Source organism: Sphingomonas sp. BL-S-05 (assembly GCF_055521695.1).
Genome location: NZ_CM145499.1, coordinates 2,888,322 through 2,997,318, shown reverse-complemented (window position 1 = coordinate 2,997,318; position 108,997 = coordinate 2,888,322). Strand labels below are relative to the sequence as shown.

General features: G+C 68.0%; 114 protein-coding genes and 2 tRNA genes (1 of these 116 running past the window's edge). 73 read left to right on the top strand and 43 right to left on the bottom strand.

The genetic code is table 11. The features are described from left to right. Positions 1-232 precede the first annotated feature (232 nt). Positions 233-1,141, top strand: a complete 909-nt coding sequence (locus ACZ1JS_RS13990) for a hypothetical protein (RefSeq protein ID WP_465166589.1) — start codon at positions 233-235, stop codon at positions 1,139-1,141. A gap of 164 nt (positions 1,142-1,305) precedes the next feature. Here the strand turns inward: ACZ1JS_RS13990 and ACZ1JS_RS13985 are convergent, their stop codons facing one another. The 5 genes from ACZ1JS_RS13985 to ACZ1JS_RS13965 all read right to left on the bottom strand — a co-directional run bounded on the left by ACZ1JS_RS13985 (position 1,306) and on the right by ACZ1JS_RS13965 (position 5,336). Then, positions 1,306-1,584: a hypothetical protein gene (locus tag ACZ1JS_RS13985; protein WP_056458409.1), complete on the bottom strand. Its 279-nt coding sequence runs from the start codon at positions 1,582-1,584 to the stop codon at positions 1,306-1,308. Positions 1,585-1,631: 47 nt separating this feature from the next. Continuing rightward, a complete protein-coding gene (gene ung / locus ACZ1JS_RS13980) occupies positions 1,632-2,360 on the bottom strand; it encodes a uracil-DNA glycosylase (RefSeq protein WP_465166588.1) in 729 nt (242 codons plus the stop codon). Continuing rightward, the gene (locus ACZ1JS_RS13975; RefSeq protein WP_465166587.1) at positions 2,357-2,665 is read right to left on the bottom strand and encodes an alkylphosphonate utilization protein; all 309 of its coding nucleotides are present in this window, start codon (positions 2,663-2,665) and stop codon (positions 2,357-2,359) included. Before ACZ1JS_RS13975 ends, ung begins: the two co-directional genes overlap by 4 nt. A 41-nt stretch (positions 2,666-2,706) precedes the next feature. Further along, positions 2,707-4,152: a S41 family peptidase gene (locus ACZ1JS_RS13970; protein ID WP_465168702.1), complete on the bottom strand. Its 1,446-nt coding sequence runs from the start codon at positions 4,150-4,152 to the stop codon at positions 2,707-2,709. 128 nt (positions 4,153-4,280) lie between these two features. Continuing rightward, entirely contained in the window at positions 4,281-5,336 is a 1,056-nt protein-coding gene (locus tag ACZ1JS_RS13965; protein WP_465166586.1) for a mannose-1-phosphate guanylyltransferase/mannose-6-phosphate isomerase, read from the bottom strand. Positions 5,337-5,515: 179 nt separating this feature from the next. Here ACZ1JS_RS13965 and ACZ1JS_RS13960 point away from each other — a divergent pair, with 179 nt between their 5' ends. Genes ACZ1JS_RS13960 through ACZ1JS_RS13940 form a run of 5 tightly spaced genes read left to right on the top strand, consistent with a single transcriptional unit; the run spans position 5,516 to position 13,177 of the window. Next, the gene (locus ACZ1JS_RS13960) at positions 5,516-6,904 is read left to right on the top strand and encodes a TIGR03013 family XrtA/PEP-CTERM system glycosyltransferase (protein WP_345877243.1); all 1,389 of its coding nucleotides are present in this window, start codon (positions 5,516-5,518) and stop codon (positions 6,902-6,904) included. A 4-nt stretch (positions 6,905-6,908) separates the two neighbouring features. Next, positions 6,909-8,957, top strand: a complete 2,049-nt coding sequence (gene prsK, locus ACZ1JS_RS13955) for an XrtA/PEP-CTERM system histidine kinase PrsK (RefSeq protein WP_465166585.1) — start codon at positions 6,909-6,911, stop codon at positions 8,955-8,957. Then, complete coding sequence (gene prsR, locus ACZ1JS_RS13950) at positions 8,954-10,309, top strand: PEP-CTERM-box response regulator transcription factor (protein ID WP_465166584.1); 1,356 nt, start codon at positions 8,954-8,956, stop codon at positions 10,307-10,309. Before prsK ends, prsR begins: the two co-directional genes overlap by 4 nt. Then, positions 10,293-12,347: a tetratricopeptide repeat protein gene (locus tag ACZ1JS_RS13945; protein WP_465166583.1), complete on the top strand. Its 2,055-nt coding sequence runs from the start codon at positions 10,293-10,295 to the stop codon at positions 12,345-12,347. Before prsR ends, ACZ1JS_RS13945 begins: the two co-directional genes overlap by 17 nt. Positions 12,348-12,367: 20 nt before the next feature. Next, positions 12,368-13,177: a DUF815 domain-containing protein gene (locus ACZ1JS_RS13940; protein ID WP_465166582.1), complete on the top strand. Its 810-nt coding sequence runs from the start codon at positions 12,368-12,370 to the stop codon at positions 13,175-13,177. A gap of 25 nt (positions 13,178-13,202) precedes the next feature. On the opposite strand, the gene ACZ1JS_RS13935 is transcribed toward ACZ1JS_RS13940, so the two are convergent. Further along, positions 13,203-14,972 (bottom strand): ATP-binding cassette domain-containing protein, encoded by a 1,770-nt coding sequence (locus ACZ1JS_RS13935; RefSeq protein ID WP_465166581.1) that lies wholly within the window; start codon positions 14,970-14,972, stop codon positions 13,203-13,205. 98 nt (positions 14,973-15,070) lie between these two features. Between ACZ1JS_RS13935 and ACZ1JS_RS13930 the strand changes: the two genes are divergently transcribed. The 3 genes from ACZ1JS_RS13930 to ACZ1JS_RS13920 are packed head-to-tail and all read left to right on the top strand — an operon-like array spanning position 15,071 to position 17,477. After that, positions 15,071-15,373: a PepSY domain-containing protein gene (locus tag ACZ1JS_RS13930; protein ID WP_345877237.1), complete on the top strand. Its 303-nt coding sequence runs from the start codon at positions 15,071-15,073 to the stop codon at positions 15,371-15,373. Positions 15,374-15,394: 21 nt separating this feature from the next. Continuing rightward, positions 15,395-16,084, top strand: coding sequence for a response regulator transcription factor (locus ACZ1JS_RS13925; RefSeq protein ID WP_056458383.1), 690 nt, complete (start codon positions 15,395-15,397; stop codon positions 16,082-16,084). 7 nt (positions 16,085-16,091) lie between these two features. Further along, entirely contained in the window at positions 16,092-17,477 is a 1,386-nt protein-coding gene (locus tag ACZ1JS_RS13920) for a sensor histidine kinase (RefSeq protein ID WP_465166580.1), read from the top strand. Here ACZ1JS_RS13920 and ACZ1JS_RS13915 read toward each other — a convergent pair. The 4 genes from ACZ1JS_RS13915 to pdxH all read right to left on the bottom strand — a co-directional run bounded on the left by ACZ1JS_RS13915 (position 17,399) and on the right by pdxH (position 20,837). Next, positions 17,399-18,460 carry an LLM class flavin-dependent oxidoreductase gene (locus ACZ1JS_RS13915; RefSeq protein WP_465166579.1) on the bottom strand — a complete coding sequence of 354 codons (1,062 nt, stop codon included), beginning with the start codon at positions 18,458-18,460 and terminating at the stop codon, positions 17,399-17,401. The two genes, ACZ1JS_RS13920 and ACZ1JS_RS13915, sit on opposite strands and share 79 nt — an antisense overlap. A 66-nt stretch (positions 18,461-18,526) precedes the next feature. Next, positions 18,527-19,309, bottom strand: a complete 783-nt coding sequence (locus tag ACZ1JS_RS13910) for a PhzF family phenazine biosynthesis protein (RefSeq protein WP_465166578.1) — start codon at positions 19,307-19,309, stop codon at positions 18,527-18,529. Then, entirely contained in the window at positions 19,309-20,265 is a 957-nt protein-coding gene (locus ACZ1JS_RS13905; protein ID WP_465166577.1) for a cation diffusion facilitator family transporter, read from the bottom strand. Before ACZ1JS_RS13905 ends, ACZ1JS_RS13910 begins: the two co-directional genes overlap by 1 nt. Next, positions 20,262-20,837 (bottom strand): pyridoxamine 5'-phosphate oxidase, encoded by a 576-nt coding sequence (gene pdxH, locus ACZ1JS_RS13900; protein WP_465166576.1) that lies wholly within the window; start codon positions 20,835-20,837, stop codon positions 20,262-20,264. Before pdxH ends, ACZ1JS_RS13905 begins: the two co-directional genes overlap by 4 nt. Positions 20,838-20,954: 117 nt before the next feature. Here pdxH and ku point away from each other — a divergent pair, with 117 nt between their 5' ends. Both ku and ligD read left to right on the top strand, forming a co-directional pair. Further along, entirely contained in the window at positions 20,955-21,854 is a 900-nt protein-coding gene (ku, locus tag ACZ1JS_RS13895; RefSeq protein ID WP_465166575.1) for a non-homologous end joining protein Ku, read from the top strand. Position 21,855: 1 nt separating this feature from the next. After that, positions 21,856-24,267 carry a DNA ligase D gene (gene ligD / locus ACZ1JS_RS13890; RefSeq protein ID WP_465166574.1) on the top strand — a complete coding sequence of 804 codons (2,412 nt, stop codon included), beginning with the start codon at positions 21,856-21,858 and terminating at the stop codon, positions 24,265-24,267. Here the strand turns inward: ligD and galE are convergent, their stop codons facing one another. Beyond that, the gene (gene galE, locus ACZ1JS_RS13885; RefSeq protein WP_465166573.1) at positions 24,268-25,269 is read right to left on the bottom strand and encodes a UDP-glucose 4-epimerase GalE; all 1,002 of its coding nucleotides are present in this window, start codon (positions 25,267-25,269) and stop codon (positions 24,268-24,270) included. It abuts the gene before it with no gap. A gap of 65 nt (positions 25,270-25,334) precedes the next feature. Between galE and msrA the strand changes: the two genes are divergently transcribed. Beyond that, complete coding sequence (gene msrA, locus ACZ1JS_RS13880; protein ID WP_465166572.1) at positions 25,335-25,877, top strand: peptide-methionine (S)-S-oxide reductase MsrA; 543 nt, start codon at positions 25,335-25,337, stop codon at positions 25,875-25,877. A gap of 143 nt (positions 25,878-26,020) precedes the next feature. Next, the gene (locus tag ACZ1JS_RS13875) at positions 26,021-27,991 is read left to right on the top strand and encodes a GAF domain-containing protein (protein WP_465166571.1); all 1,971 of its coding nucleotides are present in this window, start codon (positions 26,021-26,023) and stop codon (positions 27,989-27,991) included. Between the two features lie 105 nt (positions 27,992-28,096). Here the strand turns inward: ACZ1JS_RS13875 and ACZ1JS_RS13870 are convergent, their stop codons facing one another. The 3 genes from ACZ1JS_RS13870 to ACZ1JS_RS13860 all read right to left on the bottom strand — a co-directional run bounded on the left by ACZ1JS_RS13870 (position 28,097) and on the right by ACZ1JS_RS13860 (position 29,129). Further along, positions 28,097-28,348 carry a GlsB/YeaQ/YmgE family stress response membrane protein gene (locus ACZ1JS_RS13870; protein ID WP_242119582.1) on the bottom strand — a complete coding sequence of 84 codons (252 nt, stop codon included), beginning with the start codon at positions 28,346-28,348 and terminating at the stop codon, positions 28,097-28,099. Between the two features lie 108 nt (positions 28,349-28,456). After that, positions 28,457-28,759 (bottom strand): CtrA inhibitor SciP, encoded by a 303-nt coding sequence (gene sciP, locus ACZ1JS_RS13865; RefSeq protein WP_242119584.1) that lies wholly within the window; start codon positions 28,757-28,759, stop codon positions 28,457-28,459. 100 nt (positions 28,760-28,859) lie between these two features. Next, positions 28,860-29,129 (bottom strand): hypothetical protein, encoded by a 270-nt coding sequence (locus tag ACZ1JS_RS13860; RefSeq protein WP_465166570.1) that lies wholly within the window; start codon positions 29,127-29,129, stop codon positions 28,860-28,862. 112 nt (positions 29,130-29,241) lie between these two features. On the opposite strand from ACZ1JS_RS13860, the gene mnmA reads away from it, so the two are divergent. The 3 genes from mnmA to dapD all read left to right on the top strand — a co-directional run bounded on the left by mnmA (position 29,242) and on the right by dapD (position 31,991). After that, a complete protein-coding gene (gene mnmA / locus ACZ1JS_RS13855; protein WP_465166569.1) occupies positions 29,242-30,336 on the top strand; it encodes a tRNA 2-thiouridine(34) synthase MnmA in 1,095 nt (364 codons plus the stop codon). Between the two features lie 177 nt (positions 30,337-30,513). Next, on the top strand, positions 30,514-31,176 hold the full coding sequence (locus ACZ1JS_RS13850) for a pyrimidine 5'-nucleotidase (RefSeq protein ID WP_465166568.1): 663 nt from the start codon (positions 30,514-30,516) through the stop codon (positions 31,174-31,176). Beyond that, the gene (gene dapD / locus ACZ1JS_RS13845; protein ID WP_465166567.1) at positions 31,173-31,991 is read left to right on the top strand and encodes a 2,3,4,5-tetrahydropyridine-2,6-dicarboxylate N-succinyltransferase; all 819 of its coding nucleotides are present in this window, start codon (positions 31,173-31,175) and stop codon (positions 31,989-31,991) included. Before ACZ1JS_RS13850 ends, dapD begins: the two co-directional genes overlap by 4 nt. A gap of 18 nt (positions 31,992-32,009) precedes the next feature. On the opposite strand, the gene ACZ1JS_RS13840 is transcribed toward dapD, so the two are convergent. After that, entirely contained in the window at positions 32,010-33,239 is a 1,230-nt protein-coding gene (locus ACZ1JS_RS13840) for a dipeptidase (RefSeq protein ID WP_465166566.1), read from the bottom strand. A gap of 94 nt (positions 33,240-33,333) precedes the next feature. Here ACZ1JS_RS13840 and ACZ1JS_RS13835 point away from each other — a divergent pair, with 94 nt between their 5' ends. Beyond that, a complete protein-coding gene (locus tag ACZ1JS_RS13835) occupies positions 33,334-33,852 on the top strand; it encodes a hypothetical protein (protein ID WP_465166565.1) in 519 nt (172 codons plus the stop codon). Between the two features lie 250 nt (positions 33,853-34,102). On the opposite strand, the gene ACZ1JS_RS13830 is transcribed toward ACZ1JS_RS13835, so the two are convergent. From ACZ1JS_RS13830 to sucC, 3 genes are all read right to left on the bottom strand, one after another. Beyond that, a complete protein-coding gene (locus ACZ1JS_RS13830; protein WP_465166564.1) occupies positions 34,103-35,032 on the bottom strand; it encodes an electron transfer flavoprotein subunit alpha/FixB family protein in 930 nt (309 codons plus the stop codon). Beyond that, complete coding sequence (locus ACZ1JS_RS13825; RefSeq protein ID WP_465166563.1) at positions 35,029-35,778, bottom strand: electron transfer flavoprotein subunit beta/FixA family protein; 750 nt, start codon at positions 35,776-35,778, stop codon at positions 35,029-35,031. Before ACZ1JS_RS13825 ends, ACZ1JS_RS13830 begins: the two co-directional genes overlap by 4 nt. Before the next feature lie 204 nt (positions 35,779-35,982). Continuing rightward, a complete protein-coding gene (sucC, locus tag ACZ1JS_RS13820) occupies positions 35,983-37,182 on the bottom strand; it encodes an ADP-forming succinate--CoA ligase subunit beta (protein WP_345877218.1) in 1,200 nt (399 codons plus the stop codon). 198 nt (positions 37,183-37,380) lie between these two features. Between sucC and ACZ1JS_RS13815 the strand changes: the two genes are divergently transcribed. The 5 genes from ACZ1JS_RS13815 (at position 37,381) to ACZ1JS_RS13795 (ending at position 41,685) form a co-directional block, all read left to right on the top strand. Beyond that, a complete protein-coding gene (locus ACZ1JS_RS13815) occupies positions 37,381-37,935 on the top strand; it encodes a sterol desaturase family protein (RefSeq protein ID WP_465166562.1) in 555 nt (184 codons plus the stop codon). After that, entirely contained in the window at positions 37,932-38,321 is a 390-nt protein-coding gene (locus ACZ1JS_RS13810; RefSeq protein WP_465166561.1) for a hypothetical protein, read from the top strand. The genes ACZ1JS_RS13815 and ACZ1JS_RS13810 overlap by 4 nt, the downstream gene beginning before the upstream one ends. 4 nt (positions 38,322-38,325) lie before the next feature. Continuing rightward, positions 38,326-39,072, top strand: a complete 747-nt coding sequence (locus tag ACZ1JS_RS13805) for a sulfite exporter TauE/SafE family protein (RefSeq protein WP_465166560.1) — start codon at positions 38,326-38,328, stop codon at positions 39,070-39,072. 108 nt (positions 39,073-39,180) lie between these two features. Then, the gene (locus ACZ1JS_RS13800; RefSeq protein ID WP_465166559.1) at positions 39,181-40,308 is read left to right on the top strand and encodes a hypothetical protein; all 1,128 of its coding nucleotides are present in this window, start codon (positions 39,181-39,183) and stop codon (positions 40,306-40,308) included. 420 nt (positions 40,309-40,728) lie between these two features. Beyond that, positions 40,729-41,685 (top strand): CsgG/HfaB family protein, encoded by a 957-nt coding sequence (locus tag ACZ1JS_RS13795; protein ID WP_465168701.1) that lies wholly within the window; start codon positions 40,729-40,731, stop codon positions 41,683-41,685. Positions 41,686-42,019: 334 nt separating this feature from the next. On the opposite strand, the gene ACZ1JS_RS13790 is transcribed toward ACZ1JS_RS13795, so the two are convergent. Then, positions 42,020-42,955, bottom strand: coding sequence for a ribose-phosphate pyrophosphokinase (locus ACZ1JS_RS13790; RefSeq protein ID WP_056458326.1), 936 nt, complete (start codon positions 42,953-42,955; stop codon positions 42,020-42,022). Between the two features lie 119 nt (positions 42,956-43,074). Between ACZ1JS_RS13790 and gltX the strand changes: the two genes are divergently transcribed. The 7 genes from gltX (at position 43,075) to ribH (ending at position 48,850) form a co-directional block, all read left to right on the top strand. Further along, positions 43,075-44,394 carry a glutamate--tRNA ligase gene (gene gltX, locus ACZ1JS_RS13785; protein ID WP_465166558.1) on the top strand — a complete coding sequence of 440 codons (1,320 nt, stop codon included), beginning with the start codon at positions 43,075-43,077 and terminating at the stop codon, positions 44,392-44,394. A 91-nt stretch (positions 44,395-44,485) separates the two neighbouring features. Then, positions 44,486-45,160, top strand: a complete 675-nt coding sequence (locus ACZ1JS_RS13780) for a TonB family protein (RefSeq protein WP_465166557.1) — start codon at positions 44,486-44,488, stop codon at positions 45,158-45,160. 143 nt (positions 45,161-45,303) lie between these two features. Continuing rightward, positions 45,304-45,651, top strand: a complete 348-nt coding sequence (locus ACZ1JS_RS13775; protein WP_465166556.1) for a hypothetical protein — start codon at positions 45,304-45,306, stop codon at positions 45,649-45,651. A gap of 26 nt (positions 45,652-45,677) precedes the next feature. Further along, positions 45,678-46,631 carry a bifunctional diaminohydroxyphosphoribosylaminopyrimidine deaminase/5-amino-6-(5-phosphoribosylamino)uracil reductase RibD gene (gene ribD, locus ACZ1JS_RS13770; RefSeq protein ID WP_465168700.1) on the top strand — a complete coding sequence of 318 codons (954 nt, stop codon included), beginning with the start codon at positions 45,678-45,680 and terminating at the stop codon, positions 46,629-46,631. Positions 46,632-46,703: 72 nt separating this feature from the next. After that, positions 46,704-47,309 (top strand): riboflavin synthase, encoded by a 606-nt coding sequence (locus tag ACZ1JS_RS13765; protein WP_465166555.1) that lies wholly within the window; start codon positions 46,704-46,706, stop codon positions 47,307-47,309. Continuing rightward, entirely contained in the window at positions 47,296-48,426 is a 1,131-nt protein-coding gene (gene ribB / locus ACZ1JS_RS13760; protein WP_242119624.1) for a 3,4-dihydroxy-2-butanone-4-phosphate synthase, read from the top strand. Before ACZ1JS_RS13765 ends, ribB begins: the two co-directional genes overlap by 14 nt. 1 nt (position 48,427) lies before the next feature. Continuing rightward, positions 48,428-48,850, top strand: coding sequence for a 6,7-dimethyl-8-ribityllumazine synthase (ribH, locus tag ACZ1JS_RS13755; protein ID WP_440488615.1), 423 nt, complete (start codon positions 48,428-48,430; stop codon positions 48,848-48,850). A 135-nt stretch (positions 48,851-48,985) separates the two neighbouring features. On the opposite strand, the gene ACZ1JS_RS13750 is transcribed toward ribH, so the two are convergent. Next, positions 48,986-49,603 carry a YbhB/YbcL family Raf kinase inhibitor-like protein gene (locus ACZ1JS_RS13750; RefSeq protein WP_465166554.1) on the bottom strand — a complete coding sequence of 206 codons (618 nt, stop codon included), beginning with the start codon at positions 49,601-49,603 and terminating at the stop codon, positions 48,986-48,988. A gap of 153 nt (positions 49,604-49,756) precedes the next feature. Between ACZ1JS_RS13750 and ACZ1JS_RS13745 the strand changes: the two genes are divergently transcribed. Together ACZ1JS_RS13745 and ACZ1JS_RS13740 are read left to right on the top strand one after the other, a co-directional pair. Beyond that, positions 49,757-50,473: a cytochrome c oxidase assembly protein gene (locus ACZ1JS_RS13745; protein WP_465166553.1), complete on the top strand. Its 717-nt coding sequence runs from the start codon at positions 49,757-49,759 to the stop codon at positions 50,471-50,473. After that, positions 50,419-50,961: a CopD family protein gene (locus ACZ1JS_RS13740; protein WP_465166552.1), complete on the top strand. Its 543-nt coding sequence runs from the start codon at positions 50,419-50,421 to the stop codon at positions 50,959-50,961. The genes ACZ1JS_RS13745 and ACZ1JS_RS13740 overlap by 55 nt, the downstream gene beginning before the upstream one ends. Here the strand turns inward: ACZ1JS_RS13740 and ACZ1JS_RS13735 are convergent. Beyond that, complete coding sequence (locus ACZ1JS_RS13735) at positions 50,931-51,449, bottom strand: DUF2231 domain-containing protein (RefSeq protein ID WP_465166551.1); 519 nt, start codon at positions 51,447-51,449, stop codon at positions 50,931-50,933. The two genes, ACZ1JS_RS13740 and ACZ1JS_RS13735, sit on opposite strands and share 31 nt — an antisense overlap. 42 nt (positions 51,450-51,491) lie before the next feature. On the opposite strand from ACZ1JS_RS13735, the gene coxB reads away from it, so the two are divergent. From coxB to ACZ1JS_RS13715, 4 genes are read left to right on the top strand one after another with little or no spacing between them, the layout of a single operon-like run. Then, the gene (gene coxB / locus ACZ1JS_RS13730) at positions 51,492-52,121 is read left to right on the top strand and encodes a cytochrome c oxidase subunit II (protein ID WP_465166550.1); all 630 of its coding nucleotides are present in this window, start codon (positions 51,492-51,494) and stop codon (positions 52,119-52,121) included. After that, on the top strand, positions 52,118-54,571 hold the full coding sequence (gene ctaD / locus ACZ1JS_RS13725; protein WP_465166549.1) for a cytochrome c oxidase subunit I: 2,454 nt from the start codon (positions 52,118-52,120) through the stop codon (positions 54,569-54,571). Before coxB ends, ctaD begins: the two co-directional genes overlap by 4 nt. Continuing rightward, on the top strand, positions 54,568-54,882 hold the full coding sequence (locus ACZ1JS_RS13720) for a hypothetical protein (protein WP_465166548.1): 315 nt from the start codon (positions 54,568-54,570) through the stop codon (positions 54,880-54,882). The genes ctaD and ACZ1JS_RS13720 overlap by 4 nt, the downstream gene beginning before the upstream one ends. Positions 54,883-54,936: 54 nt before the next feature. Continuing rightward, on the top strand, positions 54,937-55,968 hold the full coding sequence (locus tag ACZ1JS_RS13715) for a patatin-like phospholipase family protein (RefSeq protein WP_465166547.1): 1,032 nt from the start codon (positions 54,937-54,939) through the stop codon (positions 55,966-55,968). Here ACZ1JS_RS13715 and ACZ1JS_RS13710 read toward each other — a convergent pair whose 3' ends face one another. The 4 genes from ACZ1JS_RS13710 to ACZ1JS_RS13695 form a co-directional block, all read right to left on the bottom strand. After that, a complete protein-coding gene (locus ACZ1JS_RS13710) occupies positions 55,969-56,328 on the bottom strand; it encodes a Rieske (2Fe-2S) protein (protein WP_465166546.1) in 360 nt (119 codons plus the stop codon). After that, complete coding sequence (gene hmgA / locus ACZ1JS_RS13705; RefSeq protein ID WP_465168699.1) at positions 56,325-57,608, bottom strand: homogentisate 1,2-dioxygenase; 1,284 nt, start codon at positions 57,606-57,608, stop codon at positions 56,325-56,327. Before hmgA ends, ACZ1JS_RS13710 begins: the two co-directional genes overlap by 4 nt. 155 nt (positions 57,609-57,763) lie before the next feature. After that, complete coding sequence (gene hppD, locus ACZ1JS_RS13700; protein ID WP_465168698.1) at positions 57,764-58,822, bottom strand: 4-hydroxyphenylpyruvate dioxygenase; 1,059 nt, start codon at positions 58,820-58,822, stop codon at positions 57,764-57,766. A gap of 52 nt (positions 58,823-58,874) precedes the next feature. Continuing rightward, positions 58,875-59,780: a LysR family transcriptional regulator gene (locus tag ACZ1JS_RS13695; protein ID WP_465166545.1), complete on the bottom strand. Its 906-nt coding sequence runs from the start codon at positions 59,778-59,780 to the stop codon at positions 58,875-58,877. 98 nt (positions 59,781-59,878) lie between these two features. On the opposite strand from ACZ1JS_RS13695, the gene ACZ1JS_RS13690 reads away from it, so the two are divergent. Both ACZ1JS_RS13690 and ACZ1JS_RS13685 read left to right on the top strand, forming a co-directional pair. Beyond that, a complete protein-coding gene (locus tag ACZ1JS_RS13690) occupies positions 59,879-61,966 on the top strand; it encodes a malate synthase G (RefSeq protein ID WP_465166544.1) in 2,088 nt (695 codons plus the stop codon). 15 nt (positions 61,967-61,981) lie between these two features. Then, positions 61,982-62,233, top strand: coding sequence for a hypothetical protein (locus tag ACZ1JS_RS13685; protein WP_465166543.1), 252 nt, complete (start codon positions 61,982-61,984; stop codon positions 62,231-62,233). 12 nt (positions 62,234-62,245) lie between these two features. Here ACZ1JS_RS13685 and ACZ1JS_RS13680 read toward each other — a convergent pair whose 3' ends face one another. The 4 genes from ACZ1JS_RS13680 to ftsE are packed head-to-tail and all read right to left on the bottom strand — an operon-like array spanning position 62,246 to position 65,047. Beyond that, entirely contained in the window at positions 62,246-62,956 is a 711-nt protein-coding gene (locus ACZ1JS_RS13680) for a lysophospholipid acyltransferase family protein (RefSeq protein ID WP_465166542.1), read from the bottom strand. Further along, a complete protein-coding gene (locus tag ACZ1JS_RS13675) occupies positions 62,953-63,492 on the bottom strand; it encodes a YdcF family protein (protein WP_465166541.1) in 540 nt (179 codons plus the stop codon). Before ACZ1JS_RS13675 ends, ACZ1JS_RS13680 begins: the two co-directional genes overlap by 4 nt. Then, positions 63,489-64,370: a cell division protein FtsX gene (locus ACZ1JS_RS13670; protein ID WP_465166540.1), complete on the bottom strand. Its 882-nt coding sequence runs from the start codon at positions 64,368-64,370 to the stop codon at positions 63,489-63,491. Before ACZ1JS_RS13670 ends, ACZ1JS_RS13675 begins: the two co-directional genes overlap by 4 nt. Further along, positions 64,367-65,047: a cell division ATP-binding protein FtsE gene (ftsE, locus tag ACZ1JS_RS13665; protein WP_465166539.1), complete on the bottom strand. Its 681-nt coding sequence runs from the start codon at positions 65,045-65,047 to the stop codon at positions 64,367-64,369. The genes ACZ1JS_RS13670 and ftsE overlap by 4 nt, the downstream gene beginning before the upstream one ends. 156 nt (positions 65,048-65,203) lie before the next feature. On the opposite strand from ftsE, the gene ACZ1JS_RS13660 reads away from it, so the two are divergent. From ACZ1JS_RS13660 to ACZ1JS_RS13650, 3 genes are all read left to right on the top strand, one after another. Further along, positions 65,204-66,079 carry a zinc-ribbon domain-containing protein gene (locus tag ACZ1JS_RS13660; protein WP_465166538.1) on the top strand — a complete coding sequence of 292 codons (876 nt, stop codon included), beginning with the start codon at positions 65,204-65,206 and terminating at the stop codon, positions 66,077-66,079. A gap of 73 nt (positions 66,080-66,152) precedes the next feature. Continuing rightward, a complete protein-coding gene (gene hisC / locus ACZ1JS_RS13655) occupies positions 66,153-67,247 on the top strand; it encodes a histidinol-phosphate transaminase (RefSeq protein WP_465166537.1) in 1,095 nt (364 codons plus the stop codon). After that, positions 67,247-68,155, top strand: coding sequence for a prephenate/arogenate dehydrogenase family protein (locus ACZ1JS_RS13650; RefSeq protein ID WP_465166536.1), 909 nt, complete (start codon positions 67,247-67,249; stop codon positions 68,153-68,155). The genes hisC and ACZ1JS_RS13650 overlap by 1 nt, the downstream gene beginning before the upstream one ends. A 142-nt stretch (positions 68,156-68,297) precedes the next feature. On the opposite strand, the gene ACZ1JS_RS13645 is transcribed toward ACZ1JS_RS13650, so the two are convergent. The 7 genes from ACZ1JS_RS13645 to ACZ1JS_RS13615 form a co-directional block, all read right to left on the bottom strand. Next, positions 68,298-70,226, bottom strand: coding sequence for a CocE/NonD family hydrolase (locus tag ACZ1JS_RS13645; RefSeq protein WP_465166535.1), 1,929 nt, complete (start codon positions 70,224-70,226; stop codon positions 68,298-68,300). Positions 70,227-70,394: 168 nt separating this feature from the next. Further along, the gene (ftsH, locus tag ACZ1JS_RS13640; RefSeq protein WP_345877190.1) at positions 70,395-72,359 is read right to left on the bottom strand and encodes an ATP-dependent zinc metalloprotease FtsH; all 1,965 of its coding nucleotides are present in this window, start codon (positions 72,357-72,359) and stop codon (positions 70,395-70,397) included. A 69-nt stretch (positions 72,360-72,428) separates the two neighbouring features. Next, complete coding sequence (gene tilS / locus ACZ1JS_RS13635; RefSeq protein ID WP_465166534.1) at positions 72,429-73,544, bottom strand: tRNA lysidine(34) synthetase TilS; 1,116 nt, start codon at positions 73,542-73,544, stop codon at positions 72,429-72,431. A 377-nt stretch (positions 73,545-73,921) separates the two neighbouring features. Continuing rightward, on the bottom strand, positions 73,922-74,878 hold the full coding sequence (locus ACZ1JS_RS13630) for a hypothetical protein (protein WP_465166533.1): 957 nt from the start codon (positions 74,876-74,878) through the stop codon (positions 73,922-73,924). Between the two features lie 59 nt (positions 74,879-74,937). After that, the gene (locus ACZ1JS_RS13625) at positions 74,938-75,753 is read right to left on the bottom strand and encodes a helix-turn-helix domain-containing protein (RefSeq protein ID WP_465166532.1); all 816 of its coding nucleotides are present in this window, start codon (positions 75,751-75,753) and stop codon (positions 74,938-74,940) included. Positions 75,754-76,023: 270 nt separating this feature from the next. Continuing rightward, a complete protein-coding gene (ptsP, locus tag ACZ1JS_RS13620) occupies positions 76,024-78,297 on the bottom strand; it encodes a phosphoenolpyruvate--protein phosphotransferase (RefSeq protein WP_465166531.1) in 2,274 nt (757 codons plus the stop codon). 119 nt (positions 78,298-78,416) lie between these two features. Then, complete coding sequence (locus tag ACZ1JS_RS13615; RefSeq protein WP_465166530.1) at positions 78,417-78,977, bottom strand: helix-turn-helix domain-containing protein; 561 nt, start codon at positions 78,975-78,977, stop codon at positions 78,417-78,419. A 91-nt stretch (positions 78,978-79,068) separates the two neighbouring features. Between ACZ1JS_RS13615 and ACZ1JS_RS13610 the strand changes: the two genes are divergently transcribed. Beyond that, complete coding sequence (locus ACZ1JS_RS13610) at positions 79,069-79,524, top strand: DUF6456 domain-containing protein (protein WP_465166529.1); 456 nt, start codon at positions 79,069-79,071, stop codon at positions 79,522-79,524. Here ACZ1JS_RS13610 and ACZ1JS_RS13605 read toward each other — a convergent pair. Next, positions 79,478-81,874, bottom strand: a complete 2,397-nt coding sequence (locus ACZ1JS_RS13605) for a DUF2339 domain-containing protein (protein ID WP_465166528.1) — start codon at positions 81,872-81,874, stop codon at positions 79,478-79,480. The two genes, ACZ1JS_RS13610 and ACZ1JS_RS13605, sit on opposite strands and share 47 nt — an antisense overlap. Before the next feature lie 67 nt (positions 81,875-81,941). Between ACZ1JS_RS13605 and ACZ1JS_RS13600 the strand changes: the two genes are divergently transcribed. Together ACZ1JS_RS13600 and dapF are read left to right on the top strand one after the other, a co-directional pair. Beyond that, positions 81,942-82,598: a glutathione S-transferase family protein gene (locus ACZ1JS_RS13600; RefSeq protein WP_465166527.1), complete on the top strand. Its 657-nt coding sequence runs from the start codon at positions 81,942-81,944 to the stop codon at positions 82,596-82,598. Beyond that, entirely contained in the window at positions 82,595-83,545 is a 951-nt protein-coding gene (gene dapF / locus ACZ1JS_RS13595; protein ID WP_465166526.1) for a diaminopimelate epimerase, read from the top strand. Before ACZ1JS_RS13600 ends, dapF begins: the two co-directional genes overlap by 4 nt. Before the next feature lie 235 nt (positions 83,546-83,780). On the opposite strand, the gene ACZ1JS_RS13590 is transcribed toward dapF, so the two are convergent. Then, positions 83,781-84,083 (bottom strand): hypothetical protein, encoded by a 303-nt coding sequence (locus tag ACZ1JS_RS13590; RefSeq protein WP_465166525.1) that lies wholly within the window; start codon positions 84,081-84,083, stop codon positions 83,781-83,783. After that, positions 84,080-84,250, bottom strand: coding sequence for a hypothetical protein (locus ACZ1JS_RS13585; protein WP_465166524.1), 171 nt, complete (start codon positions 84,248-84,250; stop codon positions 84,080-84,082). Before ACZ1JS_RS13585 ends, ACZ1JS_RS13590 begins: the two co-directional genes overlap by 4 nt. A 257-nt stretch (positions 84,251-84,507) precedes the next feature. Between ACZ1JS_RS13585 and ACZ1JS_RS13580 the strand changes: the two genes are divergently transcribed. From ACZ1JS_RS13580 to ACZ1JS_RS13560, 5 genes are all read left to right on the top strand, one after another. Further along, positions 84,508-85,008 (top strand): hypothetical protein, encoded by a 501-nt coding sequence (locus tag ACZ1JS_RS13580; RefSeq protein WP_465166523.1) that lies wholly within the window; start codon positions 84,508-84,510, stop codon positions 85,006-85,008. Then, a complete protein-coding gene (locus tag ACZ1JS_RS13575) occupies positions 85,005-86,312 on the top strand; it encodes a DNA-packaging protein (protein ID WP_465166522.1) in 1,308 nt (435 codons plus the stop codon). Before ACZ1JS_RS13580 ends, ACZ1JS_RS13575 begins: the two co-directional genes overlap by 4 nt. Before the next feature lie 70 nt (positions 86,313-86,382). After that, positions 86,383-86,580 (top strand): hypothetical protein, encoded by a 198-nt coding sequence (locus ACZ1JS_RS13570; protein ID WP_465166521.1) that lies wholly within the window; start codon positions 86,383-86,385, stop codon positions 86,578-86,580. Beyond that, positions 86,573-87,085, top strand: a complete 513-nt coding sequence (locus tag ACZ1JS_RS13565; RefSeq protein ID WP_465166520.1) for a DUF2335 domain-containing protein — start codon at positions 86,573-86,575, stop codon at positions 87,083-87,085. Before ACZ1JS_RS13570 ends, ACZ1JS_RS13565 begins: the two co-directional genes overlap by 8 nt. A 388-nt stretch (positions 87,086-87,473) precedes the next feature. Continuing rightward, the gene (locus ACZ1JS_RS13560; protein WP_465166519.1) at positions 87,474-88,601 is read left to right on the top strand and encodes a phage portal protein; all 1,128 of its coding nucleotides are present in this window, start codon (positions 87,474-87,476) and stop codon (positions 88,599-88,601) included. Between the two features lie 114 nt (positions 88,602-88,715). Here the strand turns inward: ACZ1JS_RS13560 and ACZ1JS_RS13555 are convergent, their stop codons facing one another. Then, on the bottom strand, positions 88,716-88,865 hold the full coding sequence (locus tag ACZ1JS_RS13555) for a hypothetical protein (protein ID WP_465166518.1): 150 nt from the start codon (positions 88,863-88,865) through the stop codon (positions 88,716-88,718). 36 nt (positions 88,866-88,901) lie between these two features. Between ACZ1JS_RS13555 and ACZ1JS_RS13550 the strand changes: the two genes are divergently transcribed. From ACZ1JS_RS13550 to ACZ1JS_RS13470, 17 genes are all read left to right on the top strand, one after another. Next, positions 88,902-89,210 carry a DUF6127 family protein gene (locus ACZ1JS_RS13550; protein WP_465166517.1) on the top strand — a complete coding sequence of 103 codons (309 nt, stop codon included), beginning with the start codon at positions 88,902-88,904 and terminating at the stop codon, positions 89,208-89,210. Then, complete coding sequence (locus ACZ1JS_RS13545) at positions 89,198-89,575, top strand: HK97 family phage prohead protease (protein WP_465166516.1); 378 nt, start codon at positions 89,198-89,200, stop codon at positions 89,573-89,575. The genes ACZ1JS_RS13550 and ACZ1JS_RS13545 overlap by 13 nt, the downstream gene beginning before the upstream one ends. 79 nt (positions 89,576-89,654) lie before the next feature. After that, positions 89,655-90,686, top strand: a complete 1,032-nt coding sequence (locus ACZ1JS_RS13540) for a phage major capsid protein (RefSeq protein ID WP_465166515.1) — start codon at positions 89,655-89,657, stop codon at positions 90,684-90,686. Between the two features lie 187 nt (positions 90,687-90,873). After that, a complete protein-coding gene (locus ACZ1JS_RS13535) occupies positions 90,874-91,368 on the top strand; it encodes a head-tail connector protein (RefSeq protein WP_465166514.1) in 495 nt (164 codons plus the stop codon). Further along, positions 91,365-91,568, top strand: coding sequence for a hypothetical protein (locus tag ACZ1JS_RS13530; RefSeq protein WP_465166513.1), 204 nt, complete (start codon positions 91,365-91,367; stop codon positions 91,566-91,568). Before ACZ1JS_RS13535 ends, ACZ1JS_RS13530 begins: the two co-directional genes overlap by 4 nt. Then, positions 91,565-91,945, top strand: coding sequence for a DUF3168 domain-containing protein (locus ACZ1JS_RS13525; protein WP_465168697.1), 381 nt, complete (start codon positions 91,565-91,567; stop codon positions 91,943-91,945). Before ACZ1JS_RS13530 ends, ACZ1JS_RS13525 begins: the two co-directional genes overlap by 4 nt. A gap of 520 nt (positions 91,946-92,465) precedes the next feature. Beyond that, positions 92,466-92,873: a phage major tail protein, TP901-1 family gene (locus ACZ1JS_RS13520; protein ID WP_440488652.1), complete on the top strand. Its 408-nt coding sequence runs from the start codon at positions 92,466-92,468 to the stop codon at positions 92,871-92,873. After that, positions 92,870-93,181 carry a GTA-gp10 family protein gene (locus ACZ1JS_RS13515; protein ID WP_465166512.1) on the top strand — a complete coding sequence of 104 codons (312 nt, stop codon included), beginning with the start codon at positions 92,870-92,872 and terminating at the stop codon, positions 93,179-93,181. Before ACZ1JS_RS13520 ends, ACZ1JS_RS13515 begins: the two co-directional genes overlap by 4 nt. Further along, positions 93,178-93,369 (top strand): phage tail assembly chaperone, encoded by a 192-nt coding sequence (locus ACZ1JS_RS13510; RefSeq protein WP_465166511.1) that lies wholly within the window; start codon positions 93,178-93,180, stop codon positions 93,367-93,369. Before ACZ1JS_RS13515 ends, ACZ1JS_RS13510 begins: the two co-directional genes overlap by 4 nt. After that, positions 93,362-93,913, top strand: coding sequence for a tail tape measure protein (locus tag ACZ1JS_RS13505; RefSeq protein ID WP_465166510.1), 552 nt, complete (start codon positions 93,362-93,364; stop codon positions 93,911-93,913). The genes ACZ1JS_RS13510 and ACZ1JS_RS13505 overlap by 8 nt, the downstream gene beginning before the upstream one ends. Position 93,914: 1 nt before the next feature. After that, the gene (locus tag ACZ1JS_RS13500; protein WP_465166509.1) at positions 93,915-96,203 is read left to right on the top strand and encodes a DUF2460 domain-containing protein; all 2,289 of its coding nucleotides are present in this window, start codon (positions 93,915-93,917) and stop codon (positions 96,201-96,203) included. Beyond that, positions 96,200-96,982 carry a DUF2163 domain-containing protein gene (locus ACZ1JS_RS13495; protein WP_465166508.1) on the top strand — a complete coding sequence of 261 codons (783 nt, stop codon included), beginning with the start codon at positions 96,200-96,202 and terminating at the stop codon, positions 96,980-96,982. The genes ACZ1JS_RS13500 and ACZ1JS_RS13495 overlap by 4 nt, the downstream gene beginning before the upstream one ends. After that, on the top strand, positions 96,979-97,338 hold the full coding sequence (locus tag ACZ1JS_RS13490; RefSeq protein ID WP_465166507.1) for an NlpC/P60 family protein: 360 nt from the start codon (positions 96,979-96,981) through the stop codon (positions 97,336-97,338). The genes ACZ1JS_RS13495 and ACZ1JS_RS13490 overlap by 4 nt, the downstream gene beginning before the upstream one ends. Before the next feature lie 63 nt (positions 97,339-97,401). After that, positions 97,402-99,516, top strand: a complete 2,115-nt coding sequence (locus tag ACZ1JS_RS13485; protein ID WP_465166506.1) for a GTA baseplate fiber-binding domain-containing protein — start codon at positions 97,402-97,404, stop codon at positions 99,514-99,516. Further along, the gene (locus ACZ1JS_RS13480) at positions 99,516-100,016 is read left to right on the top strand and encodes a DUF2793 domain-containing protein (protein WP_465166505.1); all 501 of its coding nucleotides are present in this window, start codon (positions 99,516-99,518) and stop codon (positions 100,014-100,016) included. Before ACZ1JS_RS13485 ends, ACZ1JS_RS13480 begins: the two co-directional genes overlap by 1 nt. Before the next feature lie 107 nt (positions 100,017-100,123). Continuing rightward, positions 100,124-101,245: an OmpA family protein gene (locus ACZ1JS_RS13475; protein WP_465166504.1), complete on the top strand. Its 1,122-nt coding sequence runs from the start codon at positions 100,124-100,126 to the stop codon at positions 101,243-101,245. A 98-nt stretch (positions 101,246-101,343) separates the two neighbouring features. Further along, positions 101,344-102,153 carry an APH(3')-I family aminoglycoside O-phosphotransferase gene (locus ACZ1JS_RS13470; protein ID WP_465166503.1) on the top strand — a complete coding sequence of 270 codons (810 nt, stop codon included), beginning with the start codon at positions 101,344-101,346 and terminating at the stop codon, positions 102,151-102,153. 37 nt (positions 102,154-102,190) lie between these two features. Here the strand turns inward: ACZ1JS_RS13470 and ygfZ are convergent, their stop codons facing one another. Beyond that, entirely contained in the window at positions 102,191-102,928 is a 738-nt protein-coding gene (ygfZ, locus tag ACZ1JS_RS13465) for a CAF17-like 4Fe-4S cluster assembly/insertion protein YgfZ (protein WP_465166502.1), read from the bottom strand. Between the two features lie 45 nt (positions 102,929-102,973). On the opposite strand from ygfZ, the gene ACZ1JS_RS13460 reads away from it, so the two are divergent. Beyond that, positions 102,974-104,302 carry a dihydroorotase gene (locus tag ACZ1JS_RS13460; protein WP_465166501.1) on the top strand — a complete coding sequence of 443 codons (1,329 nt, stop codon included), beginning with the start codon at positions 102,974-102,976 and terminating at the stop codon, positions 104,300-104,302. Positions 104,303-104,398: 96 nt separating this feature from the next. On the opposite strand, the gene ACZ1JS_RS13455 is transcribed toward ACZ1JS_RS13460, so the two are convergent. Continuing rightward, entirely contained in the window at positions 104,399-105,124 is a 726-nt protein-coding gene (locus tag ACZ1JS_RS13455; protein WP_465166500.1) for a DUF1134 domain-containing protein, read from the bottom strand. A 164-nt stretch (positions 105,125-105,288) separates the two neighbouring features. On the opposite strand from ACZ1JS_RS13455, the gene ACZ1JS_RS13450 reads away from it, so the two are divergent. Further along, positions 105,289-105,381 (top strand) — tRNA-Ser (locus ACZ1JS_RS13450). 184 nt (positions 105,382-105,565) lie between these two features. Here ACZ1JS_RS13450 and ACZ1JS_RS13445 read toward each other — a convergent pair. Continuing rightward, a tRNA-Thr gene (locus ACZ1JS_RS13445) sits at positions 105,566-105,640 on the bottom strand. 109 nt (positions 105,641-105,749) lie between these two features. On the opposite strand from ACZ1JS_RS13445, the gene ACZ1JS_RS13440 reads away from it, so the two are divergent. The 6 genes from ACZ1JS_RS13440 to gloB all read left to right on the top strand — a co-directional run. Next, the gene (locus ACZ1JS_RS13440) at positions 105,750-105,881 is read left to right on the top strand and encodes a hypothetical protein (protein ID WP_465166499.1); all 132 of its coding nucleotides are present in this window, start codon (positions 105,750-105,752) and stop codon (positions 105,879-105,881) included. Positions 105,882-105,954: 73 nt separating this feature from the next. Further along, on the top strand, positions 105,955-106,923 hold the full coding sequence (locus ACZ1JS_RS13435; RefSeq protein WP_465166498.1) for a glycoside hydrolase family 5 protein: 969 nt from the start codon (positions 105,955-105,957) through the stop codon (positions 106,921-106,923). Positions 106,924-106,966: 43 nt separating this feature from the next. After that, positions 106,967-107,677 (top strand): alpha/beta hydrolase, encoded by a 711-nt coding sequence (locus ACZ1JS_RS13430; RefSeq protein WP_465166497.1) that lies wholly within the window; start codon positions 106,967-106,969, stop codon positions 107,675-107,677. Continuing rightward, positions 107,677-108,429: a tetratricopeptide repeat protein gene (locus ACZ1JS_RS13425; RefSeq protein ID WP_465166496.1), complete on the top strand. Its 753-nt coding sequence runs from the start codon at positions 107,677-107,679 to the stop codon at positions 108,427-108,429. Before ACZ1JS_RS13430 ends, ACZ1JS_RS13425 begins: the two co-directional genes overlap by 1 nt. A gap of 61 nt (positions 108,430-108,490) precedes the next feature. Continuing rightward, positions 108,491-108,910, top strand: coding sequence for a VOC family protein (locus tag ACZ1JS_RS13420; RefSeq protein WP_465166495.1), 420 nt, complete (start codon positions 108,491-108,493; stop codon positions 108,908-108,910). After that, a protein-coding gene (gene gloB / locus ACZ1JS_RS13415) for a hydroxyacylglutathione hydrolase (protein ID WP_465168696.1) crosses the window boundary here: on the top strand, positions 108,907-108,997 show its 5' end (the start). 632 nt of this gene lie beyond the right edge of the window; 91 of the gene's 723 nt are visible here — the first part of the coding sequence; the start codon lies at positions 108,907-108,909; its stop codon lies off the right edge, out of view. The genes ACZ1JS_RS13420 and gloB overlap by 4 nt, the downstream gene beginning before the upstream one ends.

Sequence of the window (108,997 nt, the reverse complement as noted above, 5' to 3'; positions counted from 1 at the left end):
TTATGACGAACATTGGCCCATCAACGTCGACTACCATCCCTTCACGACTGGTTGCGCCAGCCTGAAATGGCCACACGCGGTATTCTAATCCCGGTATTAGCATAACACCTCCCCTGAACAATTAGAGATCATGTGGCGCGAGCAGCGCGTCAACGATTCGACGGGCGGTCCGCCGGCCGCCCCCTGAAAAACCCCCTGTCCTACAAGTTCCCAATATGTTCCCATCGCGCCCATGCGCAACGACACCCAGCTCCCGGAGCATTCGCCCGCGCCCATCCCGGCGCTCGACCCCTCGAACCTGACCGTTCCGTCCGAGACGCCGTATCTCGACGCCAACGGCTATGATCCCGCCGACTATCAATGGGTCCCCGTCCGCCGCAAACCGCGCAGCGACGGCTGGTCCGATGCCAAGCAGCGCGACTTCATCGAAGCGCTCGCCGATGGCGGATCGGTCACCGAAGCGGCCCGCGCCGTCCATATGTCGGCCAGCAGCGCCTATCGCCTGCGCCGCTCGCCCGGCGGCGAGGCCTTTGCCCGCGCATGGGATGCCGCCGTTGCCCAGGCGGTGTCGATGCTGGTCGACGTCGCGTTCGACCGCGCGATCAACGGCACCGTCGAACCGGTGCTCGATGCCAATGGGCGGCGGATCGGGTCGCGGCATCGCCCCGGCGACCGGATGCTGATGTTCCTGCTCGCCGCCCATTATCCCGACCGCTACGGCAAACAGCAGCGTCGCCGTCCCGGCCGTGGCGAGGCGGAGGCGTCGCCCCCCACCCCGACACCCAGCGTCGCCGAGGCGCTCGACGCATTGACCCCGGTCCCGCCGGCCGAGCCCGAAAAGCTGATGGCCCCCGCCGATCTCGACGTCGCGATCGAGGTCGCCGACCTGAAGGATGGCGAACTGCCCGGCTGGCTCGACCCCGATCGCCGCTGCGAACCCGTCGCGCCCAGGGTCGAACCGCCGCTACACGACGCGCTCGCCGCCGCGCTCGCGGCGCAGGACGATATCGATATCGGCGAACCCGGCCCGCTGGGTGCAGCGTTCGAGGTCGAGCTGGAACTGGCCAAGCGCGGCATCGTCGTGCCCCGCCCCAAGCCGAAGCCCAATCGCCGCGCGCGCCGCGCGCAGCGACGAGTGTGAACTTCGTGAACTTTGGACGCAAAACCTGCCGCTGCAAGACCCGCTCGCCCCCCGGTCCTTCGCCGGACCAGCTTGCCCCACGGGGCCGTGCACCGCCCATACGCAAAAGGGGCGCCGCGATTGCCGCGGCGCCCCCTTCGGTCCGTCATGCCGCGTGGCGCGACTTACATCGCGTTCTTCACGGCCTGTTCGACCTGCGCATTGTCGTTGTCGTCGGCCTTGTCGGCGGCGTCCTCGCCCATGTCGCGGACGTTCTCGGCCTGCGCTTCCAGCGCGTCCTCGACCTGTTCGTTGCTGGTCATGTCGGCCTGGTCTTCCAGTGCGTCGGCCTTGTTCTCGGTCATCGCCTCGATATTGTCGGCGGCCTTGTCGTCGGCATTGCCACCGCACGCGCCCAGCAGCATCAGCGCGGCCAGACCGGTCGCCGTCATCATCGTCTTCATGGCAAATCCCTTTTATCTCGTTCCCGCCGGATTGGCGGTCGGGCGCATCAATCGCCGATACCCGCCGATGGTTCCGCCAGCGTATCGAGCGCGGGCAGCGACCAGTCGATCGTGCCACGCCCATGTTCGGCCAGAAAGGCGTTGGCCTGGCTGAACGGACGGCTGCCGAACCACCCGCTATGCGCCGACAAAGGCGAGGGATGGCGGGCGCGCAGCACGAGGTGACGGCCGCCCGCGCCCACGTCGCGGACGAACGCGGCCTTCTTCTGCGCATGCGATCCCCATAGCAGGAACACGCTCGGCTCCGCCCGGTCGGCCACGGCATGGACGACCGCGTCGGTGAACGCCTCCCAACCACGCCCGGCATGCGACGCGGCACGATGCTGCTCGACGGTCAGCACGCTGTTGAGCAGCAGCACCCCCTGGCGCGCCCAATGCTCCAGAAAGCCGTGCGCCGGCGGGGTCAGCCCCAGATCGGTCTGCAATTCCTTGAAAATGTTGCGCAGCGACGGCGGCACCGCGACGCCCGGCCGGACCGAGAAGGACAGGCCATGCGCCTGTCCCGGCCCGTGATAGGGGTCCTGCCCGAGGATGACGACCCGCACCTGATCGAGCGGGGTCAGCGCCAGCGCCGCGAACCAGTCGCGCGAATGCGGCAGGATGCGCTTGCCCGCCGCCTTCTCTGCGGTCAGGAAGCTGCGCAGTCCCGCCATCGCATCGCCGGCCAGCACCGGGGCCAGCGCATTCGTCCAGCTCGGATCGATGCCCGCGATCATGTCCGCTTGCGGACGAACTCGGCGCGCAGCACCAGCCCCTTGATCTCGTCATATTTGCAGTCGATCTCCTGCGCGTCGCCGGTCAGGCGGATCGACTTGATGAGCGTGCCGCGCTTCAGCGTCTGGCCCGCGCCCTTGACGGTCAGGTCCTTGATCAGCGTCACCTGATCGCCATCGGCCAGCACGTTGCCGACCGCGTCGCGCACGACGATCGCGTCGTCGTCGCCCGCCGTCGTGGCGCCCGCCTGCGATGCCGGCACCCATTCGCCGCTCGCCTCGTCATAGATATAGTCGTCGTCGCTCATGCCGTCCCCCTTGTCGCCGCGGGGTAGCCGAGCGGACCGCCTCAGAACAAGCCCGGCACCTCGCGCTGCACGGTCGACGGGCGCTGGGGTTGCAGCAGCGTGCGTCCCTCGACGCCGTCGCCACCGACGCGCAGTCCGTCGCGGGTCGCGGCCGTCGCCGCCGCCGATCCGATCCGCGTGCAGCTCCGCCCGGCAAGGAAGTCGAGCGCGCGGGCGACCGACTGTTCGCGCACGTCGCCCAGCGGATAGTTGATGTCGTCGTTGGCGACGCAGGTGTTGGGGACGACCGTGGCAAGCCCGTCATAATAGGCCGCCGATCGCGCCGAATTCTGCACCGCCAGCGCGACCACGCGCAACCGGTCGTCGCACGCCGCCTTGTCGAGCGCGATCTGCCCGACCGGCTTGCCATAGGTGTTGGTGCCGATCAGCGCCATGTTGTTGCCGAGATAGGGGACGAAGGCATTGATGACCAGTTCGCTCGCCGATGCGGTGCGGCCGGTGCCGATAAAGGCGATCTTGGTCGGCGTCACCGACTGCGCGGTCGGGGCGAAATACTTCGTCTCGTTCTCGGACGATTTCTCGGGGCGGAAGGTCGTGTAGCTATACACCTGGCTGGTCGACTTGCCGCCGCCCAGCAGGTCGCCCATCAGATCGGCGACCGAGATCAGCCCGCCGCCATTATAGCGGAAATCGATGATGAACTCGGTGATCCCCTGCGCGCGGAAGCTGGCGAACGCATCGCGCAGCGGCTGGTTGGCGGTGGTGATGAAGGTGCGCAGGTTGATATAGCCGACCCGCTTGCCGCCATCGGTCAGCACCTTGGCGCCATAGCGCGTCGATACCGGCAACAGCGCGTAATCGGCCTTGGCGACGGTCTCGGTGCGGGTCGTGCCCTCGGCGGTGACGAACTGGAAGGTGCGGCTGGTCCCGACCGTATCGGGGCCGAGCGCGTCGTTCAGCCCGTCGACGCCGCTGCTGTCGATGATCGACGACACGCTGCGCAGATTGCCGCTGCTGGTCCCGATCTGCAGGATCTCGGTCCCGCGATCGATGCCGGCGTTGAGCGCCGGGGTGCCTTCGAACGATTCGATCACGAACAGGCGCCGGCCGCTGGTATCCAGCGCGAAGCGGGTGCCGAAACCGGCGGTCTCGCCCGCGTCGTAATAGGCGTCCTCCTCGGCGATCGAGGTCAGATAGGTGAAATAGCGGTCGCGCCGCTGCGCCCGCGCGGTCGCGGTCAGCGCGTCGATATAGGCATCGACCGTGGCATAGGGCGTGGGGTCGAGGCTGGCGGGCAACGTTTCCGGGAACAGATACCATTCGCGCAGCTGCGCCAGCGCCCAATCCTGCCGCTCGCGCAGCGAACAGCCCGCGGTACTGGTGGGCGTCGGGGTCGGCGTGGGCGCAGGGGTCGGCGAGACGCCGCCGCTGCTTCCTCCGCCCAGGATGCTGCCGCCCCCGCCCCCGCCGCCGCAGGCCGACAACATCGCCAACACGCCCAACGCCGCACCGAACTTTACCCGCACAACGCGCACTCCATGATGTCGCGACAGCCTAAGCCGCGCATCGCCGAAGGGAAGGGGGATTCGCCCGTGCGCTAACGTACTGCGTCGGTTCAGTTCCCCTTCATCGCGTCGAGCAGCCGCTTGACTTCCTGCGACCGGCCGCGCGGCAGGATCAGCACGTCGTTGCCGCTGGCGACGACGATCAGGTCGCTGACCCCGACCATTGCGATCCGCACCCCGTCCGACCGGATGAGACAGCCGGTCGCATCGAGCAGCGTCACGTCGCCGCCGGTCGCGTTATGGGCATCGTCGCGGTCGCTGATCATGTGCAGCGCGTCCCAGCTGCCGACATCGCTCCACCCCATCGCCACCGGCGCGACCGCGACCCGGTCGTCGCGCTCCATCACCGCATAGTCGATCGAATCGGACGGGCTGGCGGCAAAGGCTTCCGCGTCGGGGCGGATGCAATTGCCGTCGCGCTGCGCCCGGTCCATCGCGCTCTGCGCCGCGTCCAGCATCGCCGGCACGAACCGGCCGATTGCGTCGAGAAAGCGGTCGGCGCGGAACAGGAAGATGCCGCCATTCCACGCATGGTCGCCCGATGCCAGCATCGCCTGCGCCGCATCAAGCGGCGGCTTCTCGACGAAACGGTCGACGCGGTGGACCCCCTCGGCCAGCGGCTCGCCGACCTGGATCCAGCCATAGCCGGTTTCGGGCGCGTCGGGGGCGATGCCGAACGTCACCATCCAGCCATCCTCGACCAGCGGCAGCGCGCGGTCGATCGCGGCGCGGAAGGCGTCGAGGTCGTGGATGACGTGATCCGACGGCATGACCAGCAACGGCGCGTCGCCGCCGCCCGCCGCGATCGCCGCCAGCGCGATGGCGGGCGCGGTGTTGCGGCCCATCGGTTCGAGGATGATCGCCTGCGGGTCCGAACCGATGGCGGAAAGCTGTTCGGCGACGGCATCGGCATGGGCGGCATTGGCGACGACGATCGGCGCGGCAAAGCCGTCGCCCGCGGCACGGCGTGCGGTCAGCTGTAACATCGTCTCGGCGGCGGTCAGGGCCAGGAACTGCTTGGGCCGTTCGGGACGCGACATTGGCCACAGACGGGTGCCCGCCCCCCCGGACAGAATGACGGGGACAATGGCGGACGAAACGGGCATGGATCGGATCTCCGGAAAGGATCAGGCAGGCGGAATCCGCCCGCCCGGACGGGCAAGCGACTGTTGCGATACAACAACGATGTGACAATGCGTATCCATCGCGTTCAGTATTTCTTTGCCCTTTCGCGCGATACGGGCTGGGTGTCGGACTGGCTTACACCTGTATCGAGAGCCCGGCGATGATTCGGCTGTTCAAACATTATATCCCGCACGCCGTCTTGTTGCTGGGGTTGCTCGACTTTCTGGCGCTGCTGGTCGCGGCCGAACTCGGCTGGGTCACGCGGGCGATGCAGATCGACATGGGCATCGACCCGATCCACACCCGCATCCCGCAATTGCTCAGCTTTGCGATCAGCCTAGAGACCGCCCTGGTCGCGGTCGGCATCTATGGCACCGATGCGCTGCAATCGATCAAGTTCGCCGCAGCGCGGCTGATCGTCGCGGTCGCGGTAGGCGCGATCCTGCTGGCGGTCGTGTTCTTCCTCGCACCGTCGATCACCTTCTGGCGATCCAACCTCGTCTATGCGCTGGGCTTCGCGGCGGTGCTGCTGCTGGTGCTGCGCATCCTGACCGGCGCGCTGCTCGGCGGGCAGGCGTTCAAGCGGCGGATCATCGTGCTGGGGGCGGGGCCGCGTGCACAGCGGCTGAAGGAACTGTGCCAGACTCCCGGCGCCGGTTTCGTCGTCGTCGGCTATGTCGCGATGAGCGAGGCGAACCGGGTAATCCCCGAGGCGATCGCCCGCGACGCCATCTACAACCTTGCCGACCATGTCGTGCTGCTCGGCGCATCCGAAGTCGTGCTGGCATTGGAGGAACGCCGCAACGCCCTGCCGCTCAAGGACCTGCTGCGCATCCGCACGACCGGCGTGCACGTCAACGAAATCTCGACCTTCCTCGAACGCGAGACGGGCCGCGTCGACCTCGACAGCGTCAGCCCGTCCTGGCTGATCTTCTCCGACGGCTTTTCGTCGGGGCGCATGGTGTCGAGCGCGTTCAAGCGGCTGTTCGACGTCACCGCCAGCCTGTTGCTGCTGACGCTGACACTGCCGGTGCTGGTCGTCGCCGCGATCGCGGTGAAGCTCGACAGTCGCGGGCCGGTCTTCTACCGCCAGCGCCGCGTCGGGCTGTACAGCACCGGTTTCGACATCCCCAAGCTGCGTTCGATGCGCACCGATGCCGAAGCGGCGGGCACTGCCGTCTGGGCCGAAAAGAACGACCCGCGCATCACCCGCATCGGCCGCATCCTGCGCAAGACGCGGATCGACGAACTGCCGCAATGCTGGAGCGTGCTGATCGGCGAGATGAGCTTCGTCGGCCCCCGCCCCGAACGCCCCGAATTCGTGTCGGCGCTGGAGGACAAGCTGCCTTATTATGCCGAACGGCATATGGTGAAGCCGGGCATCACCGGCTGGGCACAGATCAACTATCCCTATGGCGCGTCGATCGACGATGCCCGGCAGAAGCTCGAATACGACCTGTATTACGCCAAGAACTATTCGCCCTTTCTCGACCTGCTGATCCTGCTGCAGACGCTGCGCGTCGTGATCTGGTCGGGCGGGGCGCGGTGAGTCGATGCTGACCGGCATCATCGTCTGGGGTCATGCGATCGCCGCCTTGCTGTTCGGCGCGCTCGCCTTCTGGACCGCCGATCGCGGCGCGGCCGATGCCGCCTTGCCGCGCGGCTGGCTGTCGCTGTCGCTGGCGCTCACCGCGCTGTGGACGCTGTCGGTCGCCGGGATCGGCGACGGGCAGGCGATCTCGCATCTGTTTGCCGGGCTGCGCACGCTCGGCTGGCTGGTACTGCTGATCGCGATTCAACATCGTGCCGGGGCGACGGGGGCGGGGCTGGGTCGCACGCTCGCTTACGGCAGCGTCGCGGCGGTTGATCTTGCGCAACTGGTCCTCGACCTCGCCGCCGCCGCCGCGCCCGCGACCCCGGCGGCGGCAATGATTGCGCAGGTGTCGACGGTGCTCGGCGTGCTGGCCGCGCTCGGCGCGTTGCTGCTGCTGCACGGCATGTTTCCGGCAGTGACCGGTGCGGCGACGCGGCTGGTGCTGTTCGCGGCCGGTGCCTTCTGGCTGATCGACGTCAATCTGTGCATCGCCGCCCGTCTGCTGGGCCAGGTGCCGGGCGAGCTGATCGCGGCGCGCGGTGTCGCGCTGGCGGCGCTGGCGCTGATCGTCGGGCTCGCCCTGTCGCGGCCGGGCGAGGGCGGGGTGCAATTGTCGCGGACCGCCACCTTCCACACGCTGTCGGTGCTGGGCCTGATCGCCTATTTCGCGGTGACGATCATGGCGACCGGCCTGATCGCGACGCTGGGTGGCGGATATGCCCGGATCGGGCAGACCGCGTTCGTGTTCGGATCGACCGTCGCGGTGCTCACCGCCGCTTCGTCGGGCTGGCTCCGGGCCTGGGTCAAGGTCAAGCTGGTCAAGCATCTCTTCGCCCATCGCTACGACTATCGCGCCGAATGGACCCGCTTCACCGAGACGCTGGGCGAACCGAAGGGCGCCGCGCCGCTCGACGAACGGCTGGTCAAGGCGGTCGCCGACCTGACCGATTCGCCCGCCGGGCTGCTGCTGGTCGCGGAAGGGGAAGGGCTGGCGGTAGAGGCGTCGTGGCGCTGGGAGGGGGATGCGCTGGGCAATGCCGGGGACAGTGTCGCGCTGGCCGGGCATCTGCGCGCGACCGGTCGCATCCTCGAACTCGATCCGCTGCGTTACCGTCCCGATGGCGCCGACGGGGCGGCGGTCCCGGCGGCGATGCTGGCGCATGGCGAGGCATGGGTGGTCGTGCCGCTGCCGCATCTCGGGCAGCTGACCGGGGCGATCCTGCTGGCGCGGCCGCTGGTCGCGCGCGCGCTCGATTGGGAGGATTTCGACCTGCTGCGCATCGCCGGGCGACAGGTGGCAAGCTATCTGGCCGAGGAGCGCGCGCAATCCGCACTTGCCGAAGCGCGCCGGTTCGAGGAATTCAACCGCCGCTTCGCCTTCATCCTGCACGATGTGAAGAACATCGTCAGCCAGCTCAGCCTCGTCGCCCGCAATGCCGTGCGTCATGCCGACAATCCCGATTTCCGCGCCGACATGGTCGCGACCCTGAACGAATCGGCCACACGAATGAACGACCTGCTCGCCCGCCTCGCCGAACGCGAGCCTGCCCGGGAACAGGCGCTGCGTCCGGTCGCGCTGGCGACCGTCGCGGCGGGATCGGCGGCGCGGTTCCGGTCGCGCGGGACCGTGGTGGTCGAGGGCTCGGCAACGCTCCATGCCTCGGCCGATCCGGTGCGGTTGCAGCAGGTGATCGACCATCTGGTCCACAACGCGCTCGATGCCGGTGGCGATGATCCGGTCCGTATCGTGCTGGGCGAAACCGGCGACCGGGTCTGGGTCGAGGTGGTCGACACCGGCATCGGCATGACGCAGCAGTTCATCCGTGACGACCTGTTCCGGCCGTTCGTTTCCTCGAAGCCGTCGGGCTTCGGCATCGGCGCGTTCGAGGCCCGCCAACTCGCGGTCGCCATGGGCGGCCATATCGACGTCGACAGCCAGCCCGGCCGGGGATCGCGCTTCCGCGTGACGCTGGCGGCGGCTGCGCCCATGCTGGAGCAAGCGGCATGACCATCCGCAAGTGCCTGTTGATCGTCGAGGACGATGCCGGGCTGCAACGCCAGTTGCGCTGGGCCTATGAAGGCTATGACATCGTCGTCGCGGGCGACCGCGAGGCGGCGATCGCCGCCGTCCGTGCCGAAGAGCCGCAGGTCGTGACGCTCGACCTCGGCCTGCCGCCCGATCCCGATGGCGTGAGCGAGGGGTTCGCGACGATGGAAGCGATCCTGCGCATCAAGCCCGATACCAAGATCGTCGTCGCCAGCGGCCATGGCGACCGGGCGAGCGCGCTGCGTGCCATCGATCTGGGCGCATGGGATTTCTATGCCAAGCCGATCGATATCGACGCGCTGGGGCTGATCGTCGCGCGCGCCTTCCACGTCCATGCGCTCGAGGCCGAGAATCGTCGGCTGGCCGAGCGGATCGAGGGGCAGGCGGTGCTGGGCGGCATGATTACCGCCGCGCCCGAAATGCTGAAGGTCACGCGGACGATCGAGCGCGTGGCGCCCGCCGACGTGTCGGTCATGCTGCTCGGCGCATCGGGCACGGGCAAGGAATTGCTGGCGCGCGGGGTCCATGACGCATCGCGTCGCAAGCGCGGCAATTTCATCGCGATCAACTGCGCGGCCATCCCCGAAACGCTACTCGAAAGCGAGCTGTTCGGGCATGAGAAGGGCGCGTTCACCGGCGCGGTCAAGACGACCGAGGGCAAGATCGAACAGGCCGCGGGCGGCACGCTGTTCCTCGACGAAATCGGCGACGTGCCGCTTGCCCTGCAGGTCAAGCTGCTGCGCTTCCTCCAGGAACGGGTGATCGAACGGATCGGCGGGCGCAAGCCGATCCCGGTCGACACGCGGATCGTGTGCGCGACGCATCGCGATATCGACGCGATGGTCGCCGATGGCCGCTTCCGCGAGGACCTTTATTACCGGCTGGCAGAGATCGTGGTGCGCATCCCGTCGCTCAGCGAACGACCGGGCGACCCGGCGCTGCTGGCGCGCCATTTCCTCGATCGGCACGCGGCGCAGATGGGATTGGGGCAGAAGCGTTTCGCCCCCGACGCGCTCGCCGCGATCGAGGCATGGGGCTGGCCCGGCAATGTCCGCGAGCTGGAAAACCGGGTGAAGCGCGCCGCGATCATGGCCGATGGCAAGGCGGTGACCGCCGCCGATCTCGATCTGGGTGCCGCGCAGGCGACATCGGGACCGATCAACCTGAAGGCGGTGCGCGAGGCGGCAGACCGGTCGGCGATCCGATCGGCGCTGGCGCAGGCGAAGGGCAATATCTCGGGCACCGCGCGGTTGCTCGGGATCAGCCGCCCGACGCTCTACGACCTGATGAAAAGCTATGACCTGCAACCCTGACCGATCGATCCGCGCGCTGCTCGGCATCAGCGGGCTGGCGATCGTCGCGGGCATGCTCGCGACGATCGGCGGTGTGCTGCCGGCGCATGCCGATGCCGCCGATGCGAAGACCAAACTCGCCCAGGCGTTGGCGCAATATGAAGGCGGGCATTGGACGCAGGCACGCCAGGCGGCACAGGCGGCGACGGTCGCCGATCCGAACTACGGTCTGGCGCAGGCGGTGTTGGCGCGCACCCATCTGGTGCTGGGCGAAGGGGCGGCGGCACAGGGCGCGATCGACCGGGCGGTGGCGGCGGGCTTCGATCCCGAGCGGGTCCATCAACTCCGCGCCCATGCCAGGCTGCTGCAAGGCGACGCGACCGGCGCGATCGCCGAGGCCGGTAAGGCCCTTGCGCGCTACCGCCCCTATGCCGACCGCATCCGGGCACAGGCGGTTGCGGCGGGTGGCGACGTCGCCGCCGGGCTGAACGCGCTCGAAGCCATCGTTGCGCGGGCACCTCGGGATGCCGCCGCGTGGGTCGCGCTGGGGCAGATGCGGCTGGGCGCCGGCGACATGGTCGGCGCGATCAATGCCGCAGCGGTGGCGGTGAAGGCGGCGCCGTCGTCTCCCGACGCGCTCCGCCTGCGCGCCGAAACGGTGCGCGCGCAATATGGGCTGGTCGCCGCGCTGCCGTGGTTCGAGGCGGCGTTGCAGCGCGATCCATATGGTTACGACACCCTCATCGAATATGCTGCGACGCTCGGCGATGCCGGCCGGGCCAGCGCGATGCTGGACGCGGTGCGGCGGGCGATGGCGGTCCGGCCCGACAGCGCGCAGGGCTATTATCTGCAGGCGGTGCTCGCGGCACGCGCGGGCGATTACGATACCGCGCGCAGCATCCTCGACAGGACCGGGCGCGGCGTCGCCGGGGTGCCGGGGGCATTGCTGCTCGGCGCCTCGATCGATCTCGCGCAGGGGAATGAGGGGCAGGCGGCGGTCGCGCTACGCGAACTGGTCGCGCGGCAGCCGACCAACGTCACCGCGCGCAAGCTGCTGGCCTTGGCGCTGTTGCGGAGCAATGCCGCGCAGGACGCACTCGACTATATCCGCCCGGCGGCGGTGCGCGGCGATGCCGACAGCTATACGCTGACCCTGACGGCGCGGGCGATGGAGCGGCTGGGCGACCGCGCAGGTGCGGCGGCGATGCTCGACCGCGCCGCCTCGCCCGCGCGCGGTCGCTCGAGCGCATTCGCGCCTGACGACGATCTGGCGATGCTGGCCGAGGATGCGCGGCTGACCCCCGGCGATCCGGCGGTGGCGGTGCCCTATATCCGCGCGCTGGCGGCGGCGGGCAACACCGCCGAAGCGGTCGCGGCGGCCCGGCGGGTCACGGCGGCCAATCCCGGCGCGCCCGCCGCGCAACTGGTGCTCGGCGATGCGCTGTCCGCCGCCGGGCGGATGGGTGAGGCGGCCGATGCCTATGCCCGCGCTGCCGCGACCCGCTTCGACGAGTCGACGATGCTGCGACTCGTCGATGCCCGCGACCGCGCCGGGCAGCGCGCGCAGGCGAGCGCGGCGCTGTCGCTCTATCTTGCGCAGAACCCGACGAGCGTCGCCGCGCTGCGGCTCGCGGGGCAGTGGCAGGCGGCGGCAGGCGACGACGCTGCCGCGATCGACACGCTCGAACGGCTGCGCGCGCTGGTCGGCGATGGCGATGCGGCGGTGCTGGCCGGACTCGCCAACGCTTATGCCGGCACCGGACAGCCGGGCATCGCGCAGGATTATGCCGCTGCCGCCTACCGCATCGCGCCGGCCAATCCGCTGGTCGCCGATGCGCTCGGCTGGGCGCTATTCGCCAACGACAATATCGGCGCGGCGATCCCGGTGATGGCGAAGGCGGTGCGGATCGCCCCCGCCCATGCCGGCATCCGCTGGCACATGGCACAGATCGCCGCCGCTGCCGGGGACCGTCCGGCGGCCATCGCCAATGCCCGCGCGGCATTGGCGGACAAGGGCTTTGCCAATCGCGCCGCGGCGCAGGCGTTGATCGCGGGGTAGCGGCTGGTTAGGGCGGCGGCATGACCGATCCGCTCCTTCGCATCGCCGCCGCGCTCGAACGCCTGTCGCCACCGCCGCCGCCCGCCGCCGATCCGCTGGCGCATCCGGCCTATGGCTGGGACGGGGCGGTGCTGTCGGCCGCGCGCGGGTTCCGGCCGTTGCCGATCGGGCGGCTGGTCGGGATCGATGCGCAACGCGACGCGCTGACCGCCAATCTCGCAAGGCTGTCGGCGGGGGCGGCGGCGCATGACGTGCTGCTCTGGGGCGCGCGCGGCACCGGCAAGTCGGCGCTGGTCAAGGCGGCGGTGGGGCAGGTGCAGGCCGATGGCGGCAGGCTGGCGCTGGTCGAGGCACCGGCGACCGCCCTCGCCAGACTGCCCGCGCTGTTCGCGCTGCTGGCATCGGTCGAGCGGGCGTTCGTGGTGTTCGTCGACGATCTGGGCTTCGACACGCCCGCCGATGGCCGCGCGCTGCGATCGTTGCTGGAGGGCGGCGCGGAAGGGCGCCCGCCGAACGTGCGGCTGATCGTCACCGCCAACCGCCGCCATCTAGTCCCCCGCGACCTCAAGGAACAGGACAGCGCCATCAACCCGCGCGACGGCATCGACGATGCGCTGGCGCTGGCCGACCGCTTCGGCCTGTCGCTCGGCTTCCACGTCGTCGATCAGGACCATTATGTCGCGATCGTCGAACGCTATTGCGCCGCGTACGACCTGCCGTTCGATGCGCAGGCGGCGATCAACTGGGCCACGAAACGCGGCAGCCGCTCCGGGCGCGTGGCGTGGCAATATGTGACCGAACTGGCCGGACAGCACGGCAAGGCCATCTAATTCCTCCCCGGCACGGGGAGGAGCTTCAGGCCTCGGCCATCTCCGCCAGCGCCAGCCAGCGCTCCTCCGCCGCATCCTTTTCGGCCCGCGCTTTCTCGATCTGCGCGGTCAGTGCTGCGAAGCGTTTCGGGTCTTTGGTGTACAGCACCGGATCGGCCAGCAGCGCCTCGTCGCGTTCGATCGCCGCCTCCAGTTCCTCGATCCGGCCGGGCAGCAGGTCGAGGTCCCGCTGGTCCTTGTAGCTCATCTTGGTCGATTTGGGCTTCGGCGCGGCCTCGACCGGCTTCGCGGCCTTGGCCTTCGCCACGGTCCGCTCGCGCCGTTTCGCGACCCAGTCGGCATAGCCACCCGGCACGACATCGACATGGCCGCTGCCGTCCAGCCCCAGCGTCACCGTCACCGTCCGGTCGAGAAAGTCGCGGTCGTGGCTGACGATCAGCACCGTGCCGGCATAATCGCCGATCACCTCCTGCAACAGATCGAGCGTTTCGAGGTCGAGATCGTTGGTCGGTTCGTCGAGCACCAGCAGGTTCGACGGCCGCGCGAACTCGCGTGCCAGCAACAGCCGCGACCGCTCACCGCCCGACAGCGTGCCGATCCGCGCCTCGGCGATTGACGGGTCGAACAGGAACTCCTTGAGATAGCCATGGACGTGCTTCTTGGATCCGTTGACCTCGATCCAGTCGCCGCCATCGGCCAGCACGTCGCGCACGCGCTTTTCGGGCGCCATCAGCTTGCGCTGCTGGTCGATGACGATCCCGTCCAGCGTCTGCGCACGCATGATCTTGCCCGCATCCGGCTCCAGATCGCCGGTCAGCAGCCGCAGCAGCGTCGTCTTGCCCGCGCCATTGCCGCCGACGATGCCGATCCGGTCGCCGCGCCGCACCCGCAGCGAAAAGTCCTTGAGCACCGTGCGGTCGCCGAACGCCTTGGTCACATGCTCGGCGTCGATCACGACCTTGGTCTTGGTGTCGTCGGCCTCGACCTGGATCTTGGCGGTGCCCTGCGGCCCCTGCATCGCCGCGCGCTGCGCCCGCAATTCGTGCAGCTTTTCGAGCCGCCCCATGTTGCGCTTGCGCCGCGCGGTGACGCCGCGGTGGAGCCAATGCTCCTCGATCTTCAGTTTCGCGTCCAACCGCTGCGCCGCGCGCTCCTCTTCGGCGGCGGCCTGTTCCATCCACGCTTCGAACCCGCCGAACCCGATCTCCGCCCGGCGGATGCCGCCGCGGTCGAGCCACAGGGTCGATTTGGTCAGCCGCGTCAGGAAGGTACGGTCGTGGCTGATGACGATGAACGCACCGTTGAAGCGGTTGAGCCACTCCTCCAGCCATTCGATCGCCGACAGGTCGAGATGGTTGGTCGGCTCGTCGAGCAGCAGCACGTCAGGATTTTCGGCCAGCGCCCGCGCGATCGCCGCGCGCCGCCGCTCGCCGCCCGACGCCGTGGCGGCTTCGCGGTTCAGGTCGATGCCCAGCTGGTCGGCGATCGCGTCGACCTCATGCTCGGCGGGGGCCCGCGGCCCGCGCAGGGCGAAGTCGCGCAGCGTCGCATAGCCGTCGACCTTCGGATCCTGTTCCAGCAGCACGACATGCGTGCCCGGTACGATCGTCCGCCGCCCTTCATCGGCATCGATCGACCCGGCGATCAGCTTCAGCAGCGTCGTCTTGCCGGCACCATTGCGCCCGATCAGCGCCAGCCGGTCCCGCTGCCCGACATGGATGTCGAGCCCGCGAAACAGCCAGCCATTGCCCTGGATCAATCCAAGGCCCTCATAGGACAATATCGGTGCAGCCATGTGTGGCAGGTAAGCCGCAGTCGCGAACGAAGCAAGTTACGCCAGCCTGTCTGCCCTATTCACGGGGTGTTCAACGCCCTGCCCCTATGCCACGCCCTATGTCGATGGTCGTTCGGTTCCTCGTTCTGGGATTGCTGGCGGTATCGGGGGTCGCGCAGGCGATGCCCGATCAGTTGCTGCGCGATCATCAGGCGGCCCGGACCGCGCGGGCGGAAGGCAGGATCCTGCCGCTGCGCGAGATCGAGCGCCGCGTCGTGCCACAGGTTCGCGGCGCGCAGTATCTCGGCTTCGACTATGATCCCGATCGCGGGATTTACACGCTCAAATTCCTGCGCGATGGGGCGGTGATCTGGGTCGATGTCGATGCCCGTACCGGCCAGGTCACCGGCCGCAGTCGTTAAGCAACTAGGGGAGAACAGCCGATGCGCGTCCTGATCGTCGAGGACGAACCCAATCTCGGCCGCCAGCTGCGTGCCACGCTGGAGGGCGCGGGCTATGCCGTCGACCTCGCCACCGATGGCGAGGAGGGGCATTTCCTCGGGTCGACCGAAACCTATGACGCGATCATCCTCGACCTCGGCCTGCCCGAGATCGACGGGCTGACCGTGCTCGACCGCTGGCGCAAGGAAGGGCGCAGTGCCCCGGTGCTGGTGCTGACCGCGCGCGACAGCTGGTCGGACAAGGTCGCGGGGCTGGATGCCGGCGCCGATGACTATGTCGCCAAGCCGTTCCAGACCGAAGAGCTGATCGCCCGCCTGCGCGCGCTGATCCGCCGCGCGTCGGGCAACGCCTCGGCCGAACTGACCGCGGGCGACATTCGCCTCGACACGCGTTCGGGCAAGGTCACGCGCGCCGGCGAGCCCGTCAAGCTGACCGCGCAGGAGTATAAGCTGCTGAGCTACCTGCTGCATCACAAGGGCAAGGTCGTCAGCCGCACCGAGCTGATCGAACATATCTACGATCAAGATTTCGACCGCGATTCGAACACGATCGAAGTGTTCGTGACGCGCATCCGCAAGAAGCTGGGCGCCGACGTCATCACCACGATCCGGGGTCTCGGCTACAGCCTCGACGAACCGGGCGCGCCGAAGCCGGCGGGCGCCGAGGACTGAGCACAACATGGCGACCGGCGCCGACCCTGCCCCCCGCGCGCCGGCGCCGCGGCCCTATGTCCGGGTGACGGGGTCGCTGTCGCGGCGGATGATCGTCGTCGCGGCGCTGTGGATCATGCTGCTGCTGGCCGGCGGCGGCTTCGCGCTCGACCGCGTGCTGGTGTCGGCGGTGACGCGCAACACCGATGACGGGCTCGAATATCTGCTCAACTCGTTGATCGTTTCGGCAGAGATCGATTCGACCGGCGAGGTGACGTTCAACCGCCAGCTGTCCGACCAGCGGTTCCTCGAACCCTATTCGGGGCTGTACTGGCAGGTGAGCGGCCCAGGGCACGAAACCTGGCCGTCGCGTTCGCTCTGGGACCGCAAGTTGCCGGTCGATCGCAGCCATCGCTACACTGATATCCGCGTCTATGACGCCAAACCCTTTCCCGAACAGAAGCTGCGCATCGTCGAGCGCGACCTGACGCTGCCGGGATCGCCGACCGTCTGGCGGTTCCAGGTCGCCGAATCGCGCGACGTGCTCGACGGGCTGATCGCCGCGCTGCGCAAGACGCTGGTACGCTCCTTCGCGCTGCTTGGGCTGGGGCTGATCGTCATGGCGACTCTCCAGACCTGGTACGGCCTGCTGCCCTTGCGCGCCGTGCGCGATGCGATCGCGCGGCTGCGCGCCGGGCAATCGGCGCGGGTCGAGGGATCGATGCCCGCCGAGGTCGCACCGCTGGTCGAGGAACTCAACGCGCTGGTCGAACATAATGACCGGCAGGCGGAGGAGGCGCGGCGCCATGCCGGCAACCTCGCCCATGCGTTGAAGACCCCGCTGACCGTCATCATGAACGCCGCCGCTGCCGGGCAGGACGATCTGGCCGACACCGTCATCCGCGAGGCGCGGACGATGCGGCGGCAGGTCGACCACCATCTCGCCCGCGCCCGCGCGGTGGGGCGGCGCGGATCGGCGCACAGCCGCGCGGAGGTCTGGACGTCTGTCGAGGCGGTCGAGCGTGCCGTCGCCCGTCTCTATCCCAATGTCCGCATCGATATCGACGGGCAGAAGGATCTGGTGGCGCGGATCGAGCGGCAGGACCTCGACGAAATTCTCGGCAATCTGGTCGAGAACGCCGCCAAATATGGCGGGGGCAGCGTATTCGTGACCGTGCGCGCCGATGCCGGCTTCGTCGAACTTCTGGTCGAGGATGACGGGCGCGGCATCCCGGAGGCCGACCGGCTGCGCATCTTCGACCGTGGCGTCCGGCTCGATTCGGGAAAGCCCGGCACCGGTCTCGGCCTCGCCATCGTCCGCGACGTCGCGGAGATTTACGAGGGCACCGCCTCGCTCGAGGAAAGCGAGGACCTGGGCGGATTGCTGGTCAGGTTGCGGCTGCCGGCTGCCTGAAGGTCGCGCATCGCCTCTGCGGCGATCGTCACGCTGCGCTTGCGCGCCTGCGGATCGAACATCGCGCCGGTGATGATGACCTCATCGACCTGCGTGCGATCGATGAACCTTGCCAGCTCCGCGCGCACCGTCTCCGGCCCGCCGATCGCCGAACATTCGAGGACATGGTCGAGAATCGCATTGCCCTGTGCCCCGATCCGCTCGCGATAGCCGTCGACCGGCGGGGGCAGCTCGATCGGCTGACCGGTACGGATCGCGACGAACATCTGTTCGGTCGAACTGGCAAGCAGCCTTGCCTCGTCATCGGTATCGGCCGCGAGCACGTTGAACGCGGCGGCGGCATAGGGCTTGTCGAGCACTGCCGATGGCCGGAAGTTGCGCCGATAGGCCTCCAGCGCCTGATCGAGCGCGGCCGGCGCGAAGTGCGAGGCGAACGCATAGGGCAGGCCGAGCATGGCCGCCAGTTGCGCACCGAACAGCGACGATCCGAGAATCCACAGATCAACCTTCGCCCCGGCCCCCGGCACTGCACGAATGCCCCCGCGCGCGTCATCGGCGAAGTAGCGCTGCAACTCGACCACGTCCTGCGGAAAGGCGTTGGGATCGCTGTCCAGGGTCCGACGCAGCGCGCGGGCGACGATCTGGTCCGATCCCGGTGCACGACCCAAACCAAGGTCGATTCGCCCCGGATACAGCGCGTCGAGCGTGCCGAACTGTTCGGCGATGGTCAGCGGCGCATGGTTGGGCAGCATGATCCCGCCCGCCCCGACGCGGATCGCCTTGGTGGCGGCGGCGATATGGCCGATCACCACCGCCGTCGCCGCGCTGGCGATGCCGGGCATGCCGTGATGTTCGGCCACCCAATAGCGGTGATAGCCAAGGGCTTCTGCATGGGCGGCAAGGTCGGCAGCGGCGGCCAGCGCTTCGCTGGGAGTGCCTCCCTGACGAACGGGGACGAGGTCGAGCATCGAATAGCGGGTCATGGCAAGGAGATGGGGCGTCGGTTGCCGATTGCTACCCAACGCCGCATTGCCCGGCCCCAAGCAAAGCTACGGCAACAACTCGCCTCGCATCACGGTGACGCACTGCCCGCCCAATAGGGCACGATCCCCGGCCAGCCGACAGGTCAGATGCCCGCCCCGCGCGCTGGCCTGATAGGCGGTGAAGCGCTCGCGTCCCAGCCGTTCGGCCCAGAAGGGGGCGAGCGCGGCATGGGCGGATCCGGTCACCGGATCCTCATCGACGCCCCATGCGGGCACGAACACCCGGCTGACGATATCGGCGACATCGCCGGGCGCGGTGACGATCGCCATCACCTCGCACGCCGACAGCGCCGCCATGTCCGGCGCACAGGCGCGCACCGCCGCCGCGTCGGAGAGCAGGATGATGCTGGTCTGCTGCGCGCCGGAAACGCTGGCGAACACCTCGCCCTCGCAGCCCAGCGCCGCCAGCAACGCCGCATCCGGCGCGGGTGCGACGCGCGTCACCGGCAGGTCGAGCGTATAGCCATCGCCGTCGCGCCCGACGGTCAGCACCCCTGCCTTGCGCGTGGCGAAGCGGACCGCGTCGCGATCGCCCAGCACGACATGCCCGCTCGCCAGCGTGGCATGGCCGCACATCGCGACCTCGACGGTTGGGGTGAACCAGCGCAGTTCATAGTCTGCCGCGCCGTCTATCGGCACGAGGAACGCCGTTTCCGACAGATTATGTTCGAGCGCGATCGACTGAAGCAAGGCGTCGTCGGGCCATGCGTCAAGCAGCATCACCGCCGCCGGATTGCCCGCGAACGGCCGGTCGGCGAACGCGTCGACGACCGTGAAAGGCATTGCCATCAATAGCTGCCCACGCGCTTGCCGAACCAATGCGGGGTCACGTCTGCTTCCACCAGCGGGTTGTCGGTGTCGACATGGCCTTCGGGATCGAGATGTATAAGCACCTCCACCTTGGGAAAGGCGCGGCGCAGCGCGTGTTCGACATTTTCCACCACGTCGTGCGCATCGGCGACGGTCATGTCGCGCGCGACCTCCATATGGAATTGCGCGAAGTCGTGGCTGCCCGAACGGCGCGTGCGGAAGTCGTGGATGCCGCGCAACCCGTCCTGCCGGGCGGCGACGTCGAGGAACGCGCGGCGTTCCTCCTCCGGCCATTCCTTGTCCATCAACTGGTCGATCGCCTGGCTCGACGCCTGGAACGCGCCCCAGCCCAGCCATAGCGCGATCAAGATGCCCATCACCGGATCGGCGCCGCGAATGTGGAAGACCTGGTCGAGCACCATCGCGACGATCACCGCGAGGTTGAGCAACAGGTCGGACTGGTAATGGACATTGTCGGCCCGGATCGCGACCGATCCCGTGCGGTTGATGATGCTGCGCTGGTAGGCGAGCAGCGCGAAGGTCGCGATCATCGCGATCACCGACACGCCGATGCCGAATTCGACATCCTGCGTCTCGCCCGGCGCGCCGAAGGCGGCGATCGCCCGCCATGCGATGCCCGCTGCGGAGGCGGTGATGAGCATCACCTGGAACAGTGCCGCCAGCGCCTCCGCCTTGCCGTGGCCGAAGCGATGGTCATGGTCGGCGGGCGTCGCGGCGAGGCGCACGCCGTACAGCGTCACGAGGCTGGCGAGCAGGTCGAGCGCGGTGTCGGCAAGGCTGCCCAGCATCGCCACCGACCCGGTATGCCATGCCGCGAACCCCTTCAGTCCCAGCAGGAACAGCGCCATCGTCACCGACGCGATGGCGGCGCGGGTGGCGAGCGGGATCACCCGCTTGCGTTCGGTCTCGGTCATGGGAACAGCAATCCTTCCGACCAGCCATGGGCGGTCGCGGTGAACAGGCGGCGTTCGTGCAGCCGGTGCGCACGATCCTGCCAGAACTCGATGACCTTCGGCGTCACGCGATAACCGCCCCAAAAGGGTGGGCGCGGCACGTCTTGCCCCTCGAACCGCGCCGACATTTCGGCAAAGCGGGTCTCGAAGGTTTCGCGCGAATCGAGCGGACGCGACTGGTCGGATGCCCATGCGCCGAGCTGCGAATCGCGGCCGCGCGACGCGAAATAGGCGTCGGATTCGGCATCGCTCGCCAAGGTCACCGGCCCTTCGATCCGGATCTGCCGACGCAGCGATTTCCAGTGGAACAGCAACGCCGCATTGGGATTGGCGGCGAGATCGGCAGCCTTGCGCCCCTCACGATTGGTGTAGAAGACGAAGCCATCGGGGCCATGACCCTTGAGCAGCACCATCCGCACCGAAGGGCGTCCGGCGGCATCGGCGGTCGCCAGCGCCATTGCATTGGGATCATTGGGTTCGCTGGTTTTGGCTTCGGCGAACCATTGATCGAACAGGTCGAAAGGATCGGTCATGCGGCGCCACATACGCGCTTTCGTCGATCATTTCACCCCGGCGCGATCGATGCGCGCGGAACGACTCATTCCGCTGCGAATTGAATCGGTTGAGCAACGATCCAGGGGAAAATGGCGATGGCGGCGCGCGCATATTGGCAGGGGCAGATCCGCCTCGCCCTCGTCTCGATCCCGGTCGAAATCTACAGCGCGACCAAATCGGGGGCGAGCATCAGCTTTCGCCAGATCCACGAACCCAGCGGCAAGCCGATCCATTACGAGAAATCGGTGACCGGCATCGGCCCCGTCGACCCCGACGAGATCATGAAGGGCTACCAGATCGAGAAGGGCGAATATGTCCTGCTCGATCAGGAAGAGATCGACGCGGTCAAGCTGGAGTCGAAGAAGACGCTCGAGTTGACCCAGTTCGTCGACGCGCACGAGATCGACGTGATCTATTACGAGAAACCCTATTTCGTGGTGCCCGCCGACGATCTGGCCGAAGAGGCGTTCATCGTGCTGCGCGAGGCGCTGAAGCGCACCAAGAAGGTCGGATTGGGCCAGTTGGCACTGCGCGGGCGCGAATATGTCGTCAGCCTCAAACCCTGTGGCCGCGGGCTGGTGCTGGAGACGCTGCGCTATGCCGATGAGGTCAACCGCGCGCAGGGCTATTTCCGCGATATTCCCGATGCCAAGCCCGACGAGGACCTGCTCGACCTTGCCGAGACGCTGATCGCCAAGAAGACCGCGAAATTCGATCCGCAGGAGTTTCACGACCGCTATGTCGACGCGCTGAAGGATCTGGTCGAGCGCAAGGTGAAGGCCAAGGGGCGCAAGATCGTCGATACCAGCGAAGAGGAACGCCCGAGCGGCGGCAATGTCGTCGACCTGATGGCCGCGCTCAAGAAATCGCTGGAGAAGGGCGGCGCGGCCAAGGCGAGCGACGACAAGCCCGCGCCCAAGAAACGCGCCGCCCCCAAGGCCAAGCCGGCCGCCAAGACCACCGCCCGCAAGCCGGCGGCGCGCAAGCGCGCCTGACATGGCCGGCAAATCCGATCCGCTGGCAAGCTATAACGCCAAGCGTGATTTCGCACGAACCGCTGAACCGGCCGGGACGCTGGCGAAAGGCAAGGGCAACCGCTTCATCGTCCAGAAGCACGACGCCACCCGGCTGCATTATGATTTCCGGTTGGAGGTCGATGGGGTGCTCAAAAGCTGGGCAGTGACGCGCGGCCCCAGCATCGACCCGGATCAGAAGCGCCTTGCCGTCCGCACCGAGGATCATCCACTGTCCTATGCGGAATTCGAAGGCGTGATCCCGGCGGGCGAATATGGCGGCGGCACGGTGATGCTGTGGGACGAGGGGACATGGTCGCCGATCAAGGGCAAGTCGGCGAAGGATTTGGAGAAGGGGCATCTCCATTTCGTGCTGGCGGGGCAGCGAATGGGCGGCGAATGGCTACTGGTCCGGCTGAAGCCCAAGGGCAAGGAAAAGCGCGAAAACTGGCTGCTGCGCAAGGTTGCCGATGGCGAAGCCGGTGGCACCGACACGCTGACCGATACGCTGCTGACCAGCGTCAAGACCGGGCGGACGATGGAGGAGATCGCCGCCGAAAAGCCGCCAGCGAAGGCGAAGAAGCGGGCGAAGGCCAAGGCAAGTCGACCCGATTTTACCGAACCGCAACTGGCGACGCTGGTCGACAGCGTGCCGGCGGGCAGCAACTGGCTGCACGAGGTCAAATATGACGGTTATCGCATCCTGATCGCGACCGGTGGCGACGGTCCGCGCCTCTATACCCGCACCGGGCTGGACTGGACGGACAAGTTTCCGGGCATCGCCGACGCGGCGGCGAGCCTGCCGCCAGGGTTGCTGCTCGATGGCGAGGTCGTCGCGCTGCACGACGGCAAGCCCGATTTCTCGACGCTGCAGGCGGCGATCAAGGAAGGCGGCGACATGCGCTGCTTCCTGTTCGACCTGCTGGTGGATCGCGAGGGCGACCGGCGCGACGAACCGCTGGTGCGGCGCAAGGAACGGTTGCAGGCGGCGCTGGCCGATGTCGATGCGCGGCTGGCCTATTCCGAGCACGTCACCGGATCGGGCGAGCAATTGTTCGAGGCGATGTGCCGCGAAGGCTATGAAGGGATCGTGTCGAAAGCGGCCGACGCCCCCTATCGTGGCATCCGGAGCAGAGCGTGGGTGAAGGTCAAATGCACCCACCGGCAGGAATTCATCATCGTCGGCTGGAGCCCCAGCGAGGCGCGCGGGCGGCCGTTCAAGTCGCTGTTGCTGGCGGTGCAGGGCGAGGACGGGTTGCGCTATGCCGGGCGGGTCGGCACCGGCTTCGATGCGGCGACGATGGCGGAAGTGCGCGACGCGCTGGCGCCGCTCGAACGCAAGACCGCGCCGCTCGACCTGCCGGCACCGGTGCGGCGCGGGGCGCGGTTCGTAAAGCCCGAACTGGTCGCCGAGATCGCCTTTGCCGAATTTACCGCCGACAATATCGTCCGCCATGCCAGCTTTCTGGGTCTCCGCGGCGACAAGGCGGCCAAGGACGTGGTGCGCGAGACGCCGGCGCCGGTCGAGCGGACATCGGCGGTGCGGATCACCAGTGCCGACCGGGTGATCTTTCCGGGCGACCGGCTGACCAAGGGCGATCTGGCTAACTATGTCGATGCGGTCGCGCCGCTGTTGCTGCCATGGGCGGCGAACCGGCCGATCAGTCTGGTGCGCTGTCCGCAGGGGCGGGCAAAAGCGTGCTTCTTCCAGAAACATGATGCGGGCAGCTTCGGTGATGCCGTCGACCGCGTCGAGATTGCCGAGAAGGATGGCGGGCGCGAACCCTATCTTTTCGTCTGCGACGCCGCCGGTCTGCTGGCCTGCGTGCAGATGGGGACGATCGAGTTTCACGGCTGGGGCGCAGGCGTCGGCGATGTCGAGCGGCCCGACCGGATGGTGTTCGACCTCGACCCCGATGAGGGGCTCGATTTCGGCGACGTGAAGCGCGCGGCGCATGACCTGCACCGGCATCTCGCCGATCTCGGGCTGGCCAGCTTTGCGATGCTCTCGGGGGGGAAGGGCGTGCATGTCGTCGTGCCGCTGACCCCGCAGGCGCAGTGGCCGGCGGTCAAGGATTTCGCCGACCGCTTCTCGCGCGCGCTGGCGCAGGCCGAACCCGATCGCTTCGTCGCGACGATGGCGAAGGCGAAGCGCAAAGGGCGCATCTTCATCGACTGGCTGCGCAACCAGCGCGGCAGCACCGCCGTGCTGCCCTATTCGGCGCGGGCACGGGCCGGGGCGCCGGTGGCGGCCCCGGTCGCATGGCGCGAACTCGACGACATCGACAGCCCGGCACGCTGGACGATTCGCGACGCCGCCGACCTGCGCCAGCGCGCCGACAGCCGGCTGCTCGCCGGCTGGGGCGTCGCCGATCAGGTGCTGCCCGAACGGTGATTACTGGGCGTGGCGCTCTGCCAGCGCGCGCTCCCACGACAGCGCGTCGCGGACGATCTGGTCCAGATCGGCATGTTGCGGGCGCCAGGGTAGCGTCGACAGGATGGTGCTGTTGTCAGCGACCAGCGCGTCGGGATCGCCGGCACGGCGCCCTTCGAGACGGCGGTCGATGGTCAGGTTGGTGACCCGGTCGACGGCGTCCAGCACCTCGAGCACCGAATAGCCGCGGCCATAGCCGGCGTTCATCGTGTGGTTCTTGGTCGGATCGGCCATCAGCAGGTCGAGCGCGTGGACATGCGCATCGGCCAGGTCGGTGACGTGGATATAATCGCGCACGCCGGTGCCGTCGGGGGTCGCGAAATCGGTGCCATAGACGCCGACATGGCTGCGCTTGCCGATCGCCGCCTCGACCGCGACCTTGATGAGGTGGGTGGCGCCCGCCGTCGACTGACCCGAGCGGCCCTTGGGGTCGGCGCCCGCCACGTTGAAATAGCGCAGCGCCGCATAGTTGATCGGATGCGCGGCGGCGACGTCGGCCAGCATGATCTCGGTCATCAGCTTCGACATGCCGTACGGATTGATCGGCTGTTTCGGGCTGTCCTCGCGCACCGGCACGACCTCGGGAATGCCGTAGGTCGCGGCGGTCGAGGAGAAGATGAAGTGCTTCACCCCTTCGGCCACCGCGCTTTCGATCAGGCTGCGCGAGGCGGCGGTGTTGTTGCGGTAATATTTGAGCGGGTTCTCGACCGATTCGGGCACGACGACCGATCCGGCGAAATGCAGGATGGCATGGACCTTGTGCTCGCGCAGCGCCGCGCGGACGGCATTGTCGTCGGCGATGTCGGCGACGACCAGTGTGGCGCGCGAATCGACCGCCCAGTCGAAGCCGGTGACCAGATTGTCGATCACGACGACATCATGTCCGGCGTCGAGCAACGCCAGCACCGCATGGCTGCCGATATACCCCGCCCCGCCCGTAACCAGAACCTTGCCGTCGCTCATCTTGTCTGTCCCCGATTGTACCGCCGAAGCGCGCGCCTATCTCCCTGACAGAAGGAGATTACGCAATGGCTACCGAACAGGCGATCTTCGCCGGTGGATGTTTTTGGTGTACCGAAGCGGTATTTCGCGATGTGATCGGCGTCGAACAGGTCGAAAGCGGCTATATCGGCGGCACGACCGAGCATCCGACCTACAAACAGGTCTGTAGTGGCGATACCGGCCATGCCGAGGCGATCCGCGTCACCTATGACCCGGCGGTGATCGGCTATGACGAGATGCTCGACATCTTCTTCGCGACGCACGACCCGACGCAGCTCAACCGGCAGGGCAATGACGTAGGTACCCAATATCGTTCGGCAATCTTCCCGATGTCGGACGCGCAGGAAGCGGCGGCGCGCGCCGGGATCGAGCGGGCGGGCGAAGGTCGCGGAAAGATCGTGACGACCATCGAACCGCTGACGACCTGGTATCCGGCCGAGGATTATCATCAGGAATATTGGGAAGGCGAAGGACAGCGCAATCCCTATTGCCTCGCGGTCATTCCGCCCAAGTTGCAGAAGCTTCGCAAGAGCTTTGCCGCGCGGACGCGGAGTGCCGAGACCGCCTGATCGCACCCGGAACCGATGTAAATGGCGCTGGCCTGTTACGGGCCTTTTGTGCAAGGGCCGTGCCAACCATGGCGCGGCCCTTGTGTCGTCCCCGGGAAATTGCTATTCGGAACATGGCCTTGGGGGCATATGACATGGGGGCGATGGACGACCCCGCGGCGACGGAGCGGCTGGCGGCGATACGCGATTATCGCCTGACTCAGCCCACCGGGGACGCGGCGCAGGACGATCTGGTTCGGTTGGCGGCACAGATTTGTGCGGCGCCGGTCGCGCTCGTCACCGTCATCGATACCGATTGGCAGTGGTTCTCCGCCCGGGTCGGCACCGACGCGCCCGGCACCTCGCTCGACGACGCGATCTGCGTCCACGCGCTCGATGCCGAGGACATGCTGGTCATCCCCGACCTGTCGACCGATCCCCGCACCCGCGACAGCGGGATCGTGACCGCCGGACCGATGGTGCGCTTCTACGCCGGCGTGCCGTTGCGCCTGAACGGTGTGGCGATCGGGACGCTGTGCGTGCTCGATGTCTCGCCCAGGCCGGAGGGAATGAGCGACCTCCAGCGCGAGATGATGCACAGCCTCGCGCGACAGGTGGTGACGACGCTGGAGACGCGGCGGCTGCTCGCCGAACGCGAAGCCACGCTGGCACGCATCGCCGATGCCGAGACGGCGCTTAGCGGCAACGAGCAGCGCTGGCAGGGATTGTTCGAGAATCTGGGCGATGGCTTCGCACTGGGCGAGGCGCTGCGCGGCGAGGATGGTCGGGTCGTCGACTGGCAGTTCTTCGACGCCAATCCGGCGTGGTACGCGCTATGGGGTATCGATCGCGCGGCGATGCTGGCCAAGACCGGGCGGGTGCTCGATCTGGCCGCGCCGGCGCGCTGGGCGGACGACCTGCACGGATTGTTGCGTGACGGGACGCCGGTCGGCTTCGTCCACCATATCCCCGCGCTGCGTCGCTGGTTTCGCGGACATTGTTTCCGCATCGACAGCGAACGCTTCGGCGCGATCCTGCAGGACATTACCGACGAACGCGGTGCCGATGGTCGGCAGAACGCGCTGATCGAACTCGGCGACATGTTGCGTGACTGTCACGATGCCGCAGCGGTGGCGCGGGTCGCCTCGACACTGGTCGGCGAGACGCTGGACGTCGCCGGGGCCGGATTCGGCCGCATCGATGCGACGACGACGCATATCGAGATCGAACCCGACTGGACGCGCGCGGGCGGGCCGATGCTGGCCGGGCGGCGCAATCTTTGCGATTTCGGCGCGCTCCACGACGCGATCGAGCGCGGGGAGGCGGTGGTCGTACGCGACGTGCAGACCGATTCACGCACGCTGGGTCGCGCCGATGCGTTGCTGGCGATGCCGATCGGCGCCTTCGTCATCGTGCCCGTGCGTCGCGACGGCCGTACCGTGTCGGCATTTCTGGTCCACGACCCCGCGCCCCGCAGCTGGCGGGCAGAGGAGATCGGGTTCCTGCGCAAGGTCGCGGACCGGGTCGAGGTCGGCATGGGGCAGGTCGAATCGGAGGCGCGCCAGAGCCTGCTGATCCAGGAACTGGCGCACCGGTTGAAGAATACGCTGTCGATGGTGCAGGCGATCGCGTCGCAGACGTTGCGCGGCGCGGTCGATCGCGAGCCGCTCGCCGCGTTCGAGCGGCGACTACAGGCCTTGGGTGTCGCGCATGACGTGCTGGTCGACCGCAACTGGGTCGGTGCCGACATGCGCGCGACCATCGGTCAGGTGCTGGCGGTGTTCGGCTGCGACGATCGCATCGTGCTGTCGGGCGGCGACGTCGCGCTTGGCGCGCGCGCGGCGCTTTCGCTGGCGCTGATCCTGCACGAACTGGGCACGAACGCCGTCAAATATGGCGCGCTCTCCAACGCTGACGGCCGGGTATCGATCGACTGGACCGTTACCGACGGCGTGCTTCGCTTCGACTGGCGCGAGGCGGGCGGTCCGCCCGTATGGACGCCGAGCCGGCGCGGTTTCGGATCGAAGCTGTTGCGATTGGGACTGACCGGCAATGGCGACAGCGAGATCAGCTTCGATCCGGCGGGGATCATCGTGACCATGCGAGCGACCCTGTCCGACCTGACCGCAAGCTGATCCGGGTCCGGTCGCGCGCGACCGCCATGCCGTACTCGATCTTCCAAAACAAAAAGGCCGCCCGGTGAGGGGCGGCCCATTGTTCTTCGTGCGGAAAGCGGATGCTTAGCGCACCGTACCGCGACGAACGAGGTTCACGATCGCCAGCAGCACGATCGCGCCGACCAGCGAATACAGGAAGCTCATGACGGTAATGCCGTTATTGATGTTCGCCCCGGTGACGAAACCGGCGATCACCGCACCGACGATCCCGACGACGATGTTCAGAAAGATGCCCTGCTGCGCGTCGGTCCGCATGATGATGCTGGCCAGCCAACCAACGACACCGCCCACGATGAGCCAGAGAATGATACCCATTTGACGTCCCTCCATTTGGTGCCTGCGACCCGGTCCGTGCGTACCGGGTGTACAGATGGAAAGACTCATAACGGACTAGCTTGTTCCGCCCCCGTATTTAACGGATACTCAATATTTCCGCTGCTGCCGTTCGTACAACGTCTTGTAGTGCTGGATCCGCGTAACCCGCAGCCCCGGCATCCCCGACCGGTCGACCGCACGTTGCCACCCGGCGAATTCCTCCGCCGACAGGTTGTAGCGCATGCAGACGTCGTCGACGCTCAGCAGCCCGCCATTGACCGCCGCGACCACTTCCGCCTTGCGTCGCACGACCCAGCGGGTCGTGTCGGGCGGCGGCAGCGAGTCGATCGTAAGCGGTTCGCCGAGCGGACCGATCACCTTTGCTGGACGGATCTTCTGGTTCTCAATCATACTGGACCTCGAGCCGGGGTGGGGACCCCTGAAACCTACTTCTGCGGTCATGCGGGCATACGTTTGAACATGGGCTAAAACGGCTAGGTAAACATGGTCTTCATTCGCGGGCGGCCCATGCGGGTTTCGCGACGGATCGGTGTTCCGTCACGATGCACGGTTCGAGCAACGCCGCCGTCCAGCCGTTGAACGCTCCATCGGTCGGGGTCAGCAGCGATACCGGCGCGCGTTTCCACGCCAGCCGCGTCTGCAACCGAGCCGTCGGCGTCGCCGCCTGCCGCCCCGTCGCCGCAGCCAGCAGCACGGCCAGCTCGGTCGGCAAGGGCGTGACCGCTATTCCACGGTCGAAACGGGCGAAACTCAGATCCAATGCATCTTTCCCTCATGGGTTTCGAACGACATAGCTACTCCGTACAACTGAAGGTCCGGTAAATGGCCCGGTATTTTTGCAAGCCGGCCGTGAAAGGATTATCGGCGGGATCATGAATGCCGCTGATTTTCAACTCGAATCACCCATTTCCGCCCGACGGATCGTCGTTGCCATGTCGGGCGGGGTCGACAGTTCGGTCGTTGCCGCCCTTGCCCATGCGACCGGTGCGGAGACGATCGGCGTGACGCTGCAACTCTACGACCATGGTGCCGCGGTGGGTCGTGCCGGTTCCTGTTGCGCCGGACGCGACATTCGCGATGCGCGCGCGGTATGCGACCGGCTGGGCATCGCGCATTACGTCTTCGATCACGAAACCAGTTTCCGCGAGACGGTGATCGACGATTTCGCCGATGCCTATCTGGCCGGGCGCACCCCGATCCCGTGCGTGAAGTGCAATATGGGGCCGAAATTTACCGACCTGTTCGCGCTGGCCCGCGATCTGGGGGCGGATTGCCTCGCGACCGGCCATTATATCCGGCGGGTGATGGGGCCGCAGGGCGCGGAACTGCACCGCGCGGTCGATCCGGCGCGGGATCAGAGCTATTTCCTGTTCGCAACGACGCAGGACCAGCTCGATTTCCTGCGCTTTCCATTGGGCGGCATGCCCAAGGCGCGAGTGCGCGAAATTGCCGCCGAACTGGGCCTCGGCGTCGCCGGCAAGCCCGACAGCCAGGACATCTGCTTCGTCCCCGACGGCGACTATGCCGGACTGGTCCGCAAGCTACGCCCGGAAGCGAATGAAGGCGGCGAGATCGTCGACCTCGGCGGGCAGGTGCTGGGCCGGCATGGCGGCCTGGTCGGCTATACCGTCGGGCAGCGGCGCGGGCTGGACATTGGCGGCCTTGCCGAGCCACTCTATGTCGTGCGGCTGGAACCGGCGACGAAGCGGCTGGTCGTGGGACCGCGCAGCGCGCTGGCGGTGGGCGCGGCGCGCCTGTCGGAGATCAACTGGATCGGCGGGGACCATGCAGGGCCGCTGACCGCCAAGGTGCGGTCGATGGCGAAACCGGTGTCGGCACGGCTGCACGGCGAACGGCTGGTGTTCGACGCACCCGAATATGGCGTCGCACCGGGACAGGCGGCGGTGCTTTACGCCGGCGACCGGGTGCTGGGCGGCGGCTGGATTGAGGGGACAGAGGCCGCCTGAGAAATCCTCCCCGGTACGGGGAGGGGGACCGCCGCGCAGCGGTGGTGGAGGGGGGTGTCGACATACGGCACGGTTGCGTTGCGCGGCCAACCCCTCCACCATGCTGCGCATGGTCCCCCTCCCCGTACCGGGGAGGAACTTGCGGCCATCGCCACCACCGCCTACAGCCCGCGACCGATGCTACCTGCGCTCGCCCATGTCCGCGACTGGATCTTCGATCTCGACAATACGCTGTATCCGGCGTCGTCCAACCTGTTCGCCGAGATCGAGGCGCGCATGGGGCAATATATCTGCGACCTGCTCGACTGCGACGCGGCGGAGGCGCACCGGGTGCAGAAGATGCATTTCCATAACCACGGCACGTCGCTGTCGGGGCTGATGGCGGAACAGGCGGTCGATCCGCACCATTTCCTCGATTTCGTCCACGACATCGACCTGTCGCCGCTGGTGCCCGATCCCGATCTGCCGCGCCTGTTGGCCGCCCTGCCGGGACGCAAGCTGGTCTTCACCAATGGCGATGCGCCCTATGCGCGGCGCGTGCTGGAAAAGCTGGGCCTGTCGGACAGCTTTGCCGGCATCCACGACATCCATGCCACCGCCTATCGCCCCAAACCGCATGTCAGCGCCTATGAAGGACTGTGCGCGGCGTGGGAGATCGACCCGACGACCGCGCTGTTCGCCGAGGACATGGCGCGCAACCTTGTGCCGGCCAAGGCGGCGGGGATGACCACCGTCTGGGTCGACAACGGATCCGAACAGGGGCCGGGCGTGGCCCGCGACCATATCGATTACATCACGCACGACATCGTCGCGTGGCTACGCTTCGTGGAGGAATCATGACCGACCTTGCCGCCCAGATCGACGCCGCATGGGAAAACCGTGCCGAACTGACCGTCCACACGCAGGGAGAGGTCCGCGAGGCGGTCGACGCCGCGCTGGCGCTGCTCGATTCGGGCGAGGCACGCGTGGCCGAACCGGTCGGCGACGGCTGGCAGGTCAATCAGTGGCTGAAAAAGGCGGTGCTGCTGTCGTTCCGCCTGAACGACAACCAGATCATGGACGGCCCGGGCGGCGCCAACTGGTTCGACAAGGTGCCGAGCAAGTTCACCGGCTGGGGCGAGCATCGCTTCCGCGAAGCCGGTTTCCGCGCGGTGCCGGGCAGCATCGTCCGCCGCGGCGCGTTTGTCGGCAAGGGCGCGATCCTGATGCCGAGCTTCGTCAATATCGGTGCCTATGTCGGTGAGGGCACGATGGTCGACACCTGGGCGACGGTCGGCAGCTGCGCGCAGATCGGGCGGAATGTGCACCTGTCGGGCGGCGCGGGCATCGGCGGCGTGCTCGAACCGCTGCAGGCCGATCCGGTCATCATCGGCGACGGCGCGTTCATCGGCGCACGGGCCGAGGTCGCTGAGGGTGTCCGCGTAGGTGAGGGCGCGGTGCTGTCGATGGGAGTGTATCTGGGTGCCTCGACCAAGATCATCGACCGCGCGACCGGCGAAGTCTTCCGGGGTGAAGTACCTCCCTATGCCGTGGTCGTGCCCGGATCGATCGGTGGCGGCGACGGCAAGCCGGCGCTGTATTGTGCGGTGATCGTCAAGCGCGTCGATGCACAGACCCGGTCGAAGACCAGCATCAACGACCTGCTGCGCGACTGATGCCGGCCCCGCCGCCGGTCAGGGCGCGGTGGCGTCGACCGGCGGCTGGTTCGCCAGCGACTTCGCCACCGCTTCGGCCTGCGCCAGCACGCGCAGGACATTGCCCTGCGCCAGCGCGCTGAGGTCGCTGTCGGACCAGCCGCGCTGCGCCAGTTCGGCGAAGAGCAGCGGATAGCCGTCGACGCCGCCCATGCCTTCGGGACCGGTGCCCGAAATGCCGTCATAATCGCCGCCGATGCCGACATGCGCGCGCCCGGCGACCTTCGCGATATGCTCGACATGATCCGCCATGGTCGCAGCGGTGACGCGGGGGGCCGGGTTGGCCGCTTCCCATGCCTGCAGCGCCGGTGGCGTCTCGCGACCATATCGGTTACCCGGCAGCCCCTGCGCCTTGGCATAGGCGCCGCGCCGATTGTCCCAGTCGTTCCACGCGCTCGACAGGAAGGCGGGATAGGCATTGACCATCACTACCCCTTCGTTGCGGCCGATCGCCGCCAGCAACGGATCGGGAATGTTGCGCGGCCGGTCGGCAACGGCGCGGGCGTTGGAGTGCGAGGCGATCACCGGTGCCTTGGTCACCGCCAGCGCCGCCGCCATCGTCGCGTCGGACACGTGCGCAACATCGACCAGCATCCCCAGCCGGTTCATCTCCGCCACGACCTTGCGGCCGAAATCGGTCAGCCCGTTCGCCTGCGGCGCGTCGGTCGAGCTGTCGGCCCAACCGACGCTCTTGCCATGGGTCAGCGTCATGTAGCGGACGCCGAGATTGTAATATTGGCGGAGCACCGACAGGCGGCCGTCGATCTGATGGCCGCCCTCCACGCCGATCAACGAGGCGATACGGCCGCTCCTCGCGATCCGGGCCATATCGGCGGCGTCGCGGGCCAGCACCATGCGCGTCGGATTGGCGGCGATCATGCGGCGGACGATGTCGATCTGTTCGATCGTGGTCTCTACCGCCTGCGGACCCGTCGTCGTCGCCGGAATCCATACCGACCAGAATTGTCCACCGACATGCCCCCTGGCCATGCGCGGCAGATCGGTCTGGAGCGGGGGGTCGATGCGGCTGGTGTCGACGGTCAGGTCGACTGCCTCGACCGCGGCATGATGGCCGTCGCGAATTTCCCAGGGCAGGTCGTTATGCCCGTCGATAATCGGGGTGCGCGCCAGCACGCGTTCGGCACGCGCGGTATCGGCGGCGGACGGGGCGGGGGCCTGCGCGGCGAGCAGGAGCAGGGGGAACAGCATCGGCACGCACGCTACCGCGTCGCGTCGGACGGCGACAAGTGCTACAGCGGGATACCCCCATGCGCTTGCTGCATGGCCGATGGGAGATGCGCCGATGGTTGCCCTGTTGCTGCTGCTGGCCGGTCAGGCCGCGACGCCCGCCCGAGCGATCCCGGCACCGCCCGAACGGATCTCGATCCTCGTCGATCCGTGCGCGTCGCAGCGGCGCAATTCGCAGGACGACGAAATTCTGGTGTGCGGCGAGGCGGCACGGACACCACGGATCCCGCTGCCATCGGAGCGTACGCCGCCCGACCGGCCGCTGGCGTCGAACCCCTATGCCGATGGGCGCGGGGTGATGGGCGCGACAGCCAGCCCGTGCGCAACCAAGTCGGAAGGCTGCACGACAGGGGTCGATATCCTCGGTGGGGGCACGTTCCTCGTCCGCGCTGTTGGTAAGCTGATCGATCCGAAGAGCTGCTGCGAAGTATCGGGCGAGGCGACCAATTTCTTCAAGCTGCTCGGCGATGTCGTGGGCGGAGCGAAGGGTAAGCCGTCGAAGGAGGACCGCGCCAAGCGGGTGGCGATCCCGCTCGATCCTGCGGTGCCGTTGCCGGTGGCGGTCGCGCCGTAGGAGCTGCTTGAAGGCTTTGAGCGACCGATCCTCCCCGTACCGGGGAGGATTCATGGTGCGTTTGTTTCAGGGCATTTGCTTGACGCTGACCTTGAGGGGCAGCGCTTGATCAGACGGACTCTCCCGACAACCGCCGACGCGGGCGTAAATCCCGCGTCGGCGGTCGTCGCTTTGGCGACGCCGACCGTCGCTGCCTTGTGCGCTCGGGACTTTGTCCCTTGCGCACCGGCGTGCAGCGTCGCTGCGTGCCTCAAAGCTTTGCGGTAAGCTCCGGCACCGCGGTGAACAGATCGCCGACCAAGCCAACATCGGCGACCTGGAAGATCGGCGCATCCTCGTCCTTGTTGATGGCGACGATGACCTTCGAATCCTTCATGCCCGCCAGATGCTGGATCGCACCGGAAATGCCGACCGCGATATAGACTTCGGGCGCGACGATCTTGCCGGTCTGGCCGACTTGATAGTCGTTGGGGGCATAGCCGGCATCGACCGCCGCACGACTCGCGCCGACCGCTGCGTTCAGCTTGTCGGCGAGCGGATCGATCAGCGCGTGGAACTGTTCTTCCGATCCGAGCGCGCGACCGCCGGAGACGATGATCTTGGCGCTGGTCAGCTCGGGGCGTTCCGACGCGGCGATTTCAGCGCCGACGAAGCTCGACACGCCCTTGTCACCGGTCGAGGTGACGGCTTCGACCGCAGCCGAGCCGCCGGTCGCTTCCGCCTTGTCGAACGCCGTGCCGCGCACCGTCAGCACCAGCTTGGGATCGCTGGTCTTGACCGTCGCGATCGCATTGCCGGCATAGATCGGGCGGGTGAAGCTGTCCGGCCCCTCGACCGACAGGATCTCGCTGATCTGCATGACGTCGAGCAACGCGGCGACGCGCGGCGCAATATTCTTGCCGGTGGTGGTTGCGGCGGCGACGAACGCGTCATGGCTGCCCATCAGCTCGACGACCAAAGGCGCAACATTTTCGGCGAGGTTGTGCGCATAGGCTGCGTCGTCGGCTACGAGCACCTTGGCGACGCCGGCGATCTGCGCGGCGGCCTGTGCGACGCCATCGACGACTTGGCCGGCGACCAGTAACTCGACCTCGCCCAGCTTTCCGGCTGCAGTGATCGCCGCGTACGTCGCGTCCTTGACCGACTGCCCGTCATGTTCGACCCAAACCAGCGTCTTCATGCGACCACTCCCAGAGTCTTCAACTTGCCGACCAGTTCGTCGACATCGGCGACCTTCACGCCCGCCTGCCGCTTCGACGGTTCCTCGACCTTGACCGTCGTCAGGCGCGGGGTGACGTCGACGCCGTAATCTGCGGCGGTCTTGGCGGCGAGCGGCTTCGACTTGGCCTTCATGATGTTGGGCAGCGAGGCATAGCGCGGTTCGTTGAGGCGCAGGTCGGTGGTGACGATTGCAGGCAGGGTGAGCGCGACCGTCTCCAGCCCACCATCGACCTCACGCGTCACGTTGACCGTGTCGCCCGACACCTCGACCTTGCTGGCGAAGGTGCCCTGCGGATAGCCGGTGAGCGCGCCCAGCATCTGGCCGGTCTGGTTGTTGTCGTCGTCGATCGCCTGCTTGCCGAGGATCACCAGCTGCGGCTGCTCCTCGTCGATCACCGCCTTCAGCAGCTTGGCGACGCCGAGCGGCTCGACCTTGGTGTCGCTTGTGATCAGGATTGCGCGATCGGCACCCATGGCGAGGGCGGTGCGCAGCGTGTCCTGCGACTTCTGTTCGCCGATCGAGACGACGACGATCTCGGTCGCGACGCCCTTTTCCTTCAGGCGGATCGCTTCCTCGACCGCGATCTCGTCGAACGGGTTCATGCTCATCTTGACGTTGGCGAGGTCGACGCCCGACCCGTCCGCCTTCACGCGGGGCTTCACATTGTAATCAAGCACACGCTTGACCGGCACCAGCACCTTCATGGGCACTCCCTCTCAAAACGTTTTGCGCGGTGGCATCGCGGGTTTCTGTGGCGGTTCTGCGTGGGTTTCGCAAGTCCGGTATGGAAACGCCGGGACGCCGTAGCGGCAGGCAGCGACCCTAGCGCGAATCGCCCTGTCCCCCCAACGAAAAAGGGCCCGGACGTTTCCGCCCGGACCCCTTTATCCGTCACAGGCAGCGGGCGATCAGGCCGCCTTCTGCACTTCCGCGACGATCTTCTTGGCGGCATCGCCGAGGTCGTTGGCGGGAACGATCGCCAGGCCCGAATTGGCGAGGATGTCCTTGCCGGCCTGCACGTTCGTGCCTTCGAGGCGGACGACCAGCGGCACCGACAGGTTCACTTCCTTCGCGGCGGCGACGATGCCCTCCGCGATGATGTCGCACTTCATGATCCCGCCGAAGATGTTGACGAGAATACCCTTCACCGCCGGATCGGCGAGAATGATCTTGAACGCCGCGGTCACCTTTTCCTTGTTGGCGCCGCCGCCGACGTCGAGGAAGTTGGCCGGGAACATGCCGTTCAGCTTGATGATGTCCATCGTCGCCATGGCGAGGCCGGCGCCGTTGACCATGCAGCCGATATCGCCGTCGAGCTTGATGTAGGCGAGGTCGTACTTCGACGCCTCCAGCTCCATCGCGTCTTCTTCGGTGGTGTCGCGCAGTTCCATCAGGTCCTTGTGACGGAACATGGCGTTGCCGTCGAAACCGACCTTCGCATCGAGCACGACCAGCTTGTTGTCTTCGGTAACGGCGAGCGGGTTGATCTCGATCTGCTCGGCATCGGTGCCGAGGAACGCGTCATACAGCTTCGACGCGACGCTGGCGGCCTGCTTGGCGAGGTCGCCGGTCAGTTCGAGCGCGGCGGCGACGGCGCGGCCGTGATGCGGCATGAAGCCGGTTGCGGTGTCGATGTCGATCGAATGGATCTTTTCGGGCGTGTCGTGCGCCACGGTTTCGATGTCCATGCCGCCTTCGGTCGAGGCGACCATCGAGACCCGGCCGGTCGCGCGGTTGACGAGCAGCGCGAGGTAGAATTCCTTCGCGATGTCGACGCCGTCGGTCACGTACAGCCGGTTGACCTGCTTGCCCGCGTCACCGGTCTGGATGGTGACCAGTGTGTTGCCGAGCATGTCGGTGGCGTGGGCGCGGACTTCGTCGGCGGTCTTGGCGAGGCGGACGCCGCCCTTGGCATCCGGACCGAGTTCCTTGAACTTGCCCTTACCGCGGCCGCCGGCGTGGATCTGCGCCTTCACGACATAGAGCGGTCCGGGCAGCTTCGACGATGCCTCGACCGCTTCCTCGACGCTCATCGCCGAGAAGCCGGCGGGCACCGGCACGCCGAACTTCGCGAGCAGTTCCTTGGCCTGATATTCGTGAATGTTCATGGATTCGCCTTCCGCCTCTCGGGTGGGTGTCTGTAAGTTGGCAAAGTTGCCACGCCTAGAGCACATGCCGGAGGCCAAATCCAGCCCAAATCGACCTTAATGCAACTGCGTCGCAGGTGCTTTACCTTGCGCTCCGGGGCGAGGGGGCGCAGGATCTACCGATCGCGATTTGCCATAGGCCCCCGCAATGGCGTCGCAATGTCCCGTCCGAGCCGCTATATGCGCGCGATGCACTGGGCAATCGGCATCCTGATCTTCGTCGCGACCGTGATCTTCATGGAAGGGTTCGCCTATGTCGCGCATCGCTGGCTGATGCACGGGCCGGGCTGGTTCCTGCATGCCAGCCACCATCGCCCGCGCCACGGCAATTGGGAGTGGAACGACCTGTACGCCGCGATCTTCGCGGTTCCGTCGATCGTCCTGCTGCTGGGCGGGGTGCAATGGGGCTGGTGGCCGGGCACGATCTGGATCGGCGCCGGCATCGCCGCGTATGGCGCGATCTATTTCGGTTTCCATGACATCATCGTCCATCGCCGGCTGCAGCACCGTTATCTGCCGAAGTCGAGCTATATGAAGCGGATCATCTCCGCCCACCGGCTGCACCATGCGGTCGAGACCAAGCAGGGCACGGTCAGCTTCGGATTTCTGTGGGCGCCAAAGCCTGAAGAACTGAAGGCCGAACTCAAGCGGCGCGGCAATGCCGGGGTGCGCGCCGCGACCGCCCGGACCCACGACCCCGTCGAGCATCCATGACGCCGGAGGGCTGGCAGGCACGCGCGCTGTCATGGGCGCTGGCGATCTTCGCGACGCTGGCAATGGTCGGGGCGGTCGCGACCATGTCGACCGATGGCGGAACGTCGCGTTCCGGCGCGGAAGTTGACACCGGCGCGGTGCAGCGGGTCGATCCGCGCACCGGCAAGCCGGTGCCCGCGACCCCGCCTGCGCCGTTCACGACCGGCGCGCCCCGCATCGAAACGCCGCAAAGCATCGCGACCGCGCGACAGGCCGACGCCACCCGTGCCGTCGCGCGCTGGCTGGAGGTACTGACCTATGCCGTGCTGGCGCTGGTCGCGGTACTGGCGGTCGGGGTGCTGGCGCTGTTCCGCATCGCGCAGGCATTGGGCGAACGGCGCGACTGACGCGGTGATCGACGATCCGTTCTTCTATGCGCTGGCGGTGCCGGCGGTGGTGATGCTGGGCCTCGCCAAGGGCGGCTTTTCGGGCATGGGCGCATTGTCGCTGCCGATGTTGGCACTGGCAGTTGATCCGGTGCGCGCGGCGGCGATCCTGTTGCCGATCCTGATCGTGCAGGACGTGGTCGGCGTCTGGGCGTTCCGGCGGACGATCGACTGGCGTGTGATCGGATGGATGCTGCCCGGCGCCGGGATCGGCATCCTGCTTGGCTATCGTTTTGCCAGCAGCGTGCAACCTTCGGCGGTATTGGCGCTGGTCGGGGGGATTTCGATCGCGTTCGGACTGTGGCGGCTATGGACCGAACGGCATGGGATGCCGGTCGCACGGTCCTCGCCCGGCTGGGTCGGCACGCTGTTCGGTGTGGCATCGGGTTTTACCAGCCAGATCGCCCATGCCGGACAGCCGCCGTTCCAGCTATGGGTGCTGCCGCGTCAACTTCCGCGCGATGTGCTGGTGGGAACGACCGCGCTGTTCTTTGCGGCGGTCAACTGGCTGAAGGTGCCGGCCTATCTGGCGCTCGGGCAGTTCACGCCCGCCAATCTGGCGACGGCGGCGTTGCTGCTGCCGGTGGCGATCGTGTCGACGGTGGCGGGGGTGTGGCTGGTGCGGCGGGTGGCGGCGCGGCGATTCTATACCGCGATCTATGTGCTAATGATCGTGGTCGGCGTGAAGCTGGTGTGGGACGGAGTAGCTTGATCCGATTCGGTTCGGACCCGTTCGAAAGGCTATGGTATACGTCTTTTTGGCGATCTAGCCTGCGGCATGCGCGCTGTCCTTTCCCGCTCCTTGGCCTTGATCCTTTGCATGTCGGCGTCGGGATGTGCCGGGCGGATAACCCTGGTTCCGCCGGCGTCGATCGCCGCAGCGCCGATCTCGAAGGACGATTACAAAATCCGGTCGCTCGCGGAAATCGATCCGGCCCGCCCGCTGGCCGACGACATGGCAGGACAGACGCTGAGCATGTACGGCCGCGAGGACCTGATCGCCGCGACCAGTAGCGACATCAAGCCGAAGGCATGTCAGCCGATCGCGGGGGCGGGCGATCCGATCGACGTGATCGTGCAACGTGCACGCCAGACGTCGGTGGTCATCGTCAACGAAAGCCATGAACGGTCCGAACATCGCGGATTTTCGGCGCGGGTCGCCCGCGCGCTGCGTCCGCTGGGATATGATACGCTGGCGATGGAGACGCTTAGCAACCCGATGCCAGATCAATTCGTGCCGCCGTATCGCACGCGCCCTGCTCAGCCGTTCTTCGAGGACATGGACGGATATTATCTGTCCGAGGCTGGGTTCGGGCGGTTGGGCCGTACGGCAAAGGCGCTAGGTTATCGTCTCTTCGCCCACGAAGAGCAGTTTGGCCCTTCGACGCCGAAGTTGTCGCTAGAGGAAAGCATCACCCAGCGCGAGACCGCACAGGCCAAGCAACTTGCCGATTACATCGCCGCGCATCCCAGAGCCAAACTGCTTGTGTATGTCGGCTATTCGCACGCGACCGAAGTGCCATTGAAGAACGGTCAGAAGTGGATGGCGACCCGGTTGAAGGCGTTGACCGGCATCGATCCGCTGACGGTGTCGCAGACCATCTGTCGGGGCGGGGCGACGAAGGATCGGCTGGTCGAGTTACCGACCGATGAGCCTGTCGGGATGTTCGACCTTATCGTCGATCATCCGACGGCACAGTTCGTGCGCGGGCGTCCGGCATGGCGCGTGGCGGCAGGCGACCGGGTGGTGTCGATCCCCAAGGCGTTGCGTCCGGGCAAGGGTTGGCGGATCGTCGAGGCGCGGCCGGTCGGGGAGAGCGACGCATCGGTGCCGATGGACCGGGTGGCGATCCGGCCGGGGGAGGATGTCGCGCTGTTGTTGCCGCCGGGGCGGTATCAGTTGAAGGTCGTCGACGTGCCGTTGGGTGCAAAAAAGACTCCCGAATAGCCGGGGGCCTTCGATCGACCTGGCGACCCGTGAACTAACTATTTGTTTCCTATCGGTATTGGTCGAAGGTTTCGGAACTGGCCAGGATGAAGCCAGTCGAGGTGACGCCGATCCACAGCGTATGTCGACCTGTTTCCCGCCCGGACCCGAATAAAATAATTCTGCAAAGAATGCAGGTGCTTGGGCATTCTTGCCATCATCTTCAACGGGCAGAAATCCGATAGGATATAATCGCGTTGAATGGTCGGGCATCGTGGATGACATGGTCACGATCGTCTCGCGATATTGCCGAATACTGTTGTACGCATTACCGGTTCGTCCCGCTTTGAACGGCGCGTTGCGGGCGGTCCGGTCGATCCGTCCCACTCGCGTCCAGCGAAGGGGAGAACAGCAGTGAAGACGCGTTTGATCGCCGCCGCGATGGTGGCTGCCAGTTTCGCATCCGCAACGCCCGCCATCGCGCAGAAACTGGCCAAGCCGTCGTCCGGTCAACGGTTGCAGGAGCAGACGGCGAACGACGTGCCGCGCTGCACCCGCAAACTGGGCACCGTTTCGATCGTCGATGGCGACAATTCGTCTTACTGGACCGCATGGAACCTCGCGCCGCCGTCCAAGCTGCTGAAGGTGTTGGTCGCCCGGTCCGGCTGCTTCAATATCATCGATCGCGGCAGCGGGCTGAACGCCGCCGAGAGAGAGCGCGCGATCGGCGGCAATCTGGGCCTGCAACGCGGATCGAATGTCGGGCAGGGGCAGATCAAGGCCGCCGATTATGTGCTCGTCGCCGAGGTGCAGGGCGCCAATTCGAATGTCAGTGGCAACGGTATTGCCGGCGGGATCGGCGGATTGCTGGGCGGGCGCGTCGGCGGGTTGATCGGCGGACTTCGCAGCAAGAAGATGGAGGCGAACACGGTGCTGTCGCTGACCAACGTCCGCACGACCGAAACGATCGCGACCGAAGACGGCTATGCCGCGAAGAACAACATCTCGCTGGGCGGGGGCGGGTTCTTTGCCGTGGCCGGCGCGGTCGGCGGCGGATATGACAATACCGATATCGGCCGGATCGTAACCCTGTCGTTCATTCAGGCCTATGCCAAGATGGTCAACGGCCTCGGCCTCGTCCGACCCGGCGCGGAAGGGACGGCGCAGGCCGCCCCGGCCAAGACCTTCACCGCGCAGGCGCCGGTGGCGATGCGGGCATCGGCGGTCGCCTCCGCCAAGGTCATCCGCACCTTGCCGGTCGGCAGCATCGTCTATCCGACCGGCAACAAGAACGGGCTGTTCTGGGAGGTCGCCGATGAAAACGACAATGTCGGCTGGGTGCTGAACACGAAGCTGGCGCCGTCGCAGACCTCGCCCGACGCGCCGGATATCCATTGATCGGTTACAGGCTCTGAAGCCCGTTACGTCGAACCGGCGTCATCCCAGTGCAGACTGGGATATGCTGGTGTCCGATCCTGCCAACCGGAACGTCGCCGCAGCGAAGGCTGGGGCCTCGCGCGGCTCTTGTTCCGCGCCATCACCGGGAGATCCCAGCCTGCGCTGGGATGACGTTTTGGTCGGCTGGATCAGCCCTTGAGGATGCGGTCGCCGGGCAGGAGGTGGAGGAAGGCGTTTGCGCGACGGCAGGGGCACGCGCGGGCGTTGCGTCCGAGGCACGCCCCTCCACCGACCTGCGGACTTCCCCCTCCCCGTGAACGGGGAGGATCACCGATCAGTCGAACAGGCTCGACACCGACGATTCGTCGGCGATGCGGCGGATCGCTTCGGCCAGCAAGGGCGCGATCGTCAGGTGGCGGATCTTCTTGCCCTGCGCGATCACGTCATGGTTGCCGATCGAATCGGTGATCACCAGTTCTTCGAGCGCCGATGCCTCGACCCGGGCGACCGCGCCGCCCGACAGGACGCCGTGGGTGCAATAGGCGACGACGCCGACCGCGCCGGCCTGTTTCAGCGCAGCGGCGGCGTTGCACAGCGTGCCGGCCGAATCGACGATATCGTCGATCAGGACGCAGAAGCGACCCTCGACATCGCCGATGATGTTCATCACTTCCGATTCGCCGGCGCGTTCGCGACGCTTGTCGACGATGGCGAGGGGGGCGTTGTGCAGGCGCTTGGCGAGGCTGCGGGCGCGGACCACGCCGCCGACGTCGGGCGAGACGACCATCAGATTGTGTTCGCCGAAGCGGGTCTTGATATCCTCCGACATGACCGGCGCGGCATAGAGATTGTCGGTCGGGATATCGAAGAAGCCCTGGATCTGCCCGGCATGGAGATCGACGCACAGCACGCGGTCGGCGCCGGCCTCGGTCACGATATTGGCGACCAGCTTGGCCGAGATGGGCGTGCGGGGGCCGGGCTTCCGGTCCTGCCGCGCATAGCCGAAATAGGGGATGACCGCGGTGATGCGCCGCGCCGACGCGCGCTTCAACGCGTCGATCATGATCAGCATTTCCATGAGGTTGTCGTTGACCGGATAGCTGGTCGACTGAACGACGAACACGTCCTCGCCGCGGACATTCTCCAGCACCTCGACGAAGATTTCCTCGTCGGCGAAGCGGCGCACGCTGGCTTTCGTCAGCGGGATTTCCAGATAGTCCGCGATCGCGGTCGACAGGGGAAGGTTGGAATTGCCCGCCAGCAGCTTCATGGGTGCGCCCGTATCCATGATGGAAAGAATGGGTGCGCCATAGAGCGCGCGGACGAATTGTGAAACCCATGTGACGCCCGCGTTTGCGCCGATGCGACAAATGGGCGATTGGGCAGCCCATGACCGTCACCCGTTTCGCCCCCAGCCCGACCGGCTTCCTCCATATCGGCAATCTGCGCGCCGCGCTCCACAACTGGATGTTCGCGAAGAAGGCGGGCGGGCGGTTCCTGCTCAGGATCGACGATACCGACGCGCAGCGCAGCGAGGAGCGGTTCGTCGAGGCGATCCGGCGCGATCTGGCGTGGCTGGGGCTGGTACCCGATGGCGAGGAGCGGCAGTCGGCGCGGTTCGACCGGTACGAGGCGGTGTTCGCCGATATGGTAGCGCGCGGGCGGATCTATCCGGCCTATGAGACGCCCGAGGAGCTGGACCTACGGCGCAAGATTCTGGCGGGGCGGGGGTTGCCGCCGGTCTATGATCGCGCGGCGCTGAAGCTGAGCGACGACGACCGGGCGCGGTTCGAGGCAGAGGGGCGGCGGCCGCACTGGCGCTTCCGGCTGGAGGCGGCGCCGATCGAATGGGACGATATGGTGCGGGGGCCGCAGCGGTTCGACGGGGCGCTGCTGTCCGATCCGGTGGTGCGGCGCGCCGACGGGTCGTGGCTGTATCTGCTGCCCTCGGTCATCGACGATGCCGATATGGGGGTGACCCATGTCGTGCGCGGCGAGGATCACGTGTCGAATACCGCGACGCAGATGCAGATGTTTCAGGCGATGGGGGCGGTGCCGCCGCAGTTCGCGCATGAGGCGCTGCTGGTCGGGAACGAGGGCAAGCTGTCGAAGCGGCTGGGGTCGCTGGGCGTCGAGCATTTCCGCGAACAGGGCATCGAGCCGGAGGCGGTCGTCGCGCTGCTGGCGCGGCTGGGGACCAGCGATCCGGTCGAGGCGGTGGTCGATCCGGCACCGTTGATCGATGCGTTCGATTTCGCCCGGTTCGGACGCGCCCCGGCACGGTTCGACGAAGCGGAACTGGCGCAGGTCAATGCGCGGATCGTGCATCAGTTGCCGTTCGAACGGGTGGCGGACAAGCTGCCCGCGGGGATGGATGCGGCGGCGTGGGAGGCGGTGCGCGGCAATCTGGAGCGGGTGGCGGATGCCGCCGACTGGTGGCGGGTGGTGACCGGGCCGGTCGAGGCGCTACCGGTGGCGGAGGAGGATCGGGCGTTCCTGGCGCGCGCGGCGGAAGTCGCGGCGGGGCTGGACTGGAGCGATCCGTGGGCCGGACTTACGGCCACGCTGAAGGCGGAGACCGGGCGCAAGGGCAAGGCACTGTTCCTGCCGCTGCGCCGCGCGCTGACCGGCATGGACCATGGACCGGACATGGCGGCGCTGTTGCCGCTGATCGGTCGCGAACGGGCGTTGGAACGGTTGCGAAGCTGACGCGCACGTCAGCTTTACAGACCCGACGATAGGGTATCTCATCGCATCAGCCGACTGGACGGCAGGAGATACGAATCGAAGGGACGGTGGCATGGCATATCAGGGACAACGTGGCCTGAGCCCGGTGGGCTTGGGGATTGCGATTGCGATCAATGGCGGCCTGCTGGCGCTGGCGATGATGACGGCGACGACCGTCATGCGCGGGCCGGTCGACAAGCCGCTGACGACGACCAACATCCCGATCGAAGTGCCGCCCCCGCCGATCCCTGACGAGGTGAAGCCGGTCGAGCGGGTCGTCACCGATCCCGCGCCCGCGCCGCTGCCGGTCGTGCCGCCCGCGCCCTATCCGGTGCCGGGGCCGATGATCGATAGCACCGACGTCGTTCCGCCCGCGCCGCCGCCGCCGGTACCGCTGCCGACGACGCCCAGCGGGGTGGGTACCGGCACGCCGGTGACGGTCGCGACGCCGCTGCCGGTGCTGGTCGAGGCGAGCGTCGACCCGCGCTATCGCGCCGATTTCCAGCCCGACTATCCCGCGTTCGAACGCAATATTGGCCGCGACGGGGTAGTCGTCGTCCGGGTGCTGGTCGGCAGCAACGGGCGGGTGAGCGCGATCGAACCGGTGCGTGCGACCAGCGACGCGTTCTTCGAAGCCACGAAGAAGCGCGCGCTGTCGAAATGGCGCTTCCGCCCGGCGACGCGCGACGGGGTGGCGACCGAAAGCTGGCGGCAGATGACGGTGCGGTTCACGATGCAGGATAGCTGAAGGCTAGATGAATGGGTTCACGCGAAGGCGCGGATCAGCTTGCCGCGGGCGCAACCTCCTTCGCGTCTTCGCGTGAATCATCCTTTTCCGAAGGCGGCACCGGGGGCTGGCGCAGATACGCCCCCGCGCCTATCTTGGACGGCGTGAAGCTGCGTCACCTCTTCTCACCGGTCCATGCCATCCGCGATTTCGCGAATTTCGCCCGTGCGCGCGAAAAGCATGAATGGTGGTTCCTGCTGGCGTCGATCTGCGTCGTGCTGGTGATCGGCTGGGCATTCGTCCACGATTCCTATTTCGAACGGGCGTACAAGCCGAACATCATCTATTTCGAAAGCTGGCCCGCGAACCGCACCGATGCGGAGATCATCGCCCAGCAGAAGATCGACCAGGCCAAGCAGGAGGCCGAGGAGGCCGAGTTCGAACGCGAACGCGCCAAGCGGCAGGCCGAGTGGAAGAAGATCGACGACAAGCTGAAAAGCTGGGGCATCTGAACCAGTCTGGCGAGGATGCGCGCTGGATGGGCGCGGCGCTGACGCTGTCGGCGCGAACGCGGGGGGGCACCGCGCCCAACCCCAATGTCGGTTGCGTGATCGTCGCGGACGGGCGGGTCGTCGGACGCGGCTGGACGCGCACGGGCGGGCGGCCGCATGCCGAAGCCGAAGCGCTGGCGCAGGCGGGCGATCGGGCGCGGGGTGCGACCGCCTATGTCACGCTGGAGCCGTGCGCGCATGTCTCGGCGCGGGGGCCGGCCTGTTCCGATTTGCTGATCGAGAGCGGCGTGGCGCGGGTCGTCATCGGCCTGACCGATCCCGACCCGCGGACCAATGGCCGGGGGATCGCCCGGTTGCAGGCGGCGGGGATCGGCGTGGTTGCCGGCGTATGCGCCGAGGATGCGGCGCGGGCGATGGCCGGGTTTCTGACGCGGCGCGCGCTGTGGCGGCCGTTCGTCACGCTGAAACTGGCGCTGTCGCTCGATGGCGCGGTATCGCGTGCCGACGGGCAGAGTCAGTGGATCACCGGACCACGGGCGCGCGCGCACGGCCATGTCGAGCGCAGCCGCCACGAAGCGATCCTGGTCGGGCGCGGTACGGCGGAGATCGACCGACCGAAGCTGGACGTGCGGCTGCCCGGCCTGACCGGTCGCAGCCCGCAACGAGTGGTACTGTCGGCCGATTGCGAAGCCATGGACGGGTTCACGATGCTGCCGGGGGTCGAGGCGCTGGCCGAGCTGCCGGGCGACCATGTGCTGGTCGAGGGCGGGGCGGCGACGGCGGCGGCGTTCCTGCGCGCCGATGCGGTCGACCGGCTGTTGCTGTACCGCGCGCCGATCCTGATCGGTCATGGTCGAACGCTGCCCGATATCGGGCTGACCGATCTGGCGGCGGCGCACGGGCGATGGCGGCTGGACGACGCCCGGATGCTTGGCAGCGACCGGTTGGAAGTCTACGAGCGCGTCAGGATCGAGCGATAGACCGACCGGTGCCTCCCGCCCGCGCGGGAATGGCGCGGTGGCTGCCGAACGATCCACGATGAGGAGCGAAGCGTGTTTACCGGAATAGTCAGCGACGTGGGGCGCATCGAATCGATCGACGGGCCGGGCGACCTGCGGGTGCGGATCACTTGCGCCTATGACACGACCACTATCGACATGGGGGCATCAATCGCCTGTTCGGGCGTGTGCCTGACGGTGGTCGACAAGGGGCCGGGCTGGTTCGCGGTCGATGTGTCGGGCGAGACGGTGTCGCGCACCGCCGATCAATGGGCCGCGGGACGTCCGCTGAACCTCGAACGCGCATTGAAGTTGGGCGACGAACTGGGCGGGCATATCGTTACCGGCCATGTCGATGGCGTCGGCACGGTCGTCGCGACCGAGGGCGACAAGGATTCGACCCGCGTGACCTTCGCGATCGATCGCGCGCTCAGCCCGTTCGTCGCGACCAAGGGGTCGGTGACGATCGACGGCGTGTCGCTGACCGTCAACGACGTCGCGGACGATGCCGAGGGCACCCGCTTCACCGTCAACCTGATCCCGCATACCCAGGCGGTCACGACGCTTGGGGGCCTCACGCAAGGGCAGTCGGTCAATATCGAGATCGACGTGCTCGCCCGTTATCTGATGCGAATGGAACAAGTCCGTGGCCAACGCTGAACTGGCGGGTCTCCGCCACGCTTTCCTGTCGTCCCCCGAAGAGATCATCGACGAGGCCCGCAACGGGCGGATGTTCATCCTGGTCGATGACGAGGATCGCGAGAATGAAGGCGATCTGGTCATCCCGGCGCAGATGGCGACGCCCGACGCGGTCAATTTCATGGCACGCCACGGGCGGGGGCTGATCTGCCTCGCCATGACCAAATCGCGGGTCGAGCAACTCGGCCTCGACCTGATGGCGCGCAACAACGGTACCCGGCACGAAACCGCCTTCACCGTCTCGATCGAGGCGCGCGAGGGGGTGACGACCGGCATCTCCGCCGCCGACCGCGCGCGGACGATCGCGGTGGCGATCGACGCCAGCAAGGAAGCGTCGGAGATCGTGACGCCGGGCCATGTCTTCCCGCTCGTCGCGCGCGAAGGCGGGGTGCTGGTGCGCGCCGGCCATACCGAGGCGGCGGTCGACGTGTCGCGCTTGGCCGGCCTCAACCCCTCGGGCGTGATCTGCGAGATCATGAACGAGGACGGGACGATGGCGCGGATGGACGACCTGGTCGGCTTTTCGCAGCTCCACGGCCTGAAGATCGGGACGATCCGCGACCTGATCGCCTATCGCCGCCGTCACGACCATCTGGTCACCAAGCGCGCCGAAACCGTGTTCGAGAGCGAGTGGGGCGGCGAGTGGCGTGCCATGACCTTCTGGAACAAGGCGACGGGCAGCGAGCAGGTCGCACTGGTCAAGGGGCTGATCGATCCGGGCAAGCCGACGCTGGTACGGATGCATGCGCTGTCGCCCTTTGCCGACCTGTTCGGCGAAGGCGGCGACCGGGGCGGGCTGCTGCGCAAATCGATGCGGATCATCGGCGAGGAGGGTGCCGGCGTCGTCGTGGTCATCAACCGGCCGCGGCCCGATGGCCTGACGCTGGCGATCCATGCGCGCAGCGGTGCGCCGGTGCCCGACATGGAGGAATTGCGCGACTATGGCGTCGGCGCGATGATCCTGAACGAACTGGGCGTCGAGGACATGGTGCTGCTGACCAACACCCACCACACGCTGGTCGGGCTGGACGGCTATGGGCTGAAGATCGTCGGCGAACGGCCGATCACGGAGAATTGATATGGCGAAGGTGCTGATCGTCGAGGCGCGGTTTTACGATCATCTGAACGATTTGCTGCTCGAAGGCGCGCGGGCGGCGATCGAGGCGGCGGGGCATGACCATGAGACGGTGACCGTGCCGGGCGCGCTGGAAGTGCCCGGCGCGATCGCGATCGCCGATGCGGCCGAGACCTATGACGCGTTCGTCGCGCTAGGCGTCATCATCCGTGGCGAGACCTATCATTTCGAGGTGGTGTCGAACGAGAGCGCGCGCGGGATCATGAACCTGTCGCTGGAAGGGGTGCCGGTCGGCAACGGCATCCTGACCGTCGAGAACGAGGCGCAGGCGCTGACCCGGGCGAAGAAGGACGAAAAGGACAAGGGCGGCGAAGCGGCCAAGGCGGCGTTGGCGATGCTGGCATTGCGCGAGCGGTTCTCGGTTTGAGGTAATTCCTCCCCGGCACGGGGAGGGGGACCGCCGCGAAGCGGTGGTGGAGGGGGCTTTCGGCAAGCGAAGTGTTGGCGGCGCTCCCCCTCCACCAGCCTGCGGCTGGTCCCCCTCCCCGTGCCGGGGAGGATTTCAGGCTGGCGCCGTGGCCCCGACCGGTCCCACTTCCGCCGGTTCGCCGCGCGAATAGATGCCGGTGAGGAGGCCTGCCGCCAATACCCGGCCGGCCATCGCCTCGACCACCGCGCTGCGGCCCGGATTGGGGTCGAGTTGCGGCGCGTCCTTGAGCGCGAACAATTGGAAGGCGTAGCGATGCTCGCCATGGCCGGTCGGCGGGTCGGGCGGCAGCCAGCCTTCGCGTAGATAGCTGTTGCGGCCGACATCGCCGTGCGTCGTATCGCCGTCGCCATCGGGCCGGATCGCGCCTTCGGCGAGCTGGCCGTCGCCGGGCGCGATATCCCACAGGATCGCGTGGACGAGGGGCTGGGTCGAGGGAGCGTCGGGGTCCTCGACGATCAGCGCCAGCGAGGTCGCCTCTGCGGGCACGCCACGCCAGTGCAGCGGGGGCGACACGCCTTCGCCATCGGCGGTGAAGCGTTCGGGCAGCCGCTGTCCATCGGCAAAGGCGAGGCTGGCGAGATCGAGGCTGGCGAAGCTGCCCAGTGCCGGATCGACGATCGTCAGCTTCGATGCGCCCGCACGGACATTGTGCAACAGGGCGCCAAGCCACCCCGGAACATGTTCGAGCATGTTGGTCCTTTCGTCGCGATTTCCCGGCCATAACCGGTGAGACCGTCGCCGGGGTCCGCCGGGCCTGCATAAATCGGTGCCGCGATGCGGCGATCCCGCCCGTTGATGCGTTGGCGGACGGGGACAGGGAAACAACCAATCGACAGGGTGGCGATGATCGACTGGTGGCGAAGCTATTGCGGGGACGCGCCCGTGGCCGGCGACTGGCTGGCGCGGTGGAATGACGATCCGGTATTGATCGCGCTGCTGCTGGTCACGTCGGTGTTGGCGATGCGATTGCCGGCCGGGCGGCGGGGCGCCGGGCTGGCTGGTATCGCGGTGCTGGCGATCGCCTTCGTCTCGCCGCTCTGTGCCTTGAGCGTCGCGCTGTTTTCGGCGCGGGCGGTGCATCATCTGTTGCTGATCGGGGTCGCGGCACCGTTGCTGGCGATGGCGTGGCCGGTGCGCGGGCGGGTGGCGGTGACGCTGCCGCTGTCGACGGCGATCTTGTGGGCATGGCATCTGCCGGCGCTGTACGATGCGGCATTGGCGCATGTCGGCGTCTATTGGCTGATGCAGGCGACGCTGCTGGCGAGTAGCTGGGCCTATTGGGCGTCGATCCGCCGCGCGGCGGCGATGGAGGCGGTGGCGGGCATCGCCGGTGGTGCGGTGCAGATGGGTTTTCTGGGCGCGCTGCTGACCTTTGCCGGGCGGCCGCTGTACGAATCGCATCTGGCGACGACCTTCGCGTTCGGGATCGGGCCGCTGGCCGATCAGCAGATGGCGGGGCTGATCATGTGGGTGCCGGGCATGGCACCCTATGCGGTCGCGGCAGCGTGGATCGCGGCGCGGCGCTGGCAGGACTTCGCGACCGGGCGGGCGGCGGCATGATCCTGACGTGGATCAAGGGGCTGCATATCGCCGCGCTGATCCTGTGGTGCGCGGGGCTGGTGGCGCTGCCGCTGGTGCTGTCGAAGCATGACGTGGGCGAGCGGCAAGCCGATTATGCGCGGCTGCGGCGCATCACCCATTATGGCTATACCCGGATCGTCACCCCCGCAGCGGTGATTGCCATCGCCGCCGGTACCGCGCTGATCTTCCTGCGCGGGGTATTCGTGCCGTGGATGTTCGCGAAGCTGGTCGCGGTCGGGCTGCTGGTCGTGATCCATGGGCTGACCGGCCATGTCGTGGTGCTGATGAGCGAGCGGCGCGGCGAATATGCGCCGCCATCGTCGAAGCCGCTGCTGGCGGTGACGCTGGCGACGATGACCGCGGTGCTGACGTTGGTGCTGGGCAAGCCGGTCCTGCCCGACCTGGTTCCGGCATGGCTGAAGACGCCGCAGCATCGTCAATTGCCGGTAGAGGCGACCCCGACTTGATATTCGAACACCAACTTGCCGCCATGCCAGCCGGTAAAGCCGGTGAAGCCGAGCGCGAACAGCGAGAGCAGGATGCCATAGGGCAGCACCGCCGTCTCATAGCCCGTGCTGAGCCGATAGCCCCAGTTCGCGCCGAGGATCGAGAGCAGCATCACCGCGATGATGAAATGCGTCCAGCTCGCCGCGCGCGCCCGGATACCGGGGACGGCGAGCAGCTCGACGGTACCGGCGATCCCGGCGAGGACGCCGAGCAGGAATCCCGCGCCCGATGCCCAGAGTGCGGCGCGCGCCCAGAAACCGTCGCCGGTCCACCAGTAAAAGGAATCGGCGCCGAAGGTGCAGGCGGTCAGCGCCACCGGAAAGGCGACCAGCATCGCATGGATCGGGTGACCGGCGACCGCGACCTTCGATTCGGTGCGATGGAACGCCGGATTGGCGCGGATCGGGTCGACCAGTCGTTCGTCGACCGCGGCATCCGGTTCGGTCATGCGGCATTCCCCCTGCGGCGCTGTATCGTCGGGGGGACAACGGTGCTGGCCGCCGGTGGTTGCGCCGGGCCGTTGTCGGTGCTCGACCCCGCCGGGCCGCATGCCGCGTCGGTCGCGACCCTGTGGTGGGTTATGCTGGCGGGCGCGGTGCTGCTCGCCGGGCTGGTCTTCGCACTGCTCGCGCTGGCGATGGTGTGGCGGCACGGCAAGCGGCAGGTGGTCGAGCGGCGCTGGATCATCGGGCTGGGGCTGGTGATGCCGAGTGCGGTGCTGCTGGCGCTGCTCGGCTATGCGCTGTTCCTTGGTGGGCGCATCCTGCCGACACCTGCGCCGGACACGGTGACGATCGGGGTCGAGGCGCGGCGCTATGCATGGGCGTTTCGCCATCCCGGCGGGCAGGTTACCGACGGTGTGCTGCACATCCCCGCCGGGCGGCCGGTCGATCTGGTCATCACCGCCACCGACGTCATCCACAGTTTCTGGGTGCCGCGGCTGGCGGGCAAGATGGACGCGATCCCGGGACATACCAACCGGTTGCGGATCGTCGCGGCACGGCCGGGCACCTATCGCGGCGAATGCGCCGAATATTGCGGCACCGGTCATCGCGACCATGGCTTCACGGTGATCGCGCATGATGCCGCCGGCTGGGCGGCACTGGGGCAGGACCGATGAAGGCGCTGAAACTCCATCGCGACCTGACCGCGATCTGGCGGACCGAACCGGGGCTGCGCGGGCAGTTGCGATCGGTCAACCATTCGGACATGGGACGGCGCTTCATCCTCGGCGCGTTCTTCTTCTTCGCGGTCGGCGGGGTGCTGGCGATGCTGATCCGCGCGCAGCTCGCCACGCCGCACAGCGCGTTCGTGGGACCGGCGGTCTATAACCAGCTCTTCACGATGCATGGCAGCATCATGATGTTCCTGTTCGCCATCCCGATGTTCGAAGGGCTGGCGATGTACCTGCTGCCCAAGATGCTGGGCGCGCGCGATCTGGCCTATCCGCGGCTCTCCGCGCTGGGATGGTGGTGTTACGTGTTCGGCGGCAGCATCCTGATCGTCGCGATGCTCGCCGGGGTCGCGCCCGATGCCGGCTGGTTCCTGTACCCGCCGCTGTCGGGACGGACCTATACGCCCGGCATCAATTCCGACGTCTGGCTGCTCGGCGTGACCTTCGTCGAGATTTCGGCGATGTGCGCGGCGATCGAGATCGCGGTATCGATCCTGAAGCTGCGCGCGCCGGGCATGCGGCTGGACCAGATGCCGCTGTTCGCATGGTATATGCTGGCGACCGCCGGCATGATGCTGTTCGGATTTCCGCCGCTGATCCTCGGATCGATCCTGCTGGAGGTCGAGCGCGCGTTCGGCTGGCCGTTCTACGATCCGCAACTGGGTGGATCGCCGCTATTGTGGCAGCATCTGTTCTGGCTGTTCGGCCACCCCGAAGTCTATATCATCTTCCTGCCCGCCGCGGGCACGGTCTCGACGATCCTGCCGGTGATGGCGCGGACAAAGATCCTCGGATACGGCGCGCTGGTCGCGGCGATCATGGCGCTGGCGTTCCTCAGCTTCGGGCTGTGGGTCCACCACATGTTCACGACCGGCATCCCGCACATGGCGCTGGGCTTCTTTTCCGCCGCGTCGACGCTGGTCGCGATCCCGACGGCGGTGCAGATCTTCGCATGGCTCGGCACCCTATGGGCGGGGCGGCCGCAACTGAAGCTGCCGATGCTGTATCTGATCGGCTTCTTCGTGGTGTTCGTGCTGGGGGGCCTTACCGGGGTAATGCTGGCGGTGGTGCCGTTCGACGCGCAGGCGCACGATACCGCCTTCGTTACCGCGCATCTCCATTATGTGCTGGTCGGCGGGTTCGTGTTCCCGATGCTGGCCGCCGCCTATTACTGGCTGCCGCATTTCACCGGGCGGGGGCGGGTGATGCGGCTGGGCGAGGCGGCGTTCTGGCTGATCTTCATCGGGTTCAACATGACCTTCTTCCTGATGCACCTGACCGGATTGCTGGGGATGCCGCGGCGGATCGACACCTATCCGGCGGAGATGGGGTGGACGTGGCTGAACCTGTTGTCGTCGGTCGGCAGCTTCCTGATGGCGTTCGGCTTCGCGCTGTTCGCGATCGATGTCGGGTTGCAGATCTGGCTCGGTAGGTTCCATCGCCGCAATCCGTGGAATGCGGCGACGCTGGAATGGGCGATGCCGACGCCGCCCGCCGCCTATAATTTCGCCAGCCTGCCGCGCGTCGCGGGGCGCGATCCGGTCGAGGACCGGCCGAACCTCGCGGTCGAACTGGCGCGGGGCGAGGGGTGGCTGGGCCACACAAGGCATGGCTGGCGCGAGACGATGGCGGTCGACATGGTCAGTGGCGCGCCCGATCATATCGTGATCCTGCCGACCAATAGCTGGCTGCCGATCACGACCGCCGCGGTGCTGGGCGGATTTTTCCTGTCGATGCTGTTCGGACTATATCCGGTTGCGCCGATGTTCCTGATCGCGGTCGTGTTTCTCGGCTGGCGCTGGGCATGGAGCAACGGACGGCGGCGCGATTACGGCCCGTTGCCCGCCGGGCCCGGCGGGGCGATGCTGCCGATCGCAAACGAGGTTACGGGCACGACCGGCTGGTGGGGCAGCGTCTTCGCGCTGTCGGCCAGCGCGACGCTCTTCGCCTCGCTACTGTTCGGCTATGCGTTCCTGTGGACGGTCGCGCCCGACTGGCCGCCGCCGGTGCGGGTAGCGCGGGCGCCGTTCGAACTGGTGCTGGCACTGGCCGGGGCGGCCGTCGCGATCCTCGCCATGCGGCGGGAGCGATGGGCGGCAGCATGCTGTGGGCAGGTTGCGATCGTCGCGGCGCTGCTGCTTTTGGTGACGCTGCGGCTGCCCGGGCCGACGACGCATGCCTATGCAGCGACCGGAGCGATGGTTTCGGCCTATGCGATCTTTCATGCCGCGCTGGCGGCGGTGATGCTGGCGTTCCTGCGGGCGCGGGCCAGGGCCGGCTTCATCGGCGGGGCACGGCAAGGCGAGCCGCGCATCGTGCGGTTGTGGAGCGATCATGCAGCCGTGAGCGGGATCGTCGCGGCCATGGTCGTCGCGCTGCCGGGATGGTTCGCGTGACCGCGCTGCTGCGCATGACCGCCGGCCTGACCCATTGGGCGGTGGCGTTTTGCGTGTTGTACGGCCTGCATGGCATTGGCTGTGCCGGCGGATGGGCGGCGGTCGCGATCGGGCCGGTCAGCGTGCAGCGGCTGGTACTGCTGCTGTCGTGGATCGGCGGGATATTGGCGGGCGTCGCGCTGGCCCTATGGTTGTACCGGACGCGCGGCGACGCGGCGACCGACCAGATCGGCATCGTGCTCGGCTGGATCGGGGTCGCGGCGATCGTCGTCACCGGGCTGCCGATCGTGACGCTGCCGGCATGTCTATAGGATACGAACGGCGTCTGCTGCGTTGCAGCATCGATTGACAACCGGGAGATCGACATGGCCGCATCCGACCGACCGCGCCTCGCGCTGGCGCTGCAGGGTGGTGGCGCGCACGGCGCCTATGGCTGGGGGGTGCTCGACCGGCTGCTCGAAGAGGATTTGCCGATCGTCGCGGTCAGTGGCGCGTCGGCCGGGGCGCTGAACGGGGCGGCACTGGTCAGCGGCATGGCGATCGACGGGCGGCAGGGGGCCAAGGATGCGCTCGCGCGGCTCTGGGGGAGCGTGTCGCGCAACTCGCCATTGCAGGCGTTCGATACCGATTTCTGGATGATGCCGGCGTTCGAGCCGCTGCTGCGGCGGTCGCTGGAATTCAGCAAGCTGATCAGCCGCTATATCGCGCCGCTGTCGCCGGGGTTGCGCGACATGCGGGCGCTGCGGCGTGTGGTCGGCGACAGCCTCGACCTGACCGCGCTGACCGCGCGCCATGCGATCCCGCTGTCGATCGCCGCCACGCGGGTCGCGACCGGGGCGGCGCGGCTGTTTCACAATGACGACATCACGCTCGATGCGCTGATGGCATCGGCCTGTCTGCCCGAATTGTTCGGGCCGGTGACGATCGACGGCGAACCCTATTGGGACGGCGGCTTTTCGGCCAATCCGGCGCTCGAGCCGCTGATCTTCGGCGGGCATGGCCAGACCGACATGCTGATCGTGCAGATCACGCCGTTCGCCACGCGCGAGACACCCGATACGCTGGTCGAGGTGATGGGGCGGATGAGCGATATTGGCTTCAACGCCTGCCTGCTTCGCGACCTGAAGGCGCTGACCGAGGTGCAGGCGATCGCACGGCGCGCGCCGCCGATCGACGACAAACTCACGGCGCTGGCACGGACCAATCTGCATTTGATGGAGGCGGCACCGGCGCTCTCGGACCGGGGACCGACCGGCAAGAGCGATACGCGTCGGTCGCAGCTGGAGGGCCTGCGCGAACTGGGCCGGGCGACCGCCGATGCGTGGCTGGCCGAACATGGCGCACGGCTGGGGCAGGGATCGACGCTGACCGAATTGCCCGAGGCGGTGGCGGCCTGATCAGGCGGTGACGATCGCGCCGTCGTCGACCGTCACCGGCCACGGCGTCAACGACTGACCGGGGCAGGGGCCGCCAAGGCATTTGCCGTCCTCGATCGCGAACAGCGCGGCGTGCCAGCTACAGGTGATCGCGCTGCCATCCGGGGTCAGATAGGCGTCGAGCGTCTGCGCGAGCGGCAGGCCCATATGCGGGCAGCGATCGACATAGCCGACCACCGCATCGCCGCGCCGCACGACGAAGCCGTGGAACCGGCCGGCGCGCAGTTGCAACACATAGTTGCGCGCGCGCCCATCGGCGATGTCGGTCAGCGGGCCGAGCGTGACCCCCGCCGGGGTGGCGAAGACGCGGTTGTCGCTCATCCGGGCAGACGCGCCTTGGCGAAGCCGGTCCAGACATCGTCGTAATCGAGCTGCATGGTCGGGGAAGCCATCGCCCAGCGGCTCGGTTTCACGACGTGACGGGTTTCGAACATGAACGCCATGGTGTCCACGATCCGGTGCGGCTTCAGGTCGGCGGCGACCGCCTTGTCATAGCTTGCCTGATCGGGGCCGTGGCCGTTCATCTGGTTGTGCAGCGATGCACCGCCGGGCGCGAAGCCGCCCTCCTTCGCGTCATAGGCACCGGTGACGAGGCCCATGAACTCGCTCATGACGTTGCGATGGAACCAGGGCGGGCGGAAGCTGTCCTCGGCGACCATCCAGCGCGGGGGGAAGATCACGAAATCGCAATTGGCGGTGCCGGGCGTGTCGCTGGGACTGGTCAGCACGGTGAAGATCGACGGGTCGGGATGGTCGAAACTGACGGTGTTGATGGTGTTGAACCGGGTCAGGTCGTAGCGGCAGGGCGCGAGATTGCCGTGCCAGGCGACAACGTCGAACGGGCTGTGGTCGAGGGTAGTGGTCCAGAGATTGCCCTGGAATTTCTGGACGACCTCGCAAGGGGTGTCGCGGTCCTCATACCATGCGGACGGCGTCTCGAAATCGCGTGGGTTGGCGAGGCCGTTGGCACCGATCGGGCCGAGATCGGGCAGGCGGAACAGACTGCCGTAATTTTCGCAGACATAGCCGCGCGCCGCGCCCTCGGGCAGTTTGATGCGGAAGCGGACGCCGCGCGGAATGACCGCGATCTGCAGCGGGGCAAGGTCGATCCGGCCGAGTTCGGTGTCGATCGCGAGGGCACCTTGCTGCGGCACGATCAGTAATTCGCCATCGGCCGAGAAGAAGGCACGGTCCATGTCCTTCGTCGCGGCATAGAGGTGGATGCCGACACCGCTCTGCGCGGCGACGTCGCCGGTCGCACCATAGGTGACGAGGCCGTCGACCCAGTCGGTCGGTTCGGTCGGCAGCGGCAACGGATCCCAGCGCAGGCGGTTGGGGCTGGGCGGCGGGCCGGCGATGGGGGCGGTTTCGAGCGTCTTTGCGCCGGTATAGGGGGTGAACGCCCCGTGATTGGCCGTGGGGCGCAGGCGGTAGAGCCACGAGCGACGGTTTTCGGCGCGCGGCGCGGTGAAGGCGGTGCCGGAGAGTTGTTCGGCGTAGAGGCCGAAGGGGACATGCTGCGGGCTGTTGCGGCCGATCGGCAAGGCGCCGGCAACGGCCTCGGTGGCGATATGGTTGGCGAAACCGGGGTGGTAGGTCATGGTCACCTTATCCTTCCTTCCCGCGGGCGGGGAGGATTTGCAGCGTTGCCTGCCCGCCGGGCCGTCAGTCGCGGCGGAGCCGCGCCTTGTGGCCCGGCTCCGTCGCGCTGGCCGAGCGGGGCCGGGTGCCTTCGCACCCGCATCCGGTCGATGCCTCAGGCATCGACCGTGATGACGCCCCGCCGAATCTGATCCAGTTCGATGCTTTCGTACAGCGCCTGGAAATTGCCGTTGCCGAAGCCCTCATTGCCCTTGCGCTGGATGATCTCGAAGAAGATCGGGCCGAACATCGGTTCGGTGAAGATCTGCAGCAACAGTCCCTCTTCGCCGACATTGCCGTCGATCAGGATGCGGTTGCGCTTGAGGCGTTCGAGGTCCTCGCCATGACCGGGCACGCGCTTGTCGACCAATTCGTAATAGGTCTCGATCGTATCCTGCAGCTTCACGCCGCGCGCGCGCAGTTTTTCGACGGTTTCGAAGATATCTTCGGTGGTGAAGGCGAGGTGCTGGATGCCTTCGCCATTATAGTCGCGGATGAATTCCTCGATCTGGCTCTTGTCGTCCTGGCTTTCGTTCAGTGGGATGCGGATCGCCTTGTCCGGTGCGATCATCGCCTGGCTGAACAGGCCGGTCGCCTTGCCCTTGATGTCGAAATATTTCTGCTCTTCGAAGCCGAAAATCTGGTTGTAGAAGGTCGACCAGGTCCGCATCTGCCCGCGCTTCACATTGTGGGTCAGGTGGTCGAGCAGGTCGAGACCGACATTGTTTTCGGCCTCCGCTTCGGCAGCACCGGGGATGGCGTCCCAATCGTCGTACAGCGACCCGGCCGCACCATGGCGGTCGACCAGATACAGCATCGATCCGCCAATCCCCTCCAGCGCATAGCCTTCGCCCAGCACGCCGCGCGAAGGATTCGCCGGTTTGGCACCGCGCGTGACGGCGGCTTCGAACGCAGCCTTCGCATCGGCGACGCGGAACGCCATGCCCGCGGCCGATGGACCGTGCTGCGCAGCAAAGTCCGCAGCATGGCCGTTGGGGATACGGTTCAGCAACAGGTTGATGCGGCCCTGTTTGTAGCGGACGACGTCGCGCTCACGATGCTTCGACGCGGCAACGAAACCGAACTGTTCAAGCTGCGCGGCCATGCGATCGAGATCGGGGGCGGTGAATTCGCAGAATTCGAACCCGTCGAGACCCATCGGGTTGACGTCCATATGCTCCACCGGTGCATCCTCCTAATTGGTATCAATTGATACCAACCTGATCCTAACCATGGCCCGTGTCAAGCGTCTCCCAGGGTGGTGGCGAGAAGCGGTCGGCAAGGAAGTCGACAAAGGCGTTCACCGCCGGGCGCGGTTGCGCGGCGTGCAGCGCATGGATGGCGAGGTCGCGCGCTCCCGCCCATTCGGGCAGGATATGGATCAATCGCCTGTCGGCGAGCGCTGTGCCGACGTCCCAGAGCGAGCGCAGCGCGATGCCGACCCCGGCAAGTGCCAGTTCGCGGACGATCTCGCTGGAGTCGGTGCGGACGTGCGATATCCCTTCGACCAGCGCGCGCTTGCCGGGACGCAGCAGCGTCCATGGCAATTGCCCGTCGGCGGCGAGCAAGCGGTGACCGGCGAGTGCCGCGGGAGTGGTCGGCGTGCCGTGCGCGGCAAGATAGGCGGGGCTGGCACAGACCACGCGCCGATTGCCGGCCAGTCGCCGTGCGGCATAGCCGGTGGGCGGATCGGCAGTAATGCGGATCGCGCAATCGATCCGCTGCGCGGCAAGGTCGACATAGCCATCGGACAGCGTCAACTCGAGCGCGATCGCCGGATAGGCGCGCAGGAAATCGCCGAGATGCGGCGCGATATGCAGCCGCGCGAACGAGGTCGGTGCGGCGATCCGCAACGGACCGGCGGGGGTCGCGGCGGCGCCGGTGACACGCGCCTCCGCTTCGGTCAGCGCGGCGAGGATCTGCGTCAGTTCGGCATGGAGTTGCGCGCCGACCGGAGTCGGGTGGAGCCGCCGCGTGGTCCGCTCGATCAGCCGCACGCCGAGCCGCGCCTCCAGCCGCGCCAGCCGCTTCGACACCATCGCCGGGGAGATACCCCAGCCCCGTGCGGTTGCGGCGATGCTGCCGCTGTCGAGGATCGCGACGAACAGCGCATGGTCGGGATCGAAGGCCATTCGTTCCTCCATGGAATGACTGTGCTGCGATTATGATCGCTACCGATGCGAAATACGAGGTGGTAATCGGGTCCCGGGAAACGAGGAAAGGTGCCGTGATGCCGCAAGCCTATGTCGATCGCGCCGGATTGTCGGTCGCCGCCGAACTGGCCGAGTTCGTCGAGGCGCGGGCGCTGCCCGGTACCGGCATTCCCGCCGATTCCTTCTGGGAAGGTGTTGCCGCGATCTTCGCCCGCTTCGCGCCTGAGAACCGCGCGCTGCTCGCCCGGCGCGATGCGTTGCAGGCGCAACTGGATGCGTGGTTCGTCGAGCGCGCGGGCCAGGCGATCGACCCGGCCGAACAGGAGGCATTCCTGCGTTCGATCGGCTATCTGGTCGACGAACCCGCGCCGTTCACGATCGATCCGACCGATGTCGATCCGGAGATCGCGACGCTGGCCGGGCCGCAACTGGTCGTGCCGATCCTGAATGCGCGGTTCCTGCTCAACGCCGCCAATGCGCGCTGGGGCAGCCTGTACGATGCGCTGTACGGGACCGATGCGATCCCCGGTACGGCGGCGCCCGGCGGCTATGACGCGGTACGCGGGGCGGCAGTGATCGAGCGGGCGAAGGCGTTTCTGGACGAAGCGGTGCCGCTGGCGGAGGGAAGCTGGCGCGACTGGGCTGGAGACGCGCCGCAACTGGCCGATCCGGCGCAATTGGTCGGCCGGGCAGGCGACCATCTGCTGCTGCGCCATCACGAGCTGCACATCGAACTGGTCATCGATCGCGACCACGCGATCGGCCGCACCGATCCGTCGGGGCTGGCCGATATCCTGCTCGAATCGGCGCTGACCACGATCTGCGATCTGGAGGATTCGGTCGCGGCGGTCGATGCCGAGGACAAGGTCGCCGCCTATGCCAATTGGCTGGGGCTGATGCAGGGCGATCTGTCGGCGAGCTTCGCCAAGGGCGGACGGACGGTTACCCGAACCCTCGCCGCCGATCGCCGCTATGTCGGCAGCGATGGCGGGGAACTGGTGCTGCCGGGGCGATCGCTGTTGTTCGTCCGTAATGTCGGCCATCTGATGACGACGCCCGCGCTGCTGCTGGCCGACGGCAGCGAGGCCCCCGAAGGCATACTCGACGCGATCGTCACCAGCCTGATCGCGCTGCACGACGTGAACGGTCCGCGCGCCAACAGCCGGACCGGATCGATCTATATCGTCAAGCCCAAGCAGCATGGGCCGGAGGAGGTCGCCTTCACCGACCGGCTGTTCGACGCGGTCGAGGATCTGCTGATCCTTCCCCGCCACACGATCAAGGTCGGGGTGATGGACGAGGAACGGCGCACCTCCGCCAATCTGGCGGCGTGCATCCATGAAGTCCGCCACCGGATCGTGTTCATCAATACCGGCTTTCTCGACCGCACCGGCGACGAACTGCACAGCGCGATGCATGCCGGGGCGATGATCCCGAAGGGCGAAATGAAGGGGGCGGCATGGATCGCGGCCTATGAGGATCGCAACGTCCAGATCGGCCTTGCCTGCGGCCTTGGCGGGCGGGCACAGATCGGCAAGGGCATGTGGGCAGCGCCCGACCGGATGGCTGACATGCTGGCACAGAAGATCGCGCACCCGATGAGCGGGGCGAGTACCGCATGGGTGCCGTCGCCGACCGCCGCGACGCTGCACGCGCTGCATTATCATGGCGTGGATGTTGCGCAGCGACAGACGGCGCGGGTGAGCGAACCGGTCGCGCCGCTGGCACAGTTGCTGACCCTGCCGTTGGCGACCGGGCGCAATTGGGTTGCGGACGAGGTCGCGCGTGAACTCGACAATAATGCGCAGGGGATCCTCGGCTATGTCGTGCGCTGGGTCGATCAGGGCATCGGCTGTTCGAAGGTGCCCGATATCCATGACGTCGGGTTGATGGAGGACCGCGCGACGCTACGCATCTCGTCGCAGCATATCGCCAACTGGCTGCTGCATGGCGTTTGCACGGCAGCCGACGTCGATGCGGCGTTCGATCGGATGGCGGTCAAGGTCGATGCGCAGAATGCGGGCGATCCGGCGTATCGGCCGCTCGCGGGCGGCGTCGCGCTGGCGGCGGCGCGGGCGTTGGTGTTCGAGGGGTTGGAGCAGCCCAATGGCTATACCGAGCCGTTGTTGCATGCGTATCGGAAGGTGGCAAAGGCAGCAGGGTGATGGCAGGATGGCGACATGTACGACCTTCGCCGCTTTCTTATTGAGGCACTCACGCGGGTCGCAAATGGCGGCGACATCGATAACGCGGAACTCGATGTTGCCGTACCTGACCCGTTTGTCCTCCATCCCGTTGAGCGGACCGCATGGCGAGAGTTGAGTCACTGGGCGGACGACGATGACATCAGAACGAAAGACGCGCGCTACGCCATCCTGAAGCGCGAGCGTATGCGAGATTGTCTGTTGGAGTTGAAAGGGGCCAGCCGCTGACCGCCTAAGCACTCACTTTACCGCCACGCCCCCCGCCGCTGGTTCCAGCGCGTTGATCGCGGCATGGACCCGCGCCTCGATCTCCTCGCGCGGCAGGCCCGGCGGGATCGGGTCGAGCAGGCGGATCGTGATGACCCCCGGCCGGCTCGGCCCCTTGCGCGGCATGCAGTGGCCGCTGTCGAGCGCGACCGGGATCACCGGCAGGTTCAGCGCCTTGTACAGGCCGGCAAAGCCCGAGCGCAGCGGCGGGGCTTCGCCGACGGGGACGCGTGTTCCTTCGGGGAAGATCAGGACCGATCGGTTTTCCTTCCGCGCGGCGGCGGCTTCCTTCAGCATCTGGCGCAGCGCCTTGGACGACGCATCGCGGTCGACGCCGATCGCGCCATAGGCGCGGGCGGTGCGGCCCCAGAAGGGCATGTCGATCAGCTCGCGCTTCATGACGATCAGCGGGCCGTCGATCAGTTCGGCCATCTCGAGCGTTTCGAACATTGCCTGATGCTTGACCGCGAACAGATAGGTGCCGGGCGGGCGTACCCCTTCGACGCGGACCCGCACGCCCAATATCCAGCGCGCGAGGAAGCGGTGCACGCGGATCCAGACATGGGCGTGGGTGTGCATCGCATCGCGACTGACCGCGGCCGATAGCGGCGCGCTGAGCACGATCGGCACCGACGCGCCGTAGAACAGGATGCGGAACAGCCAGGTGCGGACCCACGCGATCACAGGTCGATCCCCAGTCGCATCACGATCCCCCGCACGACATATTTGTTATATTCGCCGAACAGCAGCGCGAAGCCCGGGTGGCCGGTCACCGGATCGGGGACGATCTCGACTGAATTGCCCAGCGCATGACGCAGTTCCATCGTCGCACGCGCCATATGCCAGTTCGAGGTCACTAGCCGGATCGAGCGATAGCGGTTGCGCCGCACCCATTCGGCGGTCTCGTCGGCGTTGGAGCGGGTGTCGACCGCCTCCTTGCCCAGATCGACGCAGCAGCGGAACAGCGCGCGCGGTGCCCCGATCGCGGCGGCCAGTTCGCGCGGGCGGACATCGGGATCGACGCCGGTGATCAGCATCCGCCGCGCCTGTCCCGCTTCCAGCACCGCGAGGCCGCGATCGATCCGGCCCGACCCGCCGGTGGGCACGACGACGCCATCGGTCCGCTGGGTCAGGACAACGGGTTGCGGCAGGGTCACCGCGAACAGCGCGAAGCCGAGCGCGTAGAGCAGCAGCAGGACCGAAAGGATGCGCCCCATCACAACACCCGTGCCAGCCGCCGCAACACCGCGATCCGCGCCGCGAACATGGCGAGCAGGGTGAAGGCGACGGGCAGCAGCGCGATCAACAGCCAGTCGAGCGGTCGCAGCGAGACGCCATCGGCCAATTGTGAATCGAGCGATGCCATACGCTGGCCGAGCAGCACCACCAGCAGACCGCCGGCCAGCGCGCCGATCAGCCCGCCGGTCAGCGTATCCTGCCCGATGCGCCGCTGGAACAGGCGCGCGATCTGAAGATCCGTCGAACCCAGCATGTGCAGGATGTCGATTGTCCCGCGGTGCGTATCAAGCCCCGCCCGTGCCACCAGCAGCACGACTGCCGCCGTCGCGCTGGCCATCACCAGCACCAGCCCCAGCGCGGTCCAGCCGAGCGCGGCGACGAAGGCGCGGACCGGCGCCAGCCAGGTCGCATGGCGATCCACGCGGATGCCGTCGCCGGCGGCCTTTGCCAACGCCTCGACCCGCTTCACCGTCGCGTCGTCACCGCTGCGCAGGTCGACATCGACCATCGCCGGCATCGGCAGGTCGGCGTCGAGCCCGGCCTCGCCCAGCCATGGTTCGAGCAGTTCGGCGAGGCGGGCACGGTCGACCTCGTTCGCGCGCGCGACGTCGGCCGAGGCGCGCAATCGGCCGAGCAGCGCGGCGGTGACCGCGTCGCGCCGCGTGGCGTCGCCCTCGATCACCTGTACCGTCAGCCGCGCCGCCAGTTGCCGGTCGATTGCGCGGCCCGCCCCGCGTGTCGACAGGCCGAGCGCCGCACTCAGGGTCGTCAGGAAGATCATGATCGCCATGATCCACACCATCGCCCGCCGCCCCTGCCGGTCGTCGAGCAGCGGCTGCACCGCCGCGCGCCCGATCATGCCGCAACCACGGGGTCGAGCAGCCGGCCGCCATCCAGCTCCATGACCAGTGCGTCGGGGACGCGGTGGAGCAGGTGATGGTCGTGGGTCGCCATGACGACGGTCGTGCCGAGCCGGTTGAGCGAGGCGAACAGCTTGAGCAGGCGTTCGGCCATGATGGGGTCGACGTTGCCGGTCGGTTCGTCGGCGACGAGGATTTCGGGGCGGGTGATGACCGCGCGGGCGATGGCGACCCGCTGCTGCTCACCGCCCGACAGCGTCGGCGGACGGGCATCGGCGCGGTCGGTCAGACCGACCCATGCCAGCATCTCCGCGACCGGCCCGGCCAGTTCCTCTTCGGGCATGCCGGCGACGCGCAGCGGCAGCGCGATATTGTCGCGGGCGGACAGATGCGGGACCAGCCGGAAATCCTGGAACACCACGCCGATCCGCCGCCGGAACCCCGGCAGGCGTTCGCGTGGCGACAGCACCATATCCTCCCCGAAAAGGCGGATCACGCCGCGGCTGGGCCGCTGCGCAAGATAGAGCAGGCGCAGCAGCGAGGTCTTGCCCGCGCCCGACGCGCCGAGCAGGAAATGGAACGTGCCTTCGCGGAGCGTGAAGCTGAGGTCGCTCAGCGTTTCCGGCCCGTGACCATAGCGAAGGCCGACATTCTCGAACTGAACGATACTGGCCACGTGCGCCCTTGGATTCCGCCGGTGACCCACGCCAATCGCACATGGGGGCGTTTGTCTCAAGCCGGGCAACATCGCGCCTTGCCCGGATGGCGTCTGCTGCGTAGATTCAGCGTTCGATTTCAAGCCGCGCCCGGTTCGCTCCGCATCAACGGTGGCGTGGCGCGGCTCATGCAGGGGGCAGGGGACGCGATGATCCTCGAATGTACGCAATGCCATATGCGCTATCTGGTCGCCGATTCGGCGATCGGACCGGCCGGGCGCACGGTCCGTTGCGCGGGATGCCGGCATAGCTGGTTCCAGCCGCCGGCGATGGTCGATCTGGGCCATGGCATGCCCGAAACCCCACCGCCCGCTGAACCGGTCCGCGTGCCGCAGCCGGTGGTTGCCGATGCCGCGCCCGAGATCGCCCGCGCCGCGTCGGCCAGCGATTATGCGCCCGCCGCCGCCCCGGCCTTTGCCGAATCGGCCTATGCCGCCGACGTGCCGCGTCCGCTCCGCGCGCGCAGTGCCGAACCGGCGCGCCGCTATGTCGACCCCGATGCCGAACGCGTCGAGCGCGGCGAGACGTTCAGCGCCTTCGCCCATCAGCCGCCCTTCGTCCCGCGCCGCAATCCCGCGCGCCGCCGCACCGCGATGGCGGTCGCCGCCGGCGTCGCGATGCTCGCCGCGACGGGCGCGATCCTCTACACCGGAACGCCGGGCATTGCCGAACAGCTAGGCCTGCCGATCGCGGCCAACGCCGACAATGCGCTGAAATTCGCGATCAACACGCCCGAGCGGCGGCTGTTGTCGAGCGGCAACGAATTGTTTGCGGTATCGGGCAAGATCATCAACGAGACCGGCAGCCGCCAGCGCATTCCCGATATCCGCGCGGTGCTGAAGGACGATCAGGATCGCAGCGTCTATAGCTGGACGATCAAGCCGCAGACCCGCGTGATCGGGCCGAGCGGAGCGCTGAGTTTCAACAGCGCCGCGCTCGACGTGCCGGCCAATGCCAAGGAACTCGAACTGAGTTTCGCCTCGGGACTGTAAGGGTCGCGCAACGACCGCTGATCGCCGGGCTACGCCTTGCGTTCGGCGGCGGCATTTGCCACTGCGCGGACCCATGAACGCGCCCGCTCCCAAGCCCTGGATCCTCGACATCGCTCCCTATGTCCCCGGCCGGTCGAAGACCGATGACGGGCGGCAGGTGGCGAAGCTGTCGTCGAACGAGAATCCGCTCGGTACCTCGCCGCATGCCCGCGCCGCCTTCGCGACCGCCGATCGGAGCCTCGAACGCTATCCCGATGCCGGTGCCGCCGATTTGCGCGTCGCGATCGGGCAGGCGCATGGGCTGGACCCGGCACGGATCATCTATGGCACCGGATCGGACGAGGTGCTGCATCTGGCCGCCGGCGCTTATGCCGGGCTGGGCGATGAGGTGATCTTCGTTCGCTATGGCTTTGCGGTGTATGAGATCGCGGCGCGGCGGGTCGGGGCGACGCCGGTGATCGCGCCGGACAAGGACTATGCGACCGATGTCGACGCGATCCTGGCCTGCGTGACCGATCGGACGCGGGTCGTGTTCGTCGCCAATCCGAACAATCCGACCGGCACCTATGCGCCGCGTGTCGAAATCGCGCGGTTGCATGCCGGATTGCCGTCGGACGTGCTGCTGGTGCTCGATCAGGCCTATGCCGAATATCTCGATCCCGCAGAGGACGATCACGGCCTCGAACTTGCCAAGACCCAGCCCAACGTGCTGGTCACGCGGACCTTCTCGAAGATCCACGGGCTTGCCGCCGAACGGATCGGCTGGGGCTATGGATCGGCGGAGGCGATCGATGCGATGCACCGCATCCGCGCGCCGTTCAACGTCACCACCGCCGGACAGCAGGCGGCGATCGCCGCGATCCGCGACAAGGGCTTCGTCGAGGCGAGCCGCGAACATAACCGCCAGTGGCGGACCTGGTTCGAGGGCGAGATCGCGGCGATGGGCAATGCGGGCCTGCGCGCCGTGCCGTCCAAGGCGAATTTCGTGCTGGTGCTGTTCGAAGGGCCGGTCAGCGCGGGCGATGCCTATCAGGCGCTGATGGACAAGGGCTATATCGTCCGCTGGCTGCCGGGACAGGGGCTGGCCAACGGCCTGCGCATCTCGATCGGCACCGAGGCGGAGGTGCGCGGCATCGCCGCCGCGCTGCGCGAGATCGTGGGCGGCTGATGCTGCCCTTTTCCCGCGTCGCCATCATCGGGCTGGGGCTGATCGGATCGTCGATCGCGCGGGCGGTGCGTGCCGAGATGCCGACGGTGCGGCTGACCGGGCATGACGCCTCGGCCGAGGCGCGCGAGCAGGTCCGCGCGCTGGGGCTGGTCGACGATTGTACCGACCATGCCGGGGCGGCGGTGATCGATGCCGATCTGGTCATCCTGTGCGTGCCGGTGGGCGCGATCGGCGCGGTCGCAGCCGAGATCGCCGACGATCTGCCGGTCGGCGTGATCGTCAGCGATGTCGGGTCGAGCAAGGCGGGCGTCGCCGCCGCCTTTGCCGAGGCGTTGCCGGGCGTGACGGTGGTACCGGCGCATCCGGTGGCGGGGACCGAGCGCAGCGGGCCGGACGCGGGCTTCGCCACGCTGTTCAAGGGGCGGTGGTGCATCCTGACCCCGGCGGCCGATGCCGATCCGGCGGCGGTCGAGCGAGTGGCTGAGTTCTGGCGGCGGCTGGGTGCGGATATCGATACGATGGACGCGCAGCATCACGACCTGGTGCTGGCGGTGACCAGCCATTTGCCGCATCTGATCGCCTATACCATCGTCGGTACCGCGTCCGACCTGGAGGCGGTGACGCAGAGCGAGGTCATTAAATATTCGGCCGGGGGATTTCGCGACTTCACCCGCATCGCCGCGTCGGATCCGACGATGTGGCGTGACGTGTTCCTGGCCAACAAGGACGCGGTGCTGTCGATGTTGCAGCGCTTTTCCGAGGATCTCTTCGCGCTGCAACGTGCGATCCGCTGGGGCAATGGCGACGAATTGTTCGACCTGTTCACCCGGACGCGCGCGATCCGGCGGTCGATCGTCGAGCAGGGGCAAGACGATGCCCGTGAGGATTTCGGGCGGAACCACGGGTAGGGGGCACGCACACCTACTCACCACGAACGTCACCCCAGCGCAGGCTGGGGTCTCGCTGTTGGTTGGCGGATCGCCCCCCTTCAAGAGATTCCAGCCTGCGCTGGGGTGACGTCGGGGTCGGGGGCGTGCCCGATCCCCGCCCCTATTTCCCCTCCACCACCGGCAGCCACACCGCGCTAGGGCTGTCGCCGCCGCGTTCGATCGTCACCGTCGCCTTCTTGTACGCGTCCTTGGGCGCGGTGAAGATGTTCGGGACATAGGTTTGCGGGTTGCGGTCGTAGAGCGGGAACAGCGACGACTGGACCTGCACCATTATGCGGTGGCCCGGCTGGAACACATGGTTCACCGTCGGCAGGCGGAAGCGGTAGCGCTGCGTCTTGTTCGCCGGGATCGCCGAGGGCTTGGCGAAGTCGTTGCGGTAGCGGCCGCGGAAGATGTCGAGGCTGATGGGGAGCTGATAGCCGCCCATCGCCGGCTGGCCGGGCACGACGTCGGGATAGACGTCGATGACCTTCACCACGAAATCGCCGTCGGTGCCGGTCGTCTTCGCAAAGATGTCGGCGATCGGCGCGCCGGCGACCTTGACCGGCTGGGTCAGGACCGGGGTCTGGTAGGTCATGACGTCGGTGCGGCCATCGGCATGGCGCTGGTCGCTGACCAGCCATGCCTTCCACCGGCCGTCGTCGAAATTGACCGGGCGCGACAGGTGCGGGACCGGCTTGGCGGGGTCGGAGACATAGGCGTCGCCGCCGGCCTTGGCAGTTGTGAAGCCAAGATCACCGTCGGCGCCGAGATAGATGGGCTTCAGCGGCGCGGTGCATCCCTTCTCGCACGACAGCGGCCACTGGGGCAGTTCGTCCCAATGATTCTCCCCGGTATTGTAGATCAGTGCCTGTGGCGGGGTGAAGGCGGGGCGGCCGTCGCGCAGATATTGGTCGAAGAACGGGAACAGATAATTCTCGCGCCATTGCAGCGCGGTATCGCCGTTGAACTTCAGGTCGCCGAGCGTCGAGCCGTCGTAATTCGCGCCGCTGTGCCGCCAGGGCCCCATGACGAGGAAATTGTTGCCGCCCTTGCCCTTCGCCTTCAGCGCCTCCCATGCGGTGATCGCGCCGTACATGTCCTCCTGATCCCACAGCCCCTGTTCCCACATGGTCGGCACGTTCGAGGGATTGGCGGCGATCAGCTTGTCGAGCGCCTGCCCCTCCCAATAGCCGTCGTAGGCAGGGTGGGCGACGAAACGCTGCCAGAAGGGAAGCTGGGCATAGCCCGACGCCTTCGCCCAGTCATTGGCCGAGCCGACGTTGCGGAACTGGTCGTAATCGTCATAGGTGGTGGAGGGCGGCGCGGCGCCCGCGCCCTTGTAGCCCGTCTGGCTGCCGATCCAGCCGATATTGGCGAGGCGGAACGCGCCGTAATGGAACCAGTCGTCGCCCATCCAGCCGTCGATCATCGGGCTTTCGGGGGCGGCGACCTTCAAGGCCGGATGCGGGTTCAGCAGCGCCATGACGACGGTGAAGCCCTCATAGGACGATCCCAGCATGCCGACGCGGCCGTTGCTTTCGGGCAGGTTCGCCTTATTCACCAGCCAGTCGATCGTGTCATAGGCGTCGGTGACGTGGTCGACGTTCGTCGGGTTGAGTGGCCCGCGGACCGGGCGGGTGACGACATATTCGCCCTCCGACCCGTATTTGCCGCGAATGTCCTGGAACACGCGGATATAGCCGGCGCGGGTGAACACCTCGTCGCCCTGCGGCAGTGTGGCGACATAGCTGGTGCTGTCGGCACGGGCGACGCGGCCCGACGCGTTATAGGGGGTGCGGGTCAGCAGGATCGGGGCGTTGACCGCGCCCTTCGGGATCATGATGACCGTGTGCAGCTTCACCCCGTCGCGCATCGGGATCATCACTTCGCGCTTCACATAGTCATATTTGTCGGTCGGCGGGACGAAATTGGCCGGGATATCGCCCTTTGGCGGCCAGATATCGGGGCCGGGGGCGGCAGTCTGTGCCGCAAGCGAGGTGGCGCCGAGCGCGAGGGTGCAGGCGAGAAGCAGCGGGCGGATACGCATCGATACGGGCTCCGGGGGAGATGATGTTTCATCGTCCGGCGGTGCGAGCATGAAGTCAATACGGACTGTTTCGAAGGTTACGAAGTTGCCACGCAGCGAGCATCAAACAGCAGCGGCGCCGACCCTGTTACAGGGGCGACGCCGCGGCATAAGTTGACACTCGAAGGCTCAGGCGCCCTGCGGGGTCGGCGATCCGAAGGGGCCGCGCGGGCGGCGGGTCTTGGGGATCGACGTGCCGCCAGCCGCCAGCGGGGCGGTAGGCGTCCCTTCGTCGCGGCCGATATCCTCGCCTGCGATCAGGCGCTTGATCTCGTCGCCCGACAGCGTTTCATATTCGAGCAGCGCGCCGGCCAGCAGGTGGAGCTGATCGACATGATCGGTCAGCAGCTTGCGGGCGCGGTCCAGACCACCTTCGACGATGCGCTTGATCTCGCTGTCGATCAGTTCGGCGGTCTTGTTCGACATGCGTGCCGGCGCCGAGGACGAATAGCCGAGGAAGCTTTCGCCCTGCGGTTCGGCATATTCGACCGGGCCGACCGCATCGGACATGCCCCAGCGGGTGACCATGTCGCGGGCGAGACTAGTCGCCTGCTGAATGTCGCCCGAGGCACCCGACGACACCTTGTCGTAACCGAAGATGATTTCCTCGGCGATGCGACCGCCCATCGCGACCGAGAGGTTCGCGTACATCTTGTCGCGGTGATAGCTGTACGAGTCGCGTTCCGGCAGACGCATGACCATGCCCAGCGCACGGCCGCGCGGGATGATCGTCGCCTTGTGGATCGGGTCCGAGGCCGGCTCGTGGAGCGAGACGATGGCGTGGCCGGCTTCGTGATAGGCGGTCATGCGCTTTTCATCGTCGGTCATGACCATCGAGCGCCGTTCGGCACCCATCATGACCTTGTCCTTCGCTTCCTCGAATTCCGAGTTGGCGACCAGCCGCTTGCCCTTGCGCGCCGCCATCAGCGCGGCTTCGTTGACGAGGTTGGCGAGATCGGCACCCGAGAAGCCGGGCGTACCGCGCGCGATGACGCGCGGATCGACATCGGGTGCCAGCGGCACCTTCTTCATATGGACCTGCAGGATCTTGATCCGACCCTCGATATCGGGGCGCGGCACCACGACCTGACGATCGAAGCGGCCCGGACGCAGCAGTGCGGGATCGAGCACGTCGGGGCGGTTGGTCGCGGCGACGATGATGATGCCCTCGTTCGCCTCGAACCCGTCCATTTCGACCAGCAGCTGGTTCAGCGTCTGTTCGCGTTCGTCATTGCCGTTGCCCAGACCCGCGCCACGATGGCGGCCGACCGCGTCGATTTCGTCGATGAAGACGATGCAGGGGGCCGACTTCTTGGCCTGTTCGAACATATCGCGGACGCGGCTGGCGCCGACGCCGACGAACATCTCGACGAAATCCGAGCCGGAGATGGTGAAGAACGGCACGCCGGCTTCCCCCGCAATGGCGCGGGCGAGCAGCGTCTTGCCGGTACCGGGCGAACCGACCAGCAGTGCGCCCTTCGGGATCTTGCCGCCGAGGCGAGCGAACTTGGTCGGGTCCTTGAGGAAGTCGACGATCTCGGTCAGCTCGGCGCGCGCCTCGTCGATGCCGGCGACATCGTCGAAGGTGACCTTGCCTTCCTTCTGCGTCAGCATCCGCGCGCGCGACTTGCCGAAGCCCATCGCGCCGCCGCCGCCGCCGCCCTTCTGCATCTGGCGCAGGACGAAGAAGGCGATGCCGAGGAACAGCAGGAAGGGCAGCGACTGGTAGAGCATGACCAGCCAGATATTCGGCCCTTCATCGGGACGCGCGTTCATGACGACGTTCTTCGCGCGCAGCCGTTCGATCAGATTGGGATCGTTCAGCGCGTTGGTGCGGAACTTGTCGTCATTGGTATAGGTGCCGGTGATGGTGCTGGTCGCGATGTTGACGTCGCGGACCGACCCTTCGTCGACCTTGTTCAGGAAGGTCGAATAGGGGATCACCTGACCCTGATTCTGCGTCGACGGGCCGTTGAACAGCTGGACGAAGATCGCCAGCGACACGAGGATGCCGACCCAGATCAACAGGCTCTTCATCCACGGATTGCTGCCGCCGTTATTGTCGGGGCCGTTCTGCTTGTCGTTGTCGTTCATGCGGACGTGCTACCTCTCAGTAACCACAAGATAGGCTAGTGAAGGTTAATGACAATGGAACAACGTCGATCAGACTGATCGACGCGCCGGAGCGGGTGAAAACCGCCAGATTTGGCGTCTGGGCGTAACGAGGATGCCGGCCTGGGTTGCGGATTTTCCGGACTCGAGGGCGTCGAGCAGCGATTCGATGTTGGTCGCGTCGGACCAGCGGCCTTCGGTGACGTGATGAGTCGCGCGGGCCTCGCCGATCGCGCGGCGGGCGAGGCGGCGGCGGAGTTCGCGTGAACAGTCGGTGACGTCGATGCGGGTTGCCGCGTCGTCCGACGTGCGGTGGGTGCGCCAGCGTTGGTCGACGATATCGTCGAGCGCCGCATCGACCTCGCGGCAATGGGTGGCAGCGGCGGCGAGGGCGAGCGGGTCGAGCTGGCCGGTGGCGAGCAGGGCGCGGGCGTGGGTGCGGTCGTGGCGGGGGTCGGTGTTCGACGGGTCGTCGATGAAGGGGAGGCCGGCGGCGAGGGTGCGCAGCTCGGCGCGGCGCCAGTTCAGGAGCGGGCGGACGATGGGGAGGCGTCCCGCAGTGCCACCGGTGTGTCCCTGCGGAGGCGGAGAGCCAAGGTCTCCCGTCTCGGCAGTCGCGTCCTGCAGCTCTGGACCCCCGCCTGCGCGGGGGTACGGTTCCCGTTGGGGCATTGCCGCCGCCCAGCGATCGGCGCGGAACTCCCAGCGCGGGCGGATGCCGGCGAGACCGGCGGGGCCGGAGCCGCGGGCAGCGCGCATCAGGAAGGTTTCGGCCTGATCGTCGGCATGGTGCGCGGTGGCGAGGGCGATTGCGCTCGCGCCGAGCGCCCAGTCGGCGAGGAGCGCATAGCGGAGGTGGCGGGCCTGTGCCTGGACGCTGGCGCCGGCGGGTGGGTGCGGGGGGGTTAGGATAGTGTGGGGGATGTAGTTGCCGTGGCACCAGCCGGCGACCATCGCGGCTTCGTGCGCTGAGGCGGGGCGCAGGCGGTGGTCGACGGTGGCGGCGATGACCGCGTTCGGGAAGGCGGCGGCGGCGAGGGCGAGCATCGCCATCGAGTCCGGGCCGCCGGAGACGGCGAGCGCGAGCGGGGTGGCGGGGGTCGGCATGGGCGCGAGCGCGCGGAGGTCGGTGGTGAAGCGGGTGACGGCTTCGGGGGGGAGGGTCATCAGGGGACGTGGGGGCGTGTGGTTGGGCGGGGTCGCGCCGTGCTTACGATCCGTTTTCCGGTCCTTCCCCGTTCGCTTCGAGCCTGTCGAGAATCGTAGTCGAGAAGGGGGTGCCACAAATGACCCGTTCTCGACGGACGCTTCTCGACTTCGCTCGAAGCTGCTCGAACCGAACGGGTTGGGTGGGGGGAGGTCATCGCGGCAACGACGACGCACCCAATCTGGTCGGATCGCCTGCGCGCAAACATACGCCGTTCGTCCTGCGTAGCGGTCGAACCTGTCGAAACAGCGTATCGAAGGACTGCTGTTGGTGCTTCGATACGGGCCTTCGACAAGCTCAGTCCCCACTCAGCATGAACGGTGTGGGTCAGGTGCCCTCACGCGCACTTATTCGCCGTACGCCCCTTCGCCACATCGGCCTTCATCGTTGCCGAAATCTTGTCGCCATAGACATCGGTCAGCTCGCCATAGACGTCGCAGGCTTCCTTGCTCTTCTTCAGCTTCGTCAGCGCGTCGGCGAGGTAGAACAGGCTGTCCGGCGCACGTTCTCCGTCGGGCAGGTTCTTGTAATTATCGTAGAATTCGCGGCTGGCGAGGCTGGGTTTGCCGTCGTCGAGATAGGCGCGGCCGATCAGGTTCTGGGCGAAGCTGGCGCGGCGGTGCTTGGGATATTGCTGGACGACCGGGCGGAGCGCGGCGATCGCTTCGGGATAGAGCTTCGCGTTCCACAGGCGATAGCCATAGGTATAGCCGTCCTCGGCCGCGTCGCCGGTCGAGGGTTTTTCGATCGCGTTGACGCGTGCGGCGCGGGCCGGGTCGGCGGGCGTCGCGGCGGGAGCGCCGAGCGTGCCGTTACCATTGCCGGGGCCGCGCGTAGCCGGCGGCGGCGCGTCGGTGCTGGTGTCGCCCGAGGCGGCGACCGCGCCGGGCGTGGCGGGGGGCAGGGCGCCCGCCTCGATCGTCTTGAGACGCGCGTCGGTCGCGGCCTTGTAGGCGGCGAACGCCTCTTCGAGCTGGCGCTGCTTGTACTGGACCTGTTCGAGCTGGCCGGTCAGCGACTGTTGCTGCGATTCGAGCGCGTCGACGCGCGCGGTCAGCGTGGCGAGCGGACCGCTCGACGGCGTGCCGGGGATCTCGGTCGGCTGGGTCGGCGCGGTGATCTGCGGCTCGACCTGATTGGGGGCGCCGCCGGGAAAGACCTTCCGCTGCACGGCGCGCATCTCGCGCTCCAGCTTGTTGACGCGACCGTCGAGCGCGCCCTGATCCTGGGCGGCGGCGGGCAGGGCGAGGAGCAGGCCGAGCGCCATGAGCGGCAGGCCGATGGAAGTACGCATGGAAGGCCCCTTCGAGGCGGACAAAACAGGGATATGGCGCATGCCGCCTGTCACCACGCTTAACCCGCCGGGCTGGGGGTCGGGGTGGGCGTGGCGCGGTTGCGGATCGCGTCGGCGCTGATCCCGGCGGTAATCGCGCGTTCGGCGGTGCCGAGCGGCGGCACGTTCGATCCGTTGAGCGTGACGGTCAGCAAATCGGGGCGTCCGGTGCGGATCTGCGGATTCTTCGCGGTTTCCGGCACGTCGTAGCGCTCGTTCGCCGCCATCTCCTTGTTCACCAGCGTCCCCGAATCGTCGAAGATGCGGACCCAGACCGGACCGGTGGCGGTCAGCGTCACCTGTCCGCCGCTGGCAGGTGCTGCGACCGGCACGCTGGCGCCGCCCGGAGCTGCGGTCGGGGTGGCGGCGGGCAGCATGCCGAGATCGCCGGCGACGGTCGCGGCCGGGGCGGCCGGTTCGTCCTGCCGGAACAGCGAGGTACCGAAGAACACGCCGACGATCAGTAGCACCACGATCGCAATCGCGGCGGCGGCGGCGACCAGCCCGCCCGACGGACCGCGGCGCGCATCGATCGGCTCAAGGTCCTGTAAAGGCTCGGGCCGCTGGTAGTTGGCGGCAAGTTCGGCGCGCAGCGCGCGGGCGACCTCGGTCTCGTCCACGCCCACCGCGCGGGCATAGGCGCGACCGAAGCCCATCGCATAGGTGGTGGAGGGCAGCGCCTGGAACTTGCTGTCCTCGACCGCTTCGAGGTGGCGGAGCGGGATGCGGGTGCGCTGCGCGATATCGGACAGGGTCAGGCCCTGCGCCTCGCGTGCGGAGCGCAGCATCATGCCCGCCGTCCGTGGCGTGCCCGTGGTGCCGTCGCCGTCCATCATCACTGTCCTTCTTACCCGCTGCTGCCCGCCCCCGGTCGCGGAGGGGTTTCGGCCAGCGGGCAGCGCCTGTCAACGCCGGAGCGGGGAGGTGGCGGGGAATTGGGGTGGAGGAGGGGATCGGGACGCAAATCCTCCCCGGGACGGGGAGGGGGACCGTCGCCGAAGGCGATGGTGGAGGGGGTTGGCAGCGTAACGCAACGGTTTCCGTATGCGGACACCCCCCTCCACCACCGCTTTGCGGTGGTCCCCCTCCCCGCGAGCGGGGAGGAATTAGCTTAGTTCCACGCCGTTGGTTCTGGCCCATTCCTCCAGCGCGGGGCGGAGGGTTCTAGCGGGGCTTGCCAGCAACCGGTCGATTTCGGCCATCGCCGCCTGCCGGTCGAGCGAGCGGATCATCGCTTTCACCGGGCCGACCGCCGCCGGAGTGATCGACAGGCGGTCGATGCCGAGTGCGATCAGCGCCATCGCTTCCAACGGCCGTCCGCCCATTTCACCGCAGACCGCGACGGGCTTGCCCGCTTCGTGTGCGGCCTTCGTAACCCGGCGCAGGAAGCGCAGGATCGCAGGCGACAGCCAGTCGTAGCGCATGGCGAGGCGCGGGTCGGCGCGGTCGGCGGCGAACAGGAACTGCGTCAGGTCGTTGGTGCCGATCGACAGGAAGTCGAGTTGCGGCCACAGGAAATCGAGCACGTCGGCGAGCGCGGGCACCTCCAGCATCGCGCCATAGCGGATGTCGGTCGGCAGCGACTTGCCGCGCCCGCGCAGCCATTCGCGCTGCGCCTCGAAAATGCCGCGGGCTTCCTCGAATTCCCAGGGTTCGCTGACCATCGGGAACATGACGTTGAGCGTCCGGCCCGAGGCGGCCTCGATCAACGCGCGGGCCTGTGCCTTCATCAGCCCCTCGCGGCCCAGCGCGAGGCGTAGCGCGCGCCAGCCCATCGCCGGATTTTCCTCGTCATGCCCCTCGGCATGGTCGAGATAGGGCAACGCCTTGTCGCCGCCGATATCGACGGTGCGGAACACGACCGGACGGTCGCCCGCCACGTCGAGCACGTCGCGATACAGGCGCTGCTGACGTTCGCGCTGCGGCAGCGTCGCCGACACGAGGAACTGGAATTCGGTGCGGAACAGGCCAATGCCGTCTGCGCCGGTCAGGTCGAGCGCGGCCACGTCGTCGCGCAGGCCGGCATTGACCATCATCGTGACGCGGTGACCGTCGCGGGTCACCGGCGGCTCGCCCTTCATCGCGGCGAAGGCGGCGCGGCGCTTCTGGGTCAGCGCCAGCTTGGCCTCGAACGCTTCCTCCATCGCCGGGGTGGGGCGGAGGATGAGCAGATCCTCGACCGAGTTGAGCAGCAGCCGGTCGCCCTCGGCGATCTGGCGCTTGATATCGCGGACGCGGCCGAGCACCGGCACGCCCATCGCCCGCGCGACGATGACGACATGGGCGGTCAGCGACCCTTCCTCCAGCACGACCCCCTTCAGCCGGCGGCGGTCATATTCGAGCAGTTCGGCCGGCCCCAGATTGCGCGCGATCAGGATCGTGTCCTGCCGCAGCCCCATCTGCGCGGCGGTGCCGAGCTGTCCCGACACGATGCGCAGCAGCCGGTTGGAGAGGTCCTCCAGATCGTGCATCCGGTCGGCGAGCAACGGATCCTTGATCTCGCGCATCCGCATCCGGGTGCGTTGCTGGACGCGTTCGATCGCGGCCTCGGCGGTCAGGCCGCTGTCGATCGCCTCGTTGATCCGCCGCGCCCAGCCTTCGTCATAGGCGAACATCTTGTAGGTCGCGAGCACCTCGTCATGTTCGCCGCCGACGCCGAATTCGGCCTGGTTCGACATGCGTTCGATCTGGTCGCGCATCTTGTCGAACGCGGCATAGACGCGGTGGCGCTCCGCCTCGACATCCTCCGCGACCGTATGTTCGATGACGATGCGCGGCTGGTGGAAGACGGCGACGCCCGCCGCCATCCCCTCGACCAGCTTGAAGCCCGGCACGCGCACTGCGCCGGTCGCCTGCGGCCGGATCGACGTGCCGCCGGTCGCGTCGATCAGATCGGCATTGGCGATGAGTTCGGACAGCACCATCGCGACGGTCTGCAGCGCCTCGATCTCGACATCGGCATAGCGGCGCGGATCGGCATGCTGCACGGTCAGCACGCCAACCGCGCGTTCGCGGCGGATGATCGGCACCCCGGCGAAACTGTGATATTTGTCCTCGCCCGTTTCCGGGCGATAGGCGAAGTCGGGATGGCTGGCCGCTTCGGCGAGGTTCAGCGTCTCGACATTGGCGACGATCGTGCCGACCAGCCCTTCGCCGGGCGCGAATTTGGTGACATGGACCGCCTCCTGCGCCAGCCCGACCGTCGCGAAGAGTTCGAGCAGCCCCTCGCGCAGCAGATAGATCGAGCAGACTTCGCTATCCAGCGCCTCGGCGATGATGCGGACGACCGAATTGAGCTTCGACTGTGCCGGACTTCGCGACGCCATCACGTCGTGAAGGTTCGTCAGGATTTCGCGGGCGGAAGCGGTGGCCGAGGGCATGGACGAAAGGGCTAACACGGGAAGGCGGGGGCGTCACGACGCTTTAGGTCGAGGGTGGGGGAAATGGGGTTTGTGCCGGGTGTCGTCGTGCCCCTCGCCCGTCGGGGAGGGGTGCGGCGTTACAGGTTCCGCACCAGCCGTTCCGCCACCGCGATCCATGGCGCGAGCAGCCCGACCGGGCTGGCGCCGAGGCGGGTCGGCAGCAGCGACACCGCATCGGCGTCGAACGCCAGCAGCCGGCCGAACAGGAAACGACCGGCGGGGCCGGGGGCCAGCACGTCGCGGTGGAGCGCCGCCAGATAGTCGGCGGGTGCGAGGCGGCGGCACCAGACCATGTCGCCGGCACGGTAGTCGCCGGTCGCGCTCTGCACGATCACCGCGACCAGATCGGGTTCGGCGCGCGGCGGGGTGACGCTCATTGCCCGGCGCGGGGCGGTGGCGCCGGTCGCGTCGAGCAGCGCCGCCACCGGCAGGTCGGGGCGTTCGGGCAGGCGGACGAGATCGGCAGCATCGACCGCCAGCGCCTCGGCAATGCGGTTCAGCCAGCCGACCGACACGGTGCGCGTCCCGGTTTCGAGACGGCCGATTGTCTGTGCGGTCGTGGGCGGCACGCAGCGTATCGCCACCTCCTCCAGCGTCAGTCCGCGCGCGCGGCGCACCTCGCGGATGGCGGTAATCATGCATGGCCCTTTCGCAAACCCATCTGGTTCAAACGCTTTCCTACAAGCGTCGAGCTGTGACAAGCCCGTCGAGGCGAACGGGAGATGCAGGATGCGCGAACTGGTGGAACGGCGGCTGGCGGCGGGACGGATCGACGATGCGCCGGGCGGGCGGCGGGTGACGGTCAATCTGCGCGAATCGCCGCTTGACTGGCTGCGGTCGCGGTCGCTGGTCGACGGGCGGCAATATGATGCGGGCGAGCGGCTGCGCGGCGATTACGAGCGTGCGGCGCTGGGGCCGCAGGTGACGATGCGCTGGGACGGGGCGCCGCGGGGGAACAAGGGCGTCGCCGTCGATCCGTCGGGCGGGCAGATCGCGGCCAAGGCGCGGTTCGACGCGGCAATCGCGGCGGTCGGGCCGGGGCTGTCGGATATACTGTGGCGGACGGTGTGCGCGAACGAAGGGCTGCCGGCGGCGGAGAAGGCGCTGGGCTGGCCGGCACGGGCCGGGCGGCTGGTGCTTACGCTGGCGCTCGATCGGCTGGCGGCGCATTATCGGTTGGGGTGAACTTCCGATAGGCCCAGCCGATCGCGATCAGCGCTGCGCCCAACCCCATGAAGGAGAGGATGCGCAGCACGCCTGCCAGCGCGGCGGCGTCGATCAGGAAGACTTTGAGGGTGGTGAGGGTCAGCAGCGCGAGGCCGAAGCGGCGCAGGTCGGCGCTGCCGACCGACAGGCCGCGCCACAGCCAGACGATGGCGAGGCCGAGCATCGCCGCCGAATAGCCCCAGTTTTCGGGCGTCGAGACGGGGCCAGTGAGGATGCTGCCATGGGCGAGCTGGCGGATGGTAGCGAGGGTCGCGGCGAGGGTGAGCAGCGCCGCGATCAGGCTGCGGCGGGGGAAGCCGGCCAGGCGCCAGATGAGCGCGGCGGCGAAGGCAAGATGGAGGGTGGCGGCGTTGAGGATCGGCAGCGGGCCGACGGCTTGCGCGATCCACACCGGGTTGAGGCCGAGCAGATCGTACCAGACGAGCCGCGCGAGGCCGAGGGCGAGGAAGGCGGTGGCGAGGCGGCGGTTCGGTTGCCACAGCAGCGCGCCGATCAGCAGCGCGAGATCGGTAAGCAGCGCGCGTTCGAGGAAGCCGTTCGCCTGAAAGGCGGGCGGGGTGGCGATGGCGAAGGGCTGTTTGAGCAGAACATAGCCGCCGAGCATGGTCAGCGCGATCTGCACGGGCAGGATCACCCGGCGGAGCGGGCCGAACAGGGCGGGCGCCCTCCATGAAGTTGCCAGTATCGCGATGCCGGGGAGCAGGAGCAGCGTGGCGGCATCGATAGCGGGCGGCAGATAGGCATAGGGGAAGACGTCGAAGCCCAAAGACTTGCCGAGCGCGATGCCGATCTGCGCGATCGGTTCGGCGGCGGCGAGGAGCAGCAACAGCCATGGCAGGGCGGCGAGTCGTCCGATCGCCTGCGCGTCGAGACGGAGCGCGGCGAGCAGCACGCCGCCCGCCGCCAGCGGGGCGAGCGCCAGCCATGGCGCGGGCAGATAGGTGGCGAGCAGGATGCCGAGCGCCAGCGCGACGGTGGCGACCCCGCCGACCAGTCCGGCATCGCCCGCAGCGGTGCGGTCGCGGTGGCGCCATGCCAGTGCTGCGCCGGCCAATGCGAGCAGCAACCACAGTATGGGACGGGCGATCCATGGCGTACAGAGCTGCAAGGCGAGCAGCGGGCCGATGCTGCCGGTCAGCGCGACCCATGCCCAGCCGGGACTGCGGCGCGACAGGGCGGCACCGGCGGCGGCGAAGACCAGCATGGCGAGCGGGACCATCGCTTCGGTGGCGTTGCCGATGTCCTGCACCATGCCCGCGCCGGTCAACAGCGTGACGAGGATCGCGGCGGCGAGCGCGGCGGGAAGCAAGGTCGCGTCGCGCCATGCGAGGAACAGCGCCGCCGCCGACAGCGTCAGGTAGAAGCTCCAGGCGAGCGGCGAGAAATCGAGCATCGGCGCGATCGCCAGCATCTGCACCAGCGCGGCGAGCAGGGGGGCGGCGCGCAGCCAGCGACGCTCGATCGCGGCGCGCGGGGCGGCGAGGCTCCCGGCGATCGCCAGCGCGACGAGGAACGCGCCGATCCCGGCCAGCCGGTCTGGCGGGACTAGCGCGATCAGCAGCGCCGCCCAGCCAAAGGCGGCAACCAGCGCGCTGACCGCCAGCCATGCCCAGCCGCGCACGATCGCGAGGGCGAGCAACGCGGCGACGAACAGGCCGAGATAGGCGAGCAGCGCGCTGATGCCGGCGACATCGTAGCCGGCGACCAGAGGTGCGGCGAACCCGCCGATCAGCGCCATGATCGCGGTCGGCGGGCCGTGGCGCAGCGCCAGGAACAGGCCGAGCGCGGTGATGGCGAGCATGATCGTGAAGCCACCAAGTGGCGCGACCAGATGATAGAGCGCGGCGGCGAGATAGAGCGTCGCATAGGCCGAGGCGATGCCGGCGCCCGCCAGCACCTGCGCGATGCGCGGGTCGTCGCGGGTAGCGGGCAGGCGGCGGGCGGCTTCGCTGCCGATCAGCAGGGCGAGCGCGAACAGCGCGGCGAACGCGGTGCGGATTGCCGGGGTCAGCCATCCCGCCTCGATCGACAGGCGGACGAGAAAGATGCCGCCGACGACCAGCGCCAGCCCGCCGATCCATACCGGCAGGCGGCTGCCGACCAGCGTTTCGAAATCGATGCTCGGCAGGCTCGGGTGCGGCAGGCTGGGGCGCGGCAGGGCGCGACGGCGCGGCGCGGGCGGTGGTTCGGCCGGTTCGGCCAAAACGACCGGATCGGCCAGCCGCGCCTCCAGCGCAGCGACGCGCCGGTGCAACCGGGCCAGCGCGATCGACAGCGCGATCACCGCGAGGAGGAGGACTATCGTCACCGCCACCGGTTGTGGCACAGGCGGGGGGCCGGTGTCGCCCCTTGTCGGGGCCAATGGAGACGCACCCATGAAGATATACGGATCGACCATCTCGCCCTTCGTCCGCAAGGCGGTGGTCTTTGCCGAGGAAAAGGGGCTGGCGGTCGAGCTGGTCCCGACCGCGCCGGGCGATACCACGCCCGCGTTTCGCGCGATCAGCCCGTTCGGGCAGATTCCGGCGATGGTCGACGACGACTTCGCGCTGGCCGATTCGAGCGCGATCATCGCCTATCTGGAGGCGAAACACCCCGAACCGGCGCTGATCCCCGCCGAAGCGCAGGCGCGGGGCCGGACGATCTGGTTCGACGAGCTGGCCGATACGGTGATCTTCGCCACGGGCCGCACGATGCTGTTCAACCGGGTGGTCGGGCCGTTGCTGCGCGGGGTGCCGGGCGATGCGGCGGCGGCGGACAAGGCGGAACGCGACCAGTGGCCGGCGATCCTCGCCTATCTGGAGCAGGCGGTGACCGGGCGGGCCTATCTGGTGGGCGACGCGCTGACGCTGGCCGATATCGCGGTGACCAGCGCGCTGGCGAGCTCGCTGCATGCGACCGCGCCGATCGAGGCGGCGGGCCATCCGGAACTGGCGCGCTATCTGGACAATATGCTGGCGCGACCGGCCTTTGCCCGGCGGCTGGAGGCGGAACGCGGGTTTCTGGCGAAAGTGCGGAGTAAGGTGGCGTGAGGTTTTTGTTCGTGCATTGCCATGGGTCGGGCAACGATTTTCCGTTGATCGATGCGCGGGGGATCGAGCTGTCCGATGCGGAATGGGCGCGGGTGGCGCGGGCGTTGGCGGACCGGTCGGGCGATGTCGGCGGGGATGGGTTGTTGCTGCTAACTGCCCAGGATAGCTCGCATATTTTCGGGATGCGGATGTTCAACCCCGACGGGTCGGAGGCGGAGACGTGCCTGAACGGCCTGCGCTGTACCGCGCGGCTGGGGTTCGAGGTCACGGGGACCGAGGCCGGGCGGGTGCGGTTGAAGGTCAGCGATGCCGAGGCGCGGCGGGTCGCGCCGATCGCGGACGGCGTGACGACGATCGAGACCAAGGTCGGACCGGTGTCGCTGGCACCCAGGGATGTCGGCCTGAGCGTCGGCGATGCGGCGTTCGTCGAGGCGGAGATTCCCGGGTTGCCGAGCGAGCGCAAGTTCACCGCGGTCGCCATGCCCAACCCGCATCTGGTGGCGTTCGTCGATGCGGTCGACGATGGCGAACTGGTGGCGCTGGGCGACTGGTGCGAGGCGGGGCCGGCGCTGATCCCGGCACGGGCCAATGTCAGCTTCGTCGAACTGCGCGAGAAGGGCCATGCCCCGGCGCTGTTCGTGCGGACCTATGAACGCGGCGTCGGGTTGACCAACAGCTGCGGCAGCGCGATGGCGGCGTCGACGCTGGCGGCGGCGCGGACGGGACGGATCGGCTGGGGCGTGGAGACGCGGGTCTTCAATCGCGGCGGCATGGTGCGGGCGACCGCTGCGATCGGCGACGTGGTGACGATCGCGGGGAATGCCACGTTTACGTGGGACGGGGAGATCGAGGTCGATCCGGCGACCGGCGCGGTCGGTCCGGTGCGGATCGTCGGGCGGCGTGACGAGGAGGTCGCGGCGTGGGAGGGGATGTTGGCGGGGTTGTGAGGACCGCCCCCGTCCCCTGATCCGGTTGGTTCGAGCTTGTGGAGATGGGGCTGTCCCAAACAACGGCGTTCTCGACGGACGCTTCTCGACAAGCTCGAAGCTGCTCGAACCGAACGGGTAAGAGGCGAACGGGTTCGGGGACAGGGGACCGAGCTACCCGTGCTTCGATACGGGTCTTCGACTTCGCTCAGCCCCTACTCAGCACGAACGGTGGAGGTAAATCAGCCTGGGCGCCTCACCCCGTCCGCTCCGCCATCGCCGCCTCGACGCTTGCCAGCCCCTCGGCACTGGCGATGGCAAGGTCGAGCGGGCGGCCGCCCAGTGCCTCGTCATGGCCGTTGAGAAAGGCCATCGCCTTGTCGCGTTCGCCGAAACGGCGGAAGGCGCTGGTGGCGACCTGGCCCTGACGGCTCGCCTGATCGGGGGTCAGGCGGACGGTGGTGTATTTGCGCTGGAAGCGCATCGCGCCGGGCTTGCGCGGGTTGGTGGCGGGTGCCTCGGCCGGCACCTCGGCGAGTGTTTCCGCAGGGGCGGTCATGCCGCCACCATCCGGCCCGACGCGCCGAGCATCGTGCGCAGCGTGTCGATCTTGTTCTCATAGCAGCGTGCGGTGCCGTCGTGCGACTGGCGCGCCTGCGGCGTGGCGGCGGTGGCGGCGCGCATCAGCGCAACCTGATGGCGGTGCAGCAAATCGTTGAGGTCCATGGATGACGCTCCCAACAGCGTAAGCGGAAGCGCGTGCGTCTCCCGGTCGCTGGCGCCTACGGACCATCTGCCAGCGATGACCGGGATATGGGGACGCATGGGGTTGCGCGCCATGGCTACAGTAAAACGAACCAAATGGGAACATTGTGCTTGACATCGTCACGCTGATATGGCACAAAACAGGAACAGTGAGGAATTGCGGATCGGGGCCGGGCGGCGACGCCTTCGGCCCCGAATGGCGTCTTGGGGGTGGGGATATGGCAACAGCTAGCGTGATCCGCAGTGCGACGAACCGTCCGCTGCAACGGCGACGTGTGGTACATGGCTGGACCGACGCGCGTCGTGCGGCGTTTCTCGATCAGATTGCCGCTACCTGCAACATGGCAGCGGCGTTGGCGGCGGTGGGGATGACCAAGCCCGGCCTGTACGCCCTGCGCCGCCGCGATCCGGTGTTCGCCGAACAGATGCGCAACGCAATGCTGGTCGGGTATGAACGGCTGGAAGCCGAATTGCTGCGCAAGGCGGTGGCTGCGTTCGAGGATGGCGATACCGGCGGTACGGATACGGGGGACGTGATCGTCGCGCCGATGACCGTCGAGCAGGCGATGCGGCTGCTCGAACGCTATCAACTATCGCAAAAGGGGACCGGCGGTCCCGGAGTTCGCGAGGTCCGGCATCGCGCGACCCAGGCCGAAACCGATGCGATGCTGCTGGAACAGCTGCGCATCCTGCGCCGCCAGCGTGAGAAACAGGCATGACGATGCGCGATCCGATGGTCGAGGAGCTGATCGGCCTGAACGATGCGGATCAGGCGCGGATCGTGTCGCGGCTGACCCCCAGCCGGCGGTTAGAACTGGCGACGCGGTGGAGCGCCTATGCCCATGCCGGACAGACGGTTGCGGACAATGACTGGACGGTGTGGTTGATCCAGGCGGGTCGCGGCTTCGGCAAGACGCGCGCCGGGGCGCAATGGGTATGCGCGCAGGCGGCGGACCGGCCCGATCTGCGGATAGCATTGGTCGGGGCGAACCGGCGCGACGTCGAAACGGTGATGGTGCGGGGACCGGCCGGGTTGCTGGCGGTCGGGCGGCATTATGGTACCGTCCATTACCGGCCGTCGCACAACATGGTCGAATTCGGGTCGGGCGCGCAGGCGTTCGTCTATGCCGCCGAGAGCCCGGACGGGCTGCGCGGGCCGGAGCATCATATCGCGTGGTGCGACGAACTGGCGAAATGGCGCAACGCCGATGCGACGTGGGACAATCTGATGATGGGGATGCGGGTCGGGGAGCAGCCGCAGACGCTGGTCACGACCACCCCCCGCGTAATCCCGCTGCTGCGGCGGATCCGCGCGATGCCGGGGGTGCGGATCACCGGCGGACGGTCGCGCGACAACCGGCATCTGGCCGAAAGCTACTTCGCGCAGATCGAGGGAGCCTATGCCGGCACGCGGCTGGGGCGGCAGGAGCTGGACGGCGAGCTGATCGAGGATGTCGCCGGCGCCCTGTGGTCGCGCGCGATGATCGAGCAGTGTCGGGTCGACGCGGTGCCGACATTGGTGCGGGTCGTCGTCGGGGTCGATCCGCCCGCCGGGGTGGGCGGCGATGCGTGCGGCATCGTCGCGGTCGGGCTGGGCGAGGATGGCCATGGCTATGTGCTGGCCGATGCGAGCGTGCAGGGCCTGTCGCCCGAGGGTTGGGCGGGGGCGGTCGCGGCTTGCGCGGCGCGGCATGGCGCCGACCGGGTGGTGGCGGAATCGAACCAGGGCGGGGCGATGGTCGAAAGCGTGCTGCGCGCGGCGGATGCCGGGCTGCCGGTGACGCTGGTCCATGCGTCGCGGGGCAAGGCGGCGCGGGCCGAACCGATCGTCGCGCTGTATGAAAAGGGCAAGGCGTTCCATGTCGGAGCCTTCCCCGCGCTGGAGGACGAATTGTGCGGGATCGTCGCCGGGGGCGGCTATGAGGGGCCGGGACGTTCGCCCGATCGCGCCGATGCGCTGGTATGGGCGATGCAGGAATTGATGCTGGGTAAGCGCGGGGTGGCGACGGTGCGGGTGTTGTGAGGAACCGGCATCGCAACCACCGCGTAATATCATCGTGCCATGGTCGTTGCGACGGCCATCGATTTGAGCGATGAAGAAGGCGATGCGAATTACCCCTGCCCGGACCGGTAAATCCCTGTTGGATGGCGCGATGCGGATCGTCGTGCCGTCGCGCATGGAAAAGACATGGTCGTCGCTGGAACAGGGATCGATCGTGTCCGATTGGCAGGCGGTCGGCGACGACCTGCGCCGGTCGATGAAGCACAAGGGCGATCGCGCCATTGGGTGACGGTCCGCGGCCGGACGATCGAGACGGGCGGAACGCGCGGGCGATCGTTCCCGACCGCAGCAGCAGCAGCGAGGAAGAGGCCGTGGAACGGGTCGAGGCGATACTCGAACCGTTCGAGCCGGAGGTTCGGCGGGAGATCGTCGAACGGACGATGCTGGTCCATCAGGGGCCGTTGCCGCCGGCCAGTCTGCTGCGCGATTATGATGCGGTCGTGCCGGGGCTGGCGCGCGAGATCGCCGATGGTGCGGCGGAAGAACGGCGGTTTCGCCATGCGATGGTGCGGCGGACGGGCACGCAGGAGTTCATCCTGAACATTGCGGGGCTGGCGGCGATGCTGATCGCGCTGGTCCTGATGCTGGGGATCGTAGCCTATATGGTGGCGAGCGGCGAGGCCAAGGCGGGAGCGGCGCTGGGCGGCGCGATCATCGTCGGGGTGACGGTGGCGCTGTCCAATTACCGCAGGGCGCAGGGGACACGCGAGACGGCGGACAAGCCGGAGGAATAGGCGTTCGCCGGGGTAGGGCGAGCGGATCTTGCTAACGCCTCTAGCTTTGCGAACGTCGGGCCTTCGATCCCAACTCGGTCGTGCCCCGGCGGAGGCCGGGGTACGGGAGAAGTAATTTCTGAGAGGTCTCGCGGAGGGGATCCAGGGTTACGGGCGATCGCGCTCGTGGCTCTGGACCCCCGCCTGCGCGGGGGTACGGCAAAGATGCGGTAGGGCGCGCGTTTTTCGCAGCGGTATCGCCTGTGCGAGCGAGCCTTTCGCTCGCGCGCTGCGCTTACCCCTCTCCCAGCTTCGACCAGGCCTTTGCCTTGCAAAGACCAAGTCTGCGCATCCCTCTCCCCTTGGCAGGGGAAAGGGAAATAATCGCTTCGGTTTCAGGAGGATCACCATGAAATGGTTCGGACGCAGGTCCGGGCGCGACGGGTCGCGTCCGGTGTTGGCGCGCGGCGGCGCGGGGGCGGTGCTGTGGCGGGAGGGGAGCGGACCGGCGGCGGGCGGCTGGGCGCAGGGCTATGAGGCGCAGGTGCGTGCGGCGTATCTGAACAATCCGGTGGCGCAGCGCGCGGTGCGGCTGGTGGCCGAAGGGGTCGCGGCGATGCCGGTCACGGGCGATGCGCGCGCGGTGGCGCTGGTCGCGGCGCGATCGGCGGGGCAGGAATTGCTGGAGAGCGTGGCGGCGCAACTGCTGCTGCACGGCAATGCCTATGTCCAGTTGATCGAGGATGGGGCGGGCGGGATCGGCGAACTCTATGCACTGCGCCCCGAGCGGGTGACGGTCGAGGCCGATGCGGCGGGGTGGCCGGTCGCATACCGCTATCGCGTCGGCGAGCGGGTGGCGCGCATTGCGGCCGAGGATGGGGCGGGGCGGGCGGCGGTGGTGCATATCCGCGGCTTCCACCCGCTCGACGATCATTACGGGCTGGGGTGCCTGGGGGCGGCGGCAGGGGCGGTGGCGATCCACAACGAGGCGGCGCGGTGGAACAAGGCGCTGCTCGACAATGCCGCGCGGCCTTCCGGGGCGCTGGTCCATGATCCGGGCGATGGCGGGGTGTTGTCGGGCGAGCAGTTCGACCGGCTGCGCGCGCAGATGGACGATGCCTTTGCCGGCGCGGCCAATGCCGGGCGGCCGATGCTGTTGGACGGGGGGCTGAAATGGCAGGCGATGAGCCTGACCCCGGCGGACATGGATTTCGTGGGGTTGAAGGCGCAGGCGGCGCGCGAGATCGCGCTGGCGTTCGGGGTGCCGCCGATGCTGCTCGGGCTGCCGGGCGACAACACCTATGCCAATTATCGCGAGGCGAACCGGGCGCTGTGGCGACAGACGATCGTGCCGCTGGGCGAGCGGGTGCTGGCGGCGCTGGGGCAGGCGATCGACGGGTGGATCGGGAGCGGGGCGCTGGGCGTCGATCTCGACCGGGTGGTGGCGCTCAGCGACGAGCGCGACCAGTTGTGGGCGCGGGTCGGGGCGGCGGATTTCCTGACCGCTGAAGAGAAGCGGGCGTTGGTGGGGATGTGATTTTCCACGCCGTACCCCCGCGCAGGCGGGGGTCCAGGGATCGAGGTGCAGGCCGCTGTTTGCTGGGCTCTGGACCCCCGCCTGCGCGGGGGTACGGCTTCTTCAGGGAGCGGGTCAGTAGGGCACGCTGCACGTCATGGTCATGCGGTCGAAGCTGCCGCCCGCCTGGGCGCAGCGTTTCCCCTTCAGGACCGGCATGGCGAAGGTGAAGGCGAGGAGGGCCGCACCGAAGGCGGCGAGGATGATGCGCAGGCGGGGTCTCACGGACACGCCGCCTAGCACGGGATCAGGAGACAGGCGATGGGCGACGGGGTGCTGCTGGCGCAGTTGATGGGACAGGCGGCGGACGATGGCGCCGACCTGCAGACGCTGCGCGCGATTGCGGAGGAGGCGGGGGAGCTGGGCGCAAGCCGGGCGATGGCGCGGATCGGGCTGTCGGACGCGGCGGCGGCGGGCGATGTGCAGGAGCTGCGCGAGCTGCTGAAGGCGTGGCGCGATGCGAAACGGTCGGCGGTGCGGGCGGCGCTGGCCTGGGTGATGCGGATGGTGTTCGCGCTGCTGCTGGTCGGGATCGCGGTGAAGAGCGGGTGGCCCGAATGGGCGCGGTGAGGTTCGCAGGGTACGCCGCGATCTTCGGGCGGGCGGACCGGGGTGGCGATGTGGTCTTGCCCGGTGCGCTGACGGCGGCGGGGCGGGTGCCGCTGCTGTGGCAGCATCGGGGCGAGCCGATCGGGACGGTCGAGCTGCTCGGTGAGGATGCGCGGGGGCTGCGGGTCGTCGGGCGGATCGAGGGGGGCGAGCCGGCGCGGCTGGTCGGCTGTGGCGCGGTGACCGGGCTGTCGTTCGGGTACCGCGCGACTGAGGTGCGGCAGGGGGCGTGGCGGACGATCGCCGCCGCCGAGCTGGTCGAGGTCAGCATCGTCGCGCAGCCGATGCAGCCGCTGGCGCGGATCCATGCCGTCGAGGACGTATAATTGACGGTTCTGCAATCATATTTTCAACCGAAGGGGTGTCGCCAAGTGCGGCGCCCCTTTTTCTATGGGGAAGACGGGTATGACGATCGAGACGCTGGTGGGGAGCTTTTCGGGGACGGGTGTCGGGGGTAGCCGGCCGATGCTGAGCGGGGCGGCGCCGGGGGGCGGCTTCGGTGCGTTCGTGCGTAGCGGGTCCGAGGTCGAGACCAAGGCGGTGGCGGGGACCACCGACGCCGCGGGCGGCGTCGCGGTGCCGCGCGAGATCGACGCGATGATCGGCGCGACGCTGAAGAGCGCCAGCCCGATCCGCCGCATCGCGCAGGTGGTGAGCGTCGGCACGGCGGGCTATCGCAAGCTGGTGACCAGCGGCGGCACGCCGTCGGGCTGGGCGAGCGAAGGGGGCGCGCGGCCGGAGACGGCGACGCCGACCTTCAACGAGATCGCGCCGCCGATGGGCGAGCTTTATGCCAATCCGGCGGCGAGCCAGGCGATGCTGGACGATGCGGCGTTCGATGTCGAGCAATGGCTGGCGGGCGAGATCGCGAGCGAATTCGCCCGCGCCGAGGGGCAGGCGTTCGTCGGCGGCAATGGCGTGGGGCGGCCGCGCGGGTTCCTGACCGGGCCGACCGCCGCGACCGGCGATGCGACGCGGCCGTTCGGGACGATGCAGTATCTGGCGAGCGGGGCGGCGGCGGACTTCGGCGCCGAACCGGAGAACCGGCTGATCGACCTGGTGCAGGCGCTGCGCGGGGCATATCGGCAGGGGGCGAGCTTCGTGATGAACGCGCAGACCGCGGCGCGCATCCGCAAGTTCAAGAGCGCCGAGGGCGCGTTCCTGTGGATGCCGGGGCTGGCGGCGGGGCAGCCCGATACGCTGCTGGGATATCCGGTGGTCGAGGCGGAGGACATGCCGGATATTGCCGCCGGTGCCTTCCCGATCGCGTTCGGCAATTTCAAGGCGGGCTATCTGATCACCGAGCGCGCCGAGACGCAGATCCTACGCGATCCCTATTCGAACAAGCCGTTCGTCCATTTCTACGCGACCAAGCGCGTCGGCGGGGCGGTGGTCAATTCGGAGGCGATCAAGCTGCTGAAGATCGCGGCGGCGTAGGGTCTGATCCATCTGCCTGGAACCGTCGCCCCAGCGAAGGCTGGGGCCTCTGGCGGCTCCTGCCCCGCGCTATCACAGGGATATCCCAGCCTTCGCTGGGATGACGTGGTGGGTCGGCCTTGGGGCATCGTGATCGGGCGGGGCGGGGGGATGCTTCGCCCCGTCTTCCTCGAATTAGGAGACATTTATGAGCGCAGCGCCTTTTCCGGCGGCGGCGATCGCAGGCGTGCGCGATGCATCTCGCGCATATCTGCGGATCGGCGGGACCGCCGAGGATGCGGTGATCGATCGGCTGGCGGCGAGCGCGCTGGCGCTGGCCGAGGCCTATACCGGGACCGCGATCATCGAGCGGAGCCATGAGGCGATGATGGCGGCGGGCGACGCGTGGCGGGCGCTGCCGGTGGGTCCGGTAAGTGCGATCGTCGCGGTCGCGCCGGTCACGGCGATCGATATCGATGGCGACGGGACCGGATGGGTGCGGATGGCGGCGGCCAGCCCGGTGCACTTCACCGCTGGCATCGCCGCGACATGGGAGGCAGTGCCGGCGGCGGTGGCGCAGGGGGTCGTGCTGCTGGTCGCGCATCTGTTCGACCAGCGGACGGCGAGCGCCGCGCCGCCGGCGGCGGTGGGGGCGCTGTGGCGGCCGTGGCGGCGGATGCGGCTGACGGGGGCGCGGCGATGAGGGCGGCGCTGGAGAAGGGCGAAGCGGTCGCCGGGCGGCGGGCGGCGGTGGTGCGGGCGCGGGTCGCGGCGATGGCGGAAGCGGTGCCGGGGGTGGCGGTCTCCGTCAACGGCGATGCGGTGGTGCTGTCGGGGCGCGGCCTCACGCGGCGGACGATCGTCGATCCGCGATTGCAGGATATCGCGGGGTGGGGGCGATGATCGCGGGGACGCTGTTGCAGGCGATGCTGGTCGCGCGGCTGCGCGCGGTGCTGGCGGGGGCAAGCGTGTTCGAAGCGCCGCCGGTCAGGAGCGCGCGACCGTTCGTCGTGATCGATATGCCGGTGCTGTCCGACTGGGGGACCAAGGATGCCGCCGGGCGCGAGGGGCGCGTGGTCGTGCAACTGTTCGACGATGGCGAGGTGCCCGATCGGCTGCGGACGCTGGCGGCGGCGGCGGAGGGGGCGGTGCTGTCGGCGCCTGCGGTGCTGGCGGGATGGCGGATCGTCAGCCTGGTGTTCGTGCGCAGCCGGGTGGTGCGCGACGGCAAGGGCTGGGTCGGGTCGGTCGAGTTTCGAGTGCGGATGCTGGCGGGGTGAGGTTCGCAGTTGGGGGCCGGCATACTTCGGCGCAGGCGAGACCCTTGCGAAAGCCCCGATCGCCAACCTTCTTGCGTAGCCCCGCGCAGGCGGGGTCCAGGGTTAAAAGCGCAAGCGGTTGTTTTGCTTGGCTCTGGGCCCCCGCCTGCGCGGGGGTACGGCAAATATGCGGCGTAGCGCGGACTTTCGCAAAGGTCTCGCGAAGGCCGGGGTCCGGTTGCGGCACGGTTCTGAAGACACAGCAGCGTCCCCCAACTGGGCCCCGGCCTTCGCCGGGGTACGGGTGGGGGGAAAGGGTAGCGTGTGTCGCACTGGGTCCCCGCTTTCGCGGGACCGCTGCGAAAATACCCTACCCAAAAATCCATCCGTACCCCCGCGCAGGCGGGGGGCCAGAGCCAAGCAAAACCACGGCTTGCGCATGTGGCCCTGGGTCCCCGCCTTCGCGGGGATACGGTGAACTTTCGCAGGGGTCTCGCCCGCGCGGGGGGGGCGGCGCGCATCGACACATCAGGAGGAAAATATGGCGGCGGAGAAGGGTAGCGCGTTTCTGTTGAAGATCGGGAACGGGGCGGTGCCGGTGGCCTATGCGACGGTCGCGGGTCTCAGGACGACGCAGTTGAGCGTCAATGGCGAGGCGGTAGCGATCACCAGCAAGGATTCGGGCGGGTGGCGCGAATTGCTGTCGGGGGCGGGGGTGCGCTCGGTCAGCGTCAGCGGGGCGGGGGTGTTCACCGGGTCGGCGGCGGAGGTGCGGCTGCGCGGCAATGCGCTGGCGGGGACGATCGACGATTACCGGCTGACGTTCGAAGGGGGCGAGACGATGACCGGGCGTTTCCTCGTCACGCGGCTCGACTATGCCGGCGATTATAATGGCGAGCGCAACTACACGCTGGCGCTTGAATCCTCCGGCCCGGTGGTGTCGGCATGAGCGGCGCGGCGAACGCGGCGCGCGGCGAGGCCAGTCTGCGCGTCCGGGGCGAGACGCTGGTGTTGCGGCCCAGTTTCGCGGCGCTGGTCGCGGCGGAGGGGGAAGTTGGCTCGTTGTTCGCGCTGGTCGAGCGCGCGGCGGCGGGGCGGCTGATGCTCGGCGAACTGGTCGCGCTGTTGTGGCATTGCCTGCGCGATCCGGTGGCGATGTCGCGCGAGGAGTTTGGCGAGGCGGTGACGGCCGCCGGGATCGCGGCGGCGACGCCCGCGCTGAAGCAACTGATCGCGCAGATATTGGGCGGGCGGTGACCTTCGCCGAAAGCGCGGCGCGGGCGGCCGGGCTGGCGGGGGTGGCGTTCGGGTGGAGTCCCGATGCCTTTTGGGGCGCGACGCCCGCCGAACTGAATGCGCTGGTGCAGGCGGTGCGGGGCGATGCGCCCGCCCCCTGCGACCGCGCGACGATCGACATGCTGAAGGAGCGTTTTCCCGATGGATGAGGAAATCGAACGGCTGATCGTGCGCGTGCGCGCCGATACCGCCGGGTTCGCGAGCGACGTGGCGGCGATGCAGGCCAGTCTGGACGGGCCGTTCAAGGGCGGGGTCGAGCGGGCGGGGCGCGCGATCGAGAGCGCGCTGGGCCGCGCGATCCGCACCGGCAAGCTCGATCTGGACAGCCTGCGCGACACGGCGCTGAAGATATTGGCGGAGATCGCGGCGGCGGCGGTGCTGGGCAAGACCGGCGCGGGCGGCGGCACGGCGGGCGGGATCGCCAGCGTGCTGGGGGCGCTGGTGAGCGGTGCGCCGGGACGCGCGACCGGCGGACCGGTCAGCCCGGCGCGACCCTATATCGTCGGCGAGCGCGGCCCGGAATGGTTCGTGCCGACCAGTAGCGGGCATGTCGTGCCGATGCAGGCAGGGCAGGCGCGCGAGGTGCGGGTCGCGATCACCGTCCATGCACCGGGGCAGGATGCGCCGCGCGCGCTGCAACAATCGAGCCGGCAGGTCGCGCGGGCGGTGCGCGCCGCGCTGATGGAGGCGTGAGATGGGGCATTGGCTGGCCGAGCAGCGGACGGTGCAGGAAGCGGGGGTGCTGACGCGGTTCGACCCCGTTTACTGGACCGTCGATTTTCCAAGGCCGATGATGGCGTCGGTGGTGACGACCGGGCCGGATGCGCTGCGGGTCGACTGCGTCTTCTACCGGCGCGACGACCTGGCGGGGCTGATCTGGGCATCGGAGGACCGGCACGATCATCCGTTGCTGCGCTATGAGACGTCGCGCGATTATCGCGGCTGTTCGCTGCGGTTTCGCTGGCGGTCGGGCGGGGTGCGGGCGCTGGATGCGACGCATGGGGCCGTGCTGACGATCGAGGGGCGCGATGCCGATGGCATGGCCCGCGCCTGGTATGTGCGGCTGTGGAATTATGCGAACGGCACGCCGGACGATGCCGAGATCGCGATCGATTTCGCGAATGTCGTCGGGGGCTACAAGCTGCCTGACGATGCGGTGCCGGTGTGGGCGGGCGATGTCGACCGGATGTTCGTGTCGCTGGTGCCGCCCGATTATGATGCGGCCGACGCGCTTCTGGCCGTGCCGGCGGAGGGCTGGGTCGAACTGTCGGCGATCCGGTGCGAGGGGCCGGGATCGGTGCTGACGGTCGGCGACGTGATCGTGCCCGAACATGGGCTGCGCATCGCCAGCGGCTATGACGACAGCTATCACCTGACGCCCGCGCGGTTGCTGCACAATGCGTTGCGGCTGGGGTATCGTGGTGCCCTCGTCCATTATGTCGGGATGAGCCATTATTTCCGGCTCGAACGGTCGGGCGACGGGTTGTTCGTGTCGCTGGCGGGCGGCGTGCTGAACGCGTCGTGTGTCGCATGGCATCGCGACTTTGCGGGGCGTGCCCGGACGCTGGGCTATGATGTCATCTGGTCGCTCAGCTACGAATTGTTCGATGCGCATTGCTGGGGCGACTGGAAACAGCGGGCGAGCGACGGGTCGCCGGCGCTGACCGGATGGGTGCCGCCGTCGACGCTGCTGTCGCCGGCGCATTCGGGGGCGATGGCGTATCTGCAGGCGGTGGCGCGGGCGTTCGTCGGGATCGGGCGCGCGGCGGGGGGCAAGGGCCGGTTTCAGGTCGGCGAGCCATGGTGGTGGGTGACGGCCGACCATCGCATCTGCCTGTATGATGCCGCGGCGAAGGTGGTGCTGGGCGGCGATCCGGTGGTGATCGACGATGTGCGCGGCGATCTGAACGCCGCCAAGCGGGCGCTGCTCGACCGGGCGGGGCAGGTGCTGGCGGCATCGACCGCGGCGCTGGTCGCGGCGGCAGAAAGTGCGGGGGCGGAGGAGGCGTTGCTGCTCGCCTATCTGCCGACGATCCTCGACGCGGCCAGTCCGCAGGTGAAGCGGGCCAATCTGCCGGTCGGCTGGGCGAAGCCGGCATTCGATGTGCTGCAACTCGAGGATTATGACTGGGCGGCGACCGGCAATGTCGGCGCGACCGCGCGCGGGGTGACGGCGGCGGGGGTGCGGCTCGGCTATCCGACCAGCGAACAGCATTATTTCTCCGGGTTCGTGTTGCGGCCGGAGGATCGCGCCCAGTGGCGGTCGATCGCGGCGGCGGCGGAGGTCGCGCGGGGGCGGGGGGTGGCGGAAACGTTCGTCTGGGCGCTGCCGCAGGTGTTGCGCGACGGGTTCATCTGGTTCGACGAGGAGGGGGCTATGGAGGCATTCGATGACGTGCGCTTTCCGCTGGCGCTGGGTGCGCAGGCGGAGGTGATGCCCGAGACGTCGACCGCGATTGCGGTGGCGGCGGGGGGTGCCGAGGCGCGCAATGTCAACTGGGCCGAACCGCGCACCCGCTATGATGTCGGGCCGGGGGTGCGGTCCGAGCGCGACGTGGCGGTGCTGCTGGAGTTTTTTCGGGCAAGGCTGGGGCCGGCACGGGCGTTCCGCTTGCAGGATCCGTTCGATCACGCGACGGGCGCGCCGCCGGCGTTCGGCGACGTCGCGATCGGGACCGGCGACGGGGTGACGACGCGGTTCGCCTTGGTGAAGCGATACGGTGCGATGGAGCGGCGGATTACGCGGCCGGTGGCGGGGAGCGTGCGGGTCGGCGTCGACGGGGTCGAGACGCAGGGCTTTGCGGTGGTCGCCGGGGGCTGGGTGCAACTGGATGCGGCACCGGCCAAGGGCGTGGTGGTGACGGCGGGGTTCGCCTTCGACGTTCCGGTGCGCTTTGCCGAGGACCGGTTGCAGGTGGCGCGCGCGACCCATGGCGCGGGCAGTGCCGCCAGCGTGCCGCTCATCGAGGTGCGCGAGGCATGAGCGCGGTGACGACGCTGACCTGGTGCTGGCGGATCGACCGGCGCGACGGGGTGACGATCGGGCTGACCGCGCATGATCGCGATCTGGAGGTGGAGGGGCTGACCTATCGCGCGGCGCCGGGGATGGTGCCGTCGGCGATCGTGCGCGACGATACGCTCGATACGGCGGTGATGGCGGTCGAGGGGGCGTTGTCGCATGGTGCGATCGGGGCGGGGGACCTGCTGGCGGGGCGCTATGACGGGGCGCGGGTGGCGGTGTTCGCGGTCGATTGGGATGGGCCGGGGGCGATCGTGCCGGTCGCGACCGGGCGGATCGGCGGGGTCGAGACGCGGCGGGGCAGCTTTTCGGCGGAATTGCTGGGGGGCGAGGTGCGGCTGGACGCGCCGGTGGTCGAGGCGACCTCGCCCGGCTGTCGCGCGACGCTGGGCGACCGGCGGTGCCGAGTGGCGATGGCGCCGCGGCGGCGGATCGTGCGGGTCGTGGCGCAGGACGGGGCGCGGCTGACGCTGGCGGCGGGTGCGCCGTTCGCGCGCGGTCGGCTGCGGTGGATCGGTGGAGCGAATAGCGGGCTGTCGGCGATGATCCTCGGCGGCGATGCCGATGGCGTGACGCTGGAACTGCCGCCGCGCTTCGATGGTGTCGGAGCTTTGGTCGAGATCGGCGAGGGGTGCGACGGGACGCTCGCCACCTGTCGCGACCGGTTCGGCAATGTCGCGAACTTTCGGGGCGAGCCGTATCTGCCGGGGATCGACCTGCTGACGCGCTATCCGGGGGCATGACCCCGGTCGAGCGGGCGCGCAGCGTCGTCGGCACGCGGTTTCGGCGGCAGGGGCGTGGGCGCGACGGGTTTGACTGCGTCGGGCTGGTCGGCTGGGCGCATGGCGTCGTGGTGCCGGCGGATTATCCGGCGCGGTGCGGCGACGCGGCACGGGTCGCGGCGGTGCTGGCGGAGGCCGGGTTCCGGCAGGTTGTTAAGGCTGCGGCGGGCGATGTGCTGCTGGTCAGGAGCGGGCCGGGGCAACTCCACCTGGGGCTGTCGACCGGGGGCGGGATCATCCACGCCGATGCGGTGGCGCGAGCGGTGGTCGAGCGGCGCGACGTGCCGTGGCCGGTGATCGGTATCTATCGGCGTTGATTTGATCCGCTCGCGCGGATGGGGGAGCGGGCCGGCACCGCTCTGGTATAAAAGGAGGTGGGCATGGCGACGGTGGTGCTGACCGTGGCGGGTGGCGCGATTGCCGGGCCGATCGGGGCGGCGGTGGGCGCGATGGTCGGGCGGGCGATCGACGACCAGCTCTTTGCCGGCCCGCCGCGCGAGGGGCCGCGGCTGCGCGAATTGCAGGTGCAGCTTTCCAGCTATGGCGCGGCGATCCCGAAGCTGTTCGGGACGATGCGCGTGGCGGGGACGGTGATCTGGGCGACCGACCTGCGCGAGGCGGCGACGACCAGCGGCAAGGGGTCGTCGCGGATGCGGCAGTACAGCTATTCGGCGTCGTTCGCCGTGGCGCTGTCGGCGCGGCCGATCCGGGGGATCGGGCGGATCTGGGCAGAGGGGAAGCTGCTGCGCGGGGCTGCCGGCGACTGGAAGACGCGGACCGGGTTTCGCTGGTATCCCGGCGACGAAACGCAGGCGCCCGACCCGCTGATCGAAAGTATCGTCGGGATCGGCAACGCGCCGGCGCATCGCGGCATCGCCTATGCGGTGTTCGAGGATCTGGCGCTCGCCGATTTCGGCAACCGGATTCCGTCGCTGACCTTCGAAGTGATCGCCGACGACGCAGCCGTGCCGGTCGGGCGGATCGCGGAGGTGCTGGGCGAGGGTGCGATCAGGGCGGAAGGCGAGGGGCCGGCGCTGATCGGCTATGCGGCGAGCGGGTCCAGCGTGCGCGATGCGGTGGCGGCGTTGGTCGATCCGCTGGGCGGCTGGTATGCGCCCGATGGCGACGGCACGCTGCTGCGGATCGGGTCCGGGGCGGCGCGGACGATCGTGGATGACGGGCCGGTGGGGGAGGCGCCCGCATGGCGGCGACCGCCGATGATGCCGAGCGACGTCGCCATCGCCTATCACGACATCGCGCGCGATTATCAGGCGGGGGTGCAGCAGGTGCTGCGGCCCGACGGGGCGCGGCGGATGCTGCGGGTCGAGCTACCGGCGGTGCTGGATGCGGCGGGGGCGGCGACGATTGCCGGCGACGTGGCGGCGCGGGCGGTGCTGGCGGGGGAAGTGCGAACGGTCGTGCTCGACTGGCGGACGATCGATATCGCAGCCGGCGATCGGGTGACCATTGCAGGCGAGGCCGGGCTGTGGCGGGTGCGGCGGACCCGGATCGAGGCGATGCGGATCACGCTCGAACTCGTGCGGATCGCGGCGGCGACGCAGCCTGCGCCAGCGGCGGTGGGGCAGCCGCAACTGGCGGCCGATTGGGTCGCCGGCGCCACCCGGTTGATGCTGGTCGAACTGCCGGCGGAGGCAGGCGATAGCGTGCCGAGCGTCGCGGCGGTGGCGGCGGGCACGCGCGACGGCTGGCGACGGGCAATGCTGTCGATCGGTGACGATTCCGGCGGCTGGACCGAGATCGGCGACAGCGCGGCACCGGCGGTGATGGGCACGGTGACGCTGCCGCCCGGCCCGGCAAGCGCGCTGATCGAGGTTCGCAGCAACAGTATCGAAGTGACGTTGCTGCACGATGCGATGACGCTGACCGGAATCGACGGACCAGCGATGGAACGCGGCGGCAATGCGGCGCTGGTCGGCGATGAGATCCTGCAGTTCGCGCGGGCCGAGCGGATCGGTGCGGCGCGCTGGCGGCTGTCGCGATTGTGGCGCGGACGACGCGGGACGGGGGCGGCGATGGCCGGGCACCGGGCGGGCGAGGCGTTCGTACTGCTCGACCCTGCCACGCTGCGGCGGATCGAGGAGTCGGTGCCGATGGTCGGGCGGACGCTGACAGCGATGGCGGTGGGGATCGCCGCCGACGATGTCGCGACCGCGACGATCGTGCCGGCGGGGCCGGGGCTGGTGCCGCCGGCCCCGGTGCATCTGACCGCCGAGCTGCGGGGCGGGATGCTGGAGCTGCGCTGGATCCGTTGTGCGCGCGGCGTGGTGGCGTGGCGCGACGGGGCGGAGGTGCCGATCGGCGAGGAGCGCGAGGCGTATCGCGTGACGCTGGACGACGGCCGCACGATCGAGGTGGCCGAGCCCGTGCTGCGCATCGCGCCGCCGACCGCGCCGCTGTCCATCGCGGTCCGCCAGATCGGGACCAATGGCGCATCGGCCGCCGCGACGACGACCTATCGACCGGAGACGAAGTGATGACCGAACAGACCAGCCGCCTGTCGCTGCCGCTGCTGCACGCCTCGCAGGCGCAAAAGGAAATGACGCATAACGAGGCGCTGACCCTGATCGACCTGCTGTTGCATGGATGCGTCGCCGGCGTTGCCGAGGACGTGCCGCCGGCGAACGCGACGCCCGGTAGCTGCTGGATCGTCGGACCGGCGCCGACCGGCGTCTGGGCGGGCAAGGCGCGGCACATTGCGGGCATGACCGAGGGCGGATGGCGATTCGCGGCCCCGCGCGAAGGCATGCGGCTATGGTGGTCCGGCAGCGAAACGACCGTGGAGTTCCGCGGGGGCGCGTGGCGCGTCGGCGAGCTGCGCGGGGCTCGTTTAGCCATCGACGGCGTGCAGGTAGTCGGCGCGCAACATACTGCGATTGCTGCCCCCGAGGGCGGATCGGTACGCGACGAAGAGGCGCGGAAGACGCTCGCGACGGTGCTGACGGCACTGCGCGGGCATGGCCTGATCGCCAGCTGAATCCGTGACAATCGTGCAACACCGCGAATTTTGTGCGCTTGCGCGGAAACTATCGCTTCGATACTTGGTTTGCGCTGTCCGTAGGACAACTGTGAAAGGGGACTAGAATGCGGAAGCTTGCCGTCACTTTGGCGCTCGCGACCACTGCGCTCGCAACTCCCGCCCTCGCCCGCGACAACGCGTGGTATGTGGGTGTGGAAGGCGGCGCGATGATCGTCGAAGACATCGACTATGATCTGACCACGCCGGCCGGTGGCGTCACCACCGTCGACAGCAACTATGGCTATGACGTCGGTGGCACCGTCGGTTACGATTTCGGTGCGCTCCGCATCGAAACCGAAGTCGCGTACAAGAGCGCGACCGTCGACGAACTGCGCACCACCGGTTCGATCGCAACTGGCGCGACCACGTCGGTCGGCGCAGGCACGTACAGCGGCGGTGGCCGCACCTCGGCGCTGTCGTTCATGGCGAATGCCCTGCTCGACTTCGGTGACGACGACGCCATCAGCGGCTTCGTCGGCGGCGGTGCCGGTGTCGCGCGCGTCAAGGCGCACGACTATCGCGTCGTCAACAGCTTCGCTGCGCTCGACGATTCGGACACCGTGTTCGCATGGCAGGCTCTGGCGGGTATCCGCGCGCCGCTGAGCGAAAATGTCGACGTTTCGCTGAAGTATCGCTTCTTCAACGCCGATGACGTCCGCCTCGTGAACGTCCGTGGCGTCGGCTATGATGGTCGTTTCCGGTCGCACAGCCTGCTCGGCGGTCTGACCTTCAACTTCGGCGCGCCGACCCCGCCGCCGCCGCCGCCGGCTCCGGAACCCACCCCGGTCCCGCCGCCGCCGGCTCCGGAACCGACCCCGCCGGCCCCGGTCGTGACCTGCACGCCTGGACCGTACATCGTGTTCTTCGAATGGGATAAGTCGGACGTCACGCCGGAAGCGGCTGGCATTCTCGACAACGCCATCTCGAACTACCAGTCGTGCGGCAATGCCAACGTCATGCTGGCAGGCTTCACCGACCGTTCGGGTTCGGCCCAGTACAACGTCGGTCTGTCGCAGCGTCGCGCTGATGCGGTCCGTGCGTACATGGAAGGCCGTGGCATCTCGGGTGGCGTGATCTCGACGGAAGCGTTCGGCGAAGCCCGTCCGCGCGTCGAAACCGCCGACGGCGTCCGCGAACTGCAGAACCGTCGCGTGGAAATCACCTACGGTCCGGGTTCGGGCATGTAATTCAGCTTCTTTTCGAAGCAGAATTTCCGGAAGGGAGGTCGGGCAACCGGCCTCCCTTTTCGTATGGGCAGAACAGGGTGCTCAAAACGGGGGCGGACATGAACGAGCGGGAGCACGCTTGCGCACCGATCGCGGTGCCGGGCGGAATGGTCGCCGACGTCGCGGGGTATCGATGGGCGCGCGACCGGGTCGGCGAGTCCGGCGGGGTGATCCATCGTTTGCATGGCAAGTCGGGCGCACCCGACCTGTTCCTGAAACACGGTGACGGCACGGTCGCCGGCGATATCGTCGACGAAATGGTGCGGTTGCGCTGGCTGACCGGCCGGATCGCGGTCCCGGCGCTGGTGCGGTGCGAGGTGAGCGTCGATACCACGTGGCTACTGACGACGGCGTTGCCAGGGCGGACGGCGTGGCAGATCCTCGATACCGAGCCGAAGCGGAGCGGCGAGGTTGTCGATGCGCTGGCCGATTTCCTGAAGTCGCTGCATGCTATTCCGGTCCGTCACTGTCCGTTCGACAGCGGGCATGAAGTTCGGCTTGCGGCAGCGCGGGCGCGGATCGACGCAGGGCTGGTCGATACGGACGATTTCGACGCGGCGCGACGGGGGTGGAGCGCGGAACGTTTGTGGGATGCGATGCGGCGGTTGGTGCCGATCACGCCCGATCCGGTGGTGACGCATGGCGACTTCTCGCTCGACAATCTGCTGATCGACGATAGTCGGGTCGTCGGCTGCATCGATCTGGGGCGCGTCGGGGTTGCCGATCGCTATCAGGATCTGGCGATCCTCGCCAACTGTCTCGACGAGTTCGACGGCGATCTGACCACGCGGATGTTCGAACGCTATGGAATTATCCAGCCCGATCGGCGGAAGATCGACTTCCACCTGATGCTCGACGAATTCTTCTGAGGCCGGAGCATTCGATCGGCGCCAGGCGGATCGGAATTTACCCCGTTGTATCCCGGCCAAGGGCCGCGGTCAGCCAGTCGGGGCGAAGGGCATCGCCCAGATCGTCGACCTTGCGATGTTCGACCGCGAGGCCGAGGTCTTCGTATATCAGCCGGGTGCGCGGGCCGGGGGTTGTCGTCGGCACGACGACCAGCCGCCGGTTGACGGTCGAGCGATAGTTCATCCGCGCGGTATTTTCCTGGCCGACATAGCAGCCCTTGGAAAAACTGACCCCGTTCAGTTCGCGGGCATTGCATTCGAGCCAGAGCGTCTGGCCATCGCCGAGTTCGGCGCGCCCCTCGGTCACGCCGTGGCGGAGGCGGTGTTCGGTCCAGCCCTCCGCACGATCGCCGGGCGAAGCCAGCCAGCGTCGGCCGAGCGCAGCCAGTCGGGGATCGGGAACGCCGTGCGTGCCGGTCGGGGACCAATGCACAGCGGTGTCGCTGCGCTCGATCGTTACCGCGCGGCGCAACCGGTAGAGCGTCAGTCGTTTGGCGAGTGCATCGGCAGCATCGGCTTCGCAATCGATCAGGATCGCATCGTCGTCGGCCCATAGGATGAAGTCGAACAGCGCCTTGCCTTGCGCACTCAGCAACGCTGCCCATTGCGGCGCACCGGGCGTGACCGCCGTCATGTCCTGCGTCACCAGCCCTTGCAGAAAGGGTCGCGCTTCGTCTCCGCCGATGCGCAGGACCGTGCGGTCGGCGAGCCAGGTTCCGGGGGTGGTAACGGTCATGGTCAACAGGTAGGACGGCCCACCCCCTGGCTACAAGAGGCGGCAATGGCGACCTTCGATACCAAGCTTACCGGTGGCACCGTCCACCTTCCCGGCGGCCCGGCGCGCGTCGATATCGGCATCACCGATGGCCGCATCGCCGGCATCGGCGTGGCCGGCGATGCGGGCGAGACGATCGACTGTACGGGCCTCGACATCCTGCCGGGCGTCATCGACACGCAGGTCCATTTCCGCGAGCCCGGGCTGGAGCATAAGGAGGACCTCGCCAGCGGATCGATCGCAGCGGTGATGGGCGGGGTGACCGCGGTGTTCGAAATGCCGAACACCAAGCCCGCGACCGATACCGAGGAAGCGATCGCCGACAAGCTCGCCCGCGCCAAGGGGCGAATGTATTGCGATCACGCCTTTTATGTCGGGGCGACGGCACGCAACGCCAATCATCTCGACGAACTCGAGCGCTTGCCGGGGACGGCGGGCGTGAAAATCTTCATGGGATCGTCGACCGGCGACCTGCTGGTGTCGGAGGATGACGATCTGCTCCGCGTGCTGCGGTCGGGCCAGCGGCGCGTGGCGATCCATGCCGAGGACGAGACGCGGATGATCGCGCGCGAAGGCGAGCGGGTGAGCGGCGATCCGTCGTCGCATCCGGTGTGGCGCGACGATGAGAGCGCACTGATCGCGACGACGCGCATCCTGCGGCTGGCGCGGGCGGCCGGGCGGCGGGTGCATGTCCTGCACGTGACGACGCCCGCCGAGCTGGAATTGCTGGGCGCGAACAAGGATATCGCGTCGTGCGAGGTGACGCCGCAGCATCTGACGCTGGCGGGAGAGGACGCCTATCCGCGGCTCGGCACCTATGCGCAGATGAACCCGCCGATCCGGTCGGGCGCGCATCGCGACGGGCTGTGGTATTGGCTGAACCAGGGCGTTCCCGACGTGATCGGATCGGACCATGCGCCGCATACGATCGAGGAAAAGGCGAAGCGCTATCCGGCGACGCCGAGCGGCATGCCGGGGGTGCAGACGTTGCTGCCGCTGCTGCTGAACCATGTCGCGGAAGGGCGGCTGACCTTGCCGCGGCTGATCGACCTGACCAGCGCCGGGGCGCAGCGCATCTTCGGGCTGGCGGGCAAGGGCCGGATCGCGTTCGGCTATGACGCCGACTTCACCGTGGTCGACCTGAAGCGGCGTTGGACGGTCGAGGAAAGCTGGCTGGCGTCGCGTGCCGGCTGGTCACCCTTCACCGGCGATACGCTGACCGGGCGGCCTGTCGGCACGATCGTGCGCGGCCGGACGGCGATGTGGGAAGCGGAACTGGTCGGTGACGCGCAGGGGGCGCCGGTGCGGTTCGAGTCTACTGCTTTTCGGCGTTGAGGTGGGCGGCGACGCGGGCAAAGCCCGCGTCGCCGGTCGGCTTTCCGCCGCCGGCCGGGCTGGCGGGAGTCCGGCAGTGGCCGGCCCCGCTGCGCCTTAAAACGGTAGCCATTTCTGCTTTTCGCTGAAGCGCATGTACCCGACATTGGCGCCCAGCCGCCAGCCCACGCCAAGGCGCACCGGGATCAACACCACGTCGCCGCGCCGCAGATAGCTGGCCGAAAATCCGCCGACGAAATAGGCGCGCCCCTCGGCCGCGGGGAAGCGTTTGTACAGCTCCTGCGAATCATAGAGGTTGTAGACCAGCACGAAGACCTTGGTCGCGTCGCCGCCGACGTCGAAACCGACCGATGGCCCGGTCCAGTACACCGGGCGCTGCCCCTCTACGCGGTGATTCAGGATACCCGAGCCATAGCGCAGGCCGACGACGAAGGCGCCCGCCGCCTCGCGCCCGGCGATATAGGCGTTGGGCTTGCCCTGATCCTTCAGAATATTTTCGATGATGCCGGCCAGCCCCTCGGCGCCGCGCCCGAACACGCCCTCGGCCGCGCCGATCAGGTCGTCGCGTTCGAACGTGTCGTTGGCGGCGCTGGTCGCGGTGGTGCTTGGCGGCGTCTGGGTGACCGGCGGCTGGGTCTGGGCCGGCGGTACGGGGTCCTGCTGATAGGCGGGCGGCACGTCGCTGCGCTGGGTCGGCTGTGGCGCCGGGGCAGGCGCCAGATCACCATCGATCGCGTCATTGGGATCGACGGTACGCACCTGCGCCTGGGCAGGGACCGCCACCAGCAAGAGCGGCGCCATCCACCCGATCAACCGTTTCATTACGCTACTCCCCGCATGCATGCCCGTACGCGCACGATAGCGGCCAAGCGCCTGTCCCTGCAATGAACGCGCGTTCGATCGGCGCGCAATTACGTTCAACGTAGGGAGTTGATCGATGTCACAACCCCCGCTATAGGCCCGCACTCCAAGGCGCGACGCGCTTGGGAGACGTGGGTGAGTGGCTGAAACCAGCGGTTTGCTAAACCGCCGTAGGGGGATTACTCCTACCGAGGGTTCGAATCCCTCCGTCTCCGCCAGTATCTGGCGTATGCAATTTCCAGATAGATCGAAACTCATCCCGCGTCAGGCGCGCGACCGCAACACGGCGGTGGTGCTGCATGGCGCGTTGGCGCTCCGGGCGGTTGTTCGATGTCGATGACCTGGTCGCCGGTGGCGCCGGCCTGTGCGGTTCGTCCGCCATCCTCCGCTATCGGAGGAAAATGGTGCTGCCGGTGAGGATTGAACTCACGACCTCAGCCTTACCAAGGATGCGCTCTACCACTGAGCTACGGCAGCACTCCGAGCCGGGGGAACCCCCGGCGGCGGGAGGGGCCTATGTGCAGGCATTGGTCGGGAAGTCAAGCGACTGTTGTCGGATTGGTCGCGAAAAGCGTAGAAAGCTTGAATGAACGACGAAGAACGCAAGGCGCGACTGGCGCAGGCGCTCCGCCAGAACCTGCGGCGGCGCAAAGGGCAGGCGCGCGAACTGGCCGATTCGCCGTCGCCGCCCGAAGCGGACACGCCGACGCCACGGTAATCTGCCGCAGGTGGCCGCGTTGACACCGTTGACACGGATCGGCACCCTCGTCGCAAGAACAGGGAGAGGTGCCATGCGTCGCTGGTGGGTGTTGCTGGTCGCGTTACTGATCGGCCGAGCGGCATGGGCGGCGCCCGGCGCCCCCGCCGGATCGCCGGTCGCGGCGCATGGCCGGCTGGCGGTCAAGGGCAATCGCGTGGTCGATGCACGGGGCAGGCCCTATGCGGTTCAAGGCATGTCGCTGTTCTGGAGCCAGTGGCAACCGCGTTATTACGACGCGACGACGATCGACTGGCTGGTGCGGGATTGGCGGGTCAACGCAGTCCGGGCGGCGATCGGGGCGCAGTCGGGCGGCTATGACAAGCAACCCGCGGCCGAAACCAGGCGGGCGGAGACCGTCATCGATGCGGCGATCGCGCGCGGAATCTATGTCGTGGTCGACTGGCATGCGCATCAGCCGCGTGCCGACGATGCGATCGCCTTCTTCGCCCATATCGCCCGCAAATATCGCGGCGTGCCGAACCTGATCTACGAAACCTATAACGAGCCGTTGCCCGAACATGGCTGGGCCAAGGTGCTCAAACCCTATCATATGCGCGTCATCGGCGCGATCCGGGCGATCGATCCGCACGCGTTCGTGGTGGCGGGTACGCGCAGCTGGTCGCAGGATGTCGACGAAGCGGCCGCCGACCCGCTGCCCTTCGCCAACATCGCCTATACGCTGCATTTCTACGCCGCGACCCATAAGGCGGACCTCCGCGCCAAAGCCGATCTGGCGCTGCGCCGGGGGATCGCGTTGTTCGTCACCGAATATGGCACCACCGCCGCCAATGGCGACGCGCCGATCGACGCCGCCGAGACGCGGACATGGTGGGACTGGTGCGCGAGGAACGGGGTAAGCTATCTCAACTGGTCGGTCGCCAACAAGGACGAAGCCTCGGCGATCCTGAAGCCGAAGACACAGGCGCTGGCGGGCTGGCGGGAAAGCGACCTGACCGAATCGGGGCGGCTGGTGCGGGAGCATCTGCGCGGACGTCGCTGAGCGCGGCTTTCGTCCCGGTGTGGCCCGTGGCATGGACGCGGACATGACTGACCCCCGCCCGCTCGCCTATCGTCACACCCCCGGCACTGGCCCGACGATCCTGTTCCTGCCCGGCTATGCGTCCGACATGACCGGGACCAAGGCGCTGGCAATCGAAGCCTGGGCAAAGGCGCGGGGGCAGGCCTTTCTGCGCTTCGACTATGCCGGCTGTGGCGAAAGCCCGGGCGTGTTCGAGGAACAGACGCTGGCCGGCTGGGTCGACGATGCGCTGGCGATGATCGATGAAGCCATTGAAGGGCCGGTGGTGCTGGTCGGATCGTCGATGGGCGGCTGGATCGCGCTGCTTGCCGCCCGGGCGCGGCCGGAGCGGATCGTCGGCATGGTCGGGATCGCGCCCGCGCCCGACTTCACCGACTGGGGCTTTTCGCAAGCAGAGAAGATGGCGATGCTGACCCAAGGGCGGATCGAGCGTCCTTCGCCCTATGCCGATAGCCCGACGGTGTTTACCCGCGCCTTCTGGGCGTCGGGTGAAGCGAACCGGTTGATGCATGGCGAGGTGCCGATCGACGTGGCCGTCCGGCTGGTGCAGGGACAACGCGATGCCGATGTGCCGTGGGAACGCACCGTCCATCTCGCATCGCGGCTTCGTTCAGCCGATGTGCAGACTATTCTGGTCAAGGATGGCGACCATCGTCTGTCGCGCGACGGCGATATCGCGCTGATCCTGCGCGCCATCGAGGATGTGTTGCCCTGATGCTATCGCCGCTGCTGTTCCTCGCCCTGCAAGCCGCCGCCGGGCCGCAACTCCCCACCGGGGCGACGCCCGAAGCACGGTACGACCAGTGCGTCGATGCGGCGACGACGACACCCGACGTGGCCGAGCGGATCGCGGGACAGTGGCGACTGGCCGGGGGCGGGTTCCTCGCGCGGCAATGCCTCGGCATGAGCTATGCGACGCGGCAGAAGTGGAGTGCGGCGGCCGAAGCGTTCGAACAGGCGGCGCGCGAGGCCGAGGTCGCGAAGGATGCCCGCGCCGCCAATTACTGGGCGCAGGCGGGCAATGCGCGGCTGGCCGATGGCGATACGGCCGCGGCGGGAACGGCGCTGGATGCGGCGCTGGCCAGCGGCACGCTGAGCGGGCTGGCACGCGGCGAGGCGCAACTCGACCGCGCGCGGGTGCGGGTCGCGGCGGGCGATCTGGCCGGTGCGCGCGGCGATATCGATCGCGCGCTCAAGGATGCGCCGGCCGATCCGCTGGCGTGGCTGCTCTCGGCGACGCTCGCGCGACGGACCGGCGATCTGCCCCGCGCCCGGACCGACATTGCCGAAGCGGTGCGGCGGTCGGCCGATGATCCGTCGGTACAGCTGGAGGCAGGCAATATCGCCGGCTTGTCGGGCGATGCCAAGGCGGCGCGCGCGGCGTTCGAGGCGGTGCAGCGGCTCGCCCCCGACAGTCCGCAGGCCAAGGCGGCATCGGCGGCGCTCGACACCCTGCCGCCGGCCTGAGTCCGGTTGCGGCGATGCGGTGGCGACCCGATATGCCGGGCTTCCACCAACGGAGCCGCCGATGACCCGCTATCTCCACACCATGATCCGGGTAAGCGACCCGGACGCCACCATCGCCTTTTTCGAGATGCTGGGCCTGAGCGAGGTTCGGCGCATGGACAATGACCGCGGCCGTTTCACGCTGATCTTCCTCGCCGCGCCGGGGCAGGAGGGGGTGGCCGAGGTCGAGCTGACCCATAATTGGGACCCCGAACCTTATGGCGGCGGCCGCAATTTCGGCCATCTGGCGTTCCGCGTCGACGATATCTATGCGACGTGCCAGCGGCTGATGGATGCGGGGGTGACGATCAACCGCCCGCCGCGCGACGGGCATATGGCGTTCGTGAAAACGCCCGACGGTATCTCGATCGAGCTGTTGCAGGACGGATCGCTGCCCGCCGCCGAACCCTGGGCATCGATGCCGAACGTGGGGACGTGGTGATGGAAGTCGTCCGCGTTCCGGTCCTGTCCGATAACTATGCGTGGCTGCTGCATGACGAAGCGAGCGGCGAGACGGTGGCGATCGATC

Bases quoted from the DNA above. Each gene is read 5' to 3' on its own strand.
- ribH (WP_440488615.1), top strand. From the start codon at position 48,428: ATGGCGAAGGTGCTGATCGTCGAGGCGCGGTTTTACGATCATCTGAAC.
- ligD (WP_465166574.1), top strand. From the start codon at position 21,856: ATGGCCGGCAAATCCGATCCGCTGGCAAGCTATAACGCCAAGCGTGAT.
- ACZ1JS_RS13580 (WP_465166523.1), top strand. From the start codon at position 84,508: ATGGCAACAGCTAGCGTGATCCGCAGTGCGACGAACCGTCCGCTGCAA.
- ACZ1JS_RS13825 (WP_465166563.1), bottom strand. From the start codon at position 35,778: ATGAAGGTGCTGGTGCCGGTCAAGCGTGTGCTTGATTACAATGTGAAG.
- ACZ1JS_RS13515 (WP_465166512.1), top strand. From the start codon at position 92,870: ATGAGCGGCGCGGCGAACGCGGCGCGCGGCGAGGCCAGTCTGCGCGTC.
- mnmA (WP_465166569.1), top strand. From the start codon at position 29,242: ATGAATGCCGCTGATTTTCAACTCGAATCACCCATTTCCGCCCGACGG.
- ung (WP_465166588.1), bottom strand. From the start codon at position 2,360: ATGATCGCGGGCATCGATCCGAGCTGGACGAATGCGCTGGCCCCGGTG.
- ptsP (WP_465166531.1), bottom strand. From the start codon at position 78,297: ATGCCCTCGGCCACCGCTTCCGCCCGCGAAATCCTGACGAACCTTCAC.
- ACZ1JS_RS13535 (WP_465166514.1), top strand. From the start codon at position 90,874: ATGAGCGCAGCGCCTTTTCCGGCGGCGGCGATCGCAGGCGTGCGCGAT.
- ACZ1JS_RS13925 (WP_056458383.1), top strand. From the start codon at position 15,395: ATGCGCGTCCTGATCGTCGAGGACGAACCCAATCTCGGCCGCCAGCTG.
- ribD (WP_465168700.1), top strand. From the start codon at position 45,678: ATGGGCGCGGCGCTGACGCTGTCGGCGCGAACGCGGGGGGGCACCGCG.
- ACZ1JS_RS13905 (WP_465166577.1), bottom strand. From the start codon at position 20,265: ATGACCGAGACCGAACGCAAGCGGGTGATCCCGCTCGCCACCCGCGCC.
- ACZ1JS_RS13500 (WP_465166509.1), top strand. From the start codon at position 93,915: ATGGGGCATTGGCTGGCCGAGCAGCGGACGGTGCAGGAAGCGGGGGTG.
- ACZ1JS_RS13480 (WP_465166505.1), top strand. From the start codon at position 99,516: ATGACCGAACAGACCAGCCGCCTGTCGCTGCCGCTGCTGCACGCCTCG.
- prsK (WP_465166585.1), top strand. From the start codon at position 6,909: ATGCTGACCGGCATCATCGTCTGGGGTCATGCGATCGCCGCCTTGCTG.
- sucC (WP_345877218.1), bottom strand. From the start codon at position 37,182: ATGAACATTCACGAATATCAGGCCAAGGAACTGCTCGCGAAGTTCGGC.
- ACZ1JS_RS13970 (WP_465168702.1), bottom strand. From the start codon at position 4,152: ATGTTGTCGGCCTGCGGCGGCGGGGGCGGGGGCGGCAGCATCCTGGGC.
- ACZ1JS_RS13530 (WP_465166513.1), top strand. From the start codon at position 91,365: ATGAGGGCGGCGCTGGAGAAGGGCGAAGCGGTCGCCGGGCGGCGGGCG.
- ACZ1JS_RS13420 (WP_465166495.1), top strand. From the start codon at position 108,491: ATGACCCGCTATCTCCACACCATGATCCGGGTAAGCGACCCGGACGCC.
- ACZ1JS_RS13540 (WP_465166515.1), top strand. From the start codon at position 89,655: ATGACGATCGAGACGCTGGTGGGGAGCTTTTCGGGGACGGGTGTCGGG.
- pdxH (WP_465166576.1), bottom strand. From the start codon at position 20,837: ATGACCGATCCTTTCGACCTGTTCGATCAATGGTTCGCCGAAGCCAAA.
- hmgA (WP_465168699.1), bottom strand. From the start codon at position 57,608: ATGACCTACCACCCCGGTTTCGCCAACCATATCGCCACCGAGGCCGTT.
- ACZ1JS_RS13690 (WP_465166544.1), top strand. From the start codon at position 59,879: ATGCCGCAAGCCTATGTCGATCGCGCCGGATTGTCGGTCGCCGCCGAA.
- ACZ1JS_RS13795 (WP_465168701.1), top strand. From the start codon at position 40,729: ATGGTGGCTGCCAGTTTCGCATCCGCAACGCCCGCCATCGCGCAGAAA.
- ACZ1JS_RS13835 (WP_465166565.1), top strand. From the start codon at position 33,334: ATGGTTGCCCTGTTGCTGCTGCTGGCCGGTCAGGCCGCGACGCCCGCC.
- ACZ1JS_RS13435 (WP_465166498.1), top strand. From the start codon at position 105,955: ATGCGTCGCTGGTGGGTGTTGCTGGTCGCGTTACTGATCGGCCGAGCG.
- ACZ1JS_RS13495 (WP_465166508.1), top strand. From the start codon at position 96,200: ATGAGCGCGGTGACGACGCTGACCTGGTGCTGGCGGATCGACCGGCGC.
- ACZ1JS_RS13630 (WP_465166533.1), bottom strand. From the start codon at position 74,878: ATGCGTACTTCCATCGGCCTGCCGCTCATGGCGCTCGGCCTGCTCCTC.
- ACZ1JS_RS13945 (WP_465166583.1), top strand. From the start codon at position 10,293: ATGACCTGCAACCCTGACCGATCGATCCGCGCGCTGCTCGGCATCAGC.
- ACZ1JS_RS13910 (WP_465166578.1), bottom strand. From the start codon at position 19,309: ATGGCAATGCCTTTCACGGTCGTCGACGCGTTCGCCGACCGGCCGTTC.
- ACZ1JS_RS13560 (WP_465166519.1), top strand. From the start codon at position 87,474: ATGAAATGGTTCGGACGCAGGTCCGGGCGCGACGGGTCGCGTCCGGTG.
- ACZ1JS_RS13470 (WP_465166503.1), top strand. From the start codon at position 101,344: ATGAACGAGCGGGAGCACGCTTGCGCACCGATCGCGGTGCCGGGCGGA.
- dapD (WP_465166567.1), top strand. From the start codon at position 31,173: ATGACCGACCTTGCCGCCCAGATCGACGCCGCATGGGAAAACCGTGCC.
- hisC (WP_465166537.1), top strand. From the start codon at position 66,153: ATGAACGCGCCCGCTCCCAAGCCCTGGATCCTCGACATCGCTCCCTAT.
- ACZ1JS_RS13975 (WP_465166587.1), bottom strand. From the start codon at position 2,665: ATGAGCGACGACGACTATATCTATGACGAGGCGAGCGGCGAATGGGTG.
- ACZ1JS_RS13520 (WP_440488652.1), top strand. From the start codon at position 92,466: ATGGCGGCGGAGAAGGGTAGCGCGTTTCTGTTGAAGATCGGGAACGGG.
- ACZ1JS_RS13815 (WP_465166562.1), top strand. From the start codon at position 37,381: ATGTCCCGTCCGAGCCGCTATATGCGCGCGATGCACTGGGCAATCGGC.
- ACZ1JS_RS13850 (WP_465166568.1), top strand. From the start codon at position 30,514: ATGCTACCTGCGCTCGCCCATGTCCGCGACTGGATCTTCGATCTCGAC.
- ACZ1JS_RS13985 (WP_056458409.1), bottom strand. From the start codon at position 1,584: ATGAAGACGATGATGACGGCGACCGGTCTGGCCGCGCTGATGCTGCTG.
- ACZ1JS_RS13685 (WP_465166543.1), top strand. From the start codon at position 61,982: ATGTACGACCTTCGCCGCTTTCTTATTGAGGCACTCACGCGGGTCGCA.
- ACZ1JS_RS13940 (WP_465166582.1), top strand. From the start codon at position 12,368: ATGACCGATCCGCTCCTTCGCATCGCCGCCGCGCTCGAACGCCTGTCG.
- ACZ1JS_RS13505 (WP_465166510.1), top strand. From the start codon at position 93,362: ATGGATGAGGAAATCGAACGGCTGATCGTGCGCGTGCGCGCCGATACC.
- ku (WP_465166575.1), top strand. From the start codon at position 20,955: ATGGCGGCGCGCGCATATTGGCAGGGGCAGATCCGCCTCGCCCTCGTC.
- ACZ1JS_RS13430 (WP_465166497.1), top strand. From the start codon at position 106,967: ATGACTGACCCCCGCCCGCTCGCCTATCGTCACACCCCCGGCACTGGC.
- ACZ1JS_RS13490 (WP_465166507.1), top strand. From the start codon at position 96,979: ATGACCCCGGTCGAGCGGGCGCGCAGCGTCGTCGGCACGCGGTTTCGG.
- ACZ1JS_RS13440 (WP_465166499.1), top strand. From the start codon at position 105,750: ATGAACGACGAAGAACGCAAGGCGCGACTGGCGCAGGCGCTCCGCCAG.
- gltX (WP_465166558.1), top strand. From the start codon at position 43,075: ATGACCGTCACCCGTTTCGCCCCCAGCCCGACCGGCTTCCTCCATATC.
- ACZ1JS_RS13550 (WP_465166517.1), top strand. From the start codon at position 88,902: ATGGGCGACGGGGTGCTGCTGGCGCAGTTGATGGGACAGGCGGCGGAC.
- ACZ1JS_RS13585 (WP_465166524.1), bottom strand. From the start codon at position 84,250: ATGGACCTCAACGATTTGCTGCACCGCCATCAGGTTGCGCTGATGCGC.
- msrA (WP_465166572.1), top strand. From the start codon at position 25,335: ATGGCTACCGAACAGGCGATCTTCGCCGGTGGATGTTTTTGGTGTACC.
- ACZ1JS_RS13615 (WP_465166530.1), bottom strand. From the start codon at position 78,977: ATGATTACCGCCATCCGCGAGGTGCGCCGCGCGCGCGGACTGACGCTG.
- ACZ1JS_RS13695 (WP_465166545.1), bottom strand. From the start codon at position 59,780: ATGGCCTTCGATCCCGACCATGCGCTGTTCGTCGCGATCCTCGACAGC.
- ftsH (WP_345877190.1), bottom strand. From the start codon at position 72,359: ATGAACGACAACGACAAGCAGAACGGCCCCGACAATAACGGCGGCAGC.
- ACZ1JS_RS13545 (WP_465166516.1), top strand. From the start codon at position 89,198: ATGGGCGCGGTGAGGTTCGCAGGGTACGCCGCGATCTTCGGGCGGGCG.
- tilS (WP_465166534.1), bottom strand. From the start codon at position 73,544: ATGACCCTCCCCCCCGAAGCCGTCACCCGCTTCACCACCGACCTCCGC.
- ACZ1JS_RS13455 (WP_465166500.1), bottom strand. From the start codon at position 105,124: ATGAAACGGTTGATCGGGTGGATGGCGCCGCTCTTGCTGGTGGCGGTC.
- ACZ1JS_RS13735 (WP_465166551.1), bottom strand. From the start codon at position 51,449: ATGACCGAACCGGATGCCGCGGTCGACGAACGACTGGTCGACCCGATC.
- galE (WP_465166573.1), bottom strand. From the start codon at position 25,269: ATGAGCGACGGCAAGGTTCTGGTTACGGGCGGGGCGGGGTATATCGGC.
- sciP (WP_242119584.1), bottom strand. From the start codon at position 28,759: ATGATTGAGAACCAGAAGATCCGTCCAGCAAAGGTGATCGGTCCGCTC.
- ACZ1JS_RS13600 (WP_465166527.1), top strand. From the start codon at position 81,942: ATGAAGATATACGGATCGACCATCTCGCCCTTCGTCCGCAAGGCGGTG.
- ACZ1JS_RS13745 (WP_465166553.1), top strand. From the start codon at position 49,757: ATGATCGACTGGTGGCGAAGCTATTGCGGGGACGCGCCCGTGGCCGGC.
- ACZ1JS_RS13710 (WP_465166546.1), bottom strand. From the start codon at position 56,328: ATGAGCGACAACCGCGTCTTCGCCACCCCGGCGGGGGTCACGCTCGGC.
- ACZ1JS_RS13575 (WP_465166522.1), top strand. From the start codon at position 85,005: ATGACGATGCGCGATCCGATGGTCGAGGAGCTGATCGGCCTGAACGAT.
- ACZ1JS_RS13425 (WP_465166496.1), top strand. From the start codon at position 107,677: ATGCTATCGCCGCTGCTGTTCCTCGCCCTGCAAGCCGCCGCCGGGCCG.
- ACZ1JS_RS13610 (WP_465166529.1), top strand. From the start codon at position 79,069: ATGCGCGAACTGGTGGAACGGCGGCTGGCGGCGGGACGGATCGACGAT.
- ACZ1JS_RS13810 (WP_465166561.1), top strand. From the start codon at position 37,932: ATGACGCCGGAGGGCTGGCAGGCACGCGCGCTGTCATGGGCGCTGGCG.
- ACZ1JS_RS13750 (WP_465166554.1), bottom strand. From the start codon at position 49,603: ATGCTCGAACATGTTCCGGGGTGGCTTGGCGCCCTGTTGCACAATGTC.
- ACZ1JS_RS13800 (WP_465166559.1), top strand. From the start codon at position 39,181: ATGTCGGCGTCGGGATGTGCCGGGCGGATAACCCTGGTTCCGCCGGCG.
- ACZ1JS_RS13475 (WP_465166504.1), top strand. From the start codon at position 100,124: ATGCGGAAGCTTGCCGTCACTTTGGCGCTCGCGACCACTGCGCTCGCA.
- ACZ1JS_RS13525 (WP_465168697.1), top strand. From the start codon at position 91,565: ATGATCGCGGGGACGCTGTTGCAGGCGATGCTGGTCGCGCGGCTGCGC.
- ACZ1JS_RS13570 (WP_465166521.1), top strand. From the start codon at position 86,383: ATGAAGAAGGCGATGCGAATTACCCCTGCCCGGACCGGTAAATCCCTG.
- ACZ1JS_RS13920 (WP_465166580.1), top strand. From the start codon at position 16,092: ATGGCGACCGGCGCCGACCCTGCCCCCCGCGCGCCGGCGCCGCGGCCC.
- ACZ1JS_RS13935 (WP_465166581.1), bottom strand. From the start codon at position 14,972: ATGGCTGCACCGATATTGTCCTATGAGGGCCTTGGATTGATCCAGGGC.
- ACZ1JS_RS13715 (WP_465166547.1), top strand. From the start codon at position 54,937: ATGGCCGCATCCGACCGACCGCGCCTCGCGCTGGCGCTGCAGGGTGGT.
- ACZ1JS_RS13830 (WP_465166564.1), bottom strand. From the start codon at position 35,032: ATGAAGACGCTGGTTTGGGTCGAACATGACGGGCAGTCGGTCAAGGAC.
- ACZ1JS_RS13875 (WP_465166571.1), top strand. From the start codon at position 26,021: ATGGACGACCCCGCGGCGACGGAGCGGCTGGCGGCGATACGCGATTAT.
- ACZ1JS_RS13930 (WP_345877237.1), top strand. From the start codon at position 15,071: ATGTCGATGGTCGTTCGGTTCCTCGTTCTGGGATTGCTGGCGGTATCG.
- ACZ1JS_RS13485 (WP_465166506.1), top strand. From the start codon at position 97,402: ATGGCGACGGTGGTGCTGACCGTGGCGGGTGGCGCGATTGCCGGGCCG.
- ctaD (WP_465166549.1), top strand. From the start codon at position 52,118: ATGAAGGCGCTGAAACTCCATCGCGACCTGACCGCGATCTGGCGGACC.
- ACZ1JS_RS13780 (WP_465166557.1), top strand. From the start codon at position 44,486: ATGGCATATCAGGGACAACGTGGCCTGAGCCCGGTGGGCTTGGGGATT.
- prsR (WP_465166584.1), top strand. From the start codon at position 8,954: ATGACCATCCGCAAGTGCCTGTTGATCGTCGAGGACGATGCCGGGCTG.
- ACZ1JS_RS13460 (WP_465166501.1), top strand. From the start codon at position 102,974: ATGGCGACCTTCGATACCAAGCTTACCGGTGGCACCGTCCACCTTCCC.
- ACZ1JS_RS13960 (WP_345877243.1), top strand. From the start codon at position 5,516: ATGATTCGGCTGTTCAAACATTATATCCCGCACGCCGTCTTGTTGCTG.
- ACZ1JS_RS13590 (WP_465166525.1), bottom strand. From the start codon at position 84,083: ATGACCGCCCCTGCGGAAACACTCGCCGAGGTGCCGGCCGAGGCACCC.
- ACZ1JS_RS13645 (WP_465166535.1), bottom strand. From the start codon at position 70,226: ATGCGTATCCGCCCGCTGCTTCTCGCCTGCACCCTCGCGCTCGGCGCC.
- ACZ1JS_RS13965 (WP_465166586.1), bottom strand. From the start codon at position 5,336: ATGCCCGTTTCGTCCGCCATTGTCCCCGTCATTCTGTCCGGGGGGGCG.
- hppD (WP_465168698.1), bottom strand. From the start codon at position 58,822: ATGGACGTCAACCCGATGGGTCTCGACGGGTTCGAATTCTGCGAATTC.
- ACZ1JS_RS13840 (WP_465166566.1), bottom strand. From the start codon at position 33,239: ATGCTGTTCCCCCTGCTCCTGCTCGCCGCGCAGGCCCCCGCCCCGTCC.
- ACZ1JS_RS13870 (WP_242119582.1), bottom strand. From the start codon at position 28,348: ATGGGTATCATTCTCTGGCTCATCGTGGGCGGTGTCGTTGGTTGGCTG.
- ACZ1JS_RS13790 (WP_056458326.1), bottom strand. From the start codon at position 42,955: ATGAAGCTGCTGGCGGGCAATTCCAACCTTCCCCTGTCGACCGCGATC.
- ACZ1JS_RS13650 (WP_465166536.1), top strand. From the start codon at position 67,247: ATGCTGCCCTTTTCCCGCGTCGCCATCATCGGGCTGGGGCTGATCGGA.
- ACZ1JS_RS13625 (WP_465166532.1), bottom strand. From the start codon at position 75,753: ATGATGGACGGCGACGGCACCACGGGCACGCCACGGACGGCGGGCATG.
- ACZ1JS_RS13670 (WP_465166540.1), bottom strand. From the start codon at position 64,370: ATGATCGGGCGCGCGGCGGTGCAGCCGCTGCTCGACGACCGGCAGGGG.
- ACZ1JS_RS13990 (WP_465166589.1), top strand. From the start codon at position 233: ATGCGCAACGACACCCAGCTCCCGGAGCATTCGCCCGCGCCCATCCCG.
- ACZ1JS_RS13915 (WP_465166579.1), bottom strand. From the start codon at position 18,460: ATGACCCGCTATTCGATGCTCGACCTCGTCCCCGTTCGTCAGGGAGGC.
- ygfZ (WP_465166502.1), bottom strand. From the start codon at position 102,928: ATGACCGTTACCACCCCCGGAACCTGGCTCGCCGACCGCACGGTCCTG.